Origin of the sequence: Agathobaculum butyriciproducens (genome assembly GCA_003096535.1) — a bacterium.
Taxonomy (GTDB): Bacteria; Bacillota; Clostridia; order Oscillospirales; family Butyricicoccaceae; genus Agathobaculum; species Agathobaculum butyriciproducens.
The window spans coordinates 56,700-172,042 of the sequence record QEKJ01000002.1 but is presented as its reverse complement, the minus strand read 5'-3'; the positions used below and the strand labels follow the sequence as shown (position 1 = coordinate 172,042).

The window sequence follows — 115,343 nt, the reverse complement described above, 5'->3', positions numbered from 1 at the left end:
TGCAGGCATCGCCGGAATTTCCCTCCACGGTATAAACACGGCTGCCATCCGTACCGATCACGATACCTACATGGTCTGCTGTCCCATCCAAATCCCAGTCAAAGAAAATTGCATCTCCGGGAGCCAGATTGTTATAGCCTCTTGCACCCCATTGTCCATGGGACTGGAACCACGGAACGCCCTGCCACTCACAGCCTGCAAAGCGCGGTTCACTTTTTCCTGCCTGGTTATAGCACCAGGATACGAAGCAGGCGCACCATTCCACACGGGAGTCAAAGCCGTACCAGCTCCAGTAGGGATAACCGCCCACATTGCCCACCTGACGCTTGGCCAGTTCCACCAGCTGAGGATTGCCGGGGCGGGTACCGTTAATGAACTGCACACCGGACAGATCTTCCGAGCCGCTGGTATCAGGGGAGCCGCCGCCAAACAACAGCGGCTTATTGCCCATGGTCTGCCGGTAAACCTGATACATTTTCATCTGCTCCGGGGTCAGAAGCTCCGACACCACAGCGGAAATGGGCTTGCTGGCGAGTTTCACATTCAAAATGTAATACTCATAGGGGACTTCTTCTGAGGTGGTCTCGCCGGTCTCCGGGTCGGTGGAGGTCTCCGTGCGGTAGCGAATCTCCACTTCCTCAGTAAGCGTCAGCTGATACTGTGCTGCAAACACACGCGCCAGCTCTGCCTGAGCGCTCTGCCGGGTGTAGCCTTGCAAAACGGCAGACAGAAATGCTGCCAGCTCATGAGGGTCATGGCCGATCATACCAAGGTCATAGCGATACTCGTCATACCCTGGGTGGCTGCTTTCTATGTTGTCGATTTCCTCCTGCAACTGGGCTTCTCTGGCTGCATAATCTGCCTCCACCGCCAGCATTTCCGGGTCATCCGACGGATAGGTGGTGCCGGAGAGAACGGAACCGATGCTCTGCGCCATCATGGAGCAGGAGGACATGGTATTCATCAGCATACAGGTAATGAGGAACAAAACCCCTGCCATCAGGAAACCCTTCTTGTGGCGCATGACGAATGCCCCTGCCTGCTGTACCTTTTCTTTTACCGTCCTTGCGGCTTTTCCTGTTTTGGATGCAGCCTGGGCAGTATTTCCAGCAGTCTGACCGGCATGTTTGGCGGCGGCATACTGCTTTTTGATGGCCTGCTTTTGCTGCCAGCGGGAAAGTGGATTGCTGGCAAACTGGGGATTTTCCTGCAAAGATTTCTGGTACAGAACATTTACATTTGCCTTTTCCAGTTGGCGCTCTGCCTGTGCTGCTTTGCGGTACGGCTTCAGCTTGTGGCTGCGATAGCCCTCCCGCACCAGATAAGCGCCGGTCTCCACCGCTTCCTCGGACTTGTGGGCGCTTTCCACGCCCACATTGTCCTGTTCTGTTTCCCGGATCTCTTTGTGGAGCTTGTCCACAACCAGATGGACGGGAGCTTCCTTGACCCCTTGAGAAAGTTTGGAGGGTGGCTTTTTCTTGTCCTCAAAGGTCAGCTTCGAGGTCTTTTTTCCGGTATCCGGGTCGATGACCGTCTGCCTGACCTTTTTCTTTGGGATATTGGCCTGCGCCTTATCTGCTCTGGCCGCAGCTTTCTCCGCTTTACGGATCGGCTTTTCCAGTGCAGGGTCAGACCGTTCCTCATCAGTAAAGCGCAGGCGCGGCTCCTTATTCAAACCATTCTCCCAGCATGAGGGAGGACATCATGTAGTGCAGCTCTGCATAAATGGCCATTCCCACAGGATCGTTGAACATACAACCGGACAGGTAGGCGTAAAACTGTGCCACCACATCGGACAGGATTTTCGCTTCGGTTCCTTCCAGAACCAGACCACCCATACCTTCCTTGGCACGGATGGTGCTCCAGACCTCTGCCAGACGGAGCAGCCCCACCTGACCGGTCTCATTCAGTTCGGCTGCCTGATCTGCCGCCGTGCGGCACTCACTTACCGCATCGGCCATGACCGTAAGCAGCTGGCTGCGCTGGGCATTTACCGCCCTGTCAAAAAACATCAACGGGTTTTGATTCAAAATGTTGGGGTTCATCATCATTCATCCTCCTTTTTCAGTTCCTGGGGTTTGGTGGTCATAATGCGGTAAAGCTCGGTATTCTTCGGGAAGTGGTCCACGAAAGGCAGAATTGTGGAGCCATAGAACAGCAGGCCCTCGCCCTCACCGGAGTGGGTCACATAGCTAAGCTGGTGTGTGGAAATGCCCAGCTGCTTGGCAAGTATCTGACGGTCTCCGCCTGCCTGGTTGAGCATATACACGAAGTCGGAGTTTTCAAAGATGTTCTCTACCTCGCGGCTGCTCAAAAGGTCTTTGACATTCTGGGTAATACCTGTCGGAATACCGCCCCATTTACGGAATCGCTTCCAGATTTCCACCGTATAGGCAGCGGTCTGTTCCTCCTTCAAAAGCAGGTGCATCTCGTCGATATAGTAACGGGTGGACTTGTGGGCGGCACGGTTAATGGTAACACGGTTCCACACCTGATCCTGTACCACCAGCATACCGATTTTCTTAAGCTGCTTGCCCAGTTCCTTGATGTCATAGCAGACAATGCGGTTGTTAATGTCCACATTGCTCTGGTGGTTGAACACATTGAGGGAGCCGGTTACATAGATTTCAAGGGCCGTAGCGATATACTGAGCTTCCTTTTCCTCCTGTTCCCGAAGCAGGTTATACAGATCCTCCAGTATGGGCATATTCTCCGGGCGCGGGTCATTGAGGTAAGTCTGATAGACCAGACGCACACAGCGGTCGATGATGGTTTTCTGCACCGGCTGCAAGCCCTCCTTACCGCCCACGATCAGCTCACACAAGCTGAGAATAAAGTCAGACTTGAGGGACAGCGGGCTTTCATCATCCGAGTAGTCCAGGTTCAGGTCCATCGGATTGATGTAGTTGGTGGAGGTAGGCGAGATCTTGATGACCTGCCCATGCAGACGCTCCACCAGAGGTGCATACTCCGCTTCCGGGTCACAAATGATAACATCATCACTGGTAAGCAAAAAGCAGTTTGCGATTTCTCGTTTTGCGCTGAAGGACTTACCGGAACCCGGCGTACCCAAAATCAAGCCGTTGGGGTTTTTCAGCAGCTTTCGATCCACCATGATGAGATTGTTGGACAGGGCGTTGATGCCGTAGTACAGAGCTTCTTTGCCGTTCTGGAATAATTCCTGTGTGGTGAACGGTACAAAGATGGCCGTAGAACTGGTGGTCAGTCCTCGCTGGATCTCGATCCGATTGAGTCCCAGGGGCAGACAGCTCATCAGCCCTTCTTCTTGCTGGAAGTCCAGCCTGGTCAGCTGACAGTTATACTTCTGGGCAATGGAGCCTGCCTGGAAAATGTTGTTGCCAAGCTGACGGGGATTGTCCGCTGTGTTCAGCACCAGAAAGGTCAAAAGGAACATTCTCTCGTTGCGGCTCTGCAAATCCTGCAAGAGTTTTTTCGCTTCACTGCCGTATGTGGCAAGGTCAGAGGGAATGATGTCCATGTCATATCCGGCGCGGACTGCTTTTTTCTGTTCCTCAATCTTACTGCGGTCAAGGTCGGTAATCTTGCGCTTTACCGTTTTGATGGCTTTCACCTGATCCACCGACTGAATGTGCATACTCACAATGAGCGAGCTTTCCATATCCAGAAAATCAGCCAGCAGACGGTCATTCAGCTCCGGTGCGAGAATCTGCAAAAAAGAAACAGCCCCGTATTTCTTGCCCATACGGAACTGCTTGCCGGTGCGGAACTCAAAGGAGCTTGGTGCAATAAAATCCTTTGTGGACAGACCGGAAGGGGCCAGCCAGTCCCATTCAAACTGAAATGGGAGCTGTTCGTCCATGTGGAATACTGCATGAAGCTGAGAAAGCCTTTCTTTACCGTCCAGCGTTCTGGCAGCTACACCAAGACGCTTGAAGTTATTAAGTATATCGGTCTCAATACGCTCCAGACGGGGCTTGGCAGCTTTGATGCTGTCTGCGTCGATACCAAAAGTCAGGTATTTGGTCTTGATGAGACCGTTGTTACCTCTGGCCAGCTGATTTTGCAGCATTGTGGTGTATTCCTCGCGGATACTGTCAAAGGCATCCCTCTGGGGCGGGATGGAAATGGAGTTAGCAAAGGTCTCCTCCGATGCCGCAAGGTTCAAAAAAGACAGCTGGAAATGAATCGAGCTGTCAAAATAATTGAGGAAATCACACCAACCCTCAAAGATTGCCGTCTTATCTTCGTTTTGGGAGAGCTGATAGTTGATGTCCTGAAACTGAATGGTCTTTGTGTAGTGGCTGTCCGATATGCGGCAGATTCCGTCCGGCCACATCCGTTCATAAGGGATACTGTCCTGCGCAGATTTTCCTTTTTTGTCCGTGCGGTTGGCGCGGACAATGGCCGCTTCGATCTGCTTCTTATCGGCGCGAGACAGCTTTTTCTTTGTCTTTACCGGCTGCACAGTTTTTTCCTCGGTTTTCCCGAACATCCGATGCAGCCATTTTTTTATTGCGGTGAACAATGTCATACACCTCCTTATCGAGCATTTCCTGCCGCTTTAATACGGCATAAAAGTTATTGGTCTGGTAGGGACGCTGCTTGGGACGGATCACAGCTACTTTGAGAATGTTGCCCACGATCTTTTCCAGGGGCTGTCCATGCTTTTCGTACATAGCCATCATAAAGAATGGCAGCATAACCAGCATCATACACATAGCCGCTACACTGTTTCCGGTAGGTTTTCTGAGCAAAAAGAAAAGCGGTACGCCAATAAGCGCTCCGCCCGTGAAGCAGATAAGCTGCCGCTTGGTCAGATTGAACATGACCTTTGTTTTGACTTTTGTTAAGTCCTTGGGTACGGGTACATAAGCCAATGTGGAAACCTCCTTCCGTTTTAGTGCGCCTGAAAGACTGATTTGGCGAGACTGCCGGTTTTGAACAGCGTAAAACATAGCAGTACGGTGTAGCCCACGCAGCTCCAGATTGCCATGATGATGTCATCTTCCAGAGCGATGTTCTGCACCAGCACAGCATAAATTGCCACGCAGACGATAATGAGAAACGCCTGAAAGCCCAGCGCCAGCAGGGATCGGAGGTAATTCTGGCCCATACCGCCCCATTCTTTCCCCATCATTGCAGCCATTGGAACGGGAGCCACCGAAGTCACAAGGTAGATTTCGATCATACGGCCATAAATAACGATAAAGATACAGATATATAACGCCCACATAGTAATGCCAATAAAGAGGGATTGGAACCACAGTCCGAACAGCGGTCCCAGATCCATTTCCATCAGCCTCGGTTCCAGATCGGTCATAACTGAGGAAATGTCAATGGACGCATCCGAATTGATAACCCCTGCCGCCTGCGCCACTACGCTCTGCGCCATATCAAAGACGCCCATCACGATATTCCATGTGTTTGTGACAATGAGGATGGCAGCGGCTGATTTGAACACCCACTTGAAAATCATCCAGGTGTCCACATCATGCAGGTTGTTCTTGTCTGCGATCATCTGGATCAGGTCTACGGTCATCACGATAGCCAGGATCACGCCTGCAATCGGCACCATGATGGAGTTGGACAGATTCTCAATCATGCTGAAAATATTGCCATTCCATCCCTGTGGGGTCTGGCCTACCTGTACGGATATATCCGCGACCTGCTGATTTACACTGTCAAACATCCCCGAAAGGTTGCTCATAATGCCGCCCACCAGCATTTCTTTCAGCCAATTTGTCAGGGCTTCAAGTAAGAAATCCATACGGTGTCAACCTCCTTTCCGCCGCCCCCGCAAAACTGCGGGAGCGGCAAGGATTTCATACGGAGACGCTTAGACAGAGAAAAGCCCGGAGAGCAGAGGTACAAGGACCATGCCTACCACGGCTACACCAGCACCGGCCATGAGCTGTTTCATACCAAAATAGGTGTAAAACTCTGCTCGATGGCGGGCGGCGGCGTGTCAAGAAATTTATGGAATTTTTTTAGAACCGCCCCGGCGGGAACAGGTCAGGCCGTGACCTGTTCCACCTCCGGGATGGGTTTGAGATTAAAATGAATTTCAATAGAAATGTGTCGTGTCTTATCGCTGTCGATGTGTTCATGGACAACGATTTCTTTAATCAGACGGTTGAGGGTGGCAGCGTCCAGCTCCGTGATGTCGGCGTATTCCTGAATGGCGTCCACCCATTGCTTGGCGTCCACGGCAAGGCGGATTTCATCAGCCAGCTTCCTGCGCCCCTGTTCAACCCGTTCCTTTAGTTCAGCCTGTTCCTTCTGCGTCTTATCCAGCATGAGATTGAAGTTTGCTTCGCTGATACGTCCGGCAACCATGTCCTCATAGAGCCGCAGCACCATTTTTTCCAGTACCTCAATCCGTTCCTCGTGCTTCGTCAGGGAACGCTCCAACGCTTCCCGCTGGCCTTTCTGCTCGGCTTCACAGGTGTTGGTAAGCCGTCCGGCAACAGCTTCCCCGTCCATCAGGGCGGCCTTCGCACATTCCCGGATTTTGTTCAGCACAAGGCGGTAAAGGGTTTCGTACTCCACACGGTGCTGGGTACAGTGCTGTTTCCCATAGGCATTATAGGTCTTACAGGAATAAATCTGCTTCGGGTGCTTGTCGTTGGTGTAGCGGATAGTCAGTGATTTCCCACACTCGCCACATTTGAGAAGCCCCGCAAACAGGCTGATTTCCCCGGTCTGGCGGGAACGCTGCCGGGATTTCAGCTTGTCCTGCACGATGTCAAAGCTCTTGCGGTCAACAATCGGCTCATGCCGTTCCTCCACCACAATCCAGTCCTGCGGCTTTTTTTCCCCGATGGTGCCGATTTTGAAGCGGTAGTCCTTCTTCTGGGAAGCGATAGCCCCGGTATAGACGGGATTCATCAGGATGTCCTTGATTACCGAAAAATCCCACATATACCGCCCGTTTACCGGGTCTTTCTTTTCCCATTTAGTGCGGACATTGCGGAAGCCCCGTTCCCGGTTCCACCATGTAGGGCAAGGCACCTTCTGTTCTTCCAGCCTGCGCCGGATAAAGTTCGGGCCGTGTCCTTCCAGCGCCCAGCGGAAGATTTGCCGGACAATGGGGGCGGTTTCCTCGTCCACCAGCAGATGGTTTTTGTCCTCCGGGTCTTTCTGATACCCGAAAGGGGCGATACAGCCGGTAAACTGGCCTTGCTGGGCTTTCAGAAGGTAAGAGGAATGTACCTTCTTGGAAATATCCTTGCTGTACATCTCGTTGAGGATGTTCTTGAACGGCGCAATGTCGTTATTCTCCCGCATGGTGTCGATACCGTCATTCATGGCGATATAGCGGACGCCGTGGCGGGGAAAGAAGTCCTCAATGAGTGTGCCGGTCTGCAAATAATTTCTGCCCAACCTCGATAAATCTTTCGTTATGACAAGGTTTATCTGCCTGCGCTCGATGGCTTTGAGCATCCGTTTCAGGTCGGGGCGCTCCATGTTCAGCCCCGTGTAGCCATCGTCCTGATAGACTGCCACAACCTCCCATCCCTGCTTTTCGCAGTATTTTTCCAGCATATCCCGCTGGTTGGCAATACTGGCGCTCTCCCCGTCAAGGTCATCGTCTTTGGAAAGCCTGCAATAGATGGCTGCCCGGAAGCTGCCTGCCAGTATTGCGTCCATGTCTGTATATTCATATCCGTTCATCATAACCGTTTACCCGCACAATCCAGACGGAACACGGTTCTTCTGAACCTCATCCTTATTATACTCTAAATCTTGTGTTTTCGCAAGATTTTCTTTGCTGGTATTCTGCCCATATTTTTGGGCAATCAGGCTCACAAAGACGTCTGTGGCGTCCAGTTCGCCGTCAAAAACTGTGGTAACATGAATCTCTGTTTTCGTTTTTGCCATAGGCAGTTATCCTCCATAATAGAATAAGCCAGACAAGGAGAAGGTCGGCAACGAAGTCCGGCAACGGGCTTCAAAAAACCTGAAAACTATCTCTGTCTGGCAGTTTGGCTCTTATTTTTATTTTCTTTTATTTTTCTGTTGTTTTGGTTGCTGATAAGGGGAAAAGCCCGCAGTTACGGGGGGTTTCCCGGCAACCGGCTCGGCAACGGGAGTGCAACAGGGTCGGCAACCGGCTGCATTTTTCAGAAGGGAAGCTCCATCTGTTCCGTGACTTCCTCAAATCCTTCCGGGATTTTTTCAGCTCCGTTGCTGATGTCCGTTGCTTTCGTTTCACGCTCCCAGCCCTTTTGCCTGCCGTATTCCGGGAACACACGGGGGTTGGAAAAGTAATTCCAGCCCGTCACGCAATGGTTCATGATGTCGTTGACTTCCCGGATTTCCCATTGCTTCGGCTCGTCAAAGGGGTGGTTCAGGGCTTCCTTGAAAAGCTGCTTGGAACACACCATGCCGCCGGTATAGCGGTCAAGGTATGCCTGTATCATCCCGGCCTTGGTGTCCTCCGGCATGAAATCCCGCTGGTGTTCTTTGAGATAGCGCACCATTTCCGGGCTGAAAGACAGCTTAAAATCCCCGCTGCGGTAAACCGTCATGGCTTCTGCCCAGACCTGTGCAAGATAGGCTCTGGAAGCGGCTTCGTCCTCCAAAATGTGAACCTCGGCCTGTTCCGGGTACACCATGACCGGCAGGAAGCGCCGGTTGCCGGAACGGTCAAGGGGCAGGAAGTCAAGGGCATTGGAAGTGCCGCCGAACACACATTGCCGCAGCCTGTCCTCCGGGTGGGTTTCGTATGGGATTTTATAGACCTCCTTCTGTCGGCTTAAAAATGACTTGATTTCCTCAATGCTCTTGGCATTGGCGGTGGCAATCATCTCCGACATCTCGATAATCCAGTGGCCTTGCAGCTTGCGGTACACGTTATCATCATCCAGCTTCCGCAAATCATCGGAAAACCACTCGTCTTTTACTGCCAGCAGCCGGAAAAAGGTGGATTTCCCGGCTCCCTGACCGCCCACCAGACAGAGCATGACTTCAAATTTACAGCCGGGGCAAAATGCCCGGTGGATGGCTCCCAGCAGGAACAGCCGCAGGGCTTCATAGGTGTACTGGTCGGTGTCGGCTCCCAGAAAGTGGCGCAGGCAATAGCGGATACGCTCCTGCCCATCCCATGAAAGGCCGTTCAGGTAGTCCCGGACGGGGTGGTAGCCGTTTTCATTGGCAACAATCCCGATGGCGGCGGTAATCTTTTTCTCACTGGTAAGCCCATAGGTTTCTTCCAGATACAGGAGCAGATAGTTCATATCCGTGTCCGTGATGGCGGTGCCGATGCGGTGGTAGCCGATGGGCTTTACAATGTCCACTCGCTCGGTCAGCAGATTTTTTGCGATTGCCCCGGAAAGCAGCGGGTCATTCTGAAAGACGGTCAGGCAGTTGCGGATACTGTTGCGGACGCTGCCTTTCTCGGTGCTTTCCAGCATGGCCTTTACTTCCTCAATGCTCCGGGGCGGGGCTGCTTCTTGTATGGTCTGTTCTGCGGCCTGCCGTATCTTGGGCGGCAAGCTCTGCCATTCGTCTTTCAAGATTGCTCACTTCCTTTCCATAGTCAACGATAAGGACTGCCCGTTCCTCCATATCCGGGGAGAGCAGCACATCCAGCAGATATTCCACATGGGATTGCTTCTGCAAGGCTTCCACAAAAAGCGGGTGCCATGCTTCTTCCGGCATCTTAGGGGCATAGTCCCGTTTCCAGCGGCGCAGAAGATGGTAATAATCGGACAGCACCCGGAAGCAGTAACGCTCCATGCGGCAAAACCGCTGTTCCGGGGTTTCCTGCCGGGGTTTGGGTTTTCTCCTGCCGGGTGGTTCCCTGTCCTCATAGGGGATGGAGAACTCCTGCGCCAGCATGAGGGCGGCTTCCTTCGGACTGACAGCTTCCAGACGGGAAACAAAGTCAATCACATCCCCGTCTGCCTGACAGCCGAAACAGTGAAAGCGCCGGTCAACCTTCATGCTGGGGTTTTTATCAGCATGGAAGGGGCAGACACACATCCCGTTTCGTCCCACCCGGATTCCAAAATGCTCCGCAGCCTGCCGGGTGGTAACAGACTGCTTGACAGCTTTAAATACATTCAAATAAATCCTCCTGAAAATAAGAAAAGCGCCTGTCATTCTCGAAAAAGAAAATAGCAAGCGCCTATTAAAGTTCCATATCCTGTTTTTTCTCTGTGCGGGGCTGCTTCCGTTTCTCGGCCTGTTCTTCCCGGATACGCTGCGTCCGGCCTTTGACTGCCTGCTGGATGGACGGTTTCTTTCCCGGCTCGGCGGTCTGGCGGTACTGTTCAGACGGAAGAACCTGATTGAGCCAGTGACGCACATCCCGGAGAATCTTCACATCCTCCTGTAATGCGGACAACCGTTCCTTATATCCGGCAACTTCTCCGGCAAGCTGTGTCTGTTCCTCATTCAGCTTTTTAATGCTGTACTTCTTCTCCTTCAAATGCACCTTGAAATAACGGATAGCGGCATTATAGGCGTCCAGCTCGTCCCGATGGGCGGCGGCAAACTGTTCCCGTGGCTTCTTAAACCGGATGGCAGCATACTCCACATGAACCGGCTTATGGGCTTCAAAGTTGGCGATATGGGAAAGCAGGGTGTTGATTTCTTTCATACGCTGTTCTTTCGGCTTCATCTCTGCCCGGATGGAAACGGCCTGCCCGCTGACGGTATCCAGATAAGCGTCCAAACTCTGCACAGTGGACAGCTCCTTTTCCCGCAGATAGCGGATAGCTTCCATAACCTTGTTGAAATCGGCAACGCTGCCTGTAAGCTGGCCTTTGCTTGTCCAGCCTGTACGTTCCTCCCGGCGCAAATCCAGATATTTCCCCAGCAGCTCCGGCAGGGTGGGTTCCTTCGATTCCTGCAAGGCTTCCAGCAGGGCGGCTTTTTTCTCCTTCAGGTCTGCAATCCAGCCTTTCAGGTGGCGTACCATCTGCCGGATAGATTGCATAAGGGAATTGGCGGCTTTGATGTCCCGGTTCAAGTTGCCGATGTTGGTCTGTATCCCTCGTTTCTCCATCTGGCTGACTGCTGGCCCCATATGGACGGTGGGGATTTTATCAAGCCCCTGCCGTTCATAGGAACGAAGGTCAAGGCGCTCCGGGCGTCCGTTGGCTTCCAGATAGCGGTTAGCGGTAGCCGCCCAGCCCTGCCGCCAGATCTCTCCGTACTTCTGGTCGTTCCAGTCCACGGTATCCTCCTTGTGGCTTTTCCAGCTCCCGGACGGGAGCCGGATACGCTCGCCGTTCTCGTCAAGGTCATAAACCTTCCGGCTCTTGGGAAGCCATTTCCCGTTTTCGTCCATTGCCCGCATGGTCAGCAGGATGTGGGCGTGGGGATTCCCATTCCCTTTGTCGTGGATGGCAAAATCGGCAATCATGCCTTTAGAAACAAAAAACTCCCGGCAGTAGTCCCGGATAAGGTCGGCGTGCTGTTCCGGGGGGATTTCCCTCGGTATGGCAAGCACGATTCTCCGGGCAAGCTGGGAGTTCCATTGCTTCTCGATAGCTTCGGCGGCGTTCCACAAAGTATTGCGGTCTGCATACGCTGGTGGGGCGTGGGGCGGCAGCATGATTTCTGTATGGACAATCTCGCTTTTATGGGAATAGTATTTCTGCTTCTGGTCGTACTCGGAAAACAGCCGTTCCCCACTCTGGTAGGCGGCAGACGCAACGGCTGACTGGTGGTTGCTGCGCTGGATTATTTTTATATCATGGTGTGGACAGGGCATAGCGTTCCTCCTTCCTGTGGTTGATTTTGGGCAAAAGAAAAGCAGGAAACCGTTTCTGATTTCCTGCTTAGTGGTGTCGCTGGTAGGCGATTAGTATTCAGTTTTGAAGATTCGGGTCAGGTTGGCTCGATGATGGAAAGCTGTCTAATAGCTTAAAAGTTTTTGTTCGCAAATTTACTTGTAATTCCAGTTTCTGTTTTATAAAATCCAAAAATCAGAAAAATAATTCCAACAACTACTCCTGCAAATACGGTAGTCTGTGTAGAAATATTAAGAAGAAGTAAGGATATACACAAAACGATTTCTACCAAACCTAATGTTTTGCCAATACCAATAAAAATATTAGGTGCTATGCTTTGTGCATAATCCCAATGCTCTTGTGACTTCCGAGATGTAGGCGTATTGTATCCGTTACCGGATGTCATATCTTTTACCGGGTGCTTCTTTAAGATATATCCTACAAAAACCATAACAAAGGGTATGATGAAATTCAAAGCAATCAATCCATACATAAAACCATCTCCTTAGATAGTGTTCGTCATTAGCTTTATTATACTACGGGCAGTCCTGTTTTGGAATAGATAAATTGTAAACTTGCTGGACGGGAACAGCTTGCAGCGCAAGGTGTTCCCGGGCGGCAAGTCCACAAAGGGGTAGCTGGCGCAGCCAGCGCAGGGGAAGTGTAGCGTCCCCTGTGATGATTGGAAGCAGCCGCAACGGTGCTGAAAATCATCCGCTTTCCGCAGGAAGCCCCCGGCAGGGCGCAACGCACCGGCTTGACCGGTGTATAGTTGCGCCCTTACTCCGTAAGGGATTCCCCGGCTACCCGCCCTTTCACGCTTTCTGCAACTATTTTCTTCATGCCACTTTGAGAAAATGCCTGTTTCAGAATGTCCATCACATCCTCGTCTGTCAGCACTTCCGGCCTTAAAAGGAAACTTTCCAGCATAGCTCCTCTGGTACAGAGCCGGTGCGTCCGTTCCTTCCGGGTAAGCTGCTTCACCTGGTGTTCCAGTATTTTTTCTTCATGCTGCGCCCGCCGCAGTCTGGCTTCGCCTTTGGCAATCTCCTGATTCAGCTTTTCCAGCTTCTCATTTATCATGGCAGCCCTCCTTTGGGAAGCAGCGTGTAAATGCGGTTTGGTTCTCCCACACCCCGGCGCACCCGCAGGATAAGCCCGATGTCCTCCAATTCTTTCAGGGAACGCTTCACAGTGACGGGGCTGCGGGAGAGGGCTGCCGCTAATTCCATGATAGGAAAACGGACAAACAAAATGCCGTTGCTATCCTCTATCCCTGCCGTAAGGGTGGTGTTCAGCAGACGGGCATACATGACTTTTGCTGTGCTGCTGATCGGCAGCCGAAGCATTGCGGCGGGTAGCGGCATACAAGGCGGCAGAACCGTGTCTGCGCTCATAAATTCAAATTCCATTTAACTGATTTTCTCCTTTCGCTTGGCTCGTTTTGACAGGTAATGGGGGCAGTCTATCACGACAGCCCGGAAACTCTGCTTGCACTTATGCTGGCACTTCCGGCACAGGTCGTTGTAGGCCACACGCCCCCGGTCATTGAGGAAGAAGGAAAGCTCCAACTTCCGTTTCTTGCTCATTCTCGGCATAGTGCCTCCTATCATAGAAAATCCGCCCATTTCAGCCGTAACAACGGGAACAGGCGGATAAAGGTTTTTGGTGTCATGTTTCGGGGCGATTTTCAAGGAAAATACGGCCATAGAGCCGCTTTGAAATGCCCCATAGTATTACGGACGGGGCAGACTACACCCCGCCGATTTGTCGTGTTTGGGTAGCGTTTTGGTATCAGTTCTGCCGGGTTGTCCTGCTGTCGTTCCTGCCCCTGAATCTCACAGCGGCGTTTCGTTCCCGTTGGTACGCTCGCTGCGGTCAAGGTTCCTCCATTTCCTTGCCGCAGGTCGTTGCGCTACATCGCCGGGGAGCATATCCCATCAGGCCGGTCATTCGATTGGAAATAATCCATCGATGAACTGACTTAATCATAGCTCATTTTTGAACCCTTTCCCGTATGTCCATAAAATAGGAAAACCGCCCCAAAATCGAAAAATTCCACGATTTCGGAACGGTATATGGTATAATAAGGAATAACAGCGGCAGCCAGCCGCAGGAAGGAGCGATGTGTTTATGAAAACCCGCATTTCCGTACAGGAACGCCTGAAAGATTTACGGGTGGAACGGGGCTTGAATCTGGAAGAACTGGCACAGGAAACCGGCATTTCAAAATCAGCCCTCGGCAGTTATGAAAACGACAACGACGAATACAAGGAAATTAACCACGGCAGCCTGTTGAAGCTGGCAGACTTCTATCAGGTGTCGGTTGACTATCTGCTCGGCCTTACCAATAATCGGAGATATGAAAACACCCCGATAGAAGAATTACATTTGAGTGATGAAGTCGTGGAACTGCTGAAAAGTGAACGCTTCAATAACCGGCTGCTGTGTGAGATTATCTCCCATGAAAAATTTAAGGAATTGCTGGCAGACGCAGAAATCTATGTGGACGGGATAGCAACCATGCACTTCCATGACACAAACAGCTCACTGGCTGCTTTACGGGCTATGGTACTGGAAGAACACCCCGAAGCTGCGGCAGACCGGGCAATCAAAGTGTTGGAAGCCTGTCAGATAGAGGAAGAAGATTTTTTCTGCCATGTGACGCACAAAACATGGGACGTCATTCTCCATGATATACGCAAGGCGCACGAAAATGACAGCGAAAGTGCGCCGGATACCACGCCTGCCGATGAACTTATACGGGAAGTACAAAAGGCCATGCAATCTCCGGGGGACAGGGTTCAGCAATTCACGGAGATATTCTGCAAGGCGTTCCGGCTCAAATACAAGCGGCTCTCACAAGAGGAACGAAGCCTTTTGAAAAAGCTGTTCAAGAAATCCCCGCTGATAAAACAGTCTGGTATGAACTTCCGGCGCAGGCCGTGGAAATAAAAACAGCCGTTGTAGGATTTTGTTCCTACAGCGGCTGTTTTTATTTATGAATCTTCTCCAACAAAAGACAGGATATTTTCATCAGTTTGTAATGTAATTGTTGCGCTTTCTGAATCATCAGAATAAACTCTTGTTCCATATACGCCTGTAACAGGCTCCTCTAAATTTTCAAAAGTTAATCCGAGTTTCGAAGAAGAATTGTCAATCTTTTCAAGCGAATATGTACCTGTCCATTCTTGTTTATGAGTGTTATCTGTTAAGATAAAACTTTTTTCTTCAAAACTCAATGTCAAATCCAATACTGGTATGTCATCATGCACTGAACCTGAGAATAACATATTACCATCTAAATCAGTAATAAATTCTAAAGACCAGTTATATGATGATACCGACCGAGTTTGGGAAGAATCACACGAACATAAGCCTACACACATAAAAAAACATACGCATATTGCCAATAACCGTTTCATTTTACCTATTACCAACCTTAATTCACAACTGTTTTGCATTTAATTAGGGAAGTGTCACAGGGTAAGAAATAGCGAAAGCTCCACCGCCTGCCAAGGCATTATTAGCGGTAGCAACACCAGAAACAGAAACCGTTCCCTTATCTCCGCTATTACCTGTTCTTCCAGTATCCACATCAGTTTCGATTGTTTCTTCACCGTCGGCTAATTCTGCAAATGCCGTATTGGTGGATTTTTTGTTCATAAGCACATTAACTGTACCAGTCATACCAGTGAACTCCGGTTTTGGAGATTCATACCACGGTACATACAACTTCACATGAACTTGAATCCCATCATCCTCATCATAAGTTGCATAAGAGTTAATACGAACATTAGCGACTGCTCTTTTGGTGACACCATCGGAAATCATAACATCGGTTAAGTATCCGTCATATTCTCCAATGACTACCGGCTGTTGAGTATCCGTTATTTCCGTTGTTGTTTCCGCTGCAAAAGCAGGAACCGCACTCACAGAAAAAAGCATACAAAACGCTACCAACGAGGTAAACAATCTTTTACTAAATTTTTTCATAAACAATACTCTTTTCTAAAATGACCAGAACCTACATTTTTTGTATTCAGTTATTGGCAATATGCTACTAACCTGCAAGCACACTCTCAAATCATAAAATGTTTCAAATGTACTTGTTTTATTTTATGATAGCACTTATTTACATTGGGTGCAATAGAAAATATACACCATTAAAATTTAATTTTTTGTGCAAATCGAATCAAATATAAAATTATATCGCTTTAGATATTGTCCTGTTCTAATTTAATCACATTCATAATACCACAATTCAAGGCTTCACAAATGCGAACCAGCGTTTCCATGCTGATATTCTTTCCCTTGCCCATGTTGGCAATCATATTTGTGGTAAGACCGGCGGCAAGCCGCAAATCCTCTTTCCTCATGCCACGCTCTTTCAGTGTGTTCCATAGTGGCTGATAACTAATGTGCATAGGCTTCCCGCCTTTCTTTCCATCGTCAAGTGTTTTATACCCATTATAGCAGAAATCTTGCGTTTCCACAATATTTCTTGACTACACCGCCGGTTCCGTCTGGATTGTGCTTTTCCTTTCTCCGCTTTTATTACATCTAATTAGCCATGAGCTGCTTCATGCCCTGGCTCTTGGCGCCGGGGTTGTCGTTGCCGTAACCTTCCAGCAGGTTGATAACGCCCCAGATACCGAGACCGGCACCGAGCGCGATAACGAGGGTCTGAAGAACGGTGATTGCCTGTTCAAAAAATGCCATATAGTTTGTTAGCCGGAATCTGATTAAAAAATAGGTTTGTCATGTTTCATAGGCATACAAAAGCCGGAACAATCTGCCGCCCGGTTTCCGGGGGCATGATTCCGGCTGTCCTCCTTTTTCATTATTTTTTCTCGCGATTGTCCGCTTTGTACGCCAATGGCCCATAGAGGGCAAGTGCGGCGAATAGATAAGATCACTCCCTTCTAAAGCGGAACGAAATTAAGCGCCCTTTGTGTCTACTTCATATACATCGCAGACCTCATTGGGCTTGAGTTTCAGCCTTGCAGACAAGAATGCTTCAATGTCAAAAGCGTTCTTATCATCCGCGTCGGCAGTGTACTTGAAATTGGGGTGCTTGGTGATGTCGTACTTATCCGAAAGGAAAGGACGCACACCGCGCAGCTGGAGGATACACTTGCCTCCATCCATAACAGCAAGCTCATCCTGGCTCATCAGCTCTTTCCCCAATTTTTGATAGTTGAGTGAATGGGAGGTTTCCCTCCCACGGCTCTCTCCGGTGTTGTAGGTGTCGATGGTTTCCTTTCCCAGCACGGCAGCCAACTCTTTGAGGGTAGTCGGCTCTTTACCGCCCAGGAAGATGGATGTATCCATGTTACCGATGATGGTATCTGCGTTATCCTTATAGATCGCCTTGAGCTGACTCTGTGCCTGCAACACCAGACAGGCAGAGATCTCACGGCTTCGGATGGTGGCCACCAGCTTTTCCAGTTTCGGAATCTGCCCGATGTTAGCACACTCATCAATCAAACAGCGCACATGAACCGGAAGCCTGCCGCCATACACATCGTCGGCTTTTTCGCAGAGCAGATTGAAAAGCTGGGTATAACACATGGAGATCAGGAAGTTAAAGCTGTCATCCGTATCACTCATAATGAGGAACAGAGCAGTTTTCCTGTCTCCCAGAGTATCCAGCTCCAGCTCATCATAAGCCGTGACCTCACGCAACTCTGCAATGTCGAACACGGCAAGGCGAGCGCCGCAGGAAATCAAAATCGACTTGGCTGTTTTTCCAGCGGCCAGCTTATATTTCTTATACTGGCGCACCGCAAAGTGGTTTGGCTTCTCGGCTTCCAGTGCATCAAACATCAGGTCTACGGGGTTTTTGAACTCCTCGTCATCCTCACGGACTTCCATGGCGTTGATGAACTCAATGAGGGTGGAGAAGTTTTGTTCCTCCACCGGAGCCTCATAATGGATATAGCCAATAAGCGCGCAGTACAACAAGGTTTCTGCTTTTACCCAGAAATCGTCTCCGGCCTTGCCTTCGCCTTTGGTATTGGCGATCAGCGTTGTTACCAGCTTCAAGATGTCCTTTTCGCTATGGATATAGGCGAAAGGGTTATAGTGCATGGACTTCTTGAAGTTGATGGTATTTAGGACCTTGATTCGGTACGGCTCATAAATGACCTTGCCGTGCTTATCCTTCATAGGCTTTCCGTCTTTCCCCAGCTTGGGTGCGCCCCTTTGGAGCATTTTTCCGCACTCCACCAAAATGGTTCCCTTCGGGTCTGTGACCACATAGGAACTGTGCATCTGCATCAGATTCGGTTTGAGCCAGAAGCGGGTCTTACCGGAACCGGAGCCGCCAATCACCAGCACATTTTTGTTTCTGGCGGTCTTTGGGTCCTTGGGGCGGCTGTTCATTGTCAGGCTCTCCGTTTTCGTCAGAATCACATTGTTCTGGAATACCGGGTCGATGTAGGGTGCAATGTCCTCATGGGTTCCCCAACGGGCGGAACCGTATTCCATGCCGTGCCTGTACTTCTTGGCGTTCTTGCTTTTCAGGTACACAGCCAGCCGCAGGCCGCCGCCGCAGCACAGGCCCACCAGCAGGTCCAGCGGGTGCAGGCTGGGCCACCAGCTGGCCAGCGCCACCGGCAGCGTGGAGAAGAACGAGAGCATTTTTGCCGAAGCGTCCGCACCCACGGTCATCCGCCACGCTTCACCGAAGTTGGTGGAGAAAAGCCCCATCAGGATATACGGCAGATTCAGCAAAATGAGCTTTTTGATGTTCAGCTGCTTTTTCATCGTTCCAGCTCCTTCCGCTTGTTCCGGTCCACGACGGCGTGTTTTACCAGTTCTTTGAACTGGCTCAGCTTTGCCAGCACGGACGGGCGCTCGGATTTCTCCGCCTTCTTGACCTTTTTCCCGGTGTACTCGGTAAAAGCAGCGGTTAGGGCATCCGCGTCCCGACCCTTGAAAAAGATCAGGTACTTGGGTGGGGAGCTGCTGCGGTCCTTCTTCACCGCATAGTCCACGCCGTATTTCCGCGCGATCTTCTCAAACTCCTTGATGGAGGGGTCGGTGATCTCGATGTTGGAAACGCCCTGATTCTGGCCGATCAGCTGTTTCACCGTCTGCTTGCCGTGGGGAATCACGGGGGTATCCCGGCTTTTCTGCTTTTGCAGCTTCTTTTCCTTGCGGTGGGCAAGGTATTTGGTGATGGCGGCTTTCATCAACCGCCCGGTAAACTTTGTTCCGCTGACTACCAGCGTCAAAGTCCTGTTTTCCACTTCCTCCTGCATAGGTCATCGCCTCCTTTCCACGGATTTTGCAGGGGTGGCACTTGATACTAAGGCGGAACCACCAGCCGCCGCAGCAGGTATTTCAGCATGGCAGGCTCCTTTCAGCGCAGCTGGTCGGAGCGGTCATAGTACAGATGGCCCTGGCGCACTTTGGCATGGCTGAGAATCTTGATGTGGCCCTTTTCCTGGTTCTCCAGGCTTTTCTGGTATCCGGCCTCCGTCAGAAACAGGCGGGTCCGTTCACCTTTCCAGCCCACCGGGGAATCGTCGGTCAGCACATCGAAGATAATCATGTGCCGGGTGTCCTCGGCAAACCGCTCCAAATCCATGTACTCATGGCCGTGGTAGTTCTGCGCCCCGGCTTTGAGGCGCATTTCCTCCATCAGCTGGCCCACGGTCTTACGCTCAAGCATGGCGTGCGCCTCCTTTCCCGCGTCCCTGGCCCTTCACGGTCAGGATACCGTCCAGGGTGGTGGCGGTGATCCGCAGGCGCTCGGCGGTGGCAATGTCATTCTTCACGATCTCGTCGATGCCGTGGCCGCAGACCACCAGCACATGGGACCGGCGCAGGTAGTCCCGCGCCATATCCAGCCCGTCCTTGTGTTCCTGGGGAATCTCGTCTTTGAGGAAGGTAGGCAGGAACAGCACCGGGCAGATGGGCGAATACCCGGCATCGTACACCTGACGGCAGTAGGCCGCAGCGTTCTCGGCGTTCTCATACTGGCTGTTGCTCCAGGGAGCCGTAATGTAGGCAAGAGGTCGTTTCATGGCAAAATCCTTTCTCCCGGTGTTTTCGGGCAGCAGAAAAGCGGCTGTTTACCAGCCGCCTGCGTACATATCGTGGTTAACTTGTGCGGTGTAGTGGTTGCTGATCGTGGTCGGCGCATTAAACAGCACCGCAAGCAGATACTGCTTCATGTTGCGGATTTCGGTGGTATTGTTCCGCAGGCATTCCATGACAAACTCGATGTGGGAGCAATCCAGCTTCAAAAAACGGGAGCGGACCACCTCATGGGGGAAGTCGCTGCCAGCGATCCGGGTGGTTTTCCGCTTGGCACAGACGGTCTCCACCATCAGCTCCACAATCTCGTCCAGGTCCTCCCGGTAGGTGGTAAACTCCCGGCACATGTGGTCATACTCGATGTTCTCCAGAATCAAATCCCGATAACTTTCCATCTCTGAGACAGACATCGCATCCCTTCCTTTCCGTTCCGGCAGCTGTGCTGCCACTGGCTCCCGGAAGGGAATGGAATCGGTACTTGATCCATAAGTAATTGTTTTTTCTGTATTTGATTTCTCTATATTTAATTCTGCGGGCTTTTCCGTATCCGGTTTTACCATATCCGGGTTTTCCGTATCTGGTGAAGCCGTATCCGGCTGGGGCGTATCCGGGTTCTTCGGCTGTGGTTGCTCGTAGATAACATACTCGGTATCGCTGATCCGACCTTGCCGGTCTCGCAGCTGATGGCGGACAATGTACCCAGCAGTTTCCAGCTCCCGCAGCGCGCCGCCGATAGCGTCCACGCCCTCTTTGCAGATGGCGGCAAGCCCTCTGGTGGTATAGTTCCAGTCCTCCGGTAAGGACAGCATCATGGAAAGCAGCCCCTTGGCTTTCAGGGACAGTTTCCCGTTGCGTAAATGGTGATTGCTCATCACGGTATAATCTCTGGTTCGTTCAATGCGAAATACGGCCATTGACCTCACTCCTTCCAAATTTCTCAGGGTATGAAAAAAGCCACAATCCTGTAAAAAGAATTGTGACAGTCAGCTGTTTTGTTCACTTTTTCTGCGCCGGTAGGGGCGCTTGGGAATGGGCGGTCTGTCCAACAGGTCATTTCCCTGAGAGAATGGCAGAGTTTGCAGAACACGGTCAATCTCTATAAATTCCATACCATGCTGGGAATGGCAATCCTCCCAGATTGCTTCCCGGATTTCCTTTACAGTACACATTTCAATCCTTTCCTTTCGCAGTAATGATTTGTTTATGAGTGGCGGCGGTGTTTTCCCGGTTTGAAATCGAGGATATGTCCCTCAATCACACGAGCGTAACGCTTGATCTTGATCTCCCGACGCTGCTGGCTTTGCAGGGCGGCCTGATACCCGTCCTCAGTCAAAAACAGTCGTATTTCCTCTCCGGGGCTACCGTAAGCTGTGCTGGGACGCAGGACGGAAAACTCAATCATCCAGCGGGTGTTATCCTGAAAACGCTCCACGGCAAGAATGTTGTGTCCTTTCAGCTCGCGGGCTGAAATATCCCTCATAGGCGGCTCCTTTCATCGTTCCTGATCTCTCTGGCGTTTTTTCTGCCACTGTTCCAGCAGCTTGATAATAGTTTCCTGCATCCGCTGGGGCGTGTAGCTCTTGGGAAAATATTTCCGCAGAGTGTCCGAGGTGAATGTCACCTTGTCCAGATCGCTTTTCTTTTCCTCTCCCATAATGGCCCGCATCACATCAATGGATAAATGTCCCTCCTGACTAAATTTCTTGAGCCGCTGAGCCTGGGAGAGAGAAGGGGTGGCCTGTTCGCTGTCCATCGCGTCCAAAAGCTGGGTCTGTTCCTCTTTTTTCAGGAACGACAGCTCATACGCCGGATTGAGAGCGATTTTTCGCTCATCCACCATATCCAGCAGTTCGGGAATTAGTTCGGTCAGGCGGATGTAGCGGAAAATCTGATTTTTACTCTGGCCTACCTGTTCAGCTAACAATTCGCTGGACTTCTTTCCAAAATCGTTCCCAACTTGGGAACAATTTTCTTTTGTTGGCCTACCAGCCTGCCGCTTCATAGCCTCCAGTTTCATGCGGTAGGCAAAGGCTCTTTCACTTGGGAGCAAGCTTTCTCGCTGCAAGTTGCTGTCAACCATAATGATCGTGGCGGCATCATCATCCAAATCCCGAACAATGACTGGCATGGTCTCCTTGCCTGCCAGCTCACTGGCTCTGTGCCGCCTGTGTCCGGCTACCAGCTCATAACCGCCCTCCGGGTCCGGTCGAGCAATCGCCGGAACCAGAACACCATACTGCTTGATACTGTCAGCGGTCTCCATCATGGCTTCGTCATCCTTGACTTTGAATGGGTGGTTCTTAAAGGGATGCAGTTCAGACAGCGGAATCTCCTGAATCTTTTCCAGCTTTGCATCCTGACGGCCTTCTTCGGTGGAGAACAGATCATCTACCGAGGCCAGCTCTATTTTTTTCGCGCTGCTTTTCAAGTTTCAACACCTCCTTCGTCAGATTTCGATACCCCTCTGCCACTTTGCCGCCAGGGTCATGGGCAAAAATGCTTTTTCCCTCGGCGCTAATTTCCTTTGCCCGGACAGAATGGGGAATCTCTGTGCCGAATACTTTGATCTTGCTGCCATAGGTCTCACGCAGGAGCGCGGAGATCTCTTTGGCAAAGTTGGTTCGGCTGTCCACCATCGTCAGCAGGATACCGTCTATCTGGAGCTTGGGGTTGATCTGCCGCTTTACCTTGTTTACCGTGGAGAGCAGCTGTTCCAACCCTTTGGCGGGCAGATACTCCGCCTGAACGGGAATGATGATCCTGTTCGCAGCGGCCAGCGCATTGACCGTGAGCATCCCCAGGGAGGGCTGACAGTCGATGAGAATATGGGAGTATTGCCCCTTCAGCGTGTCCAGATATTGCCGCAAGATAGTCTCACGGCTCATGGCATTTACCAGGGATACCTCCATACCGGATAACTGGATGTCCGCAGGCATCAGGTCAATGCCTTCCGCATGATGCAGAATACCTTCTCCAGTGCGTATAGGCTGATCCATCAGAATTTTGCCCATTGCATCGGACAATGTAAATGGCAACTTGTCCGGTTGCGGATTTCCCAGGCTGATTGTCAGGCTCCCTTGTGGGTCCCCGTCGATCAGAATGACTTTCTTTCCGGCCTGCGCCAGCCCGATTCCCAAGTTGGCACAGGTCGTTGTCTTGCCAACGCCGCCTTTCTGGTTGGCAATGGCGATGATTTGCGTGTTCATTGACTTCACCTCATTTCTAATTATTGCTGTTGCTTCTGGAAATAGAAAAAGCCGCCACTTCAAAATTAACAGTGAAGTGACGGCTCTTTCTATCGCCGGAATACGAGTTCCTGAAATGAAAAAAGCACCCAGCATTTATACTGTGTGCTACATCAAATTCATATTCAATTATTCAAATTAGCTCAAACTATGCCAAACTGCCACAGCCAAAAAACGAGGGAAAGGAGGGCTGAAAAGCACCCCAAAAATCGGCTCTCGGTTAACCACTTTGGGAACCACTTCCCCCTCTTTTCGCCCTCTTTTTGGCCAGTTAACCACTTGCGGACCACTAAAAATTGGATGAAATCGGCTCTCGTTTTGCCAAATTTGGTCAAACCATATCAGCCCGTTTAGATATAGCAAAAGCCCGGAAAACCTTGATTTTCCGGGCTTTTTGAACCATTTTGATATAGTCTGAGCAGTCGATTATCGCTTGCTGAACTGCGGAGCGCGACGGGCTGCTTTGAGACCGTACTTCTTACGTTCCTTCATACGCGGATCGCGGGTCAGGAAGCCTGCAGCCTTCAGAGCTGCGCGGTACTGGTCGGAATCAGCCTGCAGCAGAGCACGAGCGATGCCGTGACGGATTGCGCCAGCCTGGCCGGTGAAGCCGCCGCCGGTTACGGTGCACTCTACGTCGAACTTGCCCTCGGTGCCGGTTACTTCGAACGGCTGACGGCAAACCATCTTCAGGGTCTCGAGACCGAAGTAGTTGTCGATGGTGCGGTTGTTAATCTTGATCTCACCGGTGCCGCCCGGGAAAAGACGAACGCGGGCAACAGAGGACTTTCTTCTGCCGGTGCCATAGAAATATGCCTTCTTAGGTGTATACATCAGTTAATCCTCCCTTACTTTTCCCAGTTCTCGGGCTTCTGAGCCTGATGATTGTGGTTCTCGCCAGCAAATACCTTCAGACGGGTAGCGGACTGACGGCCGATGGAATTCTTCGGCAGCATGCCCTTAACTGCGAGCTGCATAGCGAACTCCGGCTTCTCAGCCATCAGGGTCTTGTACTGAACTTCCTTCAGACCGCCGACCCAGCCGGTGTGATGACGATAGTACTTCTGGGTGAGCTTCTTACCGGTCAGAACCGCCTTGTCAGCGTTGACGATGATTACGAAATCGCCGCAGTCAACATGGGGAGTGAACGTGGTCTTGTGCTTGCCGCGAAGCAGCATTGCAGCGGTTGCAGCAGTACGGCCCAGCGGCTTGCCAGCTGCGTCCAGTACATACCACTTACGCTCGACATTTTCTGCCTTAGCCATAAAAGTAGACATGGTTTTTTCCTCCGTTTATATATATCAAAAATACTTTGACAACTGATTGATCGCTCGAAACGAGCATATTTATTAAAACACATCATTTTGCGCAAGTCAAGCGAAATTTTGAAAAAATATCTTCAATCCAATACATTCTCTCGTTTTCGCTTCTATTCTCTCTCATACTCTCGAATACTCACTTTGCATTTCATTTTTTACATTTGCGATTTTTGACGTTTTCTGATAAATTTTAATATGTACGATCAAAAAGGAGACTGTTATGCAGAAAATGCTTTCCTATGTCCGCCGTGCGGTGGACCATTACCATATGATAGATGAGGGCGACAGGATTGCGGTCGGTGTTTCCGGCGGCAAGGACTCGCTCGCACTGCTCGTGGCACTCAGTCAGCTGAGCCGCTTTTATCCGCACCACTTTACAGTCGTGGCTATTACATTGGAGATGGGCTATGATGAGATGGACTTCTCCCCTGTACAGACGCTGTGCGACAAGCTGGGCGTCGAGTACATCCGCGTCCCCACCCAGATCGGCCCTATCGTGTTTGATATCCGCCACGAGGAAAATCCCTGCTCGCTCTGTGCCAAGCTGCGCCGCGGCGCTCTGCACGATGCCGCCCGCAAGGCAGGCTGCAGCAAGGTTGCGCTCGGCCATCACTTTGACGATGTAGTCGAGACCTACATGCTTTCCTTATTTTATGAAGGCCGCATTTCGTGCTTTTCGCCGGTAACCTACCTCGACCGCGCCGACATCACGCTCATTCGTCCACTGCTGTATGTGCCGGAGCATTATGTGCGCTCGTTCGCCAAACGGCACGAGCTGCCTATCGTGCACAATCCGTGTCCGGCGGACGGCAACACCAAGCGACAGGAGATCAAGGATTTGCTGAAAAGTCTCGAAAAGACCATGCCCGGTGTACGCGAGCGCATTTTCGGCGCCATGCAGCGCTACCCGCTCGAGGGCTGGGAACCCGACAAGACCCGCCGCGATTACAAATGATCTGTTCCCTTTATAAAAAGAAAGGAGACGAGAACCATGATCCAGATTGGCTTTTGCGACGACGATCCCAGCGTGCTCGATGAACTGCACGAGCTGCTCGGCAGCTACCGTGCGGAACACAACGCCGATATTGCCCCGACAGCCTTCCAAAGCCCGTTCGAGCTGCTGGCGTCCATCGAAAAGGGCGCACGCTTTGATATTCTGCTGCTCGATGTGCTCATGCCCGGCGAAAACGGCATCGAAGCCGCCCGTGAGATCCGTCAGTACGACTCCAACGTGAAGATCATCTTTCTCACCTCATCCGCAGAGTTTGCCGTGCAGTCGTATACGGTGGGCGCGTATTTCTATCAGCTCAAGCCGATCTGGCCGGAGAGCTTCTTCCGGCTGATGGATTCGGTCATTGCCGCCTGCTCGCGCGAGAGCAGCGTCAGCCTGATCCTGCGCTGCAAAACCGGCATCACGCGCGTTGAACTGGACAAGCTGGAATACTGCGAGGTCATCCGCCGTTCCCTGCTGCTGCACAAGACTGACGGCACCGTGCTCGAAGCCGCCGGCAGCATGGACAGCCTGTGCGAAAGCCTTGCCGAACACAGGAATTTTCTGCGCATTCACCGCTCCTACCTTGTAAATTTAGAGCATATCCAGACGATCATGCCGAAAACGCTCGTCATGTCCAGCCGCGCCGAGCTGCCCATTCCGCGCGGACGCTTCAACGACATCAAGGACGCGTACCTTGAACACGCCTTCCAGAAAGAGCAGGTGTTCCTGACATGATTGCACTCGCCGTTGACCTTTGCAACTCCGTTGCCGTTACGCTGTTCGGCATCGCGCTCTCTGCGGCATTCTGCAATATCCACTGGACGCCCAAGGCGAAAAAGCGCATGCTGCTGTACACGCTGATGATCTTCTGCCTGTCCGGCATCGCCTACCTCGGTGTGGACCCGGGCTTCGGACGCTATCTGTATCCGCTTCACACCCACCTGCCGCTTGTGCTCGCGCTGTGCTCGCTCAGTCACGAACGCCTGTGGCCGGTGATTTCCGTGCTCACGGCGTACCTGTGCTGTCAGCTGCGGCGCTGGCTGGCGCTGATCGCGGTCGCTATCTTCTCCGGCGGAGACACCATGCAGTACGCTGTGGAAATAATCGTCACCGTGCCGCTGCTCATTCTGCTGCTCAAGGCCGCACCTGCCATCCGGTCGGTGTCGCAGTATTCGCGAGCGGTGCAGTGTCAGTTCGGCATTGTGCCCGCGGTGTACTATGCGTTTGACTATGCCACCCGCGTTTATACCGACCTGCTGTTCTCCGGTTCGGCCGTAGTCGTGGAGTTCATGCCGTTCGTGTGCAGTGCGGCGTACCTGCTGTTCCTGATTCACATTTCCAAAGAGCAGCACGCACGGCTGCGTTTGGAGGAGCTGAAAAGCAATCTTGACCTGCAGGTGCATCAGGCCGTCCGTGAGATTGAAGCACTGCGTATCTCTCAGCAGAAAACCCGCGCCTACCGGCATGATCTGCGGCATCATCTGCAGTACATCACTGCCTGCATCGAGAATGAGCAGTATGAGCAGGCACTGCAGTACATTCACTCCATCAGCGAGGAAATCGAAGCCAGCCGCGTGACCGTTTACTGCGAAAACGAGGCCGCAAACCTGATTCTCTCATCGTTTGCCGACCGCGCCAAGGCGCAGGGCATCCCGCTTGCGGTGCATGCCGTGCTGCCCAATCAGCTGCCGCTTGTCGAGAGCGACCTGTGCGTGCTGCTCTCCAACGCGCTTGAGAATGCGATTCACGCATGCAGCGAGCGCGCGGACGGCATTCCCGGACACATCGAGGTGCAGACATACGAAAAAGCTGGAAAGTTCTTCCTGCAGGTTGTCAACGACTGCACGCAGCCGGTGCAGTTCAGCCACGGCGTGCCGGTCTCTGACCGCGCCGGACACGGCATCGGCGTGCACAGCATTTGCAGCATCGTCGAGCGATACGGCGGTGTATACAGCTTTTCGGTCAGCAATCAGCAGTTTATCCTGCGAATTTCACTTTAATAATCGCATAAGAAAAAACGCTCTGTTTTCACAGAGCGTTTTCTTATAAACAGTACCCAGGCAAACACCGTGCGGAACTGTAGTTCCGCGACAGCATTTTATCTCTTATTGGAGCGCTTCCAGATACGCATCTTCTCCGCTTCCTGAATCAGCTGCTCGCGGAAATCCGGATGCGCAACCGAGATCAGAGCCTCCGCACGCTGCCATGCAGTCAGACCCTTGAGGTTTACCTTGCCGTACTCGGTGACGAACCAGTGCGCGCACGGACGGGCATCGGTAACGACTGAGCCGTTCTCGAGCGTCGGACGAATTCGGCTCTCGAGCGTGCCGTCCTTCTTCTTAAAGGTGGACGAGCAGCAGATGAAGCTCTTGCCGCCCTTGGACAGATACGCGCCCAGAACGAAGTCCAGCTGACCGCCTGCACCGGAAATCTGCTTGATGCCGGCACTTTCCGCGTTCATCTGGCCGAACAGATCCACATCCACGATATTGTTGATAGAAATGAAGTTGTCGATCTGTGCGATGGTGCGCGCATCGTTGGTATAGGATACCGGTGCGGACATGCACTCCGGATTATCATTTACAAAATCGTACAGCTTCTGGGTGCCTGCGCCGAACGCGAACACCTGACGGCCGCGGTCGATGGCCTTCTTCGAGCCGTTGATCTTGCCTGCACGGGAAATGTCAACGAAAGCGTCAACGTACATCTCGGTATGAACGCCGAGGTCCTTCAGGTCGGACTCCGCGATCATCGAGCCTACGGTATTCGGCATGCCGCCGATGCCCAGCTGCAGGCACGCGCCGTTCGGGATTTCCTCCACGATCAGCTTTGCAACCGCCTTATCGACCTCGGTCGGCTCGCCGCCTGCGCCCATCTGCGGCATTTCGGTGTCGCTCTCAACGATCATATCCACCTGCGAAATGTGAATGCCGTCCTCAAAGCCGCCAAGGCAGCGCGGCATATACTTGTTGACCTCAACGATGATAACATCGGATACATCGCAGATCGCCTTGAGGTGCGAAGCCTGCGGACCGAAGCTGAACCAGCCGTGTGCGTCCATCGGCGCCACCTGAATCATGGCTACATTGACATGACGGACGTTCTCGCGGTACCAGCGCGGCATCTCGGAGTAGCGCAGTGCGCTGTAAAAGCCGAAGCCCTCCATGCAGGCCTTGCGCTCAATGCCGGACATGTGCCACGAGTTCCAGGTGATCTTGTCGGCTGCATTCGGAATATCGAATACCGCCGGTCGGCGCATGAGTACGCCGCCGCGGAAGTTTACGTCCTCCAGCTCGCCCATGCGGGCAGCAAGTGCCTTGTCCAGTGCAACAGGCGTACCCGTACACCAGCCGTAGTCTACCCAGTCACCCGATTTAACAACCTTAACGGCTTCATCCGCCGTTGTCAGCTTCTGCTGATACAGTGCAGTATAATCCACGCTGATTCCCTCCGTCTTACTTGTTCTTCATTGTTTATTCTTTAACAATCATGCTTACTTATGATTATAATCTCTTTTTTTGTACAGGTCAACACAGGTTCGCAAAAAAGAGTGAGAATCCGTCCCAACCGCTCCCCGTCCTCTTTTCCATATATTGCACCCTGTTATTTTAGATTTTGCACAAAATACCGCCCGATTATCCTTCAAAAATGCTGAAAATCTGCATGAAAATCAGGGGTTGATTTTCTGCGCTAAAGTGTTATAATAGTAAACAAGATATGAACCGAATTACAGGAGGTTTTCTAAAAATGAAGACGAAGAAACTTCTCGCACTGCTGATGGCAGGCGCAATGAGCGTATCCATGCTGTCCGGCTGCGGCGGCTCTGCTGCCAAGACCGACGACTCGAATGCCGATGCGGCTGACACCTCGGCTTCCGCTGAGAGCGATATGGATTATGTAAAGAGCAACGGCAAGCTGGTTATCGGCATCACGGATTTCGCGCCGATGGATTATAAAGAAGACGGCTCGGACGAGTGGGTCGGCTTTGACGCGGACATGGCAAAGGCTTTCGCTGAGAGCCTGGGCGTAAAAGCCGAGTTCATAGAAATCAACTGGGACAACAAGATCATGGAGCTGGATTCCAAGGGCGTTGACGCTGTTTGGAACGGCATGACCCTGACCGATGAGGTTAAGACCTCCATGAACTGTTCCGACCCGTATGCGACCAACGCACAGGTTGTTGTTGTTCCGTCCGACAAGGCTGACGCTGCCAAGGACATCGAGTCCATCAAGGATATGACCTTCGCTGTTGAGTCCGGCTCTGCCGGTGAGGCTGCTGCACAGGCTGCCGGTCTGAATGCAACCGCAGTTCAGTCTCAGGCTGACGCACTGATGGAGGTTGCCGCAGGCACCTCTGATGCCTGCGTGATCGACCTGCTGATGGCAGGCGCTATGATCGGCGAGGGCACCAGCTACCCGAACCTGACCTACACCGTAAACCTCAACGAGGCCAACGGCGAGGAGGACGAGAACTATGTTGTAGGCTTCCGCAAGGGCTCTGACCTGACCGAAGCATTCAACAACTTCTACAAGGGCGCCTACAAGGACGGCATCGTTCTTTCCTTCGCTCAGAAGTACGGCGTACAGGAAGCAATCGTAGATCCGGAGGCTTAATCTCCCATTCCCACAGTTCAATATAAGGCAGAAGGCGGACTACCGTCTTCTGCCTTATGTGTCAAAGTAAAAAAGAGGTAAAGAGGAAACGACATGTTTGCCAATGTAACACTCAGCCTGATGGGTGGCTTTGTTACCACCGTACAGCTTTTCTGCCTGACGCTGGTATTCGCTCTGCCGCTCGGCCTGCTTATCAGCTTCGGCTCGATGAGCCGCATTACACCACTGCGCGCACTCATCAAAATCATCGTCTGGATCGTCCGCGGCACGCCGCTTATGCTCCAGATCATCATTATCTACTATGGCCCTGCTCTGGTGTGGGGAATCAAGCTGCCGCGCTTCAGCGCTGCTCTGCTGTCCTTTGTCATCAACTACGCCTGCTACTTCTCGGAGATCTTCCGCGGCGGCATTCAGGGTATCCCGAGCGGCCAGTATGAGGCCGGTCAGGTGCTTGGCATGACCAAGAGCCAGATCTTCTTCAAGGTAACGCTGCTGCAGGTCATCAAGCGCGTTATCCCGCCGATGGGCAACGAATTTATCAACCTTGTTAAAGATACCGCACTGGCGCGTACCATCGCGGTGTACGAGGTGCTGTGGGCAGGCGAAAAGTTCGTCAAGAACCCTGGCATTATCTGGCCGCTGTTCTACACCGCCGTATTCTACCTGCTGTTCAGCGGCATTCTGACCCTGCTGTTCGGCTGGATCGAAAAGAAAATGGATTACTTTAAATAAGGAGGAGCCGTTATGCCTATTCTGGAGGTACAGCACCTTTATAAGAACTTCGGCTCTACCAAGGTGCTCAAAGACATCAGTTTTACATTGGAGCGCGGCAAGGCGCTTGCCATCATCGGCTCGTCCGGCTCGGGCAAGACCACGCTGCTGCGCTGCCTGAATTTTCTCGAAACCCCGAATGAGGGTAAGATCATCGTAAACGGCGAGACACTGCTCGACGCTGCCGACCATGCCGCCAAGAGCGATGCGCAGATTCGCAAGAACCGTCTGCACTTCGGCATGGTGTTCCAGTCGTTCAATCTGTTCCCGCAGTACACCGCACTCGAGAACGTCATGCTCGCTCCCCTGCTGCAGGCCAAGGAACGCCCGGACTACAAGCAGAAAAAACGCGAGATTCACGAGCAGATCGAGCACCGCGCCATCGAGCTGCTCGAGATGATGAGCCTCGAGGGCCGCATGAGCCACTATCCGCACCAGCTGTCCGGCGGTCAGCAGCAGCGCGTTGCCATTGCGCGTGCGCTCGCGCTCAAGCCGGATATCCTGTGCTTCGACGAGCCGACCTCGGCGCTCGACCCCGAGCTGACCGGCGAGGTGCTGCGCGTTATCCGCTCACTGGCGGACCAGCACACCACCATGATCATCGTCACCCACGAGATGGCGTTTGCCCGCGATGTGGCCGATCATGTCGTGTTCATGGACGGCGGCACCATCGTTGAGGAGGGCACGCCGACAGAGGTATTTGAAAATACGCATAATGAGCGAACCAAGGCATTTTTGAGCCGTTTTTCGCAAAACAGCTAAAGAACGGAAAATTATACAAAAACTTTTCGGTACTTTTCACCATTACCCCATTTACAAATCACAATAAATACGTTAAAATAGTCCCGTAATAAGATTGCGGGACTTTTTATTGTCTTTTTGTACAGGTTTAGTTGGTCAATTTTTGATGAAATTATTGTTTGTTTGTGTTGAAGTTTTGGCGCAAATTTGCTACAATAAGAACACAGGAAAAAACCACCCTGTAAAATCATGTAATAAAAAGCCGCACGGCCTTTTATAAAATTTTTGAATGGAGATGTTTCTACTATGGCTATGGATGCTTTCAGCGCCTCCCTGATGAAGGACAAGAGAGAGATCGTCATTGCCCCGACTATTTACAAGTTTGACACCTTTGGTGCTTTCGCTGAGGAGTTCAAGCTGGGCGAGCGCGACGTCGTTCTGACCAACGAATTCATCTACAAGCCCTTCATGGAAGAGCTTGGCCTCAAGAGCAAGTTCGTATTCCAGGAGAAGTTCGGTGCAGGCGAGCCTTCCGAGGCTATGATCGAGACCATGTACGAGGCTATTCCGTACGATTCCTACGACCGCGTAATCGCAGTAGGCGGCGGTGCTATCATGGACCTTTGCAAGCTGCTCGGCTGCAAGCGCCCGACCTCCGTACATGAGCTGTACTTCAAGCGCGAGCCTGTTGTACATGAGAAGGAAGTTATCGCTATCCCGACCACCTGCGGTACCGGTTCTGAGGTTACCAACATTTCTGTTGCTATCGTTAAGGACGAGAAGGACGGCAAGCTGACCGGCGGCGATACCAAGCTCGGCCTGGTTTCCGACGACATCATCCCGAACAAGGTTTGCCTGGTTCCGGATCTGCTCAAGACCCTGCCGTACAAGCCGTTCGCAGCATCCGCTATCGATGCTCTGATCCACGCTACCGAGTCTTTCCTGTCCCCGCACCGCAAGACTGTTACCTCCGAGATGTTCTCCGTTAAGGCTATGGAGATGATCCTCGAGGGCTTCCGCCGCATCGCTCTGGAAGGCCCGGACGCTCGTATGGATTACCTCGGCGAGTTCGTTCATGCTTCCCTGTTCGCAGGCATCGCATTCCTGAAGGCTGGCTGTGCAACCGTACACGGCATGTCCTTCCCGCTCGGCGGCACCTACCATGTTCCGCACGGTGAGTCCAACTACGCTCTGTTCGGCAAGATCCTCGAGATGTACGACGAGTACGAGCCGGCTGGCGAGCTGGGCAAGTTCAAGGAAATCGTTGCTCGCTGCCTGGGCTGCACCAAGGAAGACGCTCTGCGCACCCTGAACGTAACCCTGGAGAAGGTTCTGCACCTGAAGCCGCTGCATGAGTACGGCTTCAAGGAAGAGGACGTTAAGGCATTTGCACTGTCTGTTGATGCAAACCAGCAGCGTCTGATCACCAACTCTTACCGTCCGTGGAGCATCGAGCTCAGCGAGCGCGTATACAAAGAGTGCTTCTAATTTCCGCATGTAACGCCTGAATAGGGCGGGGAGTCCCGTCTCCCCGCCCTATTTTCTTTATTCATGTTATGTGTACCAAATTGTAATGAGAAAGGATACTTGATCACTTATGATGACCAAAGACCAGTACATTGAGTCCCTGCGCAAGCTGAACCTCAATCTGTATATGTTCGGCAAGAAGGTAGAGAATCCGGTTGACGACCCGGTTATCCGTCCTTCCCTGAACTCCTTCGCCGCTACCTACGAGCTGGCTGAGGACCCGCAGTATCAGGATCTGATGACTGCTACCTCCCACATCTCCGGCAAGAAGATCAACCGCTTCACCCACATGCATCAGTCCACCGACGACCTGATCAAGAAGGTTAAGATGCAGCGTCTGCTCGGTCAGAAGACTGCAGCCTGCTTCCAGCGCTGCGTAGGCATGGACGCTATGAACGCTGTATTCTCCTCCACCTACGAGATCGACGAGGCTTGCGGCACCAAGTACCACGAGAACTTCCTCAAGTTCCTGACCCGCGTGCAGGATGAGGACCTCGCAGTTGACGGCGCTATGACCGACGTTAAGGGCGACCGTTCCCTCGCTCCGTCCAAGCAGGCTGACCCGGATCTGTTCCTGCACGTTGTAGAGCGCACCGCTGACGGCGTATACGTTACCGGCGCTAAGGCTCACCAGACCGGCTTTGTAAACTCTCACGAGGTTCTGGTAATGCCGACCATCTCCATGCGCGAGGGCGACGAGGACTACGCGATCTCCTTCGCTGTACCGACCGATTCCAAGGGCATCACCCTGATCTACGGCCGTCAGTCCTGCGACACCCGCAAGATTGAAGAGTACAACGACATCGACGTTGGCAACAAGGTATACGGCGGCCACGAAGTTCTCGTTATCTTCGACCGTGTATTCGTTCCGAACGACCGCATCTTCCTGAACGGCGAAGTTAAGTTTGCCGGCATGATTGTAGAGCGTTTCGCAGGCTATCACCGCCAGTCTTACGGCGGCTGCAAGGTCGGCGTAGGCGACGTTCTGATCGGCGCTACCGCTCTGGCTGGCGAGATGGCTGGCTCCTCCAAGGCTTCCCACGTTAAGGACAAGCTGATCGAGATGACCCACCTGAACGAGACCCTGTACTGCTGCGGTATCGCTTGCTCCTCTCAGGGCACCAAGACCAAGGCAGGCAACTACCTGATCGACCTGCTGCTGGCCAACGTCTGCAAGCAGAACGTTACCCGCTTCCCATACGAGATCGCTCGTCTGGCACAGGATCTGGCAGGCGGCCTGATGGTAACCCAGCCGTCCGAGGCTGATTACCGCAACCCGGAGCTCAAGCCGTACATCGAGAAGTACCTCAAGGGCGTTGCTTCCGTTCCGACCGAGGATCGTATGCGTCTGCTGCGCCTGATCGAGAACATGACCATGGGTACTGCAGCTGTCGGCTATCTGCCGGAGTCCATGCACGGTGCAGGCTCGCCGCAGGCTCAGCGCATCATGATTGCCCGTCAGTCCAACCTTGAAATGAAGAAGGAACTGGCAAAGAAGATTGCTCGCATCAAGTAATCTCTGAGCAAACTATAGGCACTCATGGAGCACCCGTGAGTGCCTGTGTTTGCGTTATACCATACTGTTCCCATATGGAAACATCTTGAAAGGGGTTGTGCGCCTTGCTGCGCTGCACGGTAAAATTCTGCGGCGGCTGCAATCCGCGCTATGAGCGCGGAGACGCCTACAAGGCAATTTGCGCTGCCCTGCAGGACACCGCCTCATTCTCCTATCCGGAGGACGGTGTTCCTTATGACGTACTGCTGATCCTGCGCGGCTGCACCGGCTGCCCGTATCTCTATGAGGAGATCGAGGCCGCGCACCGTGTTGTTGTTGCCGCAGCGGATGAGATTCCGCAGGCGATAGATAGAATCAGGTCTTTCACGTCACAGGCGTGACCACTGTAAAACCGGTCGCACTATTATCAGGAGGATTGATAAACATGAAGAAAGTAAGCATCATCACCCCGGAGGAAGCTGCTCTGAAGGTTCAGGACGGCGATACCATTGCTACCGGCGGTTTCGTATCCTGTGCTTGCCCGGAGACCCTGTCCAAGGCTCTCGAGAAGCGTTTTCTTGAGACCGGCCACCCGCAGAACCTGACCCTGTTCTTTGCAGCCGGTCAGGGCCACCGCGATGGCACCGGCGGTGACCATTACGGCCATGAAGGCATGGTTAAGCGCGTTATCGGCGGCCACTGGGACCGTGCTCCGAAGCTCGGCGAGCTGGCTCTGAACAACAAGATCGAGGCTTACAACCTGCCGCAGGGCGTTATCTCGCACATGTACCGCGATATCGCTGCTCACAACATCGGCACCATCACTCACGTTGGCCTGAAGACCTTCGCTGACCCGCGCAACGGCGGCGGCAAGCTGAACGACGTTACCAAGGAAGATCTGGTAAAGATCGTTAACATCGAGGGTCAGGAGCGCCTGCTGTACAAGGGCTTCCCGATCAACGTTGTATTCCTGCGTGCTTCCTACTGCGATGAGTACGGCAACTGCACCGTACATCGTGAGATCGGTCCTCTGGACGTAACTGCTATGGCTCAGGCCTGCAAGAACTCCGGCGGCAAGGTAATCGTTCAGGTTGAGAAGATCGTACAGGGCGGCTCTCTGGACCCGAAGCTGGTTGCTATCCCGGGCATCTATGTTGACTCTGTTGTAGTCGGCACCGAGGAGGAGAACATGCAGTGCCTCGGCATGCCGTACGACGGCGCGCTGACCGGCGAGTTCCGCATCCCGGTTGACGCTATCCCGCCGATCCCGATGGACGCTAAGAAGATCATCGCCCGCCGCGCTGCTATGGAGCTGCCGCAGGACGCTATCGTAAACCTCGGCACCGGCGCACCGGAGAAGATCGCTAACGTAGCTGCTGAAGAAGGCATCTCCGACAAGATGACCCTGACCGTTGAGGCAGGCTCCATCGCAGGTGTACCGTACGGCGGCACCCAGTTCGGCGCTGCTGCTAACGCACAGTGCATCATCCCGCACAACGTACAGTTCGACTTCTATCAGGGCGGCGGCCTTGACGTTGCATTCCTCGGCCTGGCTGAGACTGCTCCGAACGGCGACCTGAACGTATCCAAGTTCGGCACCCGTCTGGCAGGTGCAGGCGGCTTCATCGACATCACCCAGAACGCCAAGAAGGTTGTTTACTGCGGCACCTTCACTGCAAAGGGCCTCAAGACTGAGTGCAAGGACGGCAAGCTCGTTATCACCCAGGAAGGCGCTAAGAAGAAGTTCGTTAAGCAGGTTGAGCACATCACCTTCTCCGGCGATTACGCTAACGAGGTACATCAGCCGGTTCTGTACATCACCGAGCGCTGCGTATTTGAGCTGCGTCCGGAAGGCGTTACCCTGACCGAGATCGCTCCGGGCATCGACCTGCAGACCCAGATCCTCGACCAGATGGAATTCGTTCCGAAGATGGCTGACGAGATCAAGACCATGGACGCTCGCATCTTCCGTGACGAGCTGATGGGTCTGGCTAACGACTGATCAATTCTATTTGTGCAGATTATGCAAACGGAAACCGGCCTTTTCATATAATTTTACAGAATCGACCAGTTTCCCTTGCATTCTGCCGAATGGTTTGATAAAATATTAACGAACTCAAGAAAATCGAGTTTCCATCACCATGCGGCGGCATAGTTTTTTCGCCGCATCAGTAGAAAAGGAGAAACAGCTAAATGAACGTTTACATCTGTTCCGCTGCCCGTACTGCAATCGGCACTTACGGCGGCACCCTCCGCGATGTACACTCCTCCGAGCTTGGCACCGCTGCTGCAAAGGCAGCTATCGAGCGTGCAGGCGTTGACAAGGAAGCAATCGACGAGGTTCTGTTCGGTCAGGTACTGCAGGGCGGCGTAGGCCAGAACGTAGCACGTCAGGTTTGCCTGAAGTCCGGTCTGCCGATCACCACCCCGGCTATGACCCTGAACAAGGTTTGCGCTTCCTCCATGCGTGCCATCTCCCTCGGCACCCAGATCATCCGTTCCGGCGAGAACAAGATGATGCTGGTAGGCGGCTGCGAGTCTATGTCCGGTGCTCCGTACATCTCCCGCGATACCCGCTGGGGTGCTCGCATGGGCGACAAGAAGCTGGTCGACATGATGGTATACGACGGCGTATTTGATGTATTCAACCAGTACCACATGGGCATCACTGCAGAAAACGTAGCTGAAAAGTACGGCATCACCCGCGAGATGCAGGACGAGATCGCTCTCGCTTCCCAGCAGAAGGCTGCTGCTGCCATCGCTAACGGCCGCTTCAAGGACGAGATCGTTCCGATCGAAGTTAAGAAGAAGAAGGAAACCGTTATCTTTGATACCGACGAGCATGTAAAGCCGAACACCACTCTGGAGATCCTCGGCAAGCTGCGCCCGGCATTCAAGAAGGACGGCACCGTAACCGCAGGCAACGCTTCCGGCATCAACGATGCAGGCGCTGCAATGATCATCGCTTCCGAGGAGTTCGTTAAGGCAAACGGTCTCAAGCCGCTGGCTAAGGTTCGTGCCTGGGGCTCTGTAGGCTGCGATCCGTCCATCATGGGCGTAGGCCCGATCGAGTCCACCCGTCAGGCTCTGTCCCGCGCAGGTCTGACCGTTGCTGACCTCGACCTGATCGAGTCCAACGAGGCATTTGCTGCACAGGCTGCTGCTGTTAACCGTGAGCTTGGCTTTGATATGGACAAGGTTAACGTAAACGGCGGCGCAATCGCTCTGGGTCACCCGATCGGTGCAGCCGGCTGCCGCATCACCACCACCCTGATCTACGAAATGATCAAGCGCGACCTGACCATCGGTCTGGCTACCATGTGTATCGGCGGCGGTATGGGCGAAGCTATCATCGTTGAGCGCGACGAGCTCTGCAAGTAAATCTTGCTATAGGGGGCTTCAAAAGCCCCCTATATACCAAAATCAGTTCCGTAGAAACTGATTTTGGATACCCGAACGACGCCGCCCACGGCGGCTGGGTCGGGGTGTAAAAACCCACGCGCATGTCGCGGGTTTTTACGAACAGAAGCACGCTTCTGTTCTATTTTGACTGCAAACATCCTTTGGATGTTTGGTAATCTCCGAACGGAGATTGCTTTTGAGCGTTTTACGCTCATAGCACATATTCTGAAAGGAAGTCTTAAAAATGACTGACGTAGTAATCGAAAAAAAGGGTCATGTTGCGATCGTTAAGATCGAGCACATGAAGGCTATGAACGCTCTGTCCACCGACATGTACGCACAGCTGGAAGAGGCATTCGACGAGCTGGCTAAGGATCTGGACAACGTTTATGCAGTAGTTCTGACCGGTTCTTCCACCGTTAACAAGAAGGGCAAGACCGTTAACTCCTTCGTTGCAGGCGCTGACATCTCCGAGATGGCTACCAAGACCTGTGCAGAGGGCAAGCTGTTCGGCAACGAGTCCAACCGCGTTTGCTGGAAGATCGAGAACTTCAAGCGTCCGGTTATCGCTGCCATCAACGGCTTCTGCCTCGGCGGCGGCTGCGAGCTGGCTATGTCCTGCGACATCCGTCTCGCTTCCGAGAACGCTTCCTTCGGTCAGCCTGAAGTTGGTCTGGGCATCACCCCGGGCTGCGGCGGCACCCAGCGTCTGGCTCGCCTCGTAGGCGCAGGCAAGGCTAAGGAAATGCTGTACACTGCTCGCGCTAACTACACCGCTCAGGACGCTCTGAACATGGGCCTGGTTAACTACGTATATCCGCTGGAAAACCTGCTCGACGAGGCTGTAAAGCTGGCCGAGGAGATCGCTGCTCAGGCTCCGATCGCTGTTTCCCTGGTTAAGGAAGCTGTAAACGTTGGCATGCAGACCGACCTGAACTCCGCTCTGAAGTTCGAGGGCAACTGCTTCGCACAGTGCTTCGCTACCGAGGATCAGAAGTACGGCATGGCTTACTTCCTGGACAAGAACCGCGACAAGCCGGCTAAGGAATTCAAGAATAAGTAAGCATTGAGACAGCAGAACCGCACAATTCAAAACCGGATTGTGCGGTTTTGACTAATCAATATTCGCAATACCTGTTCATCCATCCGCAAAGAGTGAGAGAGAGAGGTTAATTTTAGCATGAAAGTTTGTGTATTCGGCGCTGGCAACATGGGCGCACGCATCACTGAGGTATTCCTGAACGCAGGTCATGACGTTACCATGATCGACATCAAGCCGGAGTTCACCGAGCGCGGCAAGACCGTTATCACACACGATTACGAGTTCCTCGTAAGCAAGGGCAAGATGACCGCAGAGCGCAAGGACGAGCTGCTTGCTTCCCTCAAGACCTCGGTTGACCGCAAGGACGCTGCCAATGCTGACTTCGTCATGGAAGTTATTCTGGAGCGCATGGATCTGAAGAAGGACCTGCTGGAGGATCTGGACAAGATTTGCCCCGCTCACACCATCTTCGCTTCCAACACTTCCGGTCTGTCCATCACCGAGATGGCTGCCTGCATCCCGCAGCGTTCGGACAAGTTCATCGGCTGCCACTTCTTCAACCCGGCTCAGATCATGAAGCTGGTTGAGGTTACCCGCGCGATCCAGACTTCGGACGAAACCTTCCAGACCGCATTTGACTTGATGGCATCCCTGGGCAAGACCCCGATTGCCGTTAAGGAAGGTCCCGGTTTCGTTGTAAACCGCATCCTGATCCCGATGATGAACGAGGCAATGGGTATCGTTGCTGATGGCATCGCTTCCCCTGCTGATGTCGACATTGCTATGCAGCTTGGCGCAGGCATGAAGTCCGGCCCGCTGCACACCGCTGACCTTGTTGGCCACGATGTAAACCTCGCAATCATGGAGACGCTGTACCGCGAGACCGGCGACCCGAAGTACCGTCCGCATCCGCTGATGCGTCAGATGGTTCGTGCCGGCTGGCTGGGCGTTAAGACCGGCAAGGGCTTCTTCGACTATGATGGTCCTTTCGGCAAGGAAATCGTAAAGAAGTAATCGCTTTGCAATATGAAAAGCATCTGTGCTTCGGCATAGATGCTTTTTATCTTCTCAGCCTGTATTTTTTGCATATTGCACAAAGAATACAAGTAATGTTTATTTAATTCGCTAATTTTTGACATAAGCTATGGTAATTTTTTAACATACACGATATAATATTAACTGTATGGGAAATATAATCTAACCAATGCTGCAGAGGCGGTAAATGCTGCCACATCACCGCACAATGCCGCAAATACAGCATATCTGGTTCGATTTAAACCAAGGTGCCCGCTGTACACGCTGATTGTGTACAGGCTGGTTTCCGAGGCTCCCAGCATCACTGCGGCCACGCGTCCGGCATAGCTGTCCGGTCCGCAGCGTCGTATAATTTCACTGCCCATCGCCAGTCCTCCTCCTCCGCTGATCGGCTTCAGCAGGGTCAGGGCTGTGCATTCTTTCGGTATGCCCAGTATACGCAGTGCGGGCGCGAGTACGCTTGCCGCAATATCAACGGCACCTGAGGCGCGCAGCATGAACACGACTGTCAGCATCCCGACCATAACAGGCAGTATCTGCACCGCGGTTTTCAAACCGACGGCTGCACCGCGCAGAAAAGTTGGAAATACGTCCACGCCTTTGCACAGCGCATACAGGCTGATTCCCGCCAAAAGTGCCGGAATGAGCGCGTTCTGCAAAATCTGCAACAATCTCCCTCCTTGTATTATTTCCCTCGTTTGGAAATTTTTTGAGAATTGTTTGCTTATTCGACAAATTTCTTGCTTTTCATGTGTGATAATACTACTTGTAAGGCGCACTTACCTGTCCCGCTATTCCCCATCCGGAAAAAAAGGACGCAGCAGCTTGCTGCTGAGCAGCACCGCCGCAACGGAAGCCGCAGAAGCTCCCCACACCGGCAGCATAATATCAAATGGCGCGTGTGCTCCGCAAGCCGCACGAACCGCCGCCACCGTAGACGGAATCAGCTGAATTGAGGTTGCGTTCAGCACGATCAGCGTCAACACGGTATCCGGCGCTCCGCGTCGCCCTGCAAGAACATACAGCCGCTCTGACGCACGCAATCCCAACGGCGTTGCCGCGTTGGATAACCCCAGCAAATTTGCCGTTACATTGGCGCTTACTGCTTCCATCGCCTGTTTATCCTGCGATGCGCTTCCGAACAAGGGACGCAGAACAGGTGCCATCAGACGGGACAGCCGCTCTGCCAGTCCGGAAGCCTGCAGCAGCTCCATCACACCGCTCCAGAAGCACATCAGCCCGGTGATACTGATCGCCAGCGTGATCGCTTCCGAAGCCCCTGTGGGTACCGCTGCCGTAACCTCTGCCAGCCTGCCCGTGACCGCACCGCATAGCAGCGCCATACAAAGGAACACCGTCCAGATAACGGACAGCATATCGTGTTCCCCCCTTCCGTCCAACATCCCGAGTGAGTGGGATTTGGTAATACATTTTTTATGATAAAGAAATGGAGTGTGTTGAAAATGAAATCCACCGGTATTGTTCGTAAGGTTGATGAACTTGGTCGCATCGTGCTCCCGATTGAGCTGCGCCGCACTATGGGCATCGAAGTAAAGGACGCTCTGGAAATCTACGTTGACGGCGATCATATTGTCCTCAAGAAGTACGAGCCGTCCTGCGTATTCTGCGGTAACGCAAAGGACATTATCCACTTCAAGGGTAAGAATGTCTGCAGCGATTGCGCGCATGAGCTCGGCCTGCTTTAAGCCTTTATAGAGCAACACTGTCACGCTGCTTCTGTTTGCCGACTTTCCGCTTGGAAAGTCGGTTTTTTTATTTTTCACCGCGTCGCTGCGCCGCTTCGGCGCGGTATTTCGCCTGTGTTGCTCTGCCGCCGCGTATATGCCGCTCCTGCTTGTTCACCTGCAGAACGGTCTGTACGCGCTCATACAGCTCGGTATTCAGCTTTTGCAGGCGCGTTGTGATATCCTTATGTACGGTCGTGGTTAATCAGAACGGTTTCATCCAGCCCCAAATCACCCATCAAACGCAGATAAATATCCACGTTTCCGTCTTTATCTACCACGATCTTCTGAATCAGTCGTTTCAGCTGTGCATTTGTCATTTCCCGTACATCGGTAATATCCTCAATCTCCTGAAAGGTGCGATGCAGAATGTTTTCCAGCTGCTCTCCTTTTGTCAGATGATAGGACACCATCTTCAACTCGTTTTCCAGCCGCTCGATCTCCACTTTCATGCCGCCAATCTTATCATTCAATTCCTCGCGGGATATCAGATCGTCTGTATACATATCCATGTACTTCTGCCGTGTTTTCTTCAGCTTGTCCAGCTTTGTGTTCAACTCCTTCTCATAATTCAGGTTTTCATCTTTCGCTTTGTATACACGCTGAAATTCTCTGACCACATAGCGAATGACGTTTTTCTTTTCCTTCAGCACAGATGCAAAATAGTGCTGAAGCGTCTCGATCAATTCGTCCTCATCGACTGTTACTGCGTTTGGGCAACTGTCTGCGCCGCGTCCATTATGCCCCGAGCACACCCAGCGGACATAGGTATTCTTATAGGTGCGGACTGTGCGGCGGAACGACCATCCACACTCTTTGCATTTTATCAGCGTCGAAAACAGATACTTGTTGCTCTGTCGTTCTCTGTCCACCTTGAACGCCTTGCCGCGCGACTGCATGATCTGCTGTGCCCGTTCAAACAGTTCCGGCTCGATAATACGCAGTTCCGGACGCTCTACGACGCTCCACTCAGTTTCATCCTTTTCGGCACGCCGTCCGGTCAGGAAATCTGCGATCTCCTGCTTTCCGTTGATGATCTTGCCCGTGTATAGCTCATTCGTCAAAACACGACACACGCCGTTCTGGCTCCATTTGCAGTTGCGTTTGGTACGCCAGTCGCGCTCATTCAAAAACTGTGATATTTTAGCCGCACCATAGCCATCCTCAACATACCAGCGGTACATCTGCTGAATGACTTCCGCTTCTTTCTCGTTGATCTTCAAGTTGAAATAATCACCGATGATCTTATCATAGCCATACACGATATTCGGCACGCGGCCCTTTTCCGCGTTTATTTTTTTGCCGAATTTGATACGCTTAGAGGTGTTTGCGCTTTCCTCCTGTGCCAGCGCACCGAAAATCGTGAGCACGAACTCGCTGTTGCCCATGCTGGTCATGTTGGCAGTCAAAAACTGCGTTTCGATTCCCAGCGCTTTCAGTTTACGAACATTCTGCAGGAGATCGACCGTATTTCGTGCAAACCGTGAAATATCCTTTACCACGACCATATCAAACAGACCGTGTTCTGCATCTGCCATCATACGAAGAAATTCCTTGCGGTTTTTGATCTTTGTACCCGAAATACCCTCGTCAGCATACAGACGCACTAAAGTATCACCTGTGCGCTGTGTATACTCTGAGAAAAACTCCTTTTGTGTTTCTAAGCTGTTAAGCTGGTCGGCCTTGTCCGTGGAAACACGGCAATATGCAGCTATGTTCATAGTAAACCTCTCCATTAAAATAAAGTCATTCTGTTACATCTTCTATTTATATATTAACGCAGAATAATTATTTTTACAACAGTCAAAAAGGGCACTCTTTATGTAGAGTGTCCCCTTTCTTCGCTGTCGGCTATATCTGCGGCGTTTTCAATTGCTCTCTGTACCTTGTTTTCATTCGCTTCCATGAAAATTTTCAGTAAGTAATCAGCGGTCACTGCCCTTGGATTCGGGTCGTGAAACCGATAATTCAGCTTTTGCTTTCTCACCGCCGATCAATCACCTCCTGTTCCTCTCCTGCTACTGGTATATTTCTATGCGTACAAGTCGGGAACTACCACCGGAATCCATCGGGTGCTTTCGCGGTCTGTTTGTATGAGTAAACTTACATGGGACACCTCCGGAAATGCAAAGCCTGAAGAATACACGCTGAAGAATCCGTATTCTTCAGGTTTTATAATGATTTATACTGTTACTGTCAGCCTATTCGATCTCTCCCCCGACTGTAGGAAGCATCAAGCGATCGGCGGCGTACCGATTCCACAGGAATTTCACCTATCCGTTGTCCGACCTCATTGCCTGCGACGCTTTTCACGCTCGGACTGTGACTGGTCGGGAGTATCATTATCTTCTGCGCGGGTCATTGCCATGACGGGAGCCACCCGCAGTTCGCAGCTTTCCGCTGCAGCTCTCCGCGCCGAATTTGTACCTGATGCCTGAGTATTCTGTTGTCAAGGAACAACGAAAATATTTCCCCCTCTACTATACATCCCGAAAAAATAGGCCAGTGGAACACCCTAAAAGCACATTTTGAAAAAATATTTTTATTTCTGCACAAAATTCAGTTTCTATTTCTGTGCTATATGCTTATATCTTATCAAAACACTGGTGAAAATCGCTTTCGAGATTAGGGGGAGAGGAACGAAATCCGCGCCGCTCGCGTCTTTCCTCTCCCCCCTACCCGGTTGTGTATACTCCCTACGGCAGTTACACACAGCCGGGTTGCACCCCCTCACCATTCTCGCGGCGGCGAGCAGAGAGAGAAATCACCAAGAGAGCGTAAAAACTATTTACCCCTCTACTATACCCCCGAAAAAACAGACCAGTGAATACCCCTAAAAGCACGTTTTCAAAAAATATTTTTAATCATGCACAAAATCAAATGTCAGTATTTATACAATACGTCTATAATCTTACTGGCAAGCTGTAAAATACCTCTTTCCCTCCACTATATCCCCCGAATTATTAGACCATGGAAACCATGTTTTTCGAGAAAGTATATCCCCCCACTATACTCCAGAGAAAAACGGTCAGTGAACACCTGCAAAAAACGACAAGACTTTTTATAAAATTTTACAAAGCATAATCAACACAGAAAAACGGAACGCACAGCCAGAAATTTGGCTATGCGCTCCGGAATGTTTTGATAGTGCAAATCCAGCTTGACAAGGAAATTCCTACGGCCCTTACCCAGCTGTTTAACATATTACTTGCTTTTCAAAAGGTTTATATAATTCTTTCCTAAGTTACGCTGCAACTGCATTGGCATTGATCTTTTCAATCGTCTGCCGAATCCCCATCCACACAGACAAATCCGTAAACACCTCCACGATACTGCCCTGGTCAGTAAATGGCGTTTCTTGCAAGACAGACAAATCTTTCATCATGCCATTGTGAACAATATACTCTACAATCTGGTTCACAAAGTAAATCTGTCTGCTGTCAAGGCTTGCATCATTCAGATACTGTGCAAAGGCTTCTTTGGCGGCGTTCATATCCAGTCCTACGATTTCTCGGACGAACTCACCTAATGGCTTTTGTCCGTACTCAGCCTCATAGTCTTGCTTGGTGCCGACCTCGTTCCAGAGAATCTTCTCTAAATCCTGAACATCCTCCACCGTCAGCGGTACATTACCCTTGAGTTTTGAGATAGCGGCGTTATCCATATGCTGGCGCACATAGAATTCCGCCTTTGCCTTGTAATTCTTCAAGTCATCGTTTTCCAACTCCGACTCATTCCATTCCATGGATAGGATTTCATCATCAAAATTGGTGTCATAGCGCACCCTGCTGATTGGAATGTACTTAATGAGATCGCGCAAATTTTCCCTGATATGCTCAAACTCGTTGATTCCTGCCCTTTCTACATAGTCCGTGTGCAGAATCTTGTCAAGCAACTCAGACTGCGCCATGATTTCAGGAATATTGGCAACAGACGCCACAGCGGATACTTTTTTGAACAGATCGCTTCTTGCCTTACCATATTTCTTCCCAACAAGGTAAGCAAGTTCAATGCCATACATAAGCGCATCAAACCGTAACGCCTTAGCATCGTCCTCCTCCGGCATAATAAGCGGTGCAAGCTCTTGCTCCATGAACAGTGTATCCTCATAGGTCAGAGCATTGTAACTATCCTGATTGCTGTACAACTCTACATACTTCAAATGCTGACGGACAGCGAAATTTTCACGGTTCAGCTCCCGCACCTTGCGCACCATATCACTCACAAGTGTCTTACGGAAATCAATCAAATCTGCTGTTTGATAAGCTAAATCTTGTAATTTAAAAGCTATTTGGGCTTTCAGGTGGAAAATCGCGCCTTGCAGCGCAATCATATTAGCGGTTGCTTTTCCCTTATTCATGCGGAAGAACTCAAAGTTGCCGCAGAAATCAAAAATATAAAACTTGTCCTTATCTTTACCGTCAATCAAACTGGGGCATAGGCGCGTGCCGCGGCCGATCATCTGCCAGAACTTTGCCTTACTCATGACTTTTTTGAAGAATACCAGATTCAATATTTCCGGCACATCAATGCCAGTATCCAGCATATCCACAGAAATGGCGATTTGCGGCAGCTTCTTCGGGTCAGAAAACTCGTCGATTGCACTTTGAGCATAGGTCATATAATTATCGATGACCTTGGCAAAGCCGGGTAAGTACGGATACTCACGATTAAAAACCTCAAGAATTTTCTCCGCGTGGGTATGGTTCTTTGCAAATATAATGGTTTTACCAAGTTTATTGCCGTAGTCGATAGTCAGGCCGTTAGATATCAGCGTATGCAACACTTGCCGAATGGTATCTTCGTTAAAAATCCACTCATTCAGTGCAGCGGCCGCAATACGCTCTGGTAACTCTCCGTTTTCGTCTTCAAAGGTGTCTTCATAAGCCGCCTTGTCCTCGTCGGAAAGCTCGTCGTAAACAATGCCCTGCTCAATGAATTTCAGCTTTGTTTCCACAGATAGGAAATCCACCAAATAGCCGTCCTTCACCGCTTGCGCCAGTTCATAGCCATAAGTAGGGACGCCGTTTTCCAACTCAAAAATTTCATAAGTATTCTTGTCGATTTCGTCTTTAGGGGTAGCGGTCAGACCCACTAACGGCGCATCAAAATAGTTGAAAATATCCCGGTACTTGTTATAAACCGAGCGGTGTGCCTCATCGCAGATCACCAAATCAAAGTGGCCGCAGGTAAAGAGCTTGCCCGCCTCATCCTGCACGCTGTCAATGACATTGTACATGGTCTGATAGGTGGAAAAGACACAATGAGCGGTATAGTTGTCCTTCTCCTCACAGAGATTGGTGACAGAGAGATCGGGCAATAGATTCACAAAGCTGCGTTTAGCTTGTGTCACCAGACTGTTACGGTCGGCCAGAAAGAGGATATTCTTCACCCAGCCGTGCTGAAGCAATACATCACACAGAGCGATAACAGTTCTCGTCTTGCCGGAACCGGTAGCCATAACCAGCAGAGCCTTGCGGCGATTGCGCGCAAAGGCATCACAGGTTGCTTTGATTGCACCCTCCTGATAGTAGCGCCCTGCAATGCTGCGGTTCACCATAATGTTTTTCAGGCTTGTTCGCATACTCTGGAGATTAAACAGCTTTTCCAAATCTCGCTTGGAATAAATTGCAGCGCACCTGCGTTCCGGATAGATGTTATCAGTAATGCGCGTCTCAAAGCCGTTCGTCAGAAAGATGACCGGACGACGGTGGTACTCCTTTTCCAGCAGATCAGCATACAATTTTGCCTGCTGTCGTCCTTTAGCGACATCTACGCAAGTGCGCTTAGCCTCCACCACCGCCAATGGACGGCCATCATCGCCGTAGAGTACATAGTCCGCATATCCCACCTCACTCTTATTGGGCATACCGGGCAGTTCCACCTCGCCCCGCCAGTCTTTACCCTCAGTCCAGCCCACATCGGTGAGCATAGTGTCGATATACAGCTTACGTGTCTTATATTCCGACAGATCAAGGGGCTTGGGCACATAGGTCTGCTGCTGCACGGCACGACGAGCAGTGAGCTCTTCTTTCAGTGCGGCATTCTCTGCCATGAGTGCCGCCAAATCAACCTCCGTCGTCCCTTGCATCGAAACAGCAGGCATTTCGGGGGGCTGTGTCAACAGATCACGGTCAAAATGTCCCTCGGTATAGTTTTCACCGTAACAATATGCTACGAAATCCAGAAATACATAGAGGTTTTCCAGACACAGCGCCGCCTGCTCTTCGGTGATCTTTTTTCCGGTATGGGCGGCGTTATTGCCCATACGGCGAATAAAATCCATTCGCCGCCAGATATCCGTACCCACAATATCACGGAAATCCTCAGTATTCATAAGGCTTACCAGCGTATCTTGATACGGCATGACCAGTGCTTTATCCACGGAATACATCCACTTCACGGCGAACTCCATCGCCCTGCGGCAGTTCAACACACAGGCAGAGGCGTCGATATGTAAAATACGCTCAGCCGAGACAGCTACTGAAGCGAAAGATTCAAATTGTGGGATGGCATCAAAAATGTCAAAATTGGTCATAAATAATCACCTCTTTCAAAAAACGATTGTATAGCAGCTAAAGACCATTGACCTCATCTTGTACTACAACTTTTGATTTGTCGGTTTGTTCGATGAAGGCCGCCATCTGTTCTTGAAGTGCCAATGGAGGAACCATAATCTGCTGCACCCGCAAATCAGATAGGTTGATTTGCTGCAGTGTGGCACCCCTTGTATGCTCTTGTATGTACCGCTGACTCTCATCTGTATTGAGATAGGCATTCAGATACACAGGATTGATTTTATTACGATCATATCGGACAACTGCTATACCACGGGTGACATTCATCCCATTGAAGCGGATATCGGTTAATGCAGTTATTCCTGTCGTTCCTCTCACGGTAATAAGCAATTCATCTCCGTATAGCTCGGTTTTTTTGAATCCGTCACCGATAGAACGATCAATGTACTTAATCGATGCAGTCGATATCTTACCATCTACCATATCGACAGGGCGTAGAACTCCCATATCTCCCGTGCCATCGTCGCCAGGTTGCACTATTCCGTAGGACAGCCCTGCACCTTCAATTATAAGATCTATCAGTGCTATGTGCGGATGGTTTCCATCACCAAACAATTCGACAAATCGGGCTTTGACCAGTTCGTCCAGTTGCTGCAGTTGCTGCTGACGGACTTCAACAACCTTCGCAGTTTTATCAAGTATAGCCACTATTTGCTTTTGCATCGGCAAGTCAGGTATCGGCACCTCGAAATTTCGTAATATCGAAAGATTAATGTTATTCTGCGCTACTCCTCGTCCCAAAGCAGCTATACATGACTTCTGAGATTTAAGGAAATAGTACAGATAGTCTGTTAAAATATCAGACTGGTTTTTAATAGTAATTCCCGCAATAGCTTGATTTGTGCAAGCTTCTATTGTTAATATTCCTACTTCGCCAAGCGTTGCAAAAATAGTAAATAGAATGGTTCCAGCTGAAAGCATTTTTGCAGACGAACCCTCGAGTCCCGCCTGTGTAATATACTCATCCGCTTCATCTACGTACTTTCTCTGTATATTTCCTATTTTTATCCACGGGATAGTGCCACCGTCCCAAAATTCTGCGGTTGCCCTTGAAGGAGTCCCTCCAGAAACAACATCACATATTTCTCCAAGTCTGTATTTCATCATTCATCCCCACAAATCCGAAGTTGTATCAGGCGATAAACTTCTGGTGGGATGTTTTCACATTAGTCTGGTTGACCATGGCGTATTTCATGGTGGTATCAATCTGCGAATGGCCAAGGATTTTCTGCACCTGTTCGATAGGCATACCCTTATCAATCGCGCGTGTTGCCATCGTTCGGCGGAACTTATGTGGATGAATTTTCGTCAGATTCACACATCTTCCCAAGGTGCGCAAACGCACCTCCACACCACTGATCTTTAACCGATCATGGGGAGCATCAAGGGTGACAAACAGTGCCGGATTACCGTCAGAACGGCTATTCAAATAATTTTGCAAGTGCAGTTTGGCTTTGGCATCGAAATACACTCTGCGCTCCTTGTCGCCCTTGCCGAATACCACACATTCTCGAGCTTCAAAATTCACATCAGCAATATTCAGATTGACCAGTTCACCCACACGAATACCTGTGGAATACAGCAAATCAATCATAGCCAAATCTCGAGAACAGGAACAATGATCGCGCAGCTGCTCGATCGCTTCATCAGAAATAATCTCCTTGACCTGCTGTTTGGTTTTGATTTTGTGAATCCGTCGCATGGGACTTTTCAAAATGTAGTCTTCTTCCTCCAGCCAGGAGAAAAAGCTCGAAATATTTCGGCGGATATTATCTACCGTGACCTTTCCACAGCCGTTGATCTGCTGATAACCCGAAAGATAACTGCGGATTTCCTCCGTATTCATTTTGCGGACCGGCGTGGAAATGCTGCACAGCAGGTGCTCCACCGTTACACGGTAATATTGCAGTGTGCGTTCCGAGCAGCCTTCGATTTTCTTGGCATCGAGGAACATTTGCAGATATTCTGTGTTAGATACCTCGGTTTTGTGTGCTTCGGCTTCAGAAAGGTTCTTGAGCAGTACCTCCTGCAGTTTTTTCATCTGAGAAATGCTCAGATATTCAGCCATTTCGTTCAAAATATGCACTAACTTTTCTTCCATGATGGTACTCCTTTATCCGTGTACCATCATCCTGCACCGGCGCATTGCCCTTGGTTTAATTGATTTTATCCGAAATACTGCTGCATCAGGCTGTCAAAAAGCAGCTGCGCCTCATCCAAGGCTTTCTGTACGACAGATTTTGATTTGTCGGTTTGTTCGACGAAGGCCGCGAATTGCTCTTGGAGCTCAAGTGGCGGAACAAACATACGAAAGCTTAATACATCCTGCTGATTAATGCTTGCCTGGTTGACTGCCTTCTTTGCTCGAATCATAATTTGTTTGTGCATATATTGGGAGCACAATAACTTCGTGGCAAAAACTGCATTCATAACTGTATCATCCAAATGAAGTCGCATCATGTTGGATTCAAAAACCGTTTCTTCAAGTAATCCTTTAATATGTGCACATTTCCCCAAATATTCAATGCTATTCACACGGTTAATAACAATATCGTCCTCCTGAAGCAGATATCTTTGAACTTCGGATTCAGAACATTCCAAACGTTTTAGTGCTGAAAAGTCGGTAACTCTGCCGTTGTAGAAGGCATCTATCCTAACGATTGGGAAGCCTGATCCATCCTGTACATAAGCTGATTGAGGCTTATACAACCCATTTTGTGGTTCAATACTAACCAATTCCTTCAAGGCACACACCGGCCAATCGAAAGGATTGCTTTCCAAATCCCCAAAGAGTTCTACAAATCGGGCTTTAATTAGTTCATCCAGCTTTTGGAGTTGCTGCTGACGCGCTCTGATAATATCAAAAATTCGATCAAGTTGTTCGCAAATTGCAACCTGTTTTTGAATATTTTCTACTCTCACCTCACATCGAGACACATAATCATCTACTTTTAGATTGTGGAGACCAGTTGTTTTATTTTCGAATGCTTTTGTTCCACCTCTTCGATAATTAAAAAAAAGGGAATAAAACACATATCGTGGATACCATACATTTCTATCTTTTACTCTTAGTAAACCAGTAAAATTATTGAATAAATAGGTGCTATCTGGCCCATCGAAATAAATGACTCGACCTACAGGTTGCTTATCGCTACCACCTGACTTTTCGATGATAATATCTCCTTGACGTAGATATTTTTCTGCAATTTTCTTCTTTGTAATGGTTCTCGTAACCACATTACGATAATTAACAATGCCCTCGTTTGTGAAGTTAGTGGTTCTGAGTACAGGAATTCCACATCCCGTTTCATCATCAGTTCCCCATTCTCCCGAAAGGGCTTTCCCTGTGATTTCAATCAATTTTGCCATCGTTCATCCCCACAAATCCGAATTGTCATTTCTTTTCGTCCTCTTTGGCCACACTCTCGATCATTTCGACTACGGCGTTTCCAAGCAGCATTGTCTGCGCGTTGTCAGAAGTAATCACCGGCCGCCCTGTCTGCGATTCAATTTCTTTCCGGGCATTTCCTGCAACTTTACCGCCCTGCTTTGCAACAGCACGATTTTCTTCCAGTCCACGCGGATTCTGTGCATTGGTCAGCTCTGTTGTGGTTGCCTCTGCTAACATATTCAGCGCCAACTCCAATGTACTCATGTTATCCCGCAGATTTTCCTTTTTCAGTCCCTTGTGATTCTTATACTGCCGAGTCGTCATACCAGACCACGCTTTTGTAACCTCATCGGTCAAAATCCCGTATTCTTTTCCTTTTTTGACACCGTGGGCATCCCAAGCATCAGTCAATTCTTTACGGGCACGAATGGTCTGCATACGTTGGTTAATCCACTCGGGAGAGTAGCCCTTCTTTGCATAGGTATCCAGCGCCCGCTCAATCGTCAGTTCTGGGTCTATGATTTCCTCAATGCGTTCCCGACCGACCATAGCCAGCCACATTTTGAATGGCTCGGCTTTCTTTGAAGGAATCGACTGAATGATGCGTAAAAGCTGCTCAGTGGTTGCAACATCGGTCAGACGGCGCTTGCCATCGGCGGCCTTCATTTTCAACTGACTACAATTTGTAGTCAGTTCACTTCCCTCGTTTTTCAGACGTGTCTTAAGCACACTCCAATATTTCGCAGCGTGTCTGCTATCAGGTTGATCGGTAAGTACAGCAACTACATCCACCACAGAAAAGTACCATTCTTCCTGTTCCTCATCCCATGCTGTACGAATCGGTTGGTTTTCAAACATTTGCAGCTTATCATTTTCTGTCATTATTTTTCTCCTTGCAGCATCTTATCCAGCTCATCCATCGCAGTGCCAATCTGCTTCTCCAGCTTCCGCAGCTGGGCCATAATCTCACTGGTAGGCGGATACTCCACGGGGATATACTCCGTCTTTTTGTATTTGTTGATGGACAGATCATAGCCGTTTTCTGCGATTTCCGTCTTGGGCACGAAGAAGGATTTTTCCGTGCGCTGACGGTCTTTTTCGCCCTCTATATTACGGAAACGCGCGATGATGTCGGGAATATCGTTATCCTGCACCGGACTGCGCTTATCATCGAGAGAAAAGCCGTCAGCCTGCATATCATAGAACCATACGTTATCCGTGCCGCCGTGTCCGGTCTTCGTGAAGACCAAGATTGCAGTAGAAACACCGGCATATGGCTTGAACACGCCGGACGGCATGGAGATGACCGCTTCCAACCGATTACCCTCTACCAGTTCCTTTCGGATGGCTTTGTGCGCCGTGGACGAGCCGAACAATACGCCGTCCGGTACGATGCAGGCACAGCGCCCACCGATGCGCAGCATACGCAGAAAGAGTGCCAGAAACAGCAGCTCGGTTTTCTTGGTTTTGCAGACCTTCAGCAAGTCCGCCGAAACGGTATCTGCATCCAGACTGCCCTTGAACGGCGGATTGGCAAGGATGAGCGAATACTTCTCCTTGTCCGGATTCTGATCACTGAGGCTGTCCCGGTATTCGATAAAAGGATTGTCAATACCGTGAGTCATCATGTTCATGGCACCGATACGCAACATGGTGCGATCCATATCGTAGCCGAAGAACATATGGTTCATGTAGTGGTCTTTCTTCTGTCGGTCGAAGAAGATTTCTTCCTTGCGATGTTCTTTCAGATATTCACCCGCAGAAACAAGGAAACCGGAGGTGCCGCAAGCCGGGTCGCAGATCACATCATCAGCTTTCGGATCCATCAGTTCCACCATCATGCGAATGATATGACGCGGGGTACGGAACTGACCGTTCCGGCCGGACTGGCTGATCTTGCTGAGCAGATACTCATATGTATCGCCGCGTACATCCACTGCCTGCGATTCGTTCATTAAGCGGTAAATCTCATCCAATGAATCCACGACTTTGGACAGCAGCAGCGGCGTGGGCAGCTTAAAAATGGCATCGTCCATATACTTGGAATAAGCACTGTTTTTATCCGTATGAAGTGTCTTGATGAATGGGAATACCCATTCCTGCATAGCAGAGTACATCTTGCCAGCCGGGAAGTCATGGAACACAGACCATTTGAGCTGCTGACCATCAATGGTACGCTCACCTACTTGTATCTCATCTGCAAAAATACTCTGATACGGCAACCCCAGCATAGCCGCTTCTTTCGCTCTGAGATTATCAGAATCGTCCAAATCATGAATGAACATCAGATAAGTAATCTGTTCAATGACATCGAGCGGATTGACCAATCCGCCAGCCGCAAAAATGTCCCATAAGCTGTCGATTTTGTTTTTCAGTTCGCCTGTAATCATTTCTATTTTCTCTCCCTATTCCAGATGTAAGAGGTATAACGACCTCCGCTGAGTTTGATAATCTCACCCGATCTCATCAGATCTGCCAGTGCTCGCTGAACAGTGATCTGGCTGATGTCTGGGCAATTAGCCATGATTTCGCTCTTTGTAATCTTACCGAGATGTTTTTTTATAGTTTCCCGTACCCGGTCAGGCTTTGAAAGCCTCTTGGTAGTCAGCAGTTCGATTTTGTCTTCAAAATCACGATAGGCTGTTACAAAAATACGCAGCATATAGATAACAAAGGGTACATAATCGTTAGTACCCTCATGCCAGTTATAAGAGCTGGCTTGCACAGCATCATAATAAGTTTCTTTAGTATCGGAAATCAGCTTTTCAATACTGATATACTTTCCCACGATATAGCCGGAACGATACAGAAGCAATAATATCAACAGCCTGCTCATGCGTTCATTGCCATCGTTGAACGGGTGAATGCACAGGAAGTCTAAAATAAACATAGGAATAAGCAACAGTGGATCCAGTTCGGCATCCTGCCTTGCGTTCTGAAACGCATCGCATAACGCAATCATGGATTGCGGCGTTTCTAATGTGGAAACAGGTTGGAAACGCACTGCTCGTCCTCTGTTTTCTTGTTCCGCCGTAATGATGTTGTCTGAGCTTTTATAGCTACCGCCAACGGTCTTTCCGCAGAATTTATACAAATCACGATGAAGCTGCAGAATAGCCGATGGCTTTGGCGGAATATAGTCATAACTCTCATGAATCACTGCAAGTACATCACGATATCCCGCGATTTCTTTCTCATTTCGAGTTTTGGGGATGGTCTTGTCCCTTACGATTTTTTTCAGACGATTATCTGTTGTGATAATGCCTTCGATACAGTTGGATGCTTCTATACTCTGGATTTTTGCACTCTCCAAGAGATTTGATAGTGCATCTGCTTTTACCTTGACAAGAAAGCTCTGCTGGCCCTTATACTCATGAATCTGTGTAAGACAGGACACAACCTCTGGTGTAAGTAGTTTTTTATATTCTGTCTTAAAGATGAAATCTCTCATGCAATTTTCCATCCAGCCTTTAATATTATCATTTTTCATACAATGATATAATTATAGTATATGTCCAAGTATTATCAATGTCAACGCTATTTGCATCATATTTTTAGTACATAAATTAGAAGAACGCTAACATATATCACGAATACATTCTGTTTATACATCGCTTTTGCAAAAACTCCCGTATTTTCGCCTTAAAATCATGTGAAATGCAAGTTTTGCCACCCATTATGTTCAAAGTTTTGCGAAATTTGCTGATCTATTCCGATTTGCACCCCCCTGTTAGATAAAAGGGGGCCATATATTTAGGGCGCGGCTATCGCCGCGCCCTCGGCACCATCTTGTGCCGTCGGCTTACGCGCTGCACGCCGCCGCACGGACGGCGCCAGCTTGTATGCAAAGCCCATAATATTTATCCCTAAAAATCCCTGTTAGCCCAAATTCAGCGATGAATCCCCCACATAAGTAAACCCGGAGTACGAACATTTCCTCATGTCTGCACTCCGGGTTTCGTTATCAAATTAACCAAATGAACCGCTCATTTTCATTACTTCTATATGTACGGTTGACTTGGATATTCCGAACCGTGCCGCAGTCTGCCGCACGGTGGCCTTCTGCTCGATCATGTACTGCGCCAGACGGATCGTGCGCTCCTCCGGTAAGCCCTTCACCGCTGTTTCCCTCCTGCCTGATGAGGTTTCATCTGTGACAGTGTATGTGGATTCGGAGACGGTTAGAACGCATTTGTATCCGTTTAAGGGCAAAAGAAAACGCGCTGCTATTGCAGCGCGCAGTCTGTCGAAAAAGTCGTATAGTCAGCATTTCGCGCGGCAGCGCGCACGAAACAGCATTTGCTCTGCAAATGCTCAAAAGGGGTGAGCATGTATCAGCGCAGCGCGGCCGAGAAGCCGCGCAAGGATAGCGCCCCTTTTGAACTTCTGGAGGGAGAAAGTTTCTGTATAGGAACTTTCGGACGACTTTGGAACGGCCCACGGTCCGTTCCTGCTTGTCGGCGAAACTGTAGTTTCGCGACAGCCTCAGCGCTGCTATTGCAGCGCGTGCATTCCCTGTGTGTGATAGGTGATCAGCTGATTCAGTCCGGCACGGACCTCGCTCGGGCGAACGCGGTTCTTGAGGATATGTACCGTCCCGTCCACCAGATTGCGTGCCATGATCTGCGCCATCATCGGGCTGTTCTCCTCGTCAGCCAGCATGGGCACGATCTTGGACGCAATCAGCTCAATCATTACCGGCCGCAGGTTTTCATATCGAGTGCCGTTGGCCTGCTCCATGATAAGAAGAAGGCCGTATTTCTCCGCCAGCAGCAGTGAGAGTACCTCCTCGGTGAGCAGCATGCGGAATTCCTGCGCGTCCATGTTCAGGTCAAACCGCATGCTGCGGAAGCGCAGGATCATGCGCTTCAGGCCGTCTGCAGCGCTGTCGGTCAGCTCGTAGAACAGCTCCTCCTTGTTTTTGAAGTAGTGGTAGAGGTTGCTCTTGCTGATATTTACCTTGTCCGCGATCATCTGCAGTGAGGTGCGGTCGTACCCGCGCTGCAGGAATAAATGCTCGGATTCGAGCAGAATTTTGTGTCGAAGTTCGTCTTTTAGTACCTGCACAATAAGGACCACCCGTTCGTTTCTTGCATTTATTATAAAACAGGGCGACATAAATTGTCAAGAAAGCATAAAAAATTGAGAATGGAAAATGGAGAATGGAGAATTAACGCAATGGGTTAATTTTTCAAACCAGTTGCAAACGCGTACCCGTAGGGGCGACCAGTGGTCGCCCACCAACCGATATGATGTAGCGTTACACGGGCGGCCACTGGCCGCCCCTACGGTTAGGCAATATGCAGTTCGGATAACGCAACGGAAAATGCCTGATTCCACGTTCATTTTCCATTCTCAATTCTCCATTTTCAATTCTTCTCCATCGAAAAAGCAAAAAAGAACCCGATTTCTCGGGTTCTTTTGCTTTGCACTTACGCGCCGAATACCTTGAGGACAAAGCCTGCGGCAACAGCGGAGCCGATAACACCGGCTACGTTCGGGCCCATCGCGTGCATGAGCAGGAAGTTTGCCGGATTGGCCTTCTGGCCCTCAACCTGCGAAACGCGGGCTGCCATCGGAACGGCAGATACACCGGCCGAGCCGATCAGCGGGTTTACCTTGCCGCCGGTCAGCTTATACATAACCTTGCCGAACAGCAGGCCGCCGACGGTCGAGAACGTGAACGCGATCAGGCCGAGGATGATGATCTTGATGGTCTCCCAGGTCAGGAAGGTGGACGCAATCGCCTTGCAGCCTACCGACAGACCGAGGAAGATGGTGACGATGTTGCACAGCGCGTTCTGCGCGGTGTCGCTCAGGCGGTCGGTTACGCCGCACTCACGCAGCAGATTGCCCAGCATGAGCATGCCGATCAGCGGAGCAGTATCCGGAATCAGCAGGATAACGATGATGGCAACTGCGATCGGGAATACGATCTTCTCGGTCTTGGAGACCTGACGCAGCTGCTCCATCTTGACCTCGCGCTCCTTCTTGGTGGTCAGCAGACGCATGATCGGCGGCTGGATAAGCGGTATGAGCGCCATATACGAGTACGCCGCAATAGCGATGGCGGGCAGATAATCCGCTGCCAGACGGGATGCGACCAGAATGGAGGTCGGGCCGTCCGCACCGCCGATGATGGCGATGGCTGCCGCAACCTTGCCCGGGAAGCCGAGCACAAGCGCGAGCAGAAATGCGGAGAAGATGCCGAGCTGTGCCGCTGCACCCAGCAGCAGCGAGGACGGGCGCGCGATCAGCGGGCCGAAGTCGGTCATGGCACCGATACCGAGGAAGATGATGGACGGATAAATCGCATGCTGGACGCCCTGATAGAACACCCACAGCATGCCGGGACTGGAACCGTCAACCGGTGCGTTGAGCAGGCCGGTCAGCGGCAGGTTGGCCAGCAGCATGCCGAATGCGATCGGAACGAGCAGCAGCGGCTCAAACTTTTTGCCGATACCCATGTACAGCAGCACGCATGCAATGATGATCATGATCAGGCTGCGCGGGTCCTCCGCAAAGGACGCGAAGCCCGAGCTTGCCAGAATGCTGCCTAATGCACCGAAAAACGAAAATTGCATAGTACGCGCCTCCCGTTACATCGTGCAGAGTGCTGCGCCGGTCTGTACGGAAGCGCCCTTCTGTACGCAGACAGTGCCGACCGTGCCGTCATGCGGTGCGCAGATCTCATTCTCCATCTTCATGGCCTCGAGAATGAACAGCACATCGCCGCCCTTAACGGCCTGACCTGCCGTGCATCGGATATCCAGAATGGTGCCCGGCATGGGCGCTGCAACGGTCTCGCCGCCTGCAGGCGCTGCTGCGGGTGCGGGTGCTGCTGCCGGAGCCGGCGCTGCCGCGGGTGCCGGTGCTGCTGCAGCCGGTGCCGGTGCGGGAGCCGCGCCGGTCGGTACTGCGCTTACCGATCCCTTTTCTACTTCTACTTCAAACTGCTTGCCGTTAAGCGATACCTGATATTTCATGTTTCTTTCTCCCCTTAAACCGCCTTGATGGACTTAAATACAAGCTGATCGAGCGGAATGCCCGTTTCGTGGCTGACAATAGCCATAACGCAGGCCGCCTCCACCTCGCTGACGCCTTCCAGCTTGACCTGCGGAACCGGTGCAGGTGCTGCTGCCGGAGCCGGAGCCGCAGCCGCCGGAGCCGCTGCACTGACCGAAGCCGGATGCGCGGTGTGCTTTTCGAGCACGCCCATCACACGGGAAATAACAGCGATGACACCCCAGAGAAGTGCCAGCATCAAAAATACAATAACGATACCGGACAGGGCGATCATGAGCGCGTCCAGTACGCTGATCGGATCGTGTACCATGCTCACTTAACCTCCTTGAACGAATAGCTTGCGGTGAAGGTCTGCTCCCGGCGCTCAAAGAACTGCTCTGCCTGCTGCGGGAATGCGATATAGGACAGGACGTCCTCTTCACTGCGGGCATGCGTGCCGAGATGCTCGCGTGCAGCCGGGAATTCCGGCTCGAGCGTATCGGCAAAACGGCCGGTCATCGGCTGCTCGTCACCGAGCACCTGCTTGGCGAGTTCGGGATTGACTTCGCCCGGTGCCTTGCCGTATTCGCCGCGGATGTAGCTCTTGATCTCCTTGCCGATCGACTTGTAACGGCCGCCGAGGAGAACGTTGACCGTTGCCTGTACGCCGACCATCTGCGAAAGCGGCGTTACCAGCGGCGGATAACCCATATCGGCACGCACGCGCGGTGTTTCGGCGAGTACCTCATCGAGACGGTCGATTGCGTTCTGTGCCTTCAGCTGTGCCACCAGGTTGGACAGCATGCCGCCCGGAATCTGGTAGATGAGCGCATCCGTCTTGGTGGACAGGACATACGGGTCAAAGGTGCCGTTTGCAGAGAACTTATCCTTAACCGGAATGAAAAATTCGTTGATCCTGTTCAGCTCGTGAGCATCCACGCCGCAGTCGAAGCCCATCTGCTGCAGCGCGTAGACCATGGACTCGGTTGCCGGCTGGCTGGTGCCGCCCGACATGCACGAGGTCGCACAGTCGATGCCGTCCGCACCGGCTTCCGCTGCCTTCAGATAAGTCATATACCCCAGACCGGTGGTCGCGTGTGTATGCACATAAACCGGAATTTTGATGTTCTGCTTGAGTGCGGTAACCAGGTCATAGCACTCCTGCGGAGACATAATGCCCGCCATATCCTTAATGCACAGCGAGTTGCAGCCCATAGCTTCGATCTGCCTGCCGAGCGAAACGAACATCTCCAGATTGTGGATCGGACTCAGCGTATAGCAGATACAACCCTGTGCATGGCCGCCTGCCTTGAGACATTCGTCCACAGCGGTCTCGATGTTGCGCAGATCGTTCAGCGCATCGAAAATACGGATAATATCCATGCCGTTCTCGATGCTCTTGCGAACAAAACGGCGCACGGTGTCATCCGAATAATGGTGATAGCCGAGCAGGTTCTGACCGCGCAGCAGCATCTGCAGCTTGGTGTTCTTCATGTGAGATTTGATCTTGCGCAGACGCTCCCACGGATCCTCATGCAGATAGCGCAGGCAGGAATCAAAGGTCGCACCGCCCCAGCACTCAATCGAGTGATAACCGGCCTGATCCATCTCATCGAGAATGCCCTCGAAATCCTCAAACGGCATTCGCGTCGCAATCAGCGACTGCTGCGCGTCACGCAGCACCGTTTCGGTGATGTGCATTTGTTTCACAAGTATGCCCCCTCCTTCGGGAAATAAATGGGTTTCGTGATTCCCCTCATTAACCCCATATATATAATTGTATCATATCACTTTCTGCACCCGCTTGCAAGATTATGATTTTTTAATTTTGCACAGCTGCACTTTACTTTTTTCACCGCATTCGGAATTGACTTTTTGCTCTCAATGCAGTAATATAAATATATCGCGTGCTGCGATTCCGCACGAAAGAGCCGCTCGCAAAAACTTTTGTTTTTATGTCTCAGTAGCTCAGTTGGATAGAGCACATGCCTCCTAAGCATGGGGCCGAGGGTTCGACTCCCCCCTGGGACGCCAATCAAGAACGCAGAAGATATATTTCTGCGTTCTTTTTCTCTAACAAATTTCAAAAATTCTGTCTAATCGTCTAATAAAACCGCAATTTTTCTAATAACACGCGCCATTTTCGGTTGTTTTGAACACAAAAAGCTGCTAATAAATGGTGTGTGACAGCCTGTTCCCTGCTGTTAGCAGGAAACTGTCTGATATCACTTTTAACATAACCCTGTGGTGAAATTTTCATCACAGGGTTTTATTTTATCCGAAAATCATTTGAATGGAGGCAACTAACGTGCAAAAAGACGTCAAACCTCACATCGTTCTGATCGATGGAGTCAAGTATTACAGCGACAAGCCCGAGACCTGCCGCAGCTGCTTTTTCTGGAAAAACCGCAAGGTTCCCTGCATTCTCGGGCAGGAAAACTGCTACTATCTCGCTGAAATCATTCAATCCGAGCAGCAGAAGAAATGCGAGGGCTGCTGTTACGCATCCGGCCGCTCCTGCGTGAGTGCGACCTGCTATAAGGATTTGATGACGCAGTTCAACGCATCCAAAAACACGGAACCGAAGGAAGGTGCCGCAAATGACTAAACACGACGATTGTTTCCGCCGCTTCGAGCGGATGGCAAAATCCGCAAAGAAGAATTTGTCCGGGGATAAGCCCGGCAGTTGCTCGCGCTGTCTGTACTATCGCCCGGATTTTAAGTTCCGTTTCTGTCAGTTCACCCGCTGTCCCTATGCATTAAAGGAAAATGTGTTTCGCCGCAAGCCGCTGACTCGCGACAAATTTTCCGGCAAGGGAGGCGCATAAATATGTCCGCAACGATCATTGCCGTCGCCAATCAAAAGGGCGGCACCGGCAAAACGACGACCTGCGAAAATCTGGGCATCGGTCTTGCGAGAGAAGGCAAGCATGTGCTGCTCGTGGATACCGATCCGCAGGCCTCTCTCACCATTGCCCTCGGGTACCCCCGGCCGGATGATCTTCCGGTTACGCCGACCGATTTAATGACGAACGTCATGCAGGAGCGGCCTGTCAACCCCGAAGAAACCATTCTGTCACACACAAAAGGCGTGGACCTCATTCCTGCCAGCATTATGCTGTCCGGCCTTGAAGTCTCGCTCGTGAACGCAATAAGCCGCGAGACCGTCTTAAAGCAGGTTTTAGAGTCGGTAAAATCGCAGTACGATTACATTTTACTCGACTGCATACCCTCCAGATGACACTTTCAAAAATACAAACTTCTTTCTGAACCAGTTCAATATCGACTCGGAATATCATCCAAAATTTTTAAAAAAGTTACCAGCAAACTTGCGCCAAAAAAGTACATATTGAAAAGTGAAGGATTTAAATGAAAGGCAAAAGAAAGCCTTAACTTAATCCGAGAAGGTGAAAATAATGGCATCAATTGTTCACAGAAATGATTGTTTGCTCGTCGTGCATTACGAACGCGACAAGATATCCGGCAAAAACAAGCAGAAGTAGGAGCTTAGGGAGAAAAATCCAACTCTCCATGCCACGGTTCCTAAGGCTGTACCCCAAAAACGTGAAGTCTGGGATGCCGAGACGATTTTTCTCGCACTTGATGTTTGCGATGATGCCCATCTGAAGCTGGCTATCAACCCTTCCTTTGCATACAGTATGTGAATCGGTGAAATTCTTGGTCTGACATGGGACTGTGTCGATATTTCTCCGAAAAGCATCGCAGCCGGAACGGCATCCATCATAATTGAAAAAGAGCTCCAGCGTGTCGACAAGCCGGCCATGAAGTCTCTTGAGCAAAAAGACGTCCTCTTCCTCTACCCGCAGAGCTCGAAGCGCAACACGAGCATGCTCGTTCTGAAAAAGCCCAAGACCGAATCCAGCGTCCGCAAGGTTTTCATTCCGGCGACCGTTGCCCATCAGCTTGAATCATGGAAGCGCGAGCAGGAACGCACCAAGGAAGCTCTCGGGGGTGAGTACACCGACTACAACCTGGTCCTCGCCAACGGCTTGGGTCATCCGATGGAGCGGACACGCATCGCTGCACTTTTGAACGCGTGGAAAAGCCCCTGATTCACAAGAAACAGCTGTTTCCAGCATCGATCCGTCGCTGCTGAAGAAAATCTCCGAGAACCCGGACCTGTTAAAAATTCTAAGCGCGATAGTCGGCAGGCTTTGATAACCCGCCCATCTAAGAGAGCACCCGTGATTAAGTGCTCTCTTTTCATCTACTGATCGTTGTAGTATGTTTAATATTGCATATTGTTATGTACACAGTGCGTCTATTTTCCCCGCATCGTGGATGAATAGGCGCTCTTTTTCGTGCCCAAAACCGTGGGCAAATACAAGAGATTGGATGTTGGCCATCAATAAATGGTTTGATTTTCCTCGCGGTTTAGCGTACAATAAAATTGTTGAAATTGCTCAAAACAGTTCAAGGAATAATACCTATTACGAATTACGATATCACACAGGAGACGTCTTCATGCTTAAACAAGGCCTTTACGAGCAAGTAGTAAATACCGAAATCAAAGATGAGCTGCGTCAGCTGCCGGAAGACAGCAAGCACGTCGAAAAAATCGACACAGCCGAGTCCTCCTCTGTCTTAACGCAGTACCTGTCCGAAGTCGTTCACAAAGGTCTTGACCGCATTGCGGGTGACGATATTTCTGCGCAGCTAAATCTGGTCAACAAAATTGTTGATCTGATTTCGCAGGAGACAGCGCAGGACGACCTGCGTGATTTTACTGTGGACGATGAGGGTGAGCAGTTATTCGCATTGCTGTCCCGCGATGATCCTATGATGCGCATCGGCCGGAAAAAAGCAAAGGATCTCCCCCGCCCTGAAACATCGATTGCTCAAAGCAGCTTATTTACCGGAGCAGTTCACGAGCCGCAGATGTTTTCCGAGCTGAAGAAAGAAATCGCCTCCGCAGACCGCATTGATATGCTGGTTTCGTTTGTCAAATGGAGCGGTCTTCGTTTAATCATCGATGATCTTCAGCATTTTGCGGAACGCGGCGGCAGGCTCCGCGTTATTACGACAACATACATGGGCGCAACAGATGTGAAAGCGGTGGAGGCGCTTCGCAATCTCCCCAACACAGAAATCCGTGTATCTTACGATACCGAGCGTACCAGACTTCATGCAAAGGCGTATATGTTCTATCGTGAAACCGGCTTTACCACGGCGTACGTTGGTTCTTCTAACCTCTCCAATCCGGCTATGTCCAGCGGACTGGAATGGAATGTTAAGCTGACAACCAAGGATATGCTGCCGACCATTCAGAAGATGGAGGCAACCTTCGATAGTTATTGGAACACCGCCAGCTTTGAAGTCTATGAGGACGGGTGCAGGGAAAGACTGGAGCGTGCACTGTCAACAAACGGCAAAGCCAATCCGACAAGCGAGATGCAGTTCGTTTTCGATATTCAGCCCTACCCCTACCAGCAGGAGATTTTGGATCGCCTGCAGGCAGAGCGCGAGGTGCGTGGCTATTACCGCAATCTTGTCGTTGCGGCAACCGGCACCGGCAAAACCTTAATCTCCGCCTTTGATTACCGACGGTTCTGCAAAGCCTTTTCCGGTTCGAAGCCCCGTCTGCTGTTTGTCGTTCATCGAGAGGAAATTCTGAAACAGAGCCGAAGTGCTTTCCGTGCTGTGTTGAAAGATCCCAATTTCGGAGAGCTTTTTGTGGGCAGCTTCAAGCCGAGCAGTCTGGAGCATCTATTTATTTCGGTGCAGACATTAGCCTCCCAGAAGCTGTATGACGTTCTCCCGGAGGACTATTACGATTTCATCATTGTGGACGAGTTCCATCACGCAGCAGCGCCCACCTATCAAGGACTGCTGAACCACTTCAAGCCGAAAATCTTATTGGGTCTGACCGCAACGCCGGAACGCATGGATGGAAAAAACGTTCTGGATTACTTCAATGGCCGCATTGCATCTGAAATCCGACTGCCGGAGGCGATCGAGCGCAAGCTGCTCTGCCCATTTCAATATTTCGGCGTTTCCGATGATGTTGACCTGTCCAATATTCGCTGGACACGCGGCGGTTATGATAAAGCTGAGCTTAACAACGTATTTTCTCTGAACCGTGCTGTCGCCGAAAAGCGCGCCGGCCATATTGTCAATTCTCTCTATCGGTATGTAACCGACATCAATACGGTTCGCGGTCTTGGGTTTTGCGTCTCTGTCGAGCATGCTGAATTCATGGAGGAATATTTCTCATCGAAGGGTATCCCCTGCATGTCCCTTACCGGTACTTCCAGCGATAAGGAACGAACTGAAGCCAGACAGCGTCTGGTCTCCGGTGAAATCCGCTTTATCTTTGTTGTAGATTTGTATAACGAGGGCGTTGATATTCCCGAAATTGACACCATTCTCTTTCTGCGCCCTACCGAGTCGCTCACGATTTTCCTACAGCAGCTCGGCCGCGGTCTGCGTCTCTCGGAAGGAAAAGAATGCCTGACCGTTTTGGATTTCATCGGTCAGGCAAACAAGAAATACAATTTTGAAGAAAAGTTTGCTGCACTGCTCTCTCACAGCAATCACAGCATGCAGTACGAGGTGAAAAAGGGCTTTGTATCACTGCCGAAGGGCTGCTATATCCAGCTGGAAAAGAAGGCTTCCGAAGTCATTCTGGCGAATATTCGCCGCTCCTTCGGCGACCGTGCCGGTCTGATCTCGCGTATCGAAACCTTCACACAGGACAGCGGCCTTTCCCTTTCCTTGAAGAATTTCATCGGCTACTATCACCTCGACCCGCGGTCGATCTACGGTAAATTCTCCTTCTCCCGTCTCTGTGCAGATGCAGGCGTCCTTGATGATTTTATCGAACCTGCCGAAAGCATTCTGACAAAGGCGTTCAGCAAGCTGGTTGCCGTGGATTCCCGGCGCTGGATTAAGTTCCTGACGGATATTCTTCCGCGCTTCTCCTGTGAACTTGCGGCTTCGCTTTCCGATTTTGAAAAGCGCATGCTGCAAATGTTCTACATCACCGTATTTCAGGAGGCGGCAGACTGGCGTTCCCATACTACGCAAGCCAACATGCAGCTGCTCGCGGACAGTCCGATCATGATGCACGAACTGAACGAGCTTCTGTCGTTCAATCTGGAACGTATTGACTTTATCGATCAGCCTGTCCCGCTTGGCTTTGATTGTCCGCTGGACCTGCATTGCACCTATACCAGAGATCAAATTCTGATTGCAATGGACTATATGACGCCGAAAAATGTGCGGGAAGGTGTCAAATGGCTGCCGGACAAGCAGGTCGATGTGTTCTTTATCACGCTCAACAAGGCGGACAAGGACTACTCCCCGACTACCATGTACAACGACTATTCGATCAACGAAAGCCTGTTCCATTGGCAAAGTCAGAGCACGACCTCCGATACGGCAAGCACCGGTCAGCGTTATATCAACCACCGGCAGCGCGGCAGCAAGGTCGTTCTCTTTGTGCGGGAGTTCAAGCAGGACAGCATTGGCGCTGCACCGTATACCTGTCTTGGAACGGCAGCCTATGTGAAGCACACCGGCAGCAAGCCAATGAATATTACATGGCATCTGGACCAGCCAATTCCGGCGAAGTATCTTCGCAAGACGAACAAGCTGGTAGTCGGATAAGGAAGGCATTTTATGAAAACAATTCGAGTCGTCGCCGCAGTTATTCGTGATGGCGAAAAAATCTTTGCCACCATGCGCGGCTACGGTGACTTTAGGGGACTGTGGGAGTTTCCCGGCGGAAAAATCGAGTCTGGCGAAACACCGCAGGAGGCCTTAAAAAGAGAAATCCGGGAAGAACTGGCCTCCGAGATTTCGGTTGGCGAGTTGATTGATACCGTTGAATTTGATTATCCGACCTTTCACCTTTCAATGGATTGCTTCTGGTGTCAGCTGATTCGCGGTAATCTTGAACTGTTAGAGGCCGCCGAAGCGCGATGGCTGACCAAGGAAACACTGAAAAGCGTGGATTGGCTGCCGGCTGATTCCGGGCTGATTGAAAAGATTGAGAAAGCGCTCGCTTTGCTGCCATCTTGAACTGTAATGCAAGGCGGTGCAGCCATCATCCGCGAAGCCTTTCCGGACTGATACATTTATTCGTTAATCAGACAGCAAATTACATGAATGTTGCAAGAGGAGCATTACTTTGACCCATCTTTTCGCCCTGTCCGCAGCGGCCGCCGATATTATGAATATTTCGCTTCGTTCCCGCCTGTCCGCCGCGCGGCTGACGTATATCGACAGCCTGCACGGCACCTCCCGTCAGCAGAGCTTCACCGCTTCCCTGCTGCTGGATGAGGCAATCCGCCTTTGCTGTCCGTCCGTGCCGCGCCCGCTCGACATTGCCGCGAACGAGAACGGCAAGCCGTATCTGACCGCCGCGCCGGATGTTCATTTCAGCCTGTCGCATTCCGCCGCATGGGCAGTCTGTGCGGTGAGCGACCACCCGGTCGGCGTAGACATTCAGCAGTGCCGCTCCTTCAAACCCAATATTGCCGACCGCTTCTTCCACCCCGATGAGGTGCAGTACCTGTCCTCGCTCTCGCCTGCCGAGCGCGAAAACGCGTTCTACACGCTGTGGGCGCTCAAGGAAAGCTACGTCAAGGCCGACGGCCGCGGTCTGCGGCTGCTGCGGCAGTTCTGCGTAGATATCGCCTGTCAGCCGCCGGCAATCACCGTCGGCGCACCTGGCTCCCTCTTTGTGCCGGATTTCCCCGATCCCGCCTACAAGCTCGGCGTATGCGTGCAGGAAGAACACTCCGAAGCACCTGCTCTCACTGTTTTACAGCATCTATCCACCCCATAAAACGCAAAAAAGAACCGATACCATAAGGTATCGGTTCTTTGAGGCTGTCGCGAAACTACAGTTTCGCCGACAAGCAGGAACGGACCGTGGGCCGTTCCAAAGTCGTCCGAAAGTTCCTATACAGAAACTTTCTCCCTCCAGAAGTTCAAAAGGGGCGCTATCCTTGCGCGGCTTCTCTGCCGCGCTGCGCTGATACATGCTCCCCCCTTTTTGAGCATTTGCAGAGCAAATGCTATTTCATGCGCGCTGCCGCGCGAAATGCTGAAAAAATGCTGACTATACGACTTTTTCGACAGACAGAAAGAACCGATACCATAAGGTATCGGTTCTTTCTGTTTATTCAGACTCTTTCGCCTTGCGAACCGCTGTCGCCAGCTGATCCGAGCAGCTTGTGCCGCGTCCGTTGCATGAAATACCCTTGAAGTAGCCTTCAATCTGCTCCACGGTCATGCCCTCGACCACGCGGCTGATTGCCTGCAGATTGCCGTTGCAGCCGCCCTTGAAGGATACGTTGTGCACAGTATCACCGTCCAGATCGAACGAGATATTCATCGGACATACGCCGTGCGGCTTGTAGTCAAAATGCTGCATGTCTTTCCTTGTCCTCCCTAACTGATCAGAGCAAAGTGCGGATATGCGCCGCTGCCTGCTCGAATGTGCTCACCTCGGTGTAGGACAACTCACCGACCGGTTTCGGCTTGTCCGTCCAGTTGAGCCACACGCCATCAATGCCGACGTCGAGCGCACCCTGAATATCGTGCGTGAAGTTGTCGCCAACCATGACGGTCTCCTCCGGCAGACAGCGGCATTTGTGCATCGCCAGCCAGAAAATCGCCGAACCCGGCTTATCCACACCGGCTTCCTCACTCGTAACAAGGCAGTCCACCTTGTCGGCAATGCCGAGGTACTCCAGCTTTTCCATCTGGATATCCGCCAGCATATTGGTGCAGATGGCCACCTTAATGCCCGCTGCACGCAGCTCGTCCAAAAACTCAGCCACGCCCGGGCGCAAGGTCATCTTAGCGAACACCGCATTCCAGTACACGCGGAATGCCTCGCGCGAATAGCGAACGGCGTTCAGGCCCATGCGCTCGAGTGCACCCTGTGCAAACAGCACACGGTCATGCGTAGGCGGCATGGCAGGCTGCTGCCGTGCCAGACGCTTGCGGTTGACGCGGAATGCGTCCGCGAACCCTTTGCCTTTGTCTCCAAACGTGCTGATGGCCCACTCCTCCAGCTTTTCGTAGGCGTAGGCGTCCCCGGCCTGAAAGCTGGTGTATAACGTGTCATCCAGATCGAAAAAAACTGCTTTTAATCCCATAAAATCCTCACAAAAGTTTTTCGTTATAGACTGCGCGGCTGCCGCCTACAAACTTCGGACGGCGGCGTGCGCACAGCAGAACGGCTTCGCCGATCTTCTTGGTCTCAATGCGCAGCGGTACGACCACCGGCTTGATGTGCATGCCGATCAGCGTTCCGCCGATGTCCATGCCCGCAGAGGCGCTCTGCTTGAGCGACTCAACCGCCACCGGATCATCAAAGCGCTTGTACGCGGTCGTGCCGAACGAACCGCCTGCCTTGGGCTGCGGAACGACGTTGACCTCCTCCAGACCGAACTGCTCTGCCACAGCACGCTCCACGATCAGCGCACGGTTGAGGTGCTCGCAGCACTGTGCCGCCAGTTCCACGCCGTGCTCATGCAGTACGCTGTGAATGCCCTCGAATACCGCTTCGGCTACCTCTACACTGGAATGCGTGCCGATCTTCTCGCCCAGAATCTCACTTGACGAGCAGCCGACCACAAACAGGTCGCCGATCTTCAGCTTGGCCGCCTCGCAAACCTGCTCTGCCGCCTTCGCACTTTGTTCTCTGATTTTAGAAAGCTCCATTTTTCATGCCTCCCCTTATAAGAGTACTATTAGTATAACATAAATGTCGGAACTTGTTAAGACCCAACGGCGTATATTGAGAGTGGAGAGTGCGGAGTAGAGAGTGGAGAGAACGTAAAGATTTGCGTTTGTACTGCGAAAATCTCACTATCTCTTCACTCTTAACTCTCCACTCTTCACTCTGTTAGAAAGGGTGATTTTATGAGCAATACTGCACAATCGGCTGAGAGTATCCCTGCCGGTCTGCTTTCACTTGCGATGGCCTTTGTGCCGACGCAGGAATTTGATACGCCGTATGATCCGGTGCTGGCGTTCTCGCGCGGCACGATCTTTCCGGCACTCGACAAGCCGTTTCTCGGAGAGGAGGCAGTGCCGCAATGACCGACAAGGCCAAACTGCTCGGGCGCGTGCGCATGTACGATTTCGCGCTCGTTGAGGTGATCGAGTACCTCGACGGCCATCCGGACAACGCTGCCGCGCTCAAATACTACAACGAAATGCGCACGGCGTTTGACAAGGCCGCCGCCGAGTACGAGGACGCATTCGGTCCGCTGACCGCCCGCGAGGTGGATACCCGCAGCGGACACTGGACGTGGATCGACGATCCGTGGCCGTGGGAAGGAGCTGAGGACTGATGTGGTCATACGATAAACGATTGCAATTTCCGGTGAAGATCAAGAATCCGAATCCGCAGACCGCCAAAATTGTTATCTCTCAGCTTGGCGGCCCGGACGGCGAGCTGGGTGCGTCCATGCGCTATCTCAACCAGCGGTACGCCATGCCGTATAAGGAATGCAAGGGCATTTTGACGGACATCGGCACGGAAGAACTTGCGCACATGGAGATGATCTCCGCTATCGTGTACCAGCTGACGCGCAATCTCACGCCCGAGCAGATCAAGGAGGGCGGCTTTGACGCCTACTTTGTCGATCACACGACCGGCATTTACCCGCAGTCGGCCTCCGGTGTGCCGTGGAGCGCCGCAACGTTCCAGTCCAAAGGCGACCCGATCACCGATCTGTTTGAGGATATGGCAGCGGAAGCTACACCTTTGTAAGAACAATCTTTTAGCCTTTACGCATCATTTTAGCGTACATACTGTTCTTTTTTGTGTGTTATCATACGTAATATGATAAATACATGTCAATTTATGATAATCGATTAAAAATTCCAATGAATCTCCACAGGAACCGTTTTCGTGCCCTTGGCGCGCCGACCGACAGTCACATAGTCAATCAGCGTATCGACCATCTCACGGTTCAGGTGCTCAATGTTCATGTACTTCTCGACCAGTGCACGGCGGTTATCTCCGATAGCGATTCGCTCCTCAAGTTCTCGCATCTGCTTTTCGCCATCCTCGATCACATGCTCCAGCCGATCACGCTCTCCGGCAAAATCTTTCGACATAGCAAGATAGTCCTGCTCTGTCAGCAGTCCCTTTACCTTGTCGAGGTACAGATTGCGAATGCCTGTTGTATATTCCTCCTGCTTCTGACGATAGGTGTTGATCTCCTTTTGCAGGCATTTCTTCTGTTTCTGCAAATCCTTGCAGAACGCTACGCTCTCGGCCGCTTCATCCTTATCGAGAAATTCCTGCGCCATCCGGTTCAGCTCTTCCAGTACAGCTTCCTCCAAATGGCTGACCGCAATAAACGCACCGGGACAGGCTTCCACAGAGATATGCCGATTCGGACATTGCAGATAGTGCCGGTCCTGCGTCTTGGAGGACCGAAGCGTATAGCCGCAATATGCGCACCGTGCTTTGCGTGCGAAAATACCAATTTTTCCATCACTGAACGGTCTGCTGCGCTCTGCTCGCCGCCGACATACCTTGTCCCACAGTTCCTGGTCAATAATCGGCTCGTGCGTACCACGCACAACATACCACTGATCTTTCGGACGCGGCTTACACTGCTTGGTTTTATACGACACACTGCCATACTTGCCCTGCACCATATTGCCGATGTAAATTTCATTTTCCAGCATATCCGCAATCGCAAAGTATTTCCACAAGGTGCTGTTTTTGCTCACCGCCTGCTTGTAGCGTAAGCCATGCTGTCGTTTGTACTCGGTGGGATTGGGAATCCCGCGGGCGTTCAAAATACGGGCGATCGAAGTTTTCCCATATCCCTGTGCAAACAGGTTGAACACCTCACGAACCACTGCAGCAGCCTCTTCATCTATCAGCAAATGCCCTTTGCGGTCAGGGTCTTTGCGATAGCCATACAGCGCAAACGCGCCGATATGCAAACCGTTGACACGGCGGTTCGTCAGTACACTGCGAATATTATCCGACATATCTTCCAGATACCATTCGTTCACAAGGCCGTTGATCTGACGTGATTTTTTGTTGCCTTTGTTGTCCGTATCCGCATTATCCACAATGCTAACAAAACGAATACCCCAAATCGGGAACAGACCGTGGATATACTTCTCTACCAGCTCCAATTCGCGGGTAAAGCGGGACTGTGTTTTGCAGAGGATAATATCGAACTTGTGTTGCTCTGCGTCTTTCAGCAGCCGATTGAACTGCGGCCGCCGCCTGTCTGCACCTGTATAATCATCATCACTATAAATCTGATAAACTTCCCACCCCTGTTCTTCTGCATACTGCATCAGCATTGCTTTCTGATTCTGAATGCTGCCCGAATCATCGGTTGCACATAGCTTGTTTTTATCTTCTTCGGATAAACGGCAATAAATTGCTACTTTCTTCATGTTCTATACCTCATTCAGATAAGAACAAGCTGTTTCCTACTTTTATTGTAACGCATAACTGCACTTTTGTCATTGCCTTTTCTCCGTAATTTTCGTCTCTGCCTGTTCGATACGGTTAATCATTTCTACCCATTTCTCTGTAAACCGTTTCCGGTCGCAGGTTTCCCCTCCATTCTGAAAAACGTGTGTGCAAACCGCTTTAATCTGCTGTTTTGCCATACGGCTTCACCTTTCCTTTCAGAATAGCCTATGTTACTCTCTACTAATGTAAAACCCGCCTGCTGCAAAACAGGCGGGTTTTCTCATTCTACTCTCAAATCCAGTATTCGTTGCGGTCGCTGTCCATAATGAAATCATGTTCGTGCGAAACCTCGGTTACAACAGACGAGGGAGCGTCCGCCCATGTGCGGAGATTGCCGCTGTAACCGGAAACATCCGGCGAGGTGTCGCGGCCGGTAATCTGGCAGATTGCCTTTGCAAACGTCAGACGAGATACATCACCGCTGAGGCCGATGTTCGTTTTCGTTGCATAGGCCACCAGTGAATTCAGCTGACCAGACGCAGCCCAGATACGCAGGTAGCCGTTCTTAGAGATCGTATAGTTAATCTCGTAATCGTCACCCTCGTCCATGCGAGTGGTATCAAACGCGGACGCAGGCAGAACGCCGATGGAAACGAAATACTTTGCTTCTTCCGGAATATCGTACTTGTATTTCGGAACGGTAATCGTGCCGCGCGGCAACCAAGTATTGCCGCCGTTTGCAATCAGGCGATATACAACCGTGCAGGCTTCCTGCAGGGATACGCGATCATTCGGCCGCCACAGACCGTCCGCGTAACCACCGAACAGCTGATAGTGAATATCCGTCAGCACCGGTGTACCGGACGAACCAGACGAAACGACTTCAATCTCCGGCGAACGGCCCGAAGCCGAACCATTGTCACCCGTAGCCGCGGCAAGGTTGGTGTACGTCTTGCCGCCCGCATCGGTCTTAAACTCAACCGTGATTTTCACCACGCGCTTTTCGTTCGGCGCAATGTCACCGAGTTCCAGAGTAAATACTTTGCTCCGGAAACTCCACTTGTTGTTCAGAACACCGTCCACATAGACGTTATTTTTCAAAACCGGCGTTACCAGCGTGGTATCCAGCGTGTCTTTGAGAATAACCCGTTTCCACGTCTGGTTAGAATCGTTGCCAACCGTGATGGTAAAAGTGGCACGTTTGCGGTCTGCCGAAACGCCAGAACCCACATTCACCACAGTTTTATCAACCTCTTTGGTTACATAAAAATTTGCGTTAACGTCCGGCTGTTCTGCCGTGTCAGGAATCGTTACACCCTTATCCGTTGCAGTGCCGTGACCGTTATCGCCATCAAGCGAAGCAGTGTTGGTAATCGTTGTACCAGCCGCACTTTCAAGCACCTGCACGTCAAAAGTAATTTCAGCCGATTCGCCCGGTTCGAGATCACCTACGAGCACAGACAGCGCATTGCCGCTCAAATGATACAGCGCAAATTCGTTGTTGATATACACGCCGCCTACCAGCTTAACACCAGTCGGGAGCGTATCATTCAGTACGACATTCTTCCATGCGGCAGTTGCCTTATTGCCGTTCTTTGCGGTAATGGTGTAGGTAAAAGTATCACCTGCATTGGCAGTCGTGACGCTTGCGGACTTGTTGACAATCGGAGCAGCTTCGCCCTCATCAATCTGTACGCCGCCGTCCGGCATAGGCGTTTCCTTGCCGTTATCATCGAGGATAGCGGTATTGACAATGAACTTGCCCTGCGAACCATCATCAACAGTTACATCGAAGCTAAGAACGGTCTGTGCGCCTGCTGCGATAGCATCCGGCGTGAACGTAATTGTTTTCATCGTAGCATTGTACGAATAATTGACCGTTGCCGAACCATTCTCCTGCACGTTTCCTGCAAAACTTACGCCGTCAGGCAGAACGTCAATCACTTTCATGTTCTCCCAGTCTGCGGTAGCTGCTGCACCGTTTTCCAGGCGAATGGAGTAAGTGATCGTATCACCAACTGCTGCGGTGGTCTTGTTTGCGGTCTTATTGCCCGCATGACCGTCTGCCGTACCATCTTCAATATCCACACCGTTATCCGTACCGCTCTTGTCCGGCGTATTGCTGCCGCTGACGAGGGCGGTATTTTCAATGTGCATACCGTAAGCATCGCTGTTGACAGTCACATCAAAGCGAATTGCCTTGGTCTGGTTCGGCGCGATCTCACCGAGCGATACGGTCAGGGTCTTGCCGGTATTGTCGTACTGATATTCTGCGGAGTAGCCGTCTACGGTTACATTGCCGCGGAAGGTCAGTCCGTTCGGAATGGTATCGGTCATAACCGCGTCGCGGATATTCACATCCGCACCGGTCGCATTCGCTACGTTTACGGTGTAAGTGATCGTATCGCCAACCTTGGCGGTGGTCTTGTCTGCGGACTTGGAAACGGTCAGCAGCGCGTCACCGTCCGCGATTGCTACACCATCGTCCTTGTCCTGCACCGGGTCTGCATTATCAGAGGTCAGCGTTGCAAGGTTCTGGATGGTGGTGTTGTATGCGGATTCGTTCACCGTTGCGGTGAAGCCGATGATCTGCTTTGCATCCGGCTCAATCGTGCCGACATTGACGGTCAGCAGGCGAGTGTTTTCATCGTAGGTGTAATCGTTGGTGTTCTTGCCGTTCAGCGTGACAGAACCGTATTCAAAGGTCAGTCCAGCCGGAAGAACATCGGTAATAACGCCGTTCTCAACCGGAACAGTTGCGGTATCATCATTCTTTACGGTCAGCGTGTACGCAATCTTATCGCCAACGCGGGCAGAGGACTTGTTTGCAGCCTTATCGATCTGCGGCTTTGCCTTGCCGTCACCAACGGTTACACCGTTGTCCTTGCCGCTGGTGTCCGGTGCATTATCAGACTTCATGACGGCGGTATTGTAGATGGTCTTGCCGTAAGCAGCGGTATTGACTACTGCAACGAAAGTTACCGTCGCGCTTTTCTCAATGGCGAGATCACCGACCTTGACGGTCAGCACGCGGGACGCTTCATCATAACTGTAACCGTTGATCAGCTTGCCGTTCAGCGTAACCGAGCCGTACTGCATATCCAGTCCGTTCGGAATGGTATCGGTCAGCACAGCGTCCTTGATCGCTACGCTTGCGAACTCGCCGTTTGCCAGCTTGATGGTGTAAGTTACCTTATCGCCAACATTGGCAGCGGACTTGTCCGCCGTCTTAGTAACTTCCGGCTTGGTCTTGCCGTCACCGATCTCAACGCCCTTGTCCTTGCCCTCGGTGTCCTTGATGTTATCGCCGGAGAGGACAGCGATGTTGTGTACGGTCTTGCCGTAAGCCGACTTGCCCACGGTCACAGCGAAAGTTACGGTGCGGGCAGCGTTCGGCTTCAGATTGTCGATCACGACAGACAGCTTGCGGCTGGCGTTGTCGTAGCTGTACGGATAGGACTTGCCATCCACCTGCACGCTGCCGTCTACGAAGTCAAATTCAGCCGGAATGGTATCTGCCATTTTAGCGTTTTCGATCTCGTAAACAGCACCATCACCGTTGCCGACCTTGACGGTGTAGGTGAGCTTGTCACCGACATTCGCGGTTTCCTTATCCGCAGTCTTGGTCACATACGGCGCGGTATCGCCTTTCTTGACATATACGCCATCGTCTTTGTCCTCGTAAATGTTGGTTTTCTTGCCGTCCGCAGCGGTTACATAACCGTTCGTTCCCTTGGCAACAGCGGTGTTGTAGATCGTCTGATTGTACATATCGCCATTGATTTTTGCCTTGAAAGTGACAGTTACAGTCTTGCCAGCGGCAATATCACCGAGACCCACGGTCAGAGTGCCGTTCTTGACGGTATGGGTAGCCGCTGCATTGTTCACATAGACGCTGCCCTCGATAAAGGTCATGCCGGACGGGATTTTATCGGTCAGCACGACGCTTTTCCATGCGGAACTTGCTTTCTTATCGTTTGACAGCTTGATCGTGTAAGTGATCTCATCGCCTACCTTTGCGTCCTTGACGCTTGCCGTCTTTTCGATGGACGGGAGCGCATCACCGGTGCTGTACCGGTAAGTGATCGTGCGGATATAGCCGCGATACTCATACGCCGGAATGGACTTGGGCGCGGTTTCTGCCTTGCCCGCCGTAGTGACAGACTTTGCGATCTCCTTGCCGCTCATGTCTACGAATTTCTCGACAATGATGTTGTACTTGCCATCGTTGTACTTCGCGTCATGCCATTCCTCGGCGGTATGGGATACCGTTGCTTCCATGAGGTTTGTGTAGCCCCAGAACGATTCTGCAAGATCGTTGTACGGATTTCGCACTTTCAGTGCTTTCAGCTTTTCGCGGGTAACAGTGCGGTTAATCATGCTGTTCACCAGCGTTACGATTTCGGTTCGGGTAATCTCCTTGTCGGGACGGAAAGTGCCGTCCGGATAGCCCTGAATCCAGCCCGCTTCACTCGCAGCATTGATATAGCTGTACGCCCAGTGACCTTTCTCTACATCCGAGAAAACCTTGCCGCTGGTGTATTTGAGGTTCTGGAAACGCGCCGCCAGTACAGCAAACTCCGCACGACTGATGGGCGCATTCGGTGCAAAGCTGTCCTTGGACTTGCCTTCCAGAAGTCCAATATTGTACAGCGTTTCAACAGGCTCATAGAACCAGTTCTTTGCGTTTACATCCTTGAAGGTGCTATTTGACATACGCCGCGTAAAGCTGGGATAATCACCGTCATACAGGCGGTAGAAGATCATAGCAGCTTCGGCGCGGGTCAGATCACCGTTCGGGTGTACGCCCTTGTCGGGATAACCGATGATGTAGGTCAAGTCCTTATGCGAATACACATACTCAACACTTTCGGTATAATCCGCGTAGGTGTAGTTTGTGATCGTCTGCGGGGACTTTTCCTCGTGTGTGACGCTGTATGTCTGCTTTTTGGCAATCTCCTTGCCGTTTTCTGCGTCAAGATATTTTGCCGTCACCGAGGATAGCGTGCTTGCAGACTGTGTACTGACAGCAAACGAATTAGGGATAATCGTTGCCGCCATCGCCAGCGACAATCCCGCTGAGATGATTCGCTTTATAATCGACATTGTTTCACTCCTTCACTCCATTTCTGTTAAGTAATCTGAAATGCTCAACTGCCCCGGCAGCACACCATCCTGCAGCCACCAGTGCAGCACTTCTTCCCCGCTCTGCCAGACAGCAGGCAGGTTTCTGCAGCGGCGTTCCGCAAGCATCCGTTCAAATGCGTGCAGATACGCCCGCTCGTAGGTCGGATACCGACCAAACTCAAACTGCCGCCCGGCACGGCCTGCCAGCGGACAGCCAATACAGCCGACACGATGAAAGCCGCGCTCATACAACGGATTGACCGGGATATGCTCGGAACGAATGTAGTCCCACACTTCTCTGTCCGTCCAGTCTACGATTGGATTACAGACGCGCTTTGCCTGCAATCGGCAGTTCTCGAACAGCCTCCGGGTATCGTCGTTATCATTGCTGATCGTGATTCTGCGGCTTATGTCTGCGGATTGTTTTTCGTAAATACCGCGGTTCTTGCGGCGTTTGGCGCTTTCGGCCCAACGGACACCTGTTGTTATCATGCGACCTTTGCCGCCCTGCTCTTTGAGAACCGAACAGCAGTATCGTACAACGCGCGTCGGCGGCATGAGTTTTTGCGGTATCAAATTCCACATTGTCACGCGAGCACCCTTGTACGTTGGCAGGTTGACGGTACACTTGATACCCTCGTTTTCCAGCCGATGAAAAGTTTCGCGCACATGGTAAACCGTTTCGGGAGCATCTACCGAGGTATGATTATGCTGTACTTCGTACCGGATACCGGCCGCCCGTGCCAGCGCAAGACACACATCGCTGTCCTTGCCGCCCGATGTGGTAATGACCAACGATGCGTGGTAATAGGTTTCACTCATTTCCGCAGCCAGCCGCAGACGAGTGATTGCCTGCTGTTCCTTATTCATTGCGCCCCATGAGTTTGAAGTAGGCTTTGGGACGTTTCGGCAGTTCCGTCCAGAAAATACAGCGGCCGTACAGATCGTGAACGAAACTCTCACGGCCTAAGTAAAGCTGTACGTCCATTTTGCCGTTCGGATACAGGCACAGAACCCGATGACCGCGCTCCGGCAGTATCTTATTTGCGTTTTTCCATTCCATAGATAACCTCCAAAAGCAAAACCGGAGGAATCCATGCGGTTCTTCCGGTTTGTGATTATTCTGTTGTCCGGATTTTTACACTATCATATATATCATCACCTCGCATTTCTCTGTCAGCCTATTCGTCCTCACCCCCGACTGCCGGGAAACATCAGGCGGCCGGCGGCGTACCGACCTCACAGGCATTGCACCTATCTTGTTGTCCGATCTCATGGCCTGCGACGCTTTTCACGCTCGGACGGTGACTGATCGGGAGTATCATTATCATCTATGTGGGTCGTCGCCTTGTCGGGAGCCGCCCGACAGTTCGCGGCTTTACGCCGCAGCTCTCCGCACAGAATTTGTACCTGATGTTTGATGTTCAGTTGCCAAGGAACAGTGAGAGAAAATACTTATTCCTCTCACTAATTCCCCCGCTGTAACGGCCAGTGGAAACCGTCTTTTTCAGTCTTTTGAAAAATATTTTTTCATATTGCGCAAAATACGGTCTCTCCGCTTTCGTACCATTGTGTGCGAAATACCAAGCCGCTGTGCATACTCACGTACAGAAATGCCTTTATAGAACAATGCGTTGATCAACTGACGGTCCGAATCTTCTAACATATCCAACACGGCAGGCACCTTGAACAATTCCCGTTCAAACGCATTGCTTTCTTCCTGTTCCATGAACCATTCCTCAGCACTGGGCGCGGTCTCACGAATCAGCTTTTCAAGTGATACACCTTCTTCTTCAAACTGTTCCAGCGAAAGTTCGTGCTGCGCCGGAATATCCTCACCAACATATCTTGCACGTCGGTCTACCTGTGCGTATGTAGCAAATATCTCGTCCGAAACCTCTACATCCTGTCCGAACACGGTGATGATGTTTGCAACTACGTTACCGTCCTTATCTTTAACCCGCTTGTAGTTGCGGTTTTTCTGCCAGTTTTTCATTTTCAAGCTCCAATCTCCAAATTTTTGTTTGAGATTGGAACTTATGGATAGCGGGCAATGCAGGCTTGCCAAGAATCTATAAAAGAGCGAAATGCTCTGCGCTTTTTGATTTTAGGGCAAAAAAATAAAGCCTTCCGCATAGCTATTAAGCTATACAAATGGCTTTGCTTCATAAAACATTTTACAAATCAAAACGCTACTGACAACACCCTTGATTAGGATTGCAGTAGCGTACTGATCAAATTTTACAGATTTGAATTTTTTATTTCAATATTTGTACATCCGCCCACATATTATCGCTCACGAAGGCATTCTGGAACTTCCGGCTGATACGATTCAAACAGACAAGTAGTGCCCACTGAAGCGGTTGCTGCAACAATTACCAGTGCAGTAATAAGCTGACTACCATGCACAATACACCAGTTGATATACCTTTCTTCATGTAGTACAAATGAGCACATTACCAAAATTACAATATTCAGGATTGCCGAAACGATCAATTCTAAACCGTACGCACAGATTTCCCATTGCTCATTTGATACAATAATCCGCTTCTTTTGGAGATAGTTACAATAAGAATCGACAAATTTCTTCATACAAATTTCTTCATAAAAATACTCTATTCTCTCTTATTTACTACTATACCTGATACCCACTATTATATCGACCTCTTGAAGTATTTCAATGTCCTTGCAGAGTTTAGTCATGTTTTTGCAGTAATTAGTTGAAAAGATAGTATAACTATTATAAAATAATAGTATTAATCGCTTCTAATTGGTATCCATACTACTTAGAATAATAGTATCGCTATACCTGAGGTGATTATAAATGACAGGTCTTGGAGAAATTATTCAAGCCAAACGAAAAGAGTTAGGGTTGACGCAAGAGCGTCTTGCTGAAAAAATCGGGAAAACAGCTGGATACATCGGCCAAATTGAACGCGGGCTCAGTTATCCATCTTATCCGGTTTTATTACAGTTGATTGAAACATTAGAGCTTGATGTACAATCTCTATTCTGCACATCAACGCTCGAAGAAAGTGAAAAACTGAAGCAAGAATACGCACAACTCTATTCCAAGCTCTCAAAGAAACAGCAACAATTAGCCCTTGGAATGTTAAAACTAATTTCAAGATGTGATTTTTAACAGGAGTATTTATGCGAATTGCAATTTGTGATGATGAAGATCAAGAACGACTCAACATTAAAGCATTAGTCAAACGATATGCCCCCGAATTATCTATTGTCCTTTTTTCGTCAGCAGACGAACTGTTGACAGCAGCAAAAACGACATTTTTCCCATTGATTTTTCTGGATATTGAAATGGATGATACAAATGGCTTTGATGCTGCAGAAGAACTTATGTCGGGGAGCTCACAGCCGCTTATTGTTTTTGTAACCAAGAGCACCGAATATACGATTCGTGGTTATGACGTGGCTTTTCATTATCTTGTAAAACCTCTTAATGAGGAAAAGTTCTATGAGGTTCTCAAGCGCGCTTTGCGTCTGATCGTTCCGCAGTATTTTTCATTCTCCTCGAATGGCGAACTGTATCGTATCCCTGTACAAGAAATTCTGTATTTCGAGTCCCGTAATTATATGCTTTTCATTCATACACAGCAGCAGATTTATAAAACTCGATTGAGCTTAAAAGAGGTTGAACCACAATTATCATCTGCAAATTTTCTTCGTATTCATGCCAGTTTCCTAATCAATCTGCATCATGTAGTTCGCATAACAAAAGACGATATAGAAATGCAGGACCATCAACTCATCAAAATCAGTAGAAACCGAAAGAAAGATGTCATTGCAGCTTTTACAAAGTTTGCGAGGGAAAACATATGACTTTGCTAATTGAAGCCCTCAGTGGTGTATTAGACACCTTTCTACTCTATCTTTTTGCATCTGGATTTTACTCAAAATATCGCAGCGCTAAATACAAAGGACATTTATACTTGCTTGTAGGTATTTTTATTATCGTGATGAGCTGTATCCCTATGCTGGGTATACTTCGTATCCTACTTAGCTGGAGCATTATCAGTGTATCAACATATGCGATTTTTGAATCCACTGTTCGCAAGGCACTTTTAACTTCAACAGCATTTATAACCCTCAGTGTGTTGGTTGACGTAATATGTGAATATCCTTTTTATCTCTCCGGCATTTCACGAACGGTTATCCTCGGACAGGGGTTAGCACGCTGCATATTTATCATCTTTGCAAAGCTGATAAACTTGCTGCTCATTCTTTTTATTGTCACACTGTTCGGCAAAAAAGGTTTACTTGATATTCCATTCAAAGAATTGCTCCCACTCACGACCTGCCAGCTCGTCAGTGTATTTATCTGCATTGTATCATTGGAATTGGTCGGAACCGTATCGCACTTTCTTTTAATATTATTAACACTTTCTATTGCCGGAATTTTGTACATCAACATTGTATTCTTCGTATATATGCGATCTATTCGTACAAATTACGAAAACGAGCAGCAGCGGCGTTTGGCTGAACAGCAACTCGAAACTCAGCTGTCTTATTACGAACAGATGAAATCCGCTAACGAGCAAACGCGAAGCCTGTGGCATGATATAAAAAAGCAATTAACTGCTGTTACTGCATTAGTCAAGGACAGTGATGTATCACAAGCAGAGTTATATCTCGAAACCATTACCAAATCATTTAATTCGCTTAGCAAAATCGTTGATGTAGACCATCCGGTTATTAACGCAATTTTGAATGATGCACTGGGAAAATCCTCGCTTGCCGGTATTACTTTAAAAATCGACGTTTTTGTTTCCCCTCAGCTTGCCCTGTCCCCGCTGGTTTTAAGTGTTATTCTCGGAAATACATTGGATAACGCAATTCGCGCATGCAGCGGTGTATCTGCCGATACGCCTAAAATCGTAAGTTTAACTTTAAGACAAAAGGACAGTATTCTGTATTACCGCATTTCCAATCCCTATGACCCAGAATTTTCTTCTAAGAAACGCGAGGGTATTCATGGTTATGGGCTGAAAAACGTCAGTTCCACAGTAGAACAAATCGGCGGCACAATGCAAATCAATCAAGAGAATAATCTATATACCGTAGAGATTATTTTGAATTTGTAAAACAAAGGGCGATAGCTTCAAAGCTACCGCTCTTTATTGGTACATTTTACTGCATCAGGCCTGCCAAACTCTGCAATCTCATTGTGTATTTTACCGTATGTTGTATAATACAAATACACCAAATGAAGGGAATGAACCCAATGCAGTAAGTCCAGCTAGATGCTATCGCTGGCGTTGATGGAATTGGCACGCAACAAATGAACGATGCGGGTACCGTTATATTAGATACACGATGGTTGGTTATCGGAAATTACGGTATCATTTATGATTTGAATCTATCCGGTTGTAATGGTCGAAAAATTCAATTTTCTAAGGCTACAAACAACGCTGGCACCATTATGACACGAGTAAACAACGGAACATGGTATGCTAAAGCACTGCCATTTACATACGATGCGTCTACCACTTCTTTATTACAAATTATTTTAATCGGCGGAAATTCCGGTGATTTATCAATGAAAATTCTATAATTTTACAAGAAACGATACTGAATCAGGTATCGTTTCTTGTGCTATCTATAGTTCTTGTTTACTATCTATAAATCAATAGGATGTGATAAATATTATTATCAAGAAATTATTATGTATTCCACTCATAGCTGTATTGTTGAACAGTGCACTTGCTATTAAACCTACATGGGATGAAATACCTGAAAATCAACATCTGTTCGGACTAGGCGAATATGTTGCACATCTGGATGAAAAGGCACAAGAACTCCACCTATACACTAATAATCAAGGAGTTTTAACAGAATTTAAGATTATAGAACACATTGCAGAATTGCCTGATTACACGATGCTCAATCATACTTCATATTTTATTCTTCCAAAAGATGGTAAATACTCCATCTTCAGCCAAGATTTCTCACAACTTACTCCTTACAAATATAACAGTGTGCAATTTTATGGAGATTTTGCCATTGGTGTCTTTGCTCCTGATGATGCTTCTCCTGTTGACCTGTCAGCTCAGACTTCCGAATTGATTGATTTGAAAAAACAACAAGTCATTACTTCTGTAAAAGGACATACCATTAATGTATCCGAAGATGATCATTACTTTTTCGCTGAGAATACAATTTATGATGCTACCGGTAATTCGATATTTCAAACCGATATTGCTGAAATTATATCTGCTACAACGAATCAAGCACAAGATAATATACTGTGGATTGGATGCAACAACACTCAATATGCCATATACCATAATAGTACTTGTGTAAGCAAACAGTATGATGACATTGAACCGTATTACATAGGGAAAACGCAGTTATTCACTGCACAAGCTAACGGCACAGCTACACTTCTTGATACAAGCGGTCGTGAAATCACGCAAGGTGCGGATTCTATCACACTTCTATCTTCCGACCTTGCAGCCGTCCAAAAGAATAATAGCATTTCCTATTGGAATCATAGTGGACATATAAGAACTTTTGATCAATATAGCTCTATAATTTCATTGGCAGGAAGCCATGCAGATTTATTTGATCGTGTCCTTGTGCAAACAAAAAACGGCAAATGGGGCATAATGAAGCAAGATGGAACATTATTAGTCCCACCCACATTCGATAGCATTAAAAATGCTGTACAAAGTAATTCTATTTTCCAACTTTTAAAAGAAAATACAATTCAAATAAGGAATCTAGATACCAATACACTAATACCTATTCCTTCCAATGAGGAGTTATATGTAGCAAACGTATTTAATAATAATTTTCAAAATGAAATCGCCTGTGTATCAAATCTTCAAAACGGTTTACGCATTGCAACTTTATATAATCAATCCGGCACATTATTAAAAAATAACATTCGCACAGCATTTATAGTAAACGGCGAAATACGGTATATACAGGTTTCAGACACATCAATCAATGCATATACAGAATCACTCACCGATGGTAATGGAACAATTTTGTTTACGGCTCCAACTGGACAGATGATTACTCAAGTTACACCAGCCATCATTTGCACTACAACTGCCGGTGTTGAAACGACCAATATCGAACATTCTTTCCTCTGTACCGATTTCACTTCTGCAACGCCAAATTTTTCTTCCAGGGAATTTCATCTGGCAAATATCATTAATACGCCTATTACTATTTATGCGTCTGTTCTTCTAATAATATCCGTAATTATCGGATATGTAATAATAAAATACTTTATATCCAACAAACATCATTGACCTAGCAAAATATTGATGAATCAAACGAAAAAACGGAGGGTGTTTTACTACCCTCTGTTTTATTGTTTTTTGCATTGAAATGCTTATCCACCAATCTTCCAATTCCCCTCCACCAGTTTCAGCGCAAGTTCAAACTGCGAAATTTGTATCATTTTTTAACAGTATCCAGTATTCTACTGTCACAGTTACCATTACAGTATCGCTATGCCTGTTCAACACTATGCTTTTAAGCTGGCTGACTATATATGTAAGCATGGAATCATTGCTAACATAGTAAGATAGTCCTTTAGGTTGCCGTCGGCTATAATATGAAAAAGATAATCAAGAAATCCATAACACGCAACGAATAATAATCAATATACCGTAGCGATTATTTTAAAAATGTAAAACAACAGACAACAGCTTTCCAAAACGCCATTCGTCATCTGTGCATTTTACTGCAAAAATCATACTGAACTCTGCATTTTCAGTACAAATTCCACTTTTAATGGTATAATGCAAATATGAAATAAACAATTTACATACTCGATTATCTTTCACAATAACTGTAAAGCATTTTATAGTCTTACCAGCTATATTTGAGTTAAATTATAATGGCTATTGCAGGAGAAAAGTAATGAAAAAGAACCTTTCCATTTCATGTATTCTATTAGCTGTAGTAACTATATTCAGTCTGTATTTTTATCAAGAGCGCGAAACCAAAAGTTTACCTGCTTCCATTGAACCATACACCGAAACCGCAGTAATCTTATCAGATTATATTGATTTTGAAAAAAGCATTTATATCGGTCACAAATCCGACCATGAGATATTATATAAAAATTACGCTGATAACTATATCAGGTCGGTTGACTTAAATACCCAAGAGCAACAGGAACTTATTAAATTGGACACGCAAACAAACGGCACCATGACAACCTTTGATTATAAGGATAATTGGTTTGTCTGGTCCGAGAGCCAAGACGCCGAACTGCGTGTAGGAAGTTCTATTGGTGAAAATTGGGCTGTATACGCGGCTGACCTGCGTACAGGAGAAATCATATTAGTAGATGGCGAAAACGATTTCTTCCCTAAAACACGGAATTTTGACCCGCACCCGTGGTCGCTTTCGGTAAATGGCAGCTTTGTTGTTTACGCCAGCTATACAGCTAATGAAGATGGTATTTACCCTGCAATAAAAATTTATGATTTGAACAATCATAAATTGGAAATTGCAGATACAGCAGATTCCATGCAAACCACTTTTGGTTCACCGTCTGTGAATGACAAAAATGTTGTTTATCTAAAATATGATTCTAATGGCAGTTCCCTTTGGACATATGACATAGAAAAACATAAACGTATGTGTATCGAGCCGCCCGAACCGTTGCAGGAAATATGCATCACAAACTCTTTTATCGTAGGCGTTTCGGAGTGGCAGCCGCAAAAATCAGAATCATTATACTGTTATGACTTTGCTCATAAGAAATGGTCAAAACAGATAGACGCCACCACGAAATTATATCCAAACAATATTGACAGCACCTTAGAATTTGCTGAACTGCAATCTTCAAACGATTTTATAACATGGCGTCCGATTACTGGAAATGCACTTTATGTGTGGGATATAACAACCAATAAAGTATTGGATTTGTCCGAAAATGTTTCTGGGTTAATTGATTATGTATTATATCCTTTTGATGAAGATTATCTGGTTTGGTGTGAAACAAATACACAAACGCAAGAAACTAAGTATCCATGTATAAAAATATCAAGTGAATCATAAAATTTCTGCGCTCGCCACCGCGAGAATAGAAGGCTCGTCTCAGAATCGAAACATTCTGCGACGAGCCTTTTTCCTCTTCGGTATTCGATTTTCACACTTCGTTACTTGCTACTTTTCCCCGTACAAACGCATACATCACCCGACGATTTTCCAATTTCCATCCACCAGTTTCAGCGCAAGCTCAAACTGTGAAATCTGCGTCATTTTCGTAACGCTGTCCAGATATTCCACCGCCACAGTTGCCGTTACGGTATCGCCGTTCTTATTCAGCACCGTGCTTTTAAGCTGGCTGAACGTATAGTCCGCGCACTTTACCGGCGGCATGGAATCCCCGCTGACGTAGTAAGACAGCTCTTTTTCTGTCGCCGTTGGATACAGTGTGAAAAAAGTGGTCAGAAAATCCGCAATATCTTCGCTCTCAGCCGCAGAAACCGTTCCATCGGGTTCTGCGGCTTTTGGCGTATATGCAGATTTTGCAGGCTTACCGGTGATCGTCGGTGCTTGCGTAATGACCATATCTCCATTATCATCCTTGTGGACGGCTGTTTTGTACACGCTGGATACAGTGTCTTTTTTCTTGCCGTCCGAAATCATCTGCGCCACTGTGAACACGACTGCAAAATCGTTTTCACCGCCGTTCTGCTCCACAGACCAAATCTGCACATCCTGTACGGAAGAAGAAACCGCAACGTCACTTTTCACAGTATCAGCCGTCAAATGCTGCAAATCCTCAGTCAGATAACCGGTCAGCGCATCGGTACGCTGTGCCACAGAATCCTTGTTATTACTCCATGAATAGTACGTTTTCGCAAAGTTCCGTACAAACGCTTCTACGCCGCTGGTATCCTCCACACGGCGCTCAACAATCTCCTTTTCGTGAACGGTATGTGTATCAATCGCAGTAAAGTTCTTATACACTGCAAACACAAATCCGCAGACAAACAGCAGCCACATTGCAATTACAGCAGGTTTGCGGCTGTTCACCGTGTAAACGCGCAGTTTCTTTGGTTTCTGCTGCTTTTCTTTCTTTTTCTGAAACATAATTCGTTCTCCTTTGTCTTATTTTTGTGCAACCACAGCGCCGCCCCAGCCCCAGCCGCCGAAACCATAGTAGGCCGTCCAGCTTTCAATGGTATCGAAAGCCACGCCGCCGATGTTGGACGCGATCTGGCCCTTGCCAATGTAAATGCCGACATGACCGGCGTTCAAGCCGCAATAGCTGTCTGTCGTTCTGGAAGGATAAACCGCCGGGTCATTGTAAACCATCGCGCCGAGAGGAATATCGGCGCTAGACTTGCTCACCGCATAGAGAGAGCGGTTCTTACCCGCACAGCAGATGTTGTTGATCGACACACCAGCCTTGCGGTAAACGGCTTCTACCCATGTTTCGCACAAGCCGCTCGTTGCCGGTATGCCGTAACTGCCAGAATTCCGTGCAATCTCTACGATACGGTTTTGTACATCACTTCCCAGCGCATCACCGCCCCTCTGCGTCAAAAACTGCTTTACCAGCTTGACATAGAACATATTGCCGTAGTTATACCGCCAGCCGCCGTTGATCGGCGTGGAAATCTCGTTTTTATAGGTGACCTTCACGCCGCCGGAGTGCTGTCGGGAAAACTCCTGTGCCAGTTCAAAGGTGTACCGTTTGCCGTTTCGTGCAACGAAATCCAGAAAGCCACTGCCGTAATTGTACGCTTGAATGATGGCGTCCATATCACAACCGAGCTTGTCCGCCTTTGCGACCAGTTCCGAGAAATACTTGCAGCCCTGCTTGATACTGTCCTCTGTGCCGAGCGTATTCACCGGCAATCCGGCAGATTCCGAGGACTGCATAACGTCCTCCAATTTGCCCTCGCTTTCCACCTGAATGATGGCAAGCAGGACATAAACATAATCGCTGATACCGTTCTGGCGTGCGTACTTCTCAACCATGGGTTGATGCGCGAGCACTTCCGCGGAGAGATTCACGCCGATGTACAAACCCGAACCGCTTCCGCCGCTCTCATCATCCGAAGCAATAATCAGAAACATCGACAGAAGTAAAGCAATCAGCAGTCCGAAGCCCAGGGCACCTGCCATTGCCGCCTTTTTCATCATTTTCGCTCACCTCGGCTTTCGGAGCGCCGCTGTTTGCGCGTGATTTTTCCGGTTTTCCGCTGTTTGAACTCCGCACCAAAGGTTTCTTCGTCCAGTCCTTTTGGCATTGTATATCGTGTTTTCGGCTTGTCCGGCACCATCGGACGTTCTGCCGGACGGTCCGGCTTGCGGTCTGCAACCGTAGTCTGCGGCTTATCCTTGACCGTCGGACGATCTTCCCGCTGTCTGGGTGTCGGTTCAATCCGTTCCGACCGAGGTCGATTCTGCGGTGCAGACGGCTTTTCCGGTTCAGTTTTCTGCTGTTTGGGGACAGTTGGGCGCTCCTTTGGTGCAACACGAGTGCTTTCTGTTCTGGACTTCTCCGTATTACCCTCATTGCGTTCTCTTTTTCGCTGAGATAACTGCTCCCGGCGACTTGCAGTGGTAGTTCTACGAGATTCCATCTGTGCAGCACGCGCTTCTCGACGTTTCTGCATGGTTTCCCGTACACTTTTCCGTGCAGATTCAATATTGCTGTGAACCGCGTACTCTGCATTGGTCGGTACGTCCTTAACCTTTTGCACGGTTTCCACTGCCTTATCCCGCACACGAGATGGCGTATCTGCAATCTTGCCTGCCGTTTCGCCTACTCTCTGACCGAGATTCTTCTTTTCCGGCTGAACGGTTTCACGGCTTGCACTTTCACGGTTAGCAGAGGTCGAAGCCGTCCTCTGGGTTCTTTGCGCGGCACGGCGCTGTGCAGAACGCTTTCCCACTCCGACTCCTGCCGCAAATGGCAGTGCCTTGCGAACCGCCCTCGAAATCGTCCGGCGCGGCCGGTTTGTCATGGCTCGACCGACACGCCCCGTGCCCTCATCACGCAGACCAATCATGCCGAGCAGTTTGTCGCGCTCCATATACACGCCCGCGAACACGATCACCTGCAGCAGCACGACCACCACAAACGGTTTTCCGTTCGCAATCGTGTACGCCAGCGAGGACAGCACCAGCACAAACGTGGTCAGCAGTGTTGTTCCCACTCTCAGCATGATTGTGTTAAATAGTGAGATGACTGCTCGTCTGCTCGTGCCGGAGAACGCCGGAATCATGCTGATTAGCAAGCTAATCGGCAGGAACATTGCACTGATGATGAACAAAATCTGCGACAACAGCATACTGCCTGTCAGCATAATCGCAAACGCCGACACAATCAGGTTAAAAATCAGGAAGAACACTGACAGGCCGAACCGGCTTGTCACCTCGGTTACGGTCAGATTGCCATTATCGTAATCTTCCAGTTCCGATTTCACGACTTCTTCCCTGTCTTTGCCGCGATTCTCGTCCGGCGAAGTGCCGAGCAGGCTGTTTACCCGTTCTTCTCCGATATTCTCCACATCCGAATCGCCAAACTGCATGATAAGCCACGGCTGCTTGACTTGGATACCGAATAAACAGTCCCGAATCGCAGAAACGCCGGTGTGCTCACCTGCCGTGTCCGGCGCAAGGATTTTCGCGCTCACATCGACAATGCCGTTGCTGATGTCGCTCGAAAACTCGTTTACACCGGTAATTGCAGATGGTGCGTAGGCAATCAGTCCAACTGACACCACGAACACGACCACAAAGTTCAGTGCCGCATGAAACGCTTTTGTCGTTTCACGTTTGACCAGTCCAACATAGGTGCAGTACACGCCGACCAGTAGCGTGACAATCGCCATCATACCGGGAAACAGGCCCGTGCTGTCAAATCCGCTGGCCGACACACCCGCAATCAACTGAATATTTTTGCCGATCGTACTTGCGGCACTGCTGATGAAGTCGAGGTCATACGCCTGCTGAATCAGATAACCAACTGCATTTGAAATGTACAAATTCAGCGTCCACAAGAAGTTCGTAAACAGGTAAATTGCGTACTGCGCCGTTTTTCCGATACCATCCAGCCAGTTCCACGGCAGCCAATCCCACGAGGAATCAACATAAAAATCAAGCTGGTAGTTATCAATCGGATAACGGCTGAACTCGTGCGCCGTATCAATGGTTTCGTCCAGCAGTCCAGCGGCGTACGCCTGCACGGTGAACAAATTGAGGAAAAGAAAAGCCATCACAACCGCGATAAAGGCTGTAATGGCAATTTTCTGAACTTTTGAAGTATTTGTCACACGTTACACCTCATTCCCTGTAACCGGCGGGCGAGTATCAAACGCATGGAACAGATAATCGAACATGACATGGAACTTGATCACGCCGACACGACCGTACAGATCTTGGAAAAGGCACTGACCGTTTTCCAGATTGCGAAGCCGTTTCTGGTTATTTTCGTCCTCAGAATCCAGACCAAAAAATTCAAGCGTTTTCTTGATCTCGTTCATATCCGTAGAGCGGAACGCAAACTTCATGCCGATGTTGTTCTTGATATTCTCGTCTGCCACATCACCGGCATTCTGAGTGACAAAGTAAACGGCAGCGTTCATCGAACGACCGGCACGAACCAGCTTGTTTGCCAGCGTTTTGCCCTGTGCCACATTGAGGAACGCCCATGCTTCATCAAGTCCAACCATCTTGAAGATACTGCGGTCTGAATGAATGAAATCCAGTGCAAAGGTAGAAATGACGATCAGCATAGAGATCGACAGCATTTCGATGGTGGTATAGTCCGCAGGTGCGGTGTCCTTGTCCGGCAGAACCAGATCGGCAACTTGAATGATGTTAAGCTGCTTTTCAAGGCTGATAGTCTGCTGCACCTTGCCATTTGAGAACAACAGGTGAGCAAAGTCATAGTCCGTAAAGGATTCGATATGATCGGCAATCGCAAGCGCGTTTTCCGAGCCATCGTCCCGCAGCGCATCAATGACACGGAGCAGTCCGCGCATTTCGCTGTTGGTCACGGCACGAACCGCCCGTCGCAGGACAGGAAACAGCTTGCCGTCACGCGAGGAAATGCCCGTAAGGAAAGTGAGCACATCCAGCGCAAGGCTTTCTGCATCCTTAGTTTTCCGCATGATGATATACGGGTCAAGCATACCCTTGTTTTCCTCGTCCGAGGTCAGATTTACAATGTTGATCTCGTCCGCGATCTCCGGCAGCTTCTCTTTCCAAAGACCGCGTTCAGATTTCGGGTCAAGGATAAGAGCCTGTGCGCCGTTCAGAACAGCGTAGTAAGTAAGCAGGTTGAACGACAGCGATTTACCGCCGCCCAGAGAGCCGAGGAACGCACCGGACAGCGCATTGGTAACAGGACCCTTAACGCCCTGTGCCGCTCTTGCAGGCTGCACATACACATTCTGGTCTGTATCGACATTGTAGCCGAGATAGATACCGTCACGCTCACCGAGCATTTGCGTTGCACCGAAGCCCAGTCCGGCGAGAAAATCGCTGGTGACATACTGCACATAGTCGTTCATATACCGCTTACTGGACGGGATAAACTCGTTATGCAGCCCCATCATATCACCGATAGGCCGCACCAGCTTAATGCTTGCATCATCGTAGAAATCGCGCACTTGGTTACAGCGGCGTTTGAGTTCTTCCACATCGGGCGCGGTAACACGAACGACATAAGACAGCTTGTACATACTTTCCTTGCTCTGGTCAAGGACACTTTCCAGCTCATCCACGCTGTCCAGGGCTTCCGCCACCTGATTAGTGGTTTCCGAGTTGTTTTCCCACGCATGGTTACCGAGGTCTTTCAGCTCCTTTTTCTTGTTGCGAACCGTATGCAAAGCAGCTTTGTTTGTGATAATCTCAACATTCATGCTGGTATCAATGGCAAAATCAAACTGCTGTTCCTGATAGTAAAAAATCTCACTGGATGGGAAATCCAGTTCACCGACCACATCGGAAATCGTAAAGTACGCGACGTAGCTTTCCGAATCCTCGGATTTCATGTGCAAATACCGCTGTTTTTCCTCAATCAGACAGCGGGCAGGCTTGATAAGATCGTACCGCTTAACCAGCGTATCACGCTTACGCTTTTTGAGCGGCAGCGTAAACTCAAAATCTTCATAGGCCGTGCCGGTCCTGCCGTAGATATGCTCCAACAGATAGCCGAAATCATTCTTATTTAGCCGACGCACCTTAAAACGACGCGACAGCTTATTTTCCATCAACTTTTCCATGCGAATATACCGACGAATTTCATCATTTGGCATGGAAACAAAATCACCCATGAACGAATGACCAATAGCATTTGCCGCGTCATGCAGCAGGTTCTTTGCGGTCTTTCCCATTTCCTTGACAGAGAGTTCTTTATCCGTCACGACCAGCTTAAAGCCGAGAAAAAAGCGGTAATCGACCTGTGTATCACCGAGCGAAGCAACGAGATTTTCCGTCTGCTCGTCAATCTCAGCGCAAGCGATCTCTTTCAGCCGTCCGGTCACGCTTTTCTTGGAACGCTCCTGTGCGGCGCGGATACTGCTTTCTGTGCTAATCTGCAAAGCGTGAATCTTGCCGTCACGATTCTGCGCGATAAGTTGTCGGAAAGCGTCATGTACTGCGTCTTTCTGTTCCAGCGACAGGAACGAGTAGTTGAACGGAATCAGTTCATAGTACGCGAAGCACTCGCCCTCAATGTTCCACACAAGGTTATTTTCGATATATTTAATCGGATACGGCACGGATAATCTCACTCCTCACTACGGTAATATCCGCGTTCTCGCGGTGCTTTTTCAGCCGGACAGGCTTTCCAGTAAAGGTGACTTTCGAGCGCAGCGCATAGGCAATCACCGAGCGCATGAAACTGTACGGTTTCTTGCCGTCAAAGGTCTTTTTGCTCATAAACCACGTCACACCGAACGGAATACAGCACAAAATCAGTGGGTTATGAATAAGCACCAGCGGCGGCACTTTACGGAACGCGAACACTAGCACACCGCTTACCGCCAGCCAAAGCAACTGGGTCACGGTGACAGGTGTCGGCAGTTTTGCGTCACCGAACGAGTATATTACCTGTTCTACTTTCCATACACTGCTGTAACTTCTTAGTTTTTTCAAATTGCAGCTCCTTTTCACTTTTTCTACATGATATAGAGAGTCAGGGGGCGAGGAACGAGTTCCAGCCGCAGGCGTCTTTCCTCTCCCCCTGCACGGTTGATGTATAACTCCCTGTCGGCAGTTACACACAGCCGTGCTTCACCCCCTCACCATTCTCGCAGCGGCCCTCCTTTTATCGAATCAGTTCAAATACGCCGTCTTTGGTTTCCACGAAATCCCCCTCCATCGAGAGGTCGCGCCCGTACTGCACACTGTCAAAATACCGACGCAGGGTTTCATCCGAGATCAGCCCTTCGTCCAGCATCTGCTCCGCCACATCGGCTGTTGTGTCACAACCACTCCACAGGATAATATCGTCCGCGTGCTCGCAGAAATCCTCCACACCGCTGTAATAACTGAGCAGCGAACCCATGTTATCCCGAATGTAGTCCGGCAGGTCCTCCACCATTTCACACAAGCGGTTGATCTCCTCGATGGGTGTATACTCCTCGATCTCGAACGGTAATTCAAAATCGTGGATGGCATATTCCTCGTACTGATCGTTCAGACCGATACGCTCCTTGACCTCATCAAAATCAATAGGAGGTTCAAACCACGCGCCAACAAGTTCGCCCTCGTTGTATTTGCCAAGATTGGCAATATAAACGCGCATTTCTTCCATAATTTCACCTCATTCCATAAGAAAAGGCTGACTTTTTAGCCAGCCTTACGCTCCAAGAATCTGATTGAACAGATTCAGCAGAACATCCTTAACACCTGCCGCGTTGAACACCAGACCAACCGACAGCATGGCCACCTCAAGAAAGCCAATCAGTTTGGTAAACTCACGCTTAAAGCCGAGATACAAGCCAATCACCACGATAACCACCAGCACCAGCGGCTGGGCGTTCGACAACAGCCAGTTATACAGATTTACGCCAAAATTCATTAGTTATCCTCCATCTGAATCATTTCATTAACCGTTCTCATCTTCTGCTGAATGATTTTCCGGTGCTTGTCCCGCAGTTCCGTATTGTCTAAAATGTCTTGTACATGGGACGTTCCACACTTTTCATCAATCAGCATGAGCATTTTCGCCGTCGGCGCAACCTGATGAGAAAACCAATTCAGCGTCCGTTCCAGCGTATACGGCTCAGGCGCAGTCGTCAGTTTAAGTGTGTTCCGGTGCTTGCCTATAAAGGTTTCCCACATCGGGTTCAGCGGCCATTCCTCACGCGGTTTGCCGCTTTCCTTATCCACAAAACGCACATAGCGGTTGATAATGCCGAACGCCGTCTGTTCCGGATTCTCGTTCGACACAAGATCATACACGGCGTTGTCCGCCCGCTCATTTTTCAGCCGGATTTCAAAGCGGTTCTGAATGTCCGCTTGTTCGAGCGGCGTACCGTTTTTCACAAGCTGCTCATACGCTTTCTCGTAAAGGCAAAAGTACAAATCGGACTGCATCGAGCCGATGTACAGCGTTGCGCCCATGTGGGCGCTGTCCTGCTCCTGCCGACTTCCCAGCCCGCCCGAGCGAAACGCCCGAAAACTGCGGAACACCGAAACGCATTCCTCCTTGCGGCATTTGCTGATGAGAAGCGGAATGTCCAGCATACCCACCAAGTCATTCACCGCGAGGTCTACCCGTTTGAACACCGCCTTTTCTTTCATGCACTTGCGGAAAAATTCGTACCAAGTCCGCTTTTGTCCGTCCAGATACGCTTCAAACTGCCGACAGCCTTTGCCGCGCAGTTCGAGCAGCACGCCCATTTCTTCCAGCGGTGAGGTCAGCACCATCACGTCACCAATCCGGTAAGTGCTCGTGTAGCCGTACATTCCACGCGGCTCCTGCACCAGATATTTCATTTTCAGTCGAAGAACATCTTCAATGACGTGCTTCACATCCATTGTTGGAAAACGGATACGCACATAGTCGAACAGCAGTGTCAGCGGCTCAGGATGCAGACGAATGAGCGCGTCTTTCAGCCGCTTGCGTACCTTTTGCGGCACGGATTGGTTTTCCTGCTCCAACCGGCGGTAATATTCCGGTGTCAGTCCGGCTTCCAGAGCCAGTTCCTGTTCGGATACGCCAATTTGCATCCGTTTTGCCCGAAAGTCCGTTATCCAAGTCCTGTTTTGCAATTTTACCTCCGTTTCTGATTGATTTTGTTCAAAGTTTTGCGTAGTTCGCCTATCTTGTCCGATTTGTACCCCCCTGTTAGAGAAAGGGGGTTCCGACGTTCGGGCGCGGCTGACGCCGCGCCCGCTGCACCGTTCCGTGCCGTCGGCTTTCGCGCTGCACGCCGCCGCACGGACGGCGCAAGGGCATAGAAAAACGCGCAGAGTTCTTTCCTCTGCGCGTTTTGCGTGTACATATTTAATTTCAAAAAAGCAGCGCCATATAATCCTGACGCCCATCAAGTACACGGGTAACTTCTACATATTCGTTGCCCACAACACGATAGAACACAATCTGCTTTGCTACTACTAAAAACCGAATGTCCGTATCTACCGCATAGCGACTGCACAATTCTGTGCCCATAAACGGATTATCCTCTAACAGCATAATCGCGTCATACACCCGACGAGTTAATTTTGCTGCTGCTGACGGATTGTTAAGCTGCTCCCTAATATATCGTTTCGTTGCCCGCATATCTTCAACAGCAGTTTTCTTAAATTTAATTCTCATTCAGCAATACCCAACATAGCCCGGGCCTGCTCGGCAGAATAGCTTTCGGTGCAATCATCGCCCTTTTTCAGTTCTTTCACCAACCGTGCCAGGGCCTTTGCCTTAACAATTTCCGCATTATCTCCTGTCACTGCAAAGGGGAAACCGCCTGCATTTAATGACTGCTGAAAAAACACATTGATTGCGTCCGTGAGTGTCAACCCCGTTTTTGCATAAATCTGCTCCAATTCTTCACGAATTTCAGGATTCATGCGAATACGGAACATATCTGTTTTTGCAGAAGAAATAACATTATCCATCTTGCAGACCTCCTTTTCAAATTTAGTATAACACATCGTATTCTATGCGTCAATTATGTAGCTACATTGTTGCTACATAATTATTTTGCGCACCTCCCAATCTCCTGTAAAAAGTCGTACCCTTTCGGCACGATCGGAGTATAAAACTCCGTAATCACCCCCTTTCCGGTATCTGCATAACCTCTGCCCTTGATATTCTTGAAAAAGAACTCCTTTTTCGTTTCGCCGAACATCATACTGTATCCGAGTTCGGACATTCTGCCAAGTGCGACACGGAAATTAAACTGGTCGCGGATACCGTCACCGAGATATTTAGCATCCGGGCGCTGACAAGCGAGAATCAGGAAGAATCCCGCCTGCCGTCCCAGCATGACAATCTGCCGCAGCTTGTTGAGCACATCTTCGCGCTCCCTGCTTGTCAGCATTTCCATGAACGCAACGTACTCGTCAAACACGAGAAAATGCGGTGAAAGTCCGAGATATGCATAGTTTTCGCCGGTTTTATAATTTTCCATGCGCTTCATATCCGCACTGCGTTCGTGCATAGCAGAACAGAAATCCGTGATACACTGCACGATCTCCTCTTTGCGGCTGTGCACGTTTGGCAGGACAGACGACAAATCCGCTAAATCCGCATTTTTCGGGTCAAGAATGTACAAAACCGCATTAGTTTGCAGCAAAGCCCGAATCAGTGTCAGGATAAAGTACGTTTTACCGCCGCCTGTACCGCCCGCAATCAGCATATGCGGCAGGCTGTCAAACTCCCAATAGGTGTTCTGCATAAGCCGCATTTTGCCATTCTCCACGCGAACCTCAGAGATTGGAATACGGTTTGCGATCATATCATACAGCAGCGTGTACTCCACAAATCCGTCCAGCAGTTCCCTGCTGATAAGTTCACAATACAGGCCGCTTTCCAGCTTGTTTTCCAAGTGCAGCAGCGGTTCTTGAAACTTTCCGAGCGTAATCTCCGCCGTGATATGCAAAAGCCCGTTTTCCATGCGGTAATACAATCGCGGAAAACGGACGATCTTCGGTTTTGAACTTGCGGGCAGGTCCTTAAAAAATCCCTCGGACTGTTTGGTGTCGCTCTGCTCATACCACTGGTTTTCCAGTACCATGCGCGCCAGCTTTTGCCAATGGCGCATTTCATTCAGCTTGTCCGGAAACCGGCGGTACAGCAGCCACGCCGTCACGGTACACACTTTTACACCCATGGCCGCGCTGAACAGCAGGTAAGCCACGGACGGACTGCGCCAGTCTGTGCGGATATTCAGCAGTACAAATGTCACGGCAAACACCGCGAACAGCAGGAAAAACACCGTTCGGAACACCAAATCTTTATCGTTCGGACGAATTCGCCTGCCGCGATTTCTACACAGCCTGTGCATTACGATTTCTTATCTGCCGGAACATCCTTGTGCGGCTGGCTGTTCTGTGCGGGCGTTTTGAGCACCAGATCGTCCGCCTTGATGTACCAGTCCACCTCGGCGCTGTTGCCGAACGTCACATGGGCGATCGCACCGAACATCGGGTTGACCAACTTCACTTCCGCGTTGTACGCAAAATCGCGCACCGGAACGGTTGCCGGAATACTGACCTGAATCATGCGCCCCTGCTTGTCGCTTTTCAGATCGTAGGTGCGCTCCTTGACCACCTCGGACGGCGTGCCGTCTGCGTTTTCCTCGAACACCTCGCGGCGCATTGCCGAAAAACGCAGCGTGCCGAGCGTTGCTTCATTTTCACCGAAAAAACCATTGCTGAATCTCATAATTTATACCGTCCTTTCCTGTTTACGCCTTTTCCATATCTTCCGCGTGCAGAATGTAGTCCACGAACGCGCGACCGTTGATAACATAGCCCTCAGCCGTCACCGACGGGTTCTTGAGCTTGACCGGCTCCATGTACGCGAACTGCTTCTGGCCTGCCGCACCGTCGATCACGACCTCAATATCATCCGCACGCTGCACATCGCTGAACAGCTTGTAGCGGCGGTACAGCACCTTGGTCTGGGTGCCGTTGCGGCGGGTGTCGCCGCGCTTTACCTCGGCCGGACCGCCAAATTCCAAATTGCCGAGCGACTTCGCCATGTTAGGGATAACAAATTTCAGTTCCATAAAATTACCTCCAAATTTTAATTCATTACTTCCGCGATACCTGCCATCACATATTCTGCACACGGCAGGGCAATCGAGTTGCCGAGTGCTCGATAACGGGCATGATCGCTGATTTCTTCATTCTTGCAGCCGTACTTTGTCCAGTTTTCAGGCAGACCCATCAACCGCTCACATTCCAGCGGTGTCAGCACACGCAGGAATCCGTCTTGTTCCTCACCCTCGTACCAAAACGAAAACGGCGCCGTTACACTCGCAAGCAGAGTTGGGAACGGTTCTCCTCCTCGTCCAAAGCTGGCGCAGAACCCTTTCTGATCTCCGACCTGTGCCATAGTTCGCATCCGCCGGAGGGAAAACGGTCTGACAATGGGTACCTGCCGCCCTGTTTGAGCAGCAGGTACTCCACCTCTTTGGGTGGCGGGCAGCCCGCCCGTACCGCCAATCGAAGAAAACGGGAACATAGTCCGGGGCTTAAATAATACTTCTCCGGCACGCTGGCCTGCAAAATCCGCCACGACGAACACGCGCTTGCGCCGCTGTGCGAGGGCGGGTTCTCCCCAATACTGGGCGTCCAGCAGTCGCCAAGCGGTATCAGCGCATCCCCCTCGCACCATTCCGGCGTGTGCCCATCCACGAGGAGGCACTGAAACCTCGGCACCTGTGAACGCACTGAGCATGGCTGCAAAATCCATCCTGTCATTTGAAGAAAACGCTCCCGCAACGTTTTCCCAAATACAGAAAGCTGGATACCGACCATTGGTTGCATATCTCATCTCCTCGATAATTCGCATCGCCTGATAAAACAGGCTGGATTTCTTGCCCGCAAAACCGTTTCTCGTGCCAATCTGCGACAAGTCCTGACAGGGCGAGCCGAACGTAATCACATCGACCGGCGGTATCTCTGCGCCGCTGATCTTTGTAATGTCACCCAGGTGCAGCATATCCGGGAAATGCCGTTTGGTGATGGAGATCGGGCGTGCTTCGATCTCGCTCGCCCACACAGGTTCCATGCCGCAGTGTACCGCCGCCAATGGAAACACGCCGATTCCATCGAACAGACTGCCGAGTTTAAGTGCGGTCACGCGCATACCTCGTGCGGCCCATCATGCCGTGGATACGGCAGTTGCCGGTGCGGATTTTCTTGCCGCGTACACGGGCAAGGCAGTCGCAGTGCTCGTCCGGGTCCAAGTGTGCCCCGCAGTGCGGACAGGTGTTGTAGTACATGAGTATCCCTCCTGCTATTACATGAATTGTCATACTATCTGTACGCTGAACGGCGGCGGTCTGGCAAGCAGACAATAGATTCTATATTGAGTAAGCATAATCTTCTCCTTTTTCGAGCAATGAAAAAGCCGTCCTTCTTTGAGAACGGCTTTCGCTTTACCAGTTTTTGGCGTAATATGGTTTGTATTTTAGGAAACAGCTTGTCCTGCTTTATTTTTGTCATTTTACGGAAATTTTGTTGTTCTTGTCACATCGCAGCCCGAAACAGCTTGTACAAATCTCCCCTAAAAGTTGTTCTTATCCCATCGTACCAGAGCAAAAAGCCAGAACAACCTACGACAACCTTCTCCGCCTGATCGACGACCCGGATGTTCGCGAGCCGCTCAAATTCCTGCGAGAACGAGAAGTCGTGCATTTCCAGCGGTTCGGAGACGCGCTGCGCGTTGTGCAGGATAATCTGGATGCCAAGAACTACTATGCCTACAACCCGTCCATCGACATCCGGCCCAAAGAGAAATAACGCATTTGCAAGGAGATGGTCCCTGACCGTCTCCTTTTTTGTGCAAATACTGCATCAATCTAGGGCACTGTGCAAAACAAATTTGAACACTTTACTGTGTAAAGTGTCTTTTCTTTTCCGTGCATTTCTGCTATAATGCTATTAAGTAGCGCATATTATATATTTGCCTGATCACTATCGGACAGGCCTTCGCATAAATTTCAGTAAGTAGGGGAACAAGCATGAAAGAACAGAAATTGGTCATCACCGGTATGGGCGCTGTTACGCCGATCGGTATTGGTGTGGACGCATACTGGTCCGCACTGGTGGAGGGACAATGCGGTGTAGGAAAAATTACCCGCTTTGATGCATCCGAACTGCCCGTGCAGATCGCGGCAGAGCTGAAGGACTTCGATCCCGCTGCCTACATGCCGAAAACGCTGGCCCGCACGATGGACCCGTTCATGCAGTTTGCCTTTGTGGCGGCCGAGGAGGCTCTCAAGAACAGTGAGCTGTCCATCGAGAGCGAAAGCGACCGTATCGGCATCGTCATGGGCACTGCAATGGACGGCGTTACCACCGTTGCACAGACGCAGGCTGCGTTCGACACAGGCAAGCGCGTCGGCCCTCGCTTTGTGCCGATGACCATCGGCAACATCGCTGCCGCCCAGATCTCGATTGCTCACGGCATTCACGGCCCGAGCCTGACACTCAATACGGCATGCTCGGCAGGCGGCGACGCCATCATGACCGCAGCGATGCTGCTCCGCTCCGGCGAGGCAGACGCGGTTCTGGCAGTCGGCGGCGAAAGCATTCTGTGCCCGATCGTGGTTTCCGGTCTGTCGCAGGCCAAGGCGCTTTCCCGCCGAAACGACGACCCCGAGCAGGCGTGCCGCCCGTTCGACCTTGACCGCGACGGCTTCGTTATCGGTGAAGGCGGCGGCGCTCTCCTGATCGAGACCGAGGAGCATGCACTCGCCCGCGGCGCAAAAATCCACGCCGTACTCGCCGGTTACGCGAATACCTCGGATGCACACCACGTTACCGCGCCCTGCCCGGACGGCGAAGGCGCTTCCCGCTGCATGAAGCTGGCGCTCAAGAGGGCCGGCATGCAGCCATCCGACATTGGCTATATCAACGCGCACGGCACGTCCACGCCGCTCGGCGACAAGGCCGAAACACTGGCGGTCAAGGCCGTGTTCGGCGGCCGCGAAAGCGCACCGCCGATGAGCTCCACCAAGTCCGCGACCGGCCACCTCATGGGCGCCGGCGGCCTGACCGAAGCCATCGCCTGCATCAAGGCCATCGAGGAAGGCGTTCTTCCGCCTACCCTGCACCTGGCAAAGCCCGATCCGGAATGCGATCTGGATTATGTGCCGAATACCGCGCGCAAGGCGGAAATCAACGCTGCAATGAGCAATTCGCTCGGCTTCGGCGGACAGAATTCCAGCCTGATTGTTGCCAAATACGAAAAATAATTCCTATCAAGAATACGCAGTTAGTGATTATGTATCCTTAAAATTGCGAATTTTTATCCTATTGCAAATAAATATAACAGGGACATCGGCATGCAGCCTGTGTCCCTGTAAGATTTTTCTTCTTGCAATTTCGTGATTGTATGGTATTATAATATTCGTTAAGTAGTTTTTAACTCTACATACAACCATCCCCTGAGGTAATTATGAATTGCTAATTCCCCATACAAATTATTAAGAGGTGATCCCTTGAGTCACGAATACACCTATGATATTTCCATGTTCCGCGACACATTTGAAACCCGTTTCACCTATCTGAACGGTTTCCTGCGCAATGTTTCGCGTTTCGGCAGCCGACCGGCACTCTTTGACCCGCATTCCGGCCGCCGCTGGACCTACCGCGAACTGAACGCCGAAGCCAACCGTCTGGCGCATGCGCTGCGCGCGGACGGCGTCGGCAAGAACGATGTTGTCATGTTCACCCTGCTCAATTCGCCGGAGTTTGTTTTCTGCTATCTGGCGGCGCACAAGATTGGTGCGGTCGCGTGTCCGGTCAACTACCGGCAGGGCGCAGGCGAGATTGCACTCGTCATTGATGACAGCACGCCCAAAGCTTTCATCTACGACGCCGAGTTCGGCGAGCTGTCCGGCGGTGCGCTCGACCTGTGCGAGAGCAAGCCTGCTATCAAGATCGTTGTCGGCGCGGATGATGCCGTACCTGCCGGTCAGGTGCGCTATGCGGATTACGTTGCCGATCAGCCGGAGAACGACCCGCCGATCGACTTCGACCCGCACATCTACGACGAGACCACCCGTCTGTACACTTCCGGCACAACCAACCGTCCGAAGGGCGTGCCGATCAACAATATCAACGAGGTGCTTTCCGCGCATGACGTTATGATGCACTTCCCTCTCGGTCCGACCGACCGCACGATGAACATGACCCCGTGGTTCCACCGCGGCGGCATCCACTCCGGCGGCCCGTGCCCGACCCTCTATGCGGGCGGTGAAGTTGTCATTCTGCGCGATTTTGCACCGAAGCGCTGCCTGGAATATGCCGCGAAGTACAACATTTCGTTCCTGATCGGTGTACCGACCATCATTGCCATGCTCGCCCGCACGCAGGAGCGCACCCCGCACGACCTGTCCGCGCTGCGCGGCATTGTCACCATGGGCGCGCCGTTTGAAAAGAGCGCATGCGAGAAGTACATGAAGCTGCTCACGCCGAACATTTTCAACGGCTACGGCACGACGGAATCCTTCTGGAACACATTTCTGCGCCCGTTCGACCTGCCGGATAACGCAGGCTCGGCCGGCCGCTCGTGTACGGATGACGAGGTCCGCATCGTAAAGCTGCGCGAGGACGGCTCCCATTCCGAGCCGGACGATCTGGTCCCGCACGACAACGTGGCCGAGGGCGAGATTATCATTTCCTCTCCGGCAAAGAGCGCATTTTGTTACTATAATAACCCGGAAATGACCGAACAGAAGTTCTACAAGGGCTTTCTGTACACCGGCGATGTCGGCACATGGGACGAGAACGAGTTCGTCACCGTGCGCGGCCGCAAGGACGATATGATCGTTTCCGCCGGCGAGAACATCTATCCGCCGCAGATCGAGGCCGTGCTGAACGACCATCCCAAGGTCGCAGAGAGCGCCGTTATCGGTGCGCCGGACAAGCTGCGCGGCGAAGTCGTTGCGGCATATGTTGTGCCGAGCGATCCCTCCCTCACCGTTGAGGAGCTGAAGGAGTACTGCACGAACAGTCCCGTGCTGTCCTCGTACAAGTGGCCGCGCATCTACAACATCGTTGATTCCCTGCCGCACACCGCGACCGGCAAAATCATGCACCGCGCCCTGCGCAACAAGGCTTGACAGCCGTTCCCTATTGTTAAAATACGGAGGGCAAGTCATTCATCAGAAATGACAAGCCGGATAAGGTGACAGGTTGAGATACCTGTTCCTTATCCGGCTTTTTGTATATATGGAGAATGGAAAATGACGTGAACTGATGTCATCCGTTCTCCATTTTATTTTACAAAAACAAAGAAGGGCAGCCACCGGCCGCCCCTGCAGAATGTCATCCTATACAATAATTACCAACTGCTGATCTTACAAAAGTCCCTGCAGTGAATAAACTGCCGCCAGCGCCAGCAGAATGGCGATCAGCGTTTTCAGCACGCGCAGGAATCGTTCTCTTGTGACAAACCGCCGCCAACCTGTCAGCTTCGGGTCCGGAGGAAGCATTTCGTCCGGTGTCGGCTTATGGTCGAGCAGCCTCACGTCGCAATCCTTGCATTTACGAACATTCTCGACGTATTCCGCGCCGCATTTCGGGCACCAAGGCATAATTCGTTACTCCTTCCAGATGAAAATCGGCAGCGGCGGATCATTTTTGCGGTTCATCCATTCACAGCCGAGCACGGTATAGGTTCGGTCGTCGAGTTCCCGCAAGTGAGCCAGAATCGCGTCGCGCTCCTCATAGCCGTTTTCCTTGCCGTAATAGAGCGCAAGCGCCATCAATCCGCCTTTTTTGAGCAGCTTCAGTCCCGCATCAACAGCAGGCAGTGAAGTTTCTGCGGTGGTGAATTTTGTCGGGTCTCCGCCGGGCAGACGGCCGAAATTGAACACGATGCAGTCCACCGTCTCCGGTTCGGCGTAGTGCGCCATGTTAGCGTGGCTGTCGAGGTACACCTCGGCGCTGAGGTGCTCCTTCGCCAGCAGCTCGCGGGTCTGCCGGACGGCATCCTCCTGCACATCAAAGGCCAGCACACGGCCGTTTTCGCCTGTCAGACGGCACAGCAGCGCTGTGTCTCTGCCCTTGCCCGCGGTCGCATCAATACAAAAATCGCCTTCCCGAACCTGCCGCCGGAGCACATCATGCACAACCGAAAGTGTGTTCATGCTCTGCCCTCCTCAAAAGCGGCTGCCGCCGAGCGCGCGCGCGATTTCGTCCCGCGCAGCCATGAGCGGCGCACGCAGCTCTGCCACGCGCTGGTCAGTCATGCGGCTGACCGGCGCAGACAGCGAAATCGCGTAGGACGCGCGTCCGCGGTAATCCGGAATGGCGGCCGCAATGCAGCGTACGCCAAGCTCGTTCTCCTCATTGTCGAGCGCATAACCAAGCTGACGCACCTTGTCGATCTCACGGAAAAACGCGTCCTCATCGACGATGGTGTGCTCGGTCCACGCATGCACATCGCTGTGCTGCCACACGTCGCGCACCTCTGCGGTGTCCCATGTGGCAAGAATTGCCTTTCCGACGCCCGTACAGTACAGCGGCAGGCGCATGCCGATGCGCGAGAACATGCGGATGGCAGACGAGCCGTTATCCACTTTGTGGATGTACACAATGTCCTTGTCGTCGCGCATGACAAGGTGAACCGTCTCATCCGTGCACTGCTCGAGGCGTTCAAGCGACGCGCGTGCTCTCTCAACAATATCCAGATTATCCACAATATAGCTGCTCAACTCGCACAGGCGCATACCGGCGCGGTAGACGCTGGTTTCCGCGTCGCGCTGCACATAGCCGCGCGCACACATGCTGGTCAGCAGACGGTGAACCGTGCTTTTGTGCAGGCCGGTTTCCGCAGACAGACCGCCGATGCTCATGCCGTTGCGGCTGCGGCACAGAGTTTCCAGCAAATCGAATGCGCGGTCGAGCGATTGAACGGTCGATTGCTCCGCCATGAAAACGCTTCCCTTCGTTCCGTATTATAAAACACATCTCCATTATACAGCAAAGCTGCACAAAAAACAAGGGATTATTTTGGTGTGGTCGCCAAATGGGGGTCGATCGCTTGCGAAGCGAACGGAATCTTGCCTGCCCGGCGAGGGCACAAGAAGGAGGACACCGAGGTTTCCTCCTTCTTGTGAATCATCCACTTTCCTAAGAGGGCACGGCGAAATTTGCAGAGCTGAGACTATAGGGGAACGGCAGTCGGGTTACTCTACCGTTCATTTCGTGAAATATTCGCAGTTCACAGATAGATTACTGCTACACAGGTGGTTTACTCTCCGCAGAGCGCGGCATAACAGTGCCGCGCAACCCGTTGGCACGTTGTAACAGACAGCACCTATGAATAAATCTGCTGATAAACGCTATCTTCAGGGAGCGAAATTTCTCCTTTTACAAAGCAAAACCACAGTCTAAACGACTGTGGTCTGCGTAAAATGTTTGAATCAGACGTTGAAACGGAACAGAACAACATCGCCGTCCTGCATCACATACTCCTTGCCCTCGGAGCGAACCAGACCCTTTTCGCGGGCAGCAGCCAGCGAGCCAAGCTCGATGAGGTCCTTATAGTTGATAACCTCAGCGCGAATGAAGCCGCGCTCGAAGTCGGTGTGAATCTTGCCGGCAGCCTGCGGCGCCTTTGTGCCCTTCTCGATGGTCCACGCGCGAACCTCCTGCTCGCCGGCGGTGAGGTAGCTCATCAGGCCGAGCAGGTCGTAGCAGACCTTGATCAGACGGTCCAGACCGGACTCATGCAGGCCGAGCTCGGACAGGAACATCTCCTTCTCCTCTGCGTCCATGCCGGCGATATCCTCCTCCAGCTTTGCGCAGATCGGCAGAACCATCGCGCCTTCTGCGTCTGCGATGGCCTGTACCGCCTTGAGGCGCTCGTTCTCGGTATCGTTGCCGGTGAAGCCTTCCTCGTCCATATTTGCCGCGTAGATGACCTTCTTCGCGGACAGCAGGTCGCTCTCGCCGATCACGCGGTCAATGTCCTCGTCCTCGCCAAAGCCCTCGAAGGTGCGGGCGGTCTTGCCCTCCTCCAGATGCGCCTTCAGGTTCTCGAGGATTTCCACATCACGGAGCAGCTTCTTGTCTGCCTTCGCAGCCTTGCGGGTACGCTCAAGACGGCGCTCGAGGTGCTCGATGTCCGCAAGGATCAGCTCGAGGTTGATGGTCTCGATGTCACGGGCCGGATCGACCGAGCCTTCAACGTGCACGATGTTCTCGTTGTCGAAGCAGCGGACAACGTGAACGATGGCGTCAACCTCGCGGATGTGGGACAGGAACTTGTTGCCCAGACCCTCGCCCTTGCTTGCGCCGCGCACCAGACCGGCGATGTCCACGAACTCGACCACCGCAGGCGTGGTCTTCTTTGCGTGATAGAGATCGGTCAGCGGCTGCAGACGCTCATCCGGTACAGCAACCATGCCGACGTTCGGGTCGATGGTGCAGAACGGATAGTTTGCGCTTTCCGCGCCCGCCTGCGTAATTGCGTTGAACAAGGTAGACTTGCCGACGTTTGGCAGTCCGACGATGCCGAGTTTCATAATGTAATTCCTCCAACTTTATAAGGGGATTTTCTGCTCCCCGTTTTCTGCATAAAAATAGTATACCGCTTTCGCTGGAATTTTGCAATGTTTTGCGCTATACTAAAGATACCAATTTGTCTGCAAGAGGTGAAGAGCCATGCCTTCTTATGTCACTTACCATATTTTTGCGGCTACCGTACAGCGCGTAACCAGTGATTCGGTCGCCCATATCGCGTCCTCCTATCCGGCGGCCTACCGATGGGGCTCGCAGGGAGCGGACCCGCTGGCGCTCTATCACGCGCCGTTCCCATCCGCCCTGCGCAGACTGGCGAACCGCGTCTGCACCGAGCCGCCCGCGCCGCTGTTCGAGTCACTGTGCAAAGCCGCCGTCGCGTCGCACAACACGGCTGCGCTCGCGTATGTATTCGGATTCTGCACGCACTATGCACTCAGCCGCGTAACCTATTCGTTTGTTTCCGCACAGGCGGACAGGCTGTCGCAGTTCATGCCGGGCTACTCTGCCGAGGCACGCCGCCATTTAGTCGAGAGCGACATCGACGGTGTGATGATCGCGGATTTTGTCTCGGACACGCCCGCCGAGTACGAGGCGTACCGTCAGCTGGAGCCGGATGCGCCCGAGTCCCCTCTCGCGGCGAAAATTCTGGCGCAGGCCCTGCGAGAGACGTACGGCGTGCACATCACGCCTGCCGCCGTCTACCACTCGATGAACGATATGCGCCGCATGCACCATCTCGCGCATCAGGGTGCCTCTGCGCTCAGCCGTCTGCAGCGGTTCGAGCACCTGATCGGCAAATCCGGTTTTGCGTCCTCGCTTATCCGTCCGACAGAGCCGCTCTCGGCGGACTGCACCAATCAGGAGCACCGTCCGTGGACATCCCGCACCGGCGAGCGAACGGATTCGTTCTACGATCTGTTTGATGCCGCCGTGCCGCTGGCAGTCTCGCTGCAGCGTGCCGCTCTCGACCGCTATTATCAGCAGAAGCCGCTCGATCCGCGCTTTTTCCCCACGGATTTTACGGGCACACCCATCAAAAAGTAAAAATTTTATAACTTAGCGACAGGTTTCGTATGACTTCGCTCCCTGAAATGGGTATTCTTGGTGCTGTTACCAAATTGTAACCATTGAAAGGAGTGAATATGGCGCACATCATTCCGCCATACTACCATCATGCGAAACCTGTTATCTTTTGTTTTGGGCGTGATTTCACGCCTGCTCTACCTGCTTCTGCGGCTCATCCTGCTGCTCGACCGCACGATCTGCCGCGTATACGACCTGCCGGTCTGGAGCCGGTTCGCCGGCGTTCTGCGGCAGGCAGGCCGCCGCCGTTCGGTCTGTGCGCTGAGCGTATTCGGACTGCTGTTCCTGCTGCCCGCTCTGCTGCTGACCCGGCCGGGCACGCTGCTGCTTGCGGACGGTCAGCCGCTCGGTGTCATCGAGGATAGCGCAACGCTGCTGAACGCAGTAAACGCGGTTGAATCCAGCGCATCCTCTGTTTCCGGCACGGACTATTACCTGCCGCTGCGCCTGCAGGCCAGGCCGGTGCGGACAGCCGCTCCCCTGCTGACGCAGGAGGAACTCGAGCGCAATCTCATTACTGCCAGCGGCGAGTTAGACACGCTTGCCATTATTTCGGTGGACGGCAAACAGACCGCCATTGCCGCCGATACGGACGGCGCGCAGGCCGCGCTCGACCGGATCAAGGCCGCGTACACGACAGCGGCAGACGAAAACGTACACTTCCTGCAGACCGTCCGCGTGGACAAGGCCGTTGCGCCAGCCGCGCTTGCAGAGACCGATTCCGCGCTGTATGATACCCTGTCGCAATGCCTTGACGTGACCGCGACCCGCGCCGTCACCTACACCGAGCAGATTCCGTTCGATACCGTGACGCAGGAGAACGAAAATCAGGACCAGACCTACCGCGAGACCGTTCGGCAGGGCTGTGCAGGCACAGCGCAGGTCACCGCCGAGATTGAAACCGTGGACGGCGAGGAGCGCACGCGCACCATCCTTGCGCGCACCGTGCTCCGGCAGGCCACCGATGAAATTGTCGAGGTCGGCACGCGCAATGTTGGCATCGGCACCGGAGAATTTGCCGTGCCGCTGACCAGCTACACGTTCACCTCGGCGTTCAAGTACCGCTGGGGCCGCCTGCACGGCGGCGTAGACCTCGCCGTGGACGAAGGCACGCCGGTCTATGCCGCGGATAACGGCAAGGTCATCGTTGCAGAGGACTCCGGCAACGGCTACGGCAGCTATATCATCCTCGACCACCGGAACGGCTTCAAGACGCTGTACGGGCATAATTCACAGCTGCTCGTGTCGGTCGGCGATGTAGTCAGCAAGGGCGATAAAATCGCGCTTTCCGGCAATACCGGCAACTCCACCGGCCCGCATCTGCATTTTGAGGTGCAGGTCAATGATGAAAAGGTAGATCCCACTCAGTATGTGCAGTTGAGTTAACCGGTGAAGTAATGGAAAATTGAGAATGGAGAATGGAAAATGACGCTATCCCTGCGCGAGTTCCATCCTCGCCGCGTGGAAGTACGCGCTGCGCGCGTTATTATATCGCGCACGGCGCGATACCACAATTCTCAATTCTCCATTATCCATTCTCAATAAAAAAAGAGATTGGCAAAGCCAATCTCTTTTTGTGTTACTCCATCGCCTCGACTTCATCAATCTTGGTGAGGTACTTATTCTGATAGAATTTGAGCTTCTCCGCGAACTGCGGGGTCTCCTTATACGCCTGCTTGACGTAGGCGTGCGTATCAAACTCGGCTGCGCCCTCGGCCAGCTGGATGGTATAAATGGCGATATTCGAGCAGTGGTCGCTGATCTTCTCAAGGTCATGCACAATATCCAGGAAGTGGATACCGGTCTGCATGGTGCACTCGTTCCGGCCCAGACGCTCGATGTGGCGGCTCTTGAGACGCTCCTTCATCGTATCCACAACTTCTTCCAGTGGCTCGACCATACGGGCGGTCGAAACAGCCTGATTGTCATAGCCGTCAACGGTCATGTCGAGCACCTCGGCAACCGCTTCGCACATGGTATGCAGCTCCTGCATCGCACTCGGCGAGAAGGACAGACCGGCCTCACGGAACTCGTCGGCACGCTCGAAGATGTTCTGCGCATAGTCGCCGATCTTCTCAAAATCAGACAGCGAGTGCATCATCTCGGCCATCTGGCGGCGCTGATCGACCGAACGGATGTTGTGGATGGTGGTCAGGTAACGGCCAATCTCAACCTCTGCACGGTCGAGGAAGGCCTCGTGCTCGTGGAAGATCTCCTCGTTTGCAGCCGCGCCGCCGAACAGCGGGTCGGTTGCCAGATGGAAATTCTGCTTGGCAGTGTCGCCCATGTCGGCAATGCAGCGCTGCGCCTGATCGAGTGCCAGGGACGGCGTGGTCAGGAAGCGAGGCTCCAGCTTTGCCAGAGGGTCTTCCTGCGTCTCCTCGGCAGGCACGCTTGCCGTTGCCAGCTTGACCAGCAGACCGGTGAACGGCAGGAACAGCACCGTACAGGTGAGATTGAACAGCGTATGGAAGTTTGCGATGCCGCCCTTGTCGATTGCGTTATCCCAGAAAGAGAAACCAACCGTGTACTGAATCGCATAAATGCCGATCAGGAACAGGATGGAGCCGATCAGGTTGAAGTAGAAGTGTACCATCGCGGTACGGCGGGCATTCTTGGAGCCGCCCACCGAGGACAGGAATGCGGTGATACAGGTACCGATGTTCTGACCGAGGATGATCGGGATAGCAGCCGAATAGGTGATCGCACCCGTGGTAGACAGCGCCTGCAGGATACCAACCGATGCGGAGGACGACTGGATGATCGCGGTAACGCCCGCGCCAACCAGCACGCCGAGCACCGGATTGGAGATAGCAGCGAACAGATCCGCGAACTGCGGCAGATCAGCCAGCGGTGCAACTGCGCCCTCCATGACCGACATGCCGATGAACAGAATACCGAAACCGGTGAAGATATCCGCGATATCGCGGGTACGGCGCTTTTTTGCAATCATCATAATGATTACGCCGACCAGCACGATGATATATGCCAGATTCTTTGGCTTGAGCAGATCCATGAACAGGTTGCCGCTGCCCTCGCCGCCAGACAGACGCAGGATCTGCGCGGTAATCGTGGTACCGATGTTGGCACCGAGGATAACGCCGACCGACTGCTTGAGCGTCATGATACCGGCGTTTACAAAGCCGACAACCATAACGGTCGTTGCGGACGAAGATTGAATGACCATGGTAACGACCATGCCCATCAGCAGAGCCGTAACGACATTGCCCGTCATTTTTTCGAGTGTTTTCTCCAGTTTAGAGCCAGCTGCGCGCTCCAAACCCTTTCCCATTGTCGTCATACCGTAGATGAACAGCGCAAGACCGCCGATCATCTGCACGATTGACAGCACATCAAAACCCATATGCTTCCTCCCGTTTTGTTACACAATCATTTTCATTATTTCTTGACGATTCGCATACATTTTAATTATATGGTTTTTACATGGTACTGTCAATAAAAATTGCGTTAATACGCAGGCTTTACACACATTTAACATTGGTTTTCGATTGTATTGGGTACAACCCGAGTCTCGGTGATCTTAATTTGTAAATATTCTGCACAGGGTTCGCCGCACCCGCGGCGGTGGGCAAGAGGGTAGACACCTGCGGTTTCTACCCTCTTAACTCCCGTTTCCCTTTATTTCGTAGTCTGGCGCAGACCAGAGACCGGCGACCGCTCCGAAATTGGAATACGGCAGAGGATTTTTCTTCCGTATGTTTCTCAACATATTCGCAGTGTCAAATACCGTACTGCTACACATATGGTTTACTCTACGCAGGCGCAACATAACAGTGTTGCGCAACTCGTTTACGCGTTGTTATGGACAACACCTGCGGATTCCACTTTACCAACAAACTTTACCGCAGGGTGCGCCAAGGTGAATTGCCCGAAGGGCAAGAGAAGGTCCTCTGGAGGATACCCGTGTCGCGCAACTCGTTGGCTCGTTATTACAGACGGCACCTACGAATATAATCCATTAATATCATTTAACAACTATCCGTAGGGCGGGGTGCCCTCACCCCGCCGTTCCCCAATACCCCCCTTATGTTAAACCCAACCGGAGACATTGTTTCATCTGTACGTTCATTTTCCATTCTCCATTTTCAATCCTCAATTACTCCACAGAACGCAAAAAGGACCCCAAAGGGGTCCTTTTCTGTGTACATAAAACTCTTACTTAATATTATCAAACAGTCCGGTAAAATCAAACGTTGCAAAGTAGTCCTTCGGGGTCTCTGCGCGGCGGATCATCTCTACCGAGCCGTCCTCGCAAAGCAGCAGCTCTGCGGAACGCAGCTTTGCGTTATAGTTATAGCCCATCGAGAAGCCGTGCGCGCCGGTATCGTGGATATAAACGTAATCGCCGATGTCAATCTGCGGCAGATTGCGGTCAACGGCAAACTTGTCGTTATTTTCGCACAGACCGCCGGTCACGTCGTAGGTATGATCGCACAGCGCGTTTTCCTTGCCGAGCACGGTGATATGGTGGTATGCGCCGTACATCGCCGGACGCATGAGGTTTGCCGCGCAGGCGTCCAGACCGGCATACTCCTTATAGGTATGCTTCTGGTGGATGCACTGGGCAACCAGAGCGCCGTAAGGGCCAAGGATAAAGCGGCCCATCTCGGTGTAGATGGCAACATCGTCCATGCCGGCCGGAACAAGAACCTCGTCGTATGCCTGATGCACGCCTTCACCGATGGCCATGATGTCGTTCGGCTCCTGCGACGGACGGTACGGAATGCCTACGCCGCCGGACAGGTTGATGAATGCGATATGCACGCCGGTCTCCTTCTGCACGTCAACCGCCAGCTGGAACAGGATGCGCGCCAGTGCCGGATAGTACTCATTGGCAACCGTGTTGGAGGCGAGGAATGCGTGAATGCCGAAATGCTTAACACCCTTTTGCTTCATGTACTTGAACGCTTCGACCAGCTGCTCGCGGGTCATGCCGTACTTGGCCTCCTGCGGGGTATCCATGATGGAATTGTTCAGCACGAAGTCGCCGCCCGGATTGAAGCGGCAGGACATGGTCTCCTTCCAGTCGCCTACTACCTTGTCGTAGAAATCGAGGTGGGTAATATCATCGAAGTTGATGATGGCGTTCAGGTCGGACGCGAGCTTGTAGTCCTCTGCCGGAGTGACGTTGGAGGAGAACATGATGTCATGCTCCTTTACGCCGCAAACATCGCTGAGCTGCAGCTCGGGCAGGCTGGAGCAGTCACAGCCAAAGCCTTCCTCATGCAGAATCTGGATGAGACGCGGGTTCGGCGTCGCCTTAACAGCGAAATATTCCTTGTAACCCGGATTCCACGCAAATGCTTTCTTTACCTTACGGGCGTTCTCACGGATCGCCTTCTCATCGTAAATGTGGAACGGAGTCGGATAGGTTTTGGTGATCTCCTGCACTTGCTGGAGCGTCAAAAAGGGTTTCTTTTCCATTGGTGTGTTCGCCTTTCCTTTACTGGGGTATTCAATCGGTATTCTTACCGAGAATTCGCTCAAATCGACGGCGCATATCGTTTTCCATGCGCTGGGTCTCGATTTCATCGATATCAACGATACGGCCGTCCTTGATGATGACCACCATGCCCTCGCACAGCATTGCCGGTGCATCGGCACGGTCGAAATTCACCATTTCGCCGTTTACTTCAACGACTACGGAATCGCCTTCAAAGCAATCTACAATTCCGGTCTGCTTTGTCATAGCAGTCTCCTCCTCGCCTCATTGATTCTGGGCGGTACCACATTGGGTATTCCCTTTTACTTACATTACTTACTCTTAAATTCTGCAGATTACTCTACGCAGTGATGGTAGGAATCGAACTCATCGGTCACTGCCTTGGTCGGTGCCGGTGTCAGCAGGCTGACAACAACGATGGCAAGCAGACCGAACACAAAGCCCGGCACGATCTCATACAGATCGAAGATGCCGCCGGACAGCTGCGCCCATACCAGATCGACTACGCCGCCGACGATAATGCCGGCATACGCGCCCTGCTTGTTCGTGCGTCTCCAGAACAGCGAACACAGAACCAGCGGACCGAAGGCAGAGCCGAAGCCGCCCCATGCGTAGGATACCAGACCAAGGATGGTGCTGTTCTGGTTGGTTGCGATCAGAACAGCGATAATTGCTACCGCCATAACGCAGCCGCGGGAGACCCACATCAGCTCCTTCTCGCTTGCGTTCTTGCGGATCTTGTTGTGGTAAAAGTCCTCCGTGATAGCGGATGCGGTAACCAGCAGCTGGCTGTCCGCAGTGGACATGATGGCTGCCAGAATAGCCGACAGGAAGATACCGGCGATGAATACCGGGAAGATCTTCGCTACCATGTTAATGTAGATGGTTTCCTGATTGCCGTCATTGAGCAGCAGTCCGTCGCCGAGGAACATACGGCCGGAAACGCCGATCATGATAGCTGCGGTCAGCGAGATAAGCACCCATACCGTAGCAATGCGTCGGGATTTCTTGATCGCCTGCGGAGACGAAATGCCCATGAAGCGCACGAGGATATGCGGCTGACCGAAGTAGCCGAGACCCCATGCAAGCAGCGAGATGATGCCCATTGCAGTATACGGCACGCCGGTCGCACCGTCAACGAGCATATTCAGGAAATTCGGATTGAACGCTTCCACCTGCGAGAAGAACTCGGTCGGACCGCCCATCGAGAAGATAGCAATGGTCGGAACCGCGAGCACGCAGAAGAACATCAGGATGCCCTGGAAGAAGTCGGTCCAGCAAACAGCGAAAAAGCCGCCTGCAAACGTGTACGAAATAACGACTACTGCACCGACCAGCAGCGACACCATGTACGGAATGCCGAATACGGACGAGAACAGCTTCGCGCAGGATACAAAGCCGGACGCAGTGTAAAACAGGAAAAACACCAGAATAAACACCGCTGCAACAACCGAAATCCAGCCGCTTTCATCGTGGAAACGGTTTTTGAAGAACTGCGGCAGCGTAATCGCATCGCCTGCGGTTTTGGTGTACTGGCGCAGACGCTTTGCAACGAGCAGCCAGTTAAGGTAAGTGCCAATAGCCAGACCAATGGCAATCCATCCTGCGGAAATACCGGACAGGTACGCCGCACCCGGCAGACCCATCAGCAGCCAGCCGGACATATCGGATGCCTGTGCACTCATGGAGGTTACCCACGAGCCAAGCTGTCGGCCGCCCAGAAAATACTCATTTGTCGTGCGGTTTTTGCCGACGAAATACATGCCTATGCAGAGCATAAAGATCAGGTAACAGCAGAATGCCGCTATTGTGATTATGCTGTCGAAAGTCATATGTTTTACCCTCCTAAAATTTCATTTTAATTATACAC

112 protein-coding genes, 1 tRNA gene and 5 pseudogenes (1 of these 118 only partly in view) are annotated in these 115,343 nt (G+C 51.0%); 38 read left to right on the top strand and 80 right to left on the bottom strand.

The window, feature by feature from the left end; translation table 11 throughout:
• The 15 genes and pseudogenes from C7386_RS03500 to C7386_RS03425 all read right to left on the bottom strand — a co-directional run.
• A protein-coding gene (locus C7386_RS03500) for a CHAP domain-containing protein (RefSeq protein WP_116704850.1) crosses the window boundary here: on the bottom strand, positions 1 to 1,675 show its 5' portion. It extends 62 nt beyond the left edge of the window; 1,675 of the gene's 1,737 nt are visible here — the first part of the coding sequence; its start codon is at positions 1,673 to 1,675; its stop codon lies beyond the left edge, outside the window.
• Entirely contained in the window at positions 1,668 to 2,051 is a 384-nt protein-coding gene (locus tag C7386_RS03495; RefSeq protein WP_007045772.1) for a DUF3851 domain-containing protein, read from the bottom strand. Before C7386_RS03495 ends, C7386_RS03500 begins: the two co-directional genes overlap by 8 nt.
• Entirely contained in the window at positions 2,048 to 4,447 is a 2,400-nt protein-coding gene (locus C7386_RS03490) for a VirB4-like conjugal transfer ATPase, CD1110 family (RefSeq protein WP_116704849.1), read from the bottom strand. Before C7386_RS03490 ends, C7386_RS03495 begins: the two co-directional genes overlap by 4 nt.
• Entirely contained in the window at positions 4,404 to 4,859 is a 456-nt protein-coding gene (locus tag C7386_RS03485) for a PrgI family protein (RefSeq protein ID WP_116704848.1), read from the bottom strand. The genes C7386_RS03490 and C7386_RS03485 overlap by 44 nt, the downstream gene beginning before the upstream one ends.
• 20 nt (positions 4,860 to 4,879) lie before the next feature.
• Positions 4,880 to 5,749, bottom strand: coding sequence for a VirB6/TrbL-like conjugal transfer protein, CD1112 family (locus tag C7386_RS03480; RefSeq protein ID WP_003525155.1), 870 nt, complete (start codon positions 5,747 to 5,749; stop codon positions 4,880 to 4,882).
• Between the two features lie 69 nt (positions 5,750 to 5,818).
• Positions 5,819 to 5,905, bottom strand: a pseudogene (locus C7386_RS03475) (Maff2 family mobile element protein); the annotation flags it as partial.
• A gap of 89 nt (positions 5,906 to 5,994) precedes the next feature.
• Positions 5,995 to 7,659 (bottom strand): recombinase family protein, encoded by a 1,665-nt coding sequence (locus C7386_RS03470; protein WP_007884068.1) that lies wholly within the window; start codon positions 7,657 to 7,659, stop codon positions 5,995 to 5,997.
• A 6-nt stretch (positions 7,660 to 7,665) separates the two neighbouring features.
• A complete protein-coding gene (locus C7386_RS03465) occupies positions 7,666 to 7,863 on the bottom strand; it encodes a hypothetical protein (protein WP_006858666.1) in 198 nt (65 codons plus the stop codon).
• A 242-nt stretch (positions 7,864 to 8,105) separates the two neighbouring features.
• On the bottom strand, positions 8,106 to 9,398 hold the full coding sequence (locus C7386_RS03455) for a virulence-associated E family protein (RefSeq protein WP_007884071.1): 1,293 nt from the start codon (positions 9,396 to 9,398) through the stop codon (positions 8,106 to 8,108).
• A gap of 13 nt (positions 9,399 to 9,411) precedes the next feature.
• A complete protein-coding gene (locus tag C7386_RS03450) occupies positions 9,412 to 10,053 on the bottom strand; it encodes a CHC2 zinc finger domain-containing protein (RefSeq protein WP_014081132.1) in 642 nt (213 codons plus the stop codon).
• A gap of 64 nt (positions 10,054 to 10,117) precedes the next feature.
• Positions 10,118 to 11,707, bottom strand: coding sequence for a MobQ family relaxase (gene mobQ / locus C7386_RS03445; protein ID WP_006859284.1), 1,590 nt, complete (start codon positions 11,705 to 11,707; stop codon positions 10,118 to 10,120).
• Positions 11,708 to 11,859: 152 nt separating this feature from the next.
• Positions 11,860 to 12,219: an SdpI family protein gene (locus tag C7386_RS03440; RefSeq protein WP_006859274.1), complete on the bottom strand. Its 360-nt coding sequence runs from the start codon at positions 12,217 to 12,219 to the stop codon at positions 11,860 to 11,862.
• Positions 12,220 to 12,506: 287 nt separating this feature from the next.
• The gene (locus C7386_RS03435; RefSeq protein ID WP_116704847.1) at positions 12,507 to 12,809 is read right to left on the bottom strand and encodes a DUF3847 domain-containing protein; all 303 of its coding nucleotides are present in this window, start codon (positions 12,807 to 12,809) and stop codon (positions 12,507 to 12,509) included.
• Positions 12,806 to 13,138: a replication initiator protein A gene (locus C7386_RS03430; protein WP_006859272.1), complete on the bottom strand. Its 333-nt coding sequence runs from the start codon at positions 13,136 to 13,138 to the stop codon at positions 12,806 to 12,808. Before C7386_RS03430 ends, C7386_RS03435 begins: the two co-directional genes overlap by 4 nt.
• On the bottom strand, positions 13,139 to 13,324 hold the full coding sequence (locus C7386_RS03425) for a hypothetical protein (RefSeq protein WP_033118356.1): 186 nt from the start codon (positions 13,322 to 13,324) through the stop codon (positions 13,139 to 13,141).
• A gap of 535 nt (positions 13,325 to 13,859) precedes the next feature.
• Here C7386_RS03425 and C7386_RS03415 point away from each other — a divergent pair.
• Complete coding sequence (locus C7386_RS03415; RefSeq protein WP_006859270.1) at positions 13,860 to 14,681, top strand: helix-turn-helix domain-containing protein; 822 nt, start codon at positions 13,860 to 13,862, stop codon at positions 14,679 to 14,681.
• A 44-nt stretch (positions 14,682 to 14,725) separates the two neighbouring features.
• Here the strand turns inward: C7386_RS03415 and C7386_RS03410 are convergent, their stop codons facing one another.
• The 14 genes and pseudogenes from C7386_RS03410 to rplM all read right to left on the bottom strand — a co-directional run bounded on the left by C7386_RS03410 (position 14,726) and on the right by rplM (position 24,297).
• Positions 14,726 to 15,151, bottom strand: a complete 426-nt coding sequence (locus C7386_RS03410) for a hypothetical protein (protein ID WP_022261510.1) — start codon at positions 15,149 to 15,151, stop codon at positions 14,726 to 14,728.
• Between the two features lie 43 nt (positions 15,152 to 15,194).
• Positions 15,195 to 15,722, bottom strand: coding sequence for a hypothetical protein (locus C7386_RS03405; RefSeq protein WP_007884079.1), 528 nt, complete (start codon positions 15,720 to 15,722; stop codon positions 15,195 to 15,197).
• A 230-nt stretch (positions 15,723 to 15,952) separates the two neighbouring features.
• A pseudogene (locus C7386_RS03400) lies at positions 15,953 to 16,222 on the bottom strand (helix-turn-helix domain-containing protein); the annotation flags it as partial.
• 73 nt (positions 16,223 to 16,295) lie between these two features.
• Positions 16,296 to 16,448: pseudogene (locus C7386_RS03395) on the bottom strand (Maff2 family mobile element protein); the annotation flags it as partial.
• A gap of 219 nt (positions 16,449 to 16,667) precedes the next feature.
• Positions 16,668 to 18,497 carry a VirD4-like conjugal transfer protein, CD1115 family gene (locus tag C7386_RS03390; protein WP_116704846.1) on the bottom strand — a complete coding sequence of 610 codons (1,830 nt, stop codon included), beginning with the start codon at positions 18,495 to 18,497 and terminating at the stop codon, positions 16,668 to 16,670.
• A complete protein-coding gene (locus C7386_RS03385; protein WP_002592129.1) occupies positions 18,494 to 18,994 on the bottom strand; it encodes a PcfB family protein in 501 nt (166 codons plus the stop codon). The genes C7386_RS03390 and C7386_RS03385 overlap by 4 nt, the downstream gene beginning before the upstream one ends.
• Before the next feature lie 101 nt (positions 18,995 to 19,095).
• A complete protein-coding gene (locus tag C7386_RS03380; protein WP_003525141.1) occupies positions 19,096 to 19,407 on the bottom strand; it encodes a DUF5720 family protein in 312 nt (103 codons plus the stop codon).
• Positions 19,400 to 19,762: a DUF7768 domain-containing protein gene (locus tag C7386_RS03375; protein ID WP_002592131.1), complete on the bottom strand. Its 363-nt coding sequence runs from the start codon at positions 19,760 to 19,762 to the stop codon at positions 19,400 to 19,402. Before C7386_RS03375 ends, C7386_RS03380 begins: the two co-directional genes overlap by 8 nt.
• Before the next feature lie 48 nt (positions 19,763 to 19,810).
• On the bottom strand, positions 19,811 to 20,689 hold the full coding sequence (locus C7386_RS03370; protein WP_003525139.1) for a DUF6017 domain-containing protein: 879 nt from the start codon (positions 20,687 to 20,689) through the stop codon (positions 19,811 to 19,813).
• Between the two features lie 287 nt (positions 20,690 to 20,976).
• Positions 20,977 to 21,255: a DUF5720 family protein gene (locus C7386_RS03360; RefSeq protein ID WP_003525137.1), complete on the bottom strand. Its 279-nt coding sequence runs from the start codon at positions 21,253 to 21,255 to the stop codon at positions 20,977 to 20,979.
• A gap of 12 nt (positions 21,256 to 21,267) precedes the next feature.
• Positions 21,268 to 22,203 carry a ParB/RepB/Spo0J family partition protein gene (locus tag C7386_RS03355; RefSeq protein WP_003525136.1) on the bottom strand — a complete coding sequence of 312 codons (936 nt, stop codon included), beginning with the start codon at positions 22,201 to 22,203 and terminating at the stop codon, positions 21,268 to 21,270.
• Positions 22,160 to 22,981, bottom strand: coding sequence for a ParA family protein (locus C7386_RS03350; protein ID WP_116704845.1), 822 nt, complete (start codon positions 22,979 to 22,981; stop codon positions 22,160 to 22,162). The genes C7386_RS03355 and C7386_RS03350 overlap by 44 nt, the downstream gene beginning before the upstream one ends.
• Positions 22,982 to 23,446: 465 nt before the next feature.
• Positions 23,447 to 23,854 (bottom strand): 30S ribosomal protein S9, encoded by a 408-nt coding sequence (gene rpsI / locus C7386_RS03335; RefSeq protein WP_110437409.1) that lies wholly within the window; start codon positions 23,852 to 23,854, stop codon positions 23,447 to 23,449.
• A gap of 14 nt (positions 23,855 to 23,868) precedes the next feature.
• Positions 23,869 to 24,297, bottom strand: coding sequence for a 50S ribosomal protein L13 (gene rplM / locus C7386_RS03330; protein WP_116704844.1), 429 nt, complete (start codon positions 24,295 to 24,297; stop codon positions 23,869 to 23,871).
• A 262-nt stretch (positions 24,298 to 24,559) separates the two neighbouring features.
• Here rplM and C7386_RS03325 point away from each other — a divergent pair, with 262 nt between their 5' ends.
• Genes C7386_RS03325 through C7386_RS03315 form a run of 3 tightly spaced genes read left to right on the top strand, consistent with a single transcriptional unit; the run spans position 24,560 to position 27,333 of the window.
• Positions 24,560 to 25,294 (top strand): tRNA lysidine(34) synthetase, encoded by a 735-nt coding sequence (locus C7386_RS03325; protein WP_110437407.1) that lies wholly within the window; start codon positions 24,560 to 24,562, stop codon positions 25,292 to 25,294.
• 36 nt (positions 25,295 to 25,330) lie between these two features.
• Complete coding sequence (locus tag C7386_RS03320; protein ID WP_110437406.1) at positions 25,331 to 26,068, top strand: LytR/AlgR family response regulator transcription factor; 738 nt, start codon at positions 25,331 to 25,333, stop codon at positions 26,066 to 26,068.
• The gene (locus tag C7386_RS03315; RefSeq protein WP_110437405.1) at positions 26,065 to 27,333 is read left to right on the top strand and encodes a sensor histidine kinase; all 1,269 of its coding nucleotides are present in this window, start codon (positions 26,065 to 26,067) and stop codon (positions 27,331 to 27,333) included. Before C7386_RS03320 ends, C7386_RS03315 begins: the two co-directional genes overlap by 4 nt.
• A 98-nt stretch (positions 27,334 to 27,431) precedes the next feature.
• Here the strand turns inward: C7386_RS03315 and C7386_RS03310 are convergent, their stop codons facing one another.
• A complete protein-coding gene (locus C7386_RS03310) occupies positions 27,432 to 28,772 on the bottom strand; it encodes a butyryl-CoA:acetate CoA-transferase (RefSeq protein ID WP_110437404.1) in 1,341 nt (446 codons plus the stop codon).
• A 308-nt stretch (positions 28,773 to 29,080) separates the two neighbouring features.
• Here C7386_RS03310 and C7386_RS03305 point away from each other — a divergent pair, with 308 nt between their 5' ends.
• The 10 genes from C7386_RS03305 to C7386_RS03260 all read left to right on the top strand — a co-directional run bounded on the left by C7386_RS03305 (position 29,081) and on the right by C7386_RS03260 (position 39,939).
• Complete coding sequence (locus C7386_RS03305) at positions 29,081 to 29,947, top strand: transporter substrate-binding domain-containing protein (protein WP_110437403.1); 867 nt, start codon at positions 29,081 to 29,083, stop codon at positions 29,945 to 29,947.
• 93 nt (positions 29,948 to 30,040) lie between these two features.
• Positions 30,041 to 30,679 carry an amino acid ABC transporter permease gene (locus tag C7386_RS03300; protein ID WP_110437402.1) on the top strand — a complete coding sequence of 213 codons (639 nt, stop codon included), beginning with the start codon at positions 30,041 to 30,043 and terminating at the stop codon, positions 30,677 to 30,679.
• 12 nt (positions 30,680 to 30,691) lie between these two features.
• Positions 30,692 to 31,480 (top strand): amino acid ABC transporter ATP-binding protein, encoded by a 789-nt coding sequence (locus C7386_RS03295; protein WP_116704843.1) that lies wholly within the window; start codon positions 30,692 to 30,694, stop codon positions 31,478 to 31,480.
• Positions 31,481 to 31,765: 285 nt separating this feature from the next.
• Entirely contained in the window at positions 31,766 to 32,947 is a 1,182-nt protein-coding gene (locus C7386_RS03290; protein ID WP_227600691.1) for a 4-hydroxybutyrate dehydrogenase, read from the top strand.
• Positions 32,948 to 33,056: 109 nt separating this feature from the next.
• On the top strand, positions 33,057 to 34,502 hold the full coding sequence (locus C7386_RS03285; protein WP_110437400.1) for a 4-hydroxyphenylacetate 3-hydroxylase family protein: 1,446 nt from the start codon (positions 33,057 to 33,059) through the stop codon (positions 34,500 to 34,502).
• A gap of 104 nt (positions 34,503 to 34,606) precedes the next feature.
• Positions 34,607 to 34,882: a hypothetical protein gene (locus tag C7386_RS03280; RefSeq protein WP_110437399.1), complete on the top strand. Its 276-nt coding sequence runs from the start codon at positions 34,607 to 34,609 to the stop codon at positions 34,880 to 34,882.
• 44 nt (positions 34,883 to 34,926) lie between these two features.
• Positions 34,927 to 36,483, top strand: coding sequence for an acyl CoA:acetate/3-ketoacid CoA transferase (locus C7386_RS03275; protein ID WP_110437398.1), 1,557 nt, complete (start codon positions 34,927 to 34,929; stop codon positions 36,481 to 36,483).
• A gap of 191 nt (positions 36,484 to 36,674) precedes the next feature.
• A complete protein-coding gene (locus C7386_RS03270) occupies positions 36,675 to 37,862 on the top strand; it encodes an acetyl-CoA C-acetyltransferase (protein WP_110437397.1) in 1,188 nt (395 codons plus the stop codon).
• Between the two features lie 265 nt (positions 37,863 to 38,127).
• Positions 38,128 to 38,946: an enoyl-CoA hydratase-related protein gene (locus C7386_RS03265; RefSeq protein ID WP_110437396.1), complete on the top strand. Its 819-nt coding sequence runs from the start codon at positions 38,128 to 38,130 to the stop codon at positions 38,944 to 38,946.
• Between the two features lie 117 nt (positions 38,947 to 39,063).
• Positions 39,064 to 39,939 carry a 3-hydroxyacyl-CoA dehydrogenase family protein gene (locus tag C7386_RS03260; RefSeq protein WP_110437395.1) on the top strand — a complete coding sequence of 292 codons (876 nt, stop codon included), beginning with the start codon at positions 39,064 to 39,066 and terminating at the stop codon, positions 39,937 to 39,939.
• Positions 39,940 to 40,100: 161 nt separating this feature from the next.
• On the opposite strand, the gene C7386_RS03255 is transcribed toward C7386_RS03260, so the two are convergent.
• On the bottom strand, positions 40,101 to 40,628 hold the full coding sequence (locus C7386_RS03255; RefSeq protein ID WP_318261175.1) for a spore maturation protein: 528 nt from the start codon (positions 40,626 to 40,628) through the stop codon (positions 40,101 to 40,103).
• A 123-nt stretch (positions 40,629 to 40,751) separates the two neighbouring features.
• Positions 40,752 to 41,336: a nucleoside recognition domain-containing protein gene (locus C7386_RS03250; RefSeq protein ID WP_110437394.1), complete on the bottom strand. Its 585-nt coding sequence runs from the start codon at positions 41,334 to 41,336 to the stop codon at positions 40,752 to 40,754.
• Between the two features lie 87 nt (positions 41,337 to 41,423).
• Here C7386_RS03250 and C7386_RS03245 point away from each other — a divergent pair, with 87 nt between their 5' ends.
• A complete protein-coding gene (locus C7386_RS03245) occupies positions 41,424 to 41,666 on the top strand; it encodes an AbrB/MazE/SpoVT family DNA-binding domain-containing protein (RefSeq protein WP_110437393.1) in 243 nt (80 codons plus the stop codon).
• Between the two features lie 67 nt (positions 41,667 to 41,733).
• Here C7386_RS03245 and C7386_RS03240 read toward each other — a convergent pair whose 3' ends face one another.
• Both C7386_RS03240 and C7386_RS03235 read right to left on the bottom strand, forming a co-directional pair.
• Positions 41,734 to 41,853: a sporulation transcriptional regulator SpoIIID gene (locus C7386_RS03240; protein ID WP_227109737.1), complete on the bottom strand. Its 120-nt coding sequence runs from the start codon at positions 41,851 to 41,853 to the stop codon at positions 41,734 to 41,736.
• Between the two features lie 37 nt (positions 41,854 to 41,890).
• Positions 41,891 to 43,426 (bottom strand): recombinase family protein, encoded by a 1,536-nt coding sequence (locus tag C7386_RS03235; protein WP_110437391.1) that lies wholly within the window; start codon positions 43,424 to 43,426, stop codon positions 41,891 to 41,893.
• Positions 43,427 to 43,798: 372 nt separating this feature from the next.
• Between C7386_RS03235 and C7386_RS13375 the strand changes: the two genes are divergently transcribed.
• Complete coding sequence (locus C7386_RS13375) at positions 43,799 to 44,143, top strand: hypothetical protein (RefSeq protein WP_147357632.1); 345 nt, start codon at positions 43,799 to 43,801, stop codon at positions 44,141 to 44,143.
• 806 nt (positions 44,144 to 44,949) lie between these two features.
• Here the strand turns inward: C7386_RS13375 and C7386_RS03230 are convergent.
• The 13 genes from C7386_RS03230 to C7386_RS03170 form a co-directional block, all read right to left on the bottom strand.
• Complete coding sequence (locus C7386_RS03230) at positions 44,950 to 48,243, bottom strand: DEAD/DEAH box helicase family protein (RefSeq protein ID WP_110437390.1); 3,294 nt, start codon at positions 48,241 to 48,243, stop codon at positions 44,950 to 44,952.
• Between the two features lie 37 nt (positions 48,244 to 48,280).
• A complete protein-coding gene (locus tag C7386_RS03225) occupies positions 48,281 to 49,390 on the bottom strand; it encodes a restriction endonuclease subunit S (RefSeq protein ID WP_110437389.1) in 1,110 nt (369 codons plus the stop codon).
• A 25-nt stretch (positions 49,391 to 49,415) separates the two neighbouring features.
• Positions 49,416 to 50,384: a site-specific tyrosine recombinase/integron integrase gene (xerA, locus tag C7386_RS03220; RefSeq protein ID WP_110437388.1), complete on the bottom strand. Its 969-nt coding sequence runs from the start codon at positions 50,382 to 50,384 to the stop codon at positions 49,416 to 49,418.
• A gap of 65 nt (positions 50,385 to 50,449) precedes the next feature.
• Entirely contained in the window at positions 50,450 to 51,652 is a 1,203-nt protein-coding gene (locus C7386_RS03215) for a restriction endonuclease subunit S (RefSeq protein WP_116704842.1), read from the bottom strand.
• 25 nt (positions 51,653 to 51,677) lie between these two features.
• Positions 51,678 to 52,556 carry a BRO-N domain-containing protein gene (locus tag C7386_RS03210; RefSeq protein ID WP_110437386.1) on the bottom strand — a complete coding sequence of 293 codons (879 nt, stop codon included), beginning with the start codon at positions 52,554 to 52,556 and terminating at the stop codon, positions 51,678 to 51,680.
• Positions 52,556 to 54,064, bottom strand: a complete 1,509-nt coding sequence (locus tag C7386_RS03205; protein WP_116704841.1) for a type I restriction-modification system subunit M — start codon at positions 54,062 to 54,064, stop codon at positions 52,556 to 52,558. The genes C7386_RS03210 and C7386_RS03205 overlap by 1 nt, the downstream gene beginning before the upstream one ends.
• Before the next feature lie 2 nt (positions 54,065 to 54,066).
• On the bottom strand, positions 54,067 to 55,164 hold the full coding sequence (locus C7386_RS03200) for a Fic family protein (RefSeq protein WP_367575338.1): 1,098 nt from the start codon (positions 55,162 to 55,164) through the stop codon (positions 54,067 to 54,069).
• A 479-nt stretch (positions 55,165 to 55,643) separates the two neighbouring features.
• Positions 55,644 to 55,793, bottom strand: a complete 150-nt coding sequence (locus C7386_RS03195) for a sporulation transcriptional regulator SpoIIID (RefSeq protein WP_110437383.1) — start codon at positions 55,791 to 55,793, stop codon at positions 55,644 to 55,646.
• A gap of 375 nt (positions 55,794 to 56,168) precedes the next feature.
• The gene (locus tag C7386_RS03190) at positions 56,169 to 56,741 is read right to left on the bottom strand and encodes a TetR/AcrR family transcriptional regulator (RefSeq protein WP_158557297.1); all 573 of its coding nucleotides are present in this window, start codon (positions 56,739 to 56,741) and stop codon (positions 56,169 to 56,171) included.
• 365 nt (positions 56,742 to 57,106) lie between these two features.
• Entirely contained in the window at positions 57,107 to 58,258 is a 1,152-nt protein-coding gene (locus C7386_RS03185; RefSeq protein WP_110437381.1) for a sodium ion-translocating decarboxylase subunit beta, read from the bottom strand.
• A gap of 15 nt (positions 58,259 to 58,273) precedes the next feature.
• Positions 58,274 to 58,660 carry a biotin/lipoyl-containing protein gene (locus tag C7386_RS03180; RefSeq protein WP_110437380.1) on the bottom strand — a complete coding sequence of 129 codons (387 nt, stop codon included), beginning with the start codon at positions 58,658 to 58,660 and terminating at the stop codon, positions 58,274 to 58,276.
• A gap of 14 nt (positions 58,661 to 58,674) precedes the next feature.
• Positions 58,675 to 59,010 carry an OadG family protein gene (locus tag C7386_RS03175; RefSeq protein ID WP_110437379.1) on the bottom strand — a complete coding sequence of 112 codons (336 nt, stop codon included), beginning with the start codon at positions 59,008 to 59,010 and terminating at the stop codon, positions 58,675 to 58,677.
• Positions 59,011 to 59,012: 2 nt separating this feature from the next.
• The gene (locus tag C7386_RS03170; protein ID WP_207736812.1) at positions 59,013 to 60,380 is read right to left on the bottom strand and encodes a pyruvate carboxylase subunit B; all 1,368 of its coding nucleotides are present in this window, start codon (positions 60,378 to 60,380) and stop codon (positions 59,013 to 59,015) included.
• A gap of 256 nt (positions 60,381 to 60,636) precedes the next feature.
• Here C7386_RS03170 and C7386_RS03165 point away from each other — a divergent pair.
• The 8 genes and pseudogenes from C7386_RS03165 (at position 60,637) to C7386_RS03125 (ending at position 67,491) form a co-directional block, all read left to right on the top strand.
• Positions 60,637 to 60,713, top strand: a tRNA-Arg gene (locus C7386_RS03165).
• 274 nt (positions 60,714 to 60,987) lie between these two features.
• The gene (locus C7386_RS03160) at positions 60,988 to 61,287 is read left to right on the top strand and encodes a hypothetical protein (RefSeq protein WP_242988066.1); all 300 of its coding nucleotides are present in this window, start codon (positions 60,988 to 60,990) and stop codon (positions 61,285 to 61,287) included.
• Positions 61,280 to 61,507, top strand: a complete 228-nt coding sequence (locus tag C7386_RS03155; protein WP_116704838.1) for a hypothetical protein — start codon at positions 61,280 to 61,282, stop codon at positions 61,505 to 61,507. Before C7386_RS03160 ends, C7386_RS03155 begins: the two co-directional genes overlap by 8 nt.
• A 2-nt stretch (positions 61,508 to 61,509) precedes the next feature.
• Positions 61,510 to 61,914, top strand: a pseudogene (locus tag C7386_RS03150) (ParA family protein); the annotation flags it as partial.
• Between the two features lie 547 nt (positions 61,915 to 62,461).
• On the top strand, positions 62,462 to 62,752 hold the full coding sequence (locus C7386_RS03140) for a site-specific integrase (protein WP_116704835.1): 291 nt from the start codon (positions 62,462 to 62,464) through the stop codon (positions 62,750 to 62,752).
• Between the two features lie 412 nt (positions 62,753 to 63,164).
• Positions 63,165 to 66,308 (top strand): DEAD/DEAH box helicase, encoded by a 3,144-nt coding sequence (locus C7386_RS03135; protein WP_116704834.1) that lies wholly within the window; start codon positions 63,165 to 63,167, stop codon positions 66,306 to 66,308.
• A 12-nt stretch (positions 66,309 to 66,320) separates the two neighbouring features.
• Entirely contained in the window at positions 66,321 to 66,722 is a 402-nt protein-coding gene (locus C7386_RS03130; RefSeq protein ID WP_110437243.1) for a (deoxy)nucleoside triphosphate pyrophosphohydrolase, read from the top strand.
• A gap of 109 nt (positions 66,723 to 66,831) precedes the next feature.
• Positions 66,832 to 67,491 (top strand): 4'-phosphopantetheinyl transferase family protein, encoded by a 660-nt coding sequence (locus C7386_RS03125; RefSeq protein ID WP_116704833.1) that lies wholly within the window; start codon positions 66,832 to 66,834, stop codon positions 67,489 to 67,491.
• Between the two features lie 336 nt (positions 67,492 to 67,827).
• Here the strand turns inward: C7386_RS03125 and C7386_RS03120 are convergent, their stop codons facing one another.
• From C7386_RS03120 to C7386_RS03110, 3 genes are read right to left on the bottom strand one after another with little or no spacing between them, the layout of a single operon-like run.
• The gene (locus C7386_RS03120; RefSeq protein ID WP_110437245.1) at positions 67,828 to 68,082 is read right to left on the bottom strand and encodes a TIGR03905 family TSCPD domain-containing protein; all 255 of its coding nucleotides are present in this window, start codon (positions 68,080 to 68,082) and stop codon (positions 67,828 to 67,830) included.
• 25 nt (positions 68,083 to 68,107) lie between these two features.
• Positions 68,108 to 68,812 (bottom strand): HAD family hydrolase, encoded by a 705-nt coding sequence (locus C7386_RS03115; RefSeq protein ID WP_116704832.1) that lies wholly within the window; start codon positions 68,810 to 68,812, stop codon positions 68,108 to 68,110.
• 7 nt (positions 68,813 to 68,819) lie between these two features.
• A complete protein-coding gene (locus C7386_RS03110; protein WP_110437247.1) occupies positions 68,820 to 69,380 on the bottom strand; it encodes a TIGR01440 family protein in 561 nt (186 codons plus the stop codon).
• Between the two features lie 201 nt (positions 69,381 to 69,581).
• Between C7386_RS03110 and C7386_RS03105 the strand changes: the two genes are divergently transcribed.
• The 3 genes and pseudogenes from C7386_RS03105 to C7386_RS03095 all read left to right on the top strand — a co-directional run.
• Positions 69,582 to 69,761, top strand: coding sequence for a spore coat associated protein CotJA (locus C7386_RS03105; protein ID WP_110437248.1), 180 nt, complete (start codon positions 69,582 to 69,584; stop codon positions 69,759 to 69,761).
• Positions 69,758 to 70,015, top strand: coding sequence for a spore coat protein CotJB (locus C7386_RS03100; protein ID WP_110437249.1), 258 nt, complete (start codon positions 69,758 to 69,760; stop codon positions 70,013 to 70,015). Before C7386_RS03105 ends, C7386_RS03100 begins: the two co-directional genes overlap by 4 nt.
• Positions 70,015 to 70,422 (top strand): annotated as a pseudogene (locus tag C7386_RS03095) (manganese catalase family protein); the annotation flags it as partial. The gene C7386_RS03100 and the pseudogene C7386_RS03095, both read left to right, overlap by 1 nt.
• Positions 70,423 to 70,541: 119 nt before the next feature.
• Here the strand turns inward: C7386_RS03095 and C7386_RS03090 are convergent.
• The 7 genes from C7386_RS03090 to C7386_RS03065 form a co-directional block, all read right to left on the bottom strand.
• Positions 70,542 to 72,098: a recombinase family protein gene (locus C7386_RS03090; protein WP_110437251.1), complete on the bottom strand. Its 1,557-nt coding sequence runs from the start codon at positions 72,096 to 72,098 to the stop codon at positions 70,542 to 70,544.
• Positions 72,099 to 72,167: 69 nt separating this feature from the next.
• Positions 72,168 to 72,317, bottom strand: coding sequence for a hypothetical protein (locus tag C7386_RS13370; protein ID WP_165815445.1), 150 nt, complete (start codon positions 72,315 to 72,317; stop codon positions 72,168 to 72,170).
• A gap of 94 nt (positions 72,318 to 72,411) precedes the next feature.
• Entirely contained in the window at positions 72,412 to 77,226 is a 4,815-nt protein-coding gene (locus tag C7386_RS03085) for an isopeptide-forming domain-containing fimbrial protein (RefSeq protein ID WP_116704831.1), read from the bottom strand.
• A 12-nt stretch (positions 77,227 to 77,238) separates the two neighbouring features.
• Positions 77,239 to 78,117 (bottom strand): phosphoadenosine phosphosulfate reductase family protein, encoded by an 879-nt coding sequence (locus C7386_RS03080; protein WP_318261174.1) that lies wholly within the window; start codon positions 78,115 to 78,117, stop codon positions 77,239 to 77,241.
• Positions 78,110 to 78,310 carry a hypothetical protein gene (locus tag C7386_RS03075; RefSeq protein ID WP_110437253.1) on the bottom strand — a complete coding sequence of 67 codons (201 nt, stop codon included), beginning with the start codon at positions 78,308 to 78,310 and terminating at the stop codon, positions 78,110 to 78,112. Before C7386_RS03075 ends, C7386_RS03080 begins: the two co-directional genes overlap by 8 nt.
• A 444-nt stretch (positions 78,311 to 78,754) precedes the next feature.
• Positions 78,755 to 79,243: a sigma factor-like helix-turn-helix DNA-binding protein gene (locus C7386_RS03070; RefSeq protein WP_110437363.1), complete on the bottom strand. Its 489-nt coding sequence runs from the start codon at positions 79,241 to 79,243 to the stop codon at positions 78,755 to 78,757.
• Between the two features lie 293 nt (positions 79,244 to 79,536).
• A complete protein-coding gene (locus tag C7386_RS03065; RefSeq protein ID WP_110437364.1) occupies positions 79,537 to 79,839 on the bottom strand; it encodes an AgrD family cyclic lactone autoinducer peptide in 303 nt (100 codons plus the stop codon).
• Positions 79,840 to 80,071: 232 nt separating this feature from the next.
• On the opposite strand from C7386_RS03065, the gene C7386_RS03060 reads away from it, so the two are divergent.
• The 6 genes from C7386_RS03060 (at position 80,072) to C7386_RS03040 (ending at position 86,292) form a co-directional block, all read left to right on the top strand.
• Entirely contained in the window at positions 80,072 to 80,389 is a 318-nt protein-coding gene (locus C7386_RS03060) for a helix-turn-helix domain-containing protein (RefSeq protein WP_110437254.1), read from the top strand.
• Positions 80,390 to 80,400: 11 nt separating this feature from the next.
• Positions 80,401 to 81,087: a LytR/AlgR family response regulator transcription factor gene (locus C7386_RS03055; RefSeq protein WP_110437255.1), complete on the top strand. Its 687-nt coding sequence runs from the start codon at positions 80,401 to 80,403 to the stop codon at positions 81,085 to 81,087.
• Positions 81,084 to 82,349 carry a sensor histidine kinase gene (locus C7386_RS03050; RefSeq protein WP_110437256.1) on the top strand — a complete coding sequence of 422 codons (1,266 nt, stop codon included), beginning with the start codon at positions 81,084 to 81,086 and terminating at the stop codon, positions 82,347 to 82,349. The genes C7386_RS03055 and C7386_RS03050 overlap by 4 nt, the downstream gene beginning before the upstream one ends.
• Before the next feature lie 197 nt (positions 82,350 to 82,546).
• Positions 82,547 to 82,819: a hypothetical protein gene (locus C7386_RS13255; RefSeq protein ID WP_133241563.1), complete on the top strand. Its 273-nt coding sequence runs from the start codon at positions 82,547 to 82,549 to the stop codon at positions 82,817 to 82,819.
• Positions 82,820 to 82,901: 82 nt separating this feature from the next.
• Positions 82,902 to 84,527, top strand: a complete 1,626-nt coding sequence (locus tag C7386_RS03045) for a WG repeat-containing protein (protein WP_133241562.1) — start codon at positions 82,902 to 82,904, stop codon at positions 84,525 to 84,527.
• Between the two features lie 616 nt (positions 84,528 to 85,143).
• Positions 85,144 to 86,292 carry a TolB family protein gene (locus C7386_RS03040; protein WP_116704830.1) on the top strand — a complete coding sequence of 383 codons (1,149 nt, stop codon included), beginning with the start codon at positions 85,144 to 85,146 and terminating at the stop codon, positions 86,290 to 86,292.
• Positions 86,293 to 86,427: 135 nt separating this feature from the next.
• On the opposite strand, the gene C7386_RS03035 is transcribed toward C7386_RS03040, so the two are convergent.
• The 15 genes from C7386_RS03035 to C7386_RS13365 form a co-directional block, all read right to left on the bottom strand.
• Positions 86,428 to 87,333, bottom strand: a complete 906-nt coding sequence (locus C7386_RS03035) for a conjugal transfer protein (RefSeq protein WP_116704829.1) — start codon at positions 87,331 to 87,333, stop codon at positions 86,428 to 86,430.
• Positions 87,334 to 87,351: 18 nt separating this feature from the next.
• Positions 87,352 to 88,392 carry a lysozyme family protein gene (locus C7386_RS03030; protein WP_207655838.1) on the bottom strand — a complete coding sequence of 347 codons (1,041 nt, stop codon included), beginning with the start codon at positions 88,390 to 88,392 and terminating at the stop codon, positions 87,352 to 87,354.
• Positions 88,389 to 90,530: a CD3337/EF1877 family mobilome membrane protein gene (locus C7386_RS03025; protein ID WP_116704828.1), complete on the bottom strand. Its 2,142-nt coding sequence runs from the start codon at positions 90,528 to 90,530 to the stop codon at positions 88,389 to 88,391. Before C7386_RS03025 ends, C7386_RS03030 begins: the two co-directional genes overlap by 4 nt.
• A gap of 3 nt (positions 90,531 to 90,533) precedes the next feature.
• Entirely contained in the window at positions 90,534 to 92,984 is a 2,451-nt protein-coding gene (gene tcpF / locus C7386_RS03020; RefSeq protein ID WP_116704827.1) for a conjugal transfer ATPase TcpF, read from the bottom strand.
• On the bottom strand, positions 92,968 to 93,378 hold the full coding sequence (locus tag C7386_RS03015; RefSeq protein ID WP_437124091.1) for a conjugal transfer protein: 411 nt from the start codon (positions 93,376 to 93,378) through the stop codon (positions 92,968 to 92,970). The genes tcpF and C7386_RS03015 overlap by 17 nt, the downstream gene beginning before the upstream one ends.
• Positions 93,379 to 93,532: 154 nt before the next feature.
• The gene (locus C7386_RS03010; protein WP_437124093.1) at positions 93,533 to 94,024 is read right to left on the bottom strand and encodes an antirestriction protein ArdA; all 492 of its coding nucleotides are present in this window, start codon (positions 94,022 to 94,024) and stop codon (positions 93,533 to 93,535) included.
• A gap of 42 nt (positions 94,025 to 94,066) precedes the next feature.
• Positions 94,067 to 94,288, bottom strand: coding sequence for a hypothetical protein (locus C7386_RS03005; protein ID WP_116704825.1), 222 nt, complete (start codon positions 94,286 to 94,288; stop codon positions 94,067 to 94,069).
• On the bottom strand, positions 94,288 to 95,442 hold the full coding sequence (locus tag C7386_RS03000; RefSeq protein ID WP_318261173.1) for a replication initiation factor domain-containing protein: 1,155 nt from the start codon (positions 95,440 to 95,442) through the stop codon (positions 94,288 to 94,290). The genes C7386_RS03005 and C7386_RS03000 overlap by 1 nt, the downstream gene beginning before the upstream one ends.
• 283 nt (positions 95,443 to 95,725) lie before the next feature.
• On the bottom strand, positions 95,726 to 96,031 hold the full coding sequence (locus tag C7386_RS02995) for a type II toxin-antitoxin system RelE/ParE family toxin (RefSeq protein ID WP_116704823.1): 306 nt from the start codon (positions 96,029 to 96,031) through the stop codon (positions 95,726 to 95,728).
• The gene (locus C7386_RS02990) at positions 96,028 to 96,330 is read right to left on the bottom strand and encodes a type II toxin-antitoxin system RelB/DinJ family antitoxin (RefSeq protein ID WP_110437267.1); all 303 of its coding nucleotides are present in this window, start codon (positions 96,328 to 96,330) and stop codon (positions 96,028 to 96,030) included. The genes C7386_RS02995 and C7386_RS02990 overlap by 4 nt, the downstream gene beginning before the upstream one ends.
• 80 nt (positions 96,331 to 96,410) lie before the next feature.
• Positions 96,411 to 97,721, bottom strand: a complete 1,311-nt coding sequence (locus C7386_RS02985) for an FtsK/SpoIIIE domain-containing protein (protein ID WP_116704822.1) — start codon at positions 97,719 to 97,721, stop codon at positions 96,411 to 96,413.
• Positions 97,721 to 98,101: a YdcP family protein gene (locus tag C7386_RS02980; protein ID WP_116704821.1), complete on the bottom strand. Its 381-nt coding sequence runs from the start codon at positions 98,099 to 98,101 to the stop codon at positions 97,721 to 97,723. Before C7386_RS02980 ends, C7386_RS02985 begins: the two co-directional genes overlap by 1 nt.
• A 22-nt stretch (positions 98,102 to 98,123) precedes the next feature.
• Positions 98,124 to 98,447 (bottom strand): YdcP family protein, encoded by a 324-nt coding sequence (locus C7386_RS02975; protein WP_116704820.1) that lies wholly within the window; start codon positions 98,445 to 98,447, stop codon positions 98,124 to 98,126.
• A 17-nt stretch (positions 98,448 to 98,464) separates the two neighbouring features.
• Positions 98,465 to 99,526, bottom strand: coding sequence for a DNA cytosine methyltransferase (locus tag C7386_RS02970; RefSeq protein WP_116704819.1), 1,062 nt, complete (start codon positions 99,524 to 99,526; stop codon positions 98,465 to 98,467).
• Complete coding sequence (locus C7386_RS13365; protein WP_165815443.1) at positions 99,513 to 99,668, bottom strand: hypothetical protein; 156 nt, start codon at positions 99,666 to 99,668, stop codon at positions 99,513 to 99,515. The genes C7386_RS02970 and C7386_RS13365 overlap by 14 nt, the downstream gene beginning before the upstream one ends.
• Positions 99,669 to 99,912: 244 nt before the next feature.
• Here C7386_RS13365 and C7386_RS02965 point away from each other — a divergent pair, with 244 nt between their 5' ends.
• The 3 genes from C7386_RS02965 to C7386_RS02955 all read left to right on the top strand — a co-directional run bounded on the left by C7386_RS02965 (position 99,913) and on the right by C7386_RS02955 (position 103,517).
• Complete coding sequence (locus C7386_RS02965) at positions 99,913 to 100,188, top strand: manganese catalase family protein (protein WP_367575337.1); 276 nt, start codon at positions 99,913 to 99,915, stop codon at positions 100,186 to 100,188.
• A gap of 221 nt (positions 100,189 to 100,409) precedes the next feature.
• Positions 100,410 to 101,645 (top strand): beta-ketoacyl-ACP synthase II, encoded by a 1,236-nt coding sequence (gene fabF / locus C7386_RS02960; protein WP_110437272.1) that lies wholly within the window; start codon positions 100,410 to 100,412, stop codon positions 101,643 to 101,645.
• 246 nt (positions 101,646 to 101,891) lie between these two features.
• Positions 101,892 to 103,517, top strand: a complete 1,626-nt coding sequence (locus C7386_RS02955; RefSeq protein ID WP_207655836.1) for a class I adenylate-forming enzyme family protein — start codon at positions 101,892 to 101,894, stop codon at positions 103,515 to 103,517.
• Between the two features lie 237 nt (positions 103,518 to 103,754).
• Here C7386_RS02955 and C7386_RS02950 read toward each other — a convergent pair whose 3' ends face one another.
• From C7386_RS02950 to ychF, 4 genes are all read right to left on the bottom strand, one after another.
• Entirely contained in the window at positions 103,755 to 103,991 is a 237-nt protein-coding gene (locus tag C7386_RS02950; RefSeq protein ID WP_110437273.1) for a hypothetical protein, read from the bottom strand.
• 6 nt (positions 103,992 to 103,997) lie between these two features.
• Complete coding sequence (gene mnmM, locus C7386_RS02945) at positions 103,998 to 104,546, bottom strand: tRNA 5-(aminomethyl)-2-thiouridylate-methyltransferase MnmM (protein ID WP_110437274.1); 549 nt, start codon at positions 104,544 to 104,546, stop codon at positions 103,998 to 104,000.
• Positions 104,547 to 104,558: 12 nt separating this feature from the next.
• Entirely contained in the window at positions 104,559 to 105,332 is a 774-nt protein-coding gene (locus tag C7386_RS02940) for an IclR family transcriptional regulator (protein ID WP_116704818.1), read from the bottom strand.
• A 492-nt stretch (positions 105,333 to 105,824) separates the two neighbouring features.
• On the bottom strand, positions 105,825 to 106,928 hold the full coding sequence (gene ychF / locus C7386_RS02935; protein ID WP_116704817.1) for a redox-regulated ATPase YchF: 1,104 nt from the start codon (positions 106,926 to 106,928) through the stop codon (positions 105,825 to 105,827).
• 139 nt (positions 106,929 to 107,067) lie between these two features.
• On the opposite strand from ychF, the gene C7386_RS02930 reads away from it, so the two are divergent.
• Positions 107,068 to 107,970 carry a hypothetical protein gene (locus tag C7386_RS02930; RefSeq protein ID WP_116704816.1) on the top strand — a complete coding sequence of 301 codons (903 nt, stop codon included), beginning with the start codon at positions 107,068 to 107,070 and terminating at the stop codon, positions 107,968 to 107,970.
• Positions 107,971 to 108,099: 129 nt separating this feature from the next.
• Positions 108,100 to 109,395, top strand: coding sequence for a M23 family metallopeptidase (locus tag C7386_RS02925; protein ID WP_116704815.1), 1,296 nt, complete (start codon positions 108,100 to 108,102; stop codon positions 109,393 to 109,395).
• Between the two features lie 193 nt (positions 109,396 to 109,588).
• Here C7386_RS02925 and C7386_RS02920 read toward each other — a convergent pair whose 3' ends face one another.
• The 4 genes from C7386_RS02920 to putP all read right to left on the bottom strand — a co-directional run bounded on the left by C7386_RS02920 (position 109,589) and on the right by putP (position 115,305).
• The gene (locus C7386_RS02920) at positions 109,589 to 111,373 is read right to left on the bottom strand and encodes a Na/Pi cotransporter family protein (RefSeq protein ID WP_116704814.1); all 1,785 of its coding nucleotides are present in this window, start codon (positions 111,371 to 111,373) and stop codon (positions 109,589 to 109,591) included.
• An 812-nt stretch (positions 111,374 to 112,185) separates the two neighbouring features.
• Positions 112,186 to 113,454 carry a diaminopimelate decarboxylase gene (locus tag C7386_RS02915; protein WP_110437280.1) on the bottom strand — a complete coding sequence of 423 codons (1,269 nt, stop codon included), beginning with the start codon at positions 113,452 to 113,454 and terminating at the stop codon, positions 112,186 to 112,188.
• A 31-nt stretch (positions 113,455 to 113,485) separates the two neighbouring features.
• Positions 113,486 to 113,719, bottom strand: coding sequence for a DUF3006 domain-containing protein (locus C7386_RS02910; protein ID WP_110437281.1), 234 nt, complete (start codon positions 113,717 to 113,719; stop codon positions 113,486 to 113,488).
• Positions 113,720 to 113,808: 89 nt separating this feature from the next.
• Positions 113,809 to 115,305 carry a sodium/proline symporter PutP gene (gene putP, locus C7386_RS02905; protein ID WP_116704813.1) on the bottom strand — a complete coding sequence of 499 codons (1,497 nt, stop codon included), beginning with the start codon at positions 115,303 to 115,305 and terminating at the stop codon, positions 113,809 to 113,811.
• Positions 115,306 to 115,343 lie beyond the last annotated feature (38 nt).

What these genes read in the sequence shown, in the direction of transcription:
- C7386_RS03040 (WP_116704830.1), top strand. Translation starts at nt 85,144, where the DNA reads ATGAAAAAGAACCTTTCCATTTCATGTATTCTATTAGCTGTAGTAACT.
- C7386_RS03200 (WP_367575338.1), bottom strand. Translation starts at nt 55,164, where the DNA reads ATGAAAAATGATAATATTAAAGGCTGGATGGAAAATTGCATGAGAGAT.
- C7386_RS03005 (WP_116704825.1), bottom strand. Translation starts at nt 94,288, where the DNA reads ATGAATTTTGGCGTAAATCTGTATAACTGGCTGTTGTCGAACGCCCAG.
- C7386_RS03430 (WP_006859272.1), bottom strand. Translation starts at nt 13,138, where the DNA reads ATGGAATTTGAATTTATGAGCGCAGACACGGTTCTGCCGCCTTGTATG.
- C7386_RS03235 (WP_110437391.1), bottom strand. Translation starts at nt 43,426, where the DNA reads ATGAACATAGCTGCATATTGCCGTGTTTCCACGGACAAGGCCGACCAG.
- C7386_RS03065 (WP_110437364.1), bottom strand. Translation starts at nt 79,839, where the DNA reads ATGAAGAAATTTGTCGATTCTTATTGTAACTATCTCCAAAAGAAGCGG.
- C7386_RS03495 (WP_007045772.1), bottom strand. Translation starts at nt 2,051, where the DNA reads ATGATGATGAACCCCAACATTTTGAATCAAAACCCGTTGATGTTTTTT.
- C7386_RS02985 (WP_116704822.1), bottom strand. Translation starts at nt 97,721, where the DNA reads ATGCACAGGCTGTGTAGAAATCGCGGCAGGCGAATTCGTCCGAACGAT.
- C7386_RS03035 (WP_116704829.1), bottom strand. Translation starts at nt 87,333, where the DNA reads ATGTTTCAGAAAAAGAAAGAAAAGCAGCAGAAACCAAAGAAACTGCGC.
- C7386_RS02990 (WP_110437267.1), bottom strand. Translation starts at nt 96,330, where the DNA reads ATGGATAATGTTATTTCTTCTGCAAAAACAGATATGTTCCGTATTCGC.
- rplM (WP_116704844.1), bottom strand. Translation starts at nt 24,297, where the DNA reads ATGTCTACTTTTATGGCTAAGGCAGAAAATGTCGAGCGTAAGTGGTAT.
- C7386_RS03380 (WP_003525141.1), bottom strand. Translation starts at nt 19,407, where the DNA reads ATGCTTGAGCGTAAGACCGTGGGCCAGCTGATGGAGGAAATGCGCCTC.
- C7386_RS03060 (WP_110437254.1), top strand. Translation starts at nt 80,072, where the DNA reads ATGACAGGTCTTGGAGAAATTATTCAAGCCAAACGAAAAGAGTTAGGG.
- C7386_RS03390 (WP_116704846.1), bottom strand. Translation starts at nt 18,497, where the DNA reads ATGAAAAAGCAGCTGAACATCAAAAAGCTCATTTTGCTGAATCTGCCG.
- ychF (WP_116704817.1), bottom strand. Translation starts at nt 106,928, where the DNA reads ATGAAACTCGGCATCGTCGGACTGCCAAACGTCGGCAAGTCTACCTTG.
- C7386_RS03215 (WP_116704842.1), bottom strand. Translation starts at nt 51,652, where the DNA reads ATGGCAAAATTGATTGAAATCACAGGGAAAGCCCTTTCGGGAGAATGG.
- C7386_RS03320 (WP_110437406.1), top strand. Translation starts at nt 25,331, where the DNA reads ATGATCCAGATTGGCTTTTGCGACGACGATCCCAGCGTGCTCGATGAA.
- C7386_RS03245 (WP_110437393.1), top strand. Translation starts at nt 41,424, where the DNA reads ATGAAATCCACCGGTATTGTTCGTAAGGTTGATGAACTTGGTCGCATC.
- xerA (WP_110437388.1), bottom strand. Translation starts at nt 50,384, where the DNA reads ATGGAAGAAAAGTTAGTGCATATTTTGAACGAAATGGCTGAATATCTG.
- C7386_RS03175 (WP_110437379.1), bottom strand. Translation starts at nt 59,010, where the DNA reads ATGGTACACGATCCGATCAGCGTACTGGACGCGCTCATGATCGCCCTG.
- C7386_RS02995 (WP_116704823.1), bottom strand. Translation starts at nt 96,031, where the DNA reads ATGAGAATTAAATTTAAGAAAACTGCTGTTGAAGATATGCGGGCAACG.
- C7386_RS13365 (WP_165815443.1), bottom strand. Translation starts at nt 99,668, where the DNA reads ATGTACTACAACACCTGTCCGCACTGCGGGGCACACTTGGACCCGGAC.
- C7386_RS03290 (WP_227600691.1), top strand. Translation starts at nt 31,766, where the DNA reads ATGGCTATGGATGCTTTCAGCGCCTCCCTGATGAAGGACAAGAGAGAG.
- C7386_RS03225 (WP_110437389.1), bottom strand. Translation starts at nt 49,390, where the DNA reads ATGATGAAATACAGACTTGGAGAAATATGTGATGTTGTTTCTGGAGGG.
- C7386_RS02930 (WP_116704816.1), top strand. Translation starts at nt 107,068, where the DNA reads ATGCCTTCTTATGTCACTTACCATATTTTTGCGGCTACCGTACAGCGC.
- fabF (WP_110437272.1), top strand. Translation starts at nt 100,410, where the DNA reads ATGAAAGAACAGAAATTGGTCATCACCGGTATGGGCGCTGTTACGCCG.
- C7386_RS03260 (WP_110437395.1), top strand. Translation starts at nt 39,064, where the DNA reads ATGAAAGTTTGTGTATTCGGCGCTGGCAACATGGGCGCACGCATCACT.
- C7386_RS02975 (WP_116704820.1), bottom strand. Translation starts at nt 98,447, where the DNA reads ATGGAACTGAAATTTGTTATCCCTAACATGGCGAAGTCGCTCGGCAAT.
- C7386_RS03275 (WP_110437398.1), top strand. Translation starts at nt 34,927, where the DNA reads ATGAAGAAAGTAAGCATCATCACCCCGGAGGAAGCTGCTCTGAAGGTT.
- C7386_RS02920 (WP_116704814.1), bottom strand. Translation starts at nt 111,373, where the DNA reads ATGGGTTTTGATGTGCTGTCAATCGTGCAGATGATCGGCGGTCTTGCG.
- C7386_RS03405 (WP_007884079.1), bottom strand. Translation starts at nt 15,722, where the DNA reads ATGAAAAAATTTAGTAAAAGATTGTTTACCTCGTTGGTAGCGTTTTGT.
- C7386_RS03105 (WP_110437248.1), top strand. Translation starts at nt 69,582, where the DNA reads ATGAGCAATACTGCACAATCGGCTGAGAGTATCCCTGCCGGTCTGCTT.
- C7386_RS03285 (WP_110437400.1), top strand. Translation starts at nt 33,057, where the DNA reads ATGATGACCAAAGACCAGTACATTGAGTCCCTGCGCAAGCTGAACCTC.
- C7386_RS03000 (WP_318261173.1), bottom strand. Translation starts at nt 95,442, where the DNA reads ATGCAAATTGGCGTATCCGAACAGGAACTGGCTCTGGAAGCCGGACTG.
- C7386_RS03055 (WP_110437255.1), top strand. Translation starts at nt 80,401, where the DNA reads ATGCGAATTGCAATTTGTGATGATGAAGATCAAGAACGACTCAACATT.
- rpsI (WP_110437409.1), bottom strand. Translation starts at nt 23,854, where the DNA reads ATGTATACACCTAAGAAGGCATATTTCTATGGCACCGGCAGAAGAAAG.
- C7386_RS03350 (WP_116704845.1), bottom strand. Translation starts at nt 22,981, where the DNA reads ATGAACACGCAAATCATCGCCATTGCCAACCAGAAAGGCGGCGTTGGC.
- C7386_RS03315 (WP_110437405.1), top strand. Translation starts at nt 26,065, where the DNA reads ATGATTGCACTCGCCGTTGACCTTTGCAACTCCGTTGCCGTTACGCTG.
- C7386_RS03440 (WP_006859274.1), bottom strand. Translation starts at nt 12,219, where the DNA reads ATGTATGGATTGATTGCTTTGAATTTCATCATACCCTTTGTTATGGTT.
- C7386_RS03295 (WP_116704843.1), top strand. Translation starts at nt 30,692, where the DNA reads ATGCCTATTCTGGAGGTACAGCACCTTTATAAGAACTTCGGCTCTACC.
- C7386_RS03135 (WP_116704834.1), top strand. Translation starts at nt 63,165, where the DNA reads ATGCTTAAACAAGGCCTTTACGAGCAAGTAGTAAATACCGAAATCAAA.
- C7386_RS03085 (WP_116704831.1), bottom strand. Translation starts at nt 77,226, where the DNA reads ATGTCGATTATAAAGCGAATCATCTCAGCGGGATTGTCGCTGGCGATG.
- C7386_RS03120 (WP_110437245.1), bottom strand. Translation starts at nt 68,082, where the DNA reads ATGCAGCATTTTGACTACAAGCCGCACGGCGTATGTCCGATGAATATC.
- C7386_RS03030 (WP_207655838.1), bottom strand. Translation starts at nt 88,392, where the DNA reads ATGATGAAAAAGGCGGCAATGGCAGGTGCCCTGGGCTTCGGACTGCTG.
- C7386_RS03230 (WP_110437390.1), bottom strand. Translation starts at nt 48,243, where the DNA reads ATGACCAATTTTGACATTTTTGATGCCATCCCACAATTTGAATCTTTC.
- C7386_RS03205 (WP_116704841.1), bottom strand. Translation starts at nt 54,064, where the DNA reads ATGATTACAGGCGAACTGAAAAACAAAATCGACAGCTTATGGGACATT.
- C7386_RS03050 (WP_110437256.1), top strand. Translation starts at nt 81,084, where the DNA reads ATGACTTTGCTAATTGAAGCCCTCAGTGGTGTATTAGACACCTTTCTA.
- C7386_RS03110 (WP_110437247.1), bottom strand. Translation starts at nt 69,380, where the DNA reads ATGGAGCTTTCTAAAATCAGAGAACAAAGTGCGAAGGCGGCAGAGCAG.
- C7386_RS03075 (WP_110437253.1), bottom strand. Translation starts at nt 78,310, where the DNA reads ATGGAATGGAAAAACGCAAATAAGATACTGCCGGAGCGCGGTCATCGG.
- C7386_RS03250 (WP_110437394.1), bottom strand. Translation starts at nt 41,336, where the DNA reads ATGCTGTCCGTTATCTGGACGGTGTTCCTTTGTATGGCGCTGCTATGC.
- C7386_RS13255 (WP_133241563.1), top strand. Translation starts at nt 82,547, where the DNA reads ATGAACGATGCGGGTACCGTTATATTAGATACACGATGGTTGGTTATC.
- C7386_RS03425 (WP_033118356.1), bottom strand. Translation starts at nt 13,324, where the DNA reads ATGCCGAGAATGAGCAAGAAACGGAAGTTGGAGCTTTCCTTCTTCCTC.
- C7386_RS03375 (WP_002592131.1), bottom strand. Translation starts at nt 19,762, where the DNA reads ATGAAACGACCTCTTGCCTACATTACGGCTCCCTGGAGCAACAGCCAG.
- C7386_RS03265 (WP_110437396.1), top strand. Translation starts at nt 38,128, where the DNA reads ATGACTGACGTAGTAATCGAAAAAAAGGGTCATGTTGCGATCGTTAAG.
- C7386_RS03170 (WP_207736812.1), bottom strand. Translation starts at nt 60,380, where the DNA reads ATGCACATCACCGAAACGGTGCTGCGTGACGCGCAGCAGTCGCTGATT.
- C7386_RS13370 (WP_165815445.1), bottom strand. Translation starts at nt 72,317, where the DNA reads ATGGCAAAACAGCAGATTAAAGCGGTTTGCACACACGTTTTTCAGAAT.
- C7386_RS03465 (WP_006858666.1), bottom strand. Translation starts at nt 7,863, where the DNA reads ATGGCAAAAACGAAAACAGAGATTCATGTTACCACAGTTTTTGACGGC.
- C7386_RS03210 (WP_110437386.1), bottom strand. Translation starts at nt 52,556, where the DNA reads ATGACAGAAAATGATAAGCTGCAAATGTTTGAAAACCAACCGATTCGT.
- C7386_RS03100 (WP_110437249.1), top strand. Translation starts at nt 69,758, where the DNA reads ATGACCGACAAGGCCAAACTGCTCGGGCGCGTGCGCATGTACGATTTC.
- C7386_RS03385 (WP_002592129.1), bottom strand. Translation starts at nt 18,994, where the DNA reads ATGCAGGAGGAAGTGGAAAACAGGACTTTGACGCTGGTAGTCAGCGGA.
- C7386_RS02925 (WP_116704815.1), top strand. Translation starts at nt 108,100, where the DNA reads ATGCGAAACCTGTTATCTTTTGTTTTGGGCGTGATTTCACGCCTGCTC.
- C7386_RS03090 (WP_110437251.1), bottom strand. Translation starts at nt 72,098, where the DNA reads ATGAAGAAAGTAGCAATTTATTGCCGTTTATCCGAAGAAGATAAAAAC.
- C7386_RS02950 (WP_110437273.1), bottom strand. Translation starts at nt 103,991, where the DNA reads ATGCCTTGGTGCCCGAAATGCGGCGCGGAATACGTCGAGAATGTTCGT.
- C7386_RS03370 (WP_003525139.1), bottom strand. Translation starts at nt 20,689, where the DNA reads ATGGCCGTATTTCGCATTGAACGAACCAGAGATTATACCGTGATGAGC.
- C7386_RS03155 (WP_116704838.1), top strand. Translation starts at nt 61,280, where the DNA reads ATGACTAAACACGACGATTGTTTCCGCCGCTTCGAGCGGATGGCAAAA.
- C7386_RS03435 (WP_116704847.1), bottom strand. Translation starts at nt 12,809, where the DNA reads ATGATAAATGAGAAGCTGGAAAAGCTGAATCAGGAGATTGCCAAAGGC.
- C7386_RS03115 (WP_116704832.1), bottom strand. Translation starts at nt 68,812, where the DNA reads ATGGGATTAAAAGCAGTTTTTTTCGATCTGGATGACACGTTATACACC.
- C7386_RS03325 (WP_110437407.1), top strand. Translation starts at nt 24,560, where the DNA reads ATGCAGAAAATGCTTTCCTATGTCCGCCGTGCGGTGGACCATTACCAT.
- C7386_RS03480 (WP_003525155.1), bottom strand. Translation starts at nt 5,749, where the DNA reads ATGGATTTCTTACTTGAAGCCCTGACAAATTGGCTGAAAGAAATGCTG.
- C7386_RS03415 (WP_006859270.1), top strand. Translation starts at nt 13,860, where the DNA reads ATGAAAACCCGCATTTCCGTACAGGAACGCCTGAAAGATTTACGGGTG.
- mnmM (WP_110437274.1), bottom strand. Translation starts at nt 104,546, where the DNA reads ATGAACACACTTTCGGTTGTGCATGATGTGCTCCGGCGGCAGGTTCGG.
- mobQ (WP_006859284.1), bottom strand. Translation starts at nt 11,707, where the DNA reads ATGCCCTGTCCACACCATGATATAAAAATAATCCAGCGCAGCAACCAC.
- C7386_RS03410 (WP_022261510.1), bottom strand. Translation starts at nt 15,151, where the DNA reads ATGAAACGGTTATTGGCAATATGCGTATGTTTTTTTATGTGTGTAGGC.
- C7386_RS02910 (WP_110437281.1), bottom strand. Translation starts at nt 113,719, where the DNA reads ATGACAAAGCAGACCGGAATTGTAGATTGCTTTGAAGGCGATTCCGTA.
- C7386_RS03270 (WP_110437397.1), top strand. Translation starts at nt 36,675, where the DNA reads ATGAACGTTTACATCTGTTCCGCTGCCCGTACTGCAATCGGCACTTAC.
- C7386_RS13375 (WP_147357632.1), top strand. Translation starts at nt 43,799, where the DNA reads ATGAGTAAACTTACATGGGACACCTCCGGAAATGCAAAGCCTGAAGAA.
- C7386_RS03185 (WP_110437381.1), bottom strand. Translation starts at nt 58,258, where the DNA reads ATGCAATTTTCGTTTTTCGGTGCATTAGGCAGCATTCTGGCAAGCTCG.
- C7386_RS02980 (WP_116704821.1), bottom strand. Translation starts at nt 98,101, where the DNA reads ATGAGATTCAGCAATGGTTTTTTCGGTGAAAATGAAGCAACGCTCGGC.
- C7386_RS03140 (WP_116704835.1), top strand. Translation starts at nt 62,462, where the DNA reads ATGAAGTCTCTTGAGCAAAAAGACGTCCTCTTCCTCTACCCGCAGAGC.
- C7386_RS03305 (WP_110437403.1), top strand. Translation starts at nt 29,081, where the DNA reads ATGAAGACGAAGAAACTTCTCGCACTGCTGATGGCAGGCGCAATGAGC.
- C7386_RS03300 (WP_110437402.1), top strand. Translation starts at nt 30,041, where the DNA reads ATGTTTGCCAATGTAACACTCAGCCTGATGGGTGGCTTTGTTACCACC.
- C7386_RS02940 (WP_116704818.1), bottom strand. Translation starts at nt 105,332, where the DNA reads ATGGCGGAGCAATCGACCGTTCAATCGCTCGACCGCGCATTCGATTTG.
- C7386_RS03180 (WP_110437380.1), bottom strand. Translation starts at nt 58,660, where the DNA reads ATGAAATATCAGGTATCGCTTAACGGCAAGCAGTTTGAAGTAGAAGTA.
- C7386_RS03470 (WP_007884068.1), bottom strand. Translation starts at nt 7,659, where the DNA reads ATGATGAACGGATATGAATATACAGACATGGACGCAATACTGGCAGGC.
- C7386_RS03360 (WP_003525137.1), bottom strand. Translation starts at nt 21,255, where the DNA reads ATGAGGGATATTTCAGCCCGCGAGCTGAAAGGACACAACATTCTTGCC.
- C7386_RS03130 (WP_110437243.1), top strand. Translation starts at nt 66,321, where the DNA reads ATGAAAACAATTCGAGTCGTCGCCGCAGTTATTCGTGATGGCGAAAAA.
- C7386_RS03080 (WP_318261174.1), bottom strand. Translation starts at nt 78,117, where the DNA reads ATGAATAAGGAACAGCAGGCAATCACTCGTCTGCGGCTGGCTGCGGAA.
- C7386_RS02915 (WP_110437280.1), bottom strand. Translation starts at nt 113,454, where the DNA reads ATGGAAAAGAAACCCTTTTTGACGCTCCAGCAAGTGCAGGAGATCACC.
- putP (WP_116704813.1), bottom strand. Translation starts at nt 115,305, where the DNA reads ATGACTTTCGACAGCATAATCACAATAGCGGCATTCTGCTGTTACCTG.
- C7386_RS03455 (WP_007884071.1), bottom strand. Translation starts at nt 9,398, where the DNA reads ATGCTGGAAAGCACCGAGAAAGGCAGCGTCCGCAACAGTATCCGCAAC.
- C7386_RS03070 (WP_110437363.1), bottom strand. Translation starts at nt 79,243, where the DNA reads ATGAAAAACTGGCAGAAAAACCGCAACTACAAGCGGGTTAAAGATAAG.